This is a genomic window from Winogradskyella luteola (genome assembly GCF_019203985.1).
Taxonomy (GTDB): Bacteria; Bacteroidota; Bacteroidia; order Flavobacteriales; family Flavobacteriaceae; genus Winogradskyella; species Winogradskyella luteola.
The window spans coordinates 54,553-169,895 of record NZ_JAGSPD010000003.1; the positions used below are offsets into that span (position 1 = coordinate 54,553).

Here is a 115,343-nt window from a genome sequence, read left to right on the forward strand (position 1 = left end):
TCGGGATTTATAAAACTCAATGATCCTCTGGGGTTTTCTTATAAGCTTCAAGAGTATTTTGGTGAAGATGTTTTAAATCTAGAGTTTTTAATTCCTTACGCATTATTGATTTCTGTCTTTGTTGTCGTTTTTGAAGTTGTTTTGGGTGTTTTTTTGTTAATCGGTTATAAGCCTAAATTTACGGTATATAGCTTGCTGGCAATGATTGTGTTTTTTACGTTCTTAACCTTTTATTCGGCATATTTCGATAAAGTGAAAGATTGTGGTTGTTTTGGAGATGCCTTAAAATTGACACCTTGGGAAAGCTTTACTAAAGATATTATTCTACTGGTTTTAATTTTAATATTGGTTTACGGTTTAAAATACATCAAGCCTATTTTCACAAAATTACCAACCACTGTATTGGCTTTATTAAGTTTTATTGTATCGCTTTGGTTTGGGTATCATGTATTGATGCATTTACCGGCAATTGATTTTAGAGCTTATGCTATTGGAAAAAATCTACAAAAACAAATGGAGATTCCTGAAGATGCAGCTAAGCCTGTTTTAGAGTATACATGGACATTTAAGGTTAATGGAGAGGAAGAGAAATTTGTTACCAGTGGTAGTTACCCAGAGGTTGATGGAGAATATATTGGGGTTGATACAGAGACTATAGACGAAGGTTATATTCCACCAATTCAAGATTTTTCTATTGAATCTAATGATGAAGATTTGACATCCTACTTTTTAGAAAAGGAGAATCTTATTATGGTAGCAATGTATAATATTTCTAAAGCTGAAGCAGACGGAGTGGTAAAGCTAAAATACTTTTCAGATGAAGCTATAAAAAAAGGATATACGGTTATTGGTTTAACATCATCAGGTGAAGAAGCTAAGCAAAATTTAAAGCAAGAGTATAATCTTAATTTCGATTTTTACCTCTGTGATGAAAAAGTGGTTAAAACCATTGTACGTTCTAACCCAGGAGTTGTACTTTTAGAAAAAGGAACAGTTACAAACAAAGCACACTGGAACGATATGGAAGATATTGAACTGTAGTAATAAGTTACAGTATTCCTTTTTTTGATAAATTGAATATTACAATTTAGTTCTTGCGATTTGCAATGTGTTTGAATTAAGAAAATTTGATTCGTTATTTAATAAACAAACTATTTTATGCCTTTATCACCTTACTAGGTGTCGTCACTGTTATCTTCTTTTTGTTTACAATCCTTCCCGGTGATCCTGCAAAGATGATGCTTGGTCAAAACCAAACGGCAGAGCAGGTAGAAGCAGTCAAAAAAAAATATGGATTCGATAAGCCATTAGGAACTCAGTTTTTATATTACTTAAATGATTTATCGCCCATTTCATTTCATTCTAATAATTCAGAAGATTACACCTATTTAAGTACAAACAAATATAATCCTTCCCGTTTGTTTACAATAGGAAATGTCACTACGGTTATAAAAACACCCTATCTTAGAGAATCCTTTACCAAACAAGGCAAAAAGGTAACTGAGGTTATTGGAGATACCATTCCGAATACATTTGTATTAGCGGTTTCTGCAATTTTTATAGCTATTAGCCTTGGAATTATTTTTGGAATTATCTCTGCGCTTTATAAAGATACTTGGATCGATAAAACCATTCAGATTCTTAGTACGTTCGGTATGAGTGTGCCTTCTTTTTTTAGTGCTATTTTATTCGCATGGCTTTTCGGATTTGTACTTCATAAATACACCAATTTAGAGATGACAGGTAGCCTTTATGAGTTAGATGATTTTGGCGAAAAGATGACTATTCAATGGAAAAATTTAATTCTGCCAGCGATAGTTTTAGGGATTCGTCCATTGGCTGTGGTTATACAATTGATGCGTAATTCATTACTAGAAGTTATGAACCAAGATTATATTAGAACAGCGAGGGCCAAGGGATTGAGTGAGTTTCAGGTTATAAAAAATCATGCTGTAAAGAATGCATTAAACCCTGTGGTTACCGCCATATCTGGATGGTTTGCTTCAATGCTTGCTGGTGCAGTTTTTGTAGAATATATTTTTGGTTGGAACGGTTTGGGAAAAGAAATCGTCAATGCTCTAAATACACTAGATTTACCAGTAATTATGGGAGCTGTTCTGGTCATTGCAATAGTTTTTATTACAATTAATATCCTAGTTGATATAATATATGCATGGTTAGATCCAAGAGTAGAGTTGTCTTAACAATTACCTGACAATTATCAACCGTCTTTCTTCTTTAATACCTTATTTTTGTAATCTTAAAGTAAAGTAGAATTCAATTCACTATAAAATGAGAAAACATATAGTAGCCGGAAACTGGAAAATGAATAATGGTCTAATTCAGACGGAGTCATTGATTGTAGAATTAAAAAAGCAAACCAAAGCTTCAGATGCAGAGGTGATGATAGCACCGACATTTACCAACTTATGGCATGCTTTTCAGTCTACAAGACAACACGATATCGAAGTTATTGCTCAAAACATGCATTTTGCAGAAGACGGAGCATATACCGGAGAAGTAAGTGCGGGTATGCTAAAGAGTATAGGTATTAAAACCGTGATATTGGGTCATAGTGAAAGAAGAGCTTATTTCAATGAAACAGACGAATCTCTAGCTAAAAAAGTTGATGCTGCTTTAGCTAATGATATAAGGGTAATATTCTGTTTTGGTGAAGAATTGTCGGATCGTAAGGCAGAAAATGAAGAAGTTGTTGTAGAAAGCCAGATTAGGAATGCGTTATTTCATTTAGGTGCGGATGCATTTAAAAATATTGTTTTAGCTTACGAACCTGTTTGGGCAATTGGCACAGGTGAAACAGCTTCACCAGAACAAGCTCAAGATATGCATGCCTTTATTAGAAAGACATTAGCTGAAAAATATGGTAGTGCCACTGCAGATTCAGTTTCAATCCTTTATGGTGGAAGTGTAAAACCCAACAATGCCAAAGAAATCTTTGGAAAGCCAGATGTAGATGGAGGCCTTATTGGAGGAGCGTCCCTAAAAGCGGAAGATTTTTATGCAATCGTGAACGCATTTTAGTAATGTCTGATACAATATATATAGGCTATGATTTTAAGGTGAATCCGCTTCAACCAGCCACAGAAATACTAATAGCGGAACTGGGTTATACTGGTTTTGAGAGCTTTGTTGAGAATGACGAAGGTCTTACGGCTTACATACAAAAAGACGATTGGAATGCGTTTATTTTAGATGGTATTCAAATTTTAAAATCAGATGAATTTAAAATTACCTATGAGTTTAACGAAATAGAGCAAACCAATTGGAACGAAGAATGGGAAAAGAACTTTAAGCCTATAGTTGTTGATGATTTGGTAACAGTCCGTGCACCTTTTCACGACACACCCAATACCCAATACGATGTAATTATTGAGCCCAAAATGAGTTTTGGTACTGGTCATCATGAGACCACTCATATGATGATACAGCACATTCTGAAAAATGATTTTAATAAAAAATCAGTCTTAGATATGGGTTGTGGTACGGGTGTTTTGGCAATTCTTGCAGAAAAAGTTGGTGCCACTAACTTAGATGCGATTGATATTGATAACTGGTGCTACCTTAATAGCATAGAAAATGTGGAACGCAATAATTGTAACCATATTTCGGTTTATAAAGGAGACGTAAGTTTACTTAATGGAAAAAGTTATGACAGTATAATTGCTAATATTAATAGAAATATTCTTTTAGCAGATATTTCAGAATATGCTAAAAGCTTGAATGATAATGGTATGCTGTTCTTAAGCGGGTTTTATGAAGACGACATTCCATTAATCGAGGCCAAATGTAACGAGCACATGTTAAAATTGGATGAAATTATACAAAGAGAGCAGTGGGTATCGTTAAAATTTATAAATTAGTATAACGAGAAATCCTCAAATCCGTTAAAGCTATGACAAAAGAAAAACAATCCGAAGAATTGCTTCTTGAAGAAGAGGTTATAAAACAGAATGAAATTGTTTTGTTTAACGATGATGTCAATACCTTTGACCATGTTATAGATACACTTATTTATGCTTGTGACCATGTTCCGGAGCAAGCCGAGCAATGCGCTATCATTGTACATTATAAAGGAAAGTGTACTGTAAAAACTGGCTCTTACGACGATTTAAAGCCACGCTGTTCTAAGCTTCTACAGGCTGGACTTAGTGCTGAAATCGTTTAATCTGAACTTTTGTTTTCAGATTCTTCAATTACATGTAATAATTTGTATTCTAAAACGAACTCAGAGTCTATTTACTCATCCTACCAACTGCACAACTCACAAAAGATTTAGCTTTTTTGGGTAGAGAATTGGTTTCACCTTCCATAGGATAACCTAAATCCGATAGTTTCTTTTTAGCAGTTTCAAATATAGTTTCCGAATTATGACTGAAACTAACTTCATCAGTTTCATTGTCAACACTTACGTTTTCTACGCCATCTAATTTTGAAAGTTGCGTAACAATTGTATTGGCACAACCATGACATTTTAAATTTTGAATTTTTACTGTTGAGATCATAATATTCTACGATTTAGTAAAACTGAGTGCAGTCAAAGTCTTTGAAAGATAATATTCTATAAGGTTTAGTCTGCGCTCAACTTAACGTAATAATTAATTATAAGGTCGACAGGCATACGAAATCTGTAGTCGGTAAATCCGTTTTTTTTATGGCGGCAAAACCACCAGCAATATCAATAAGATTATCGTAACCTCTAGCTTTTAGTATGGAAGCTGCAATTACAGAGCGATAACCACCAGCACAATGTACGTAATAGGTTTTGTCTTTGTCAACTTCGTTCATTTTCTCATTAATGTAATCTAAAGATAAATGTTGCGCATTTTCTAAATGCATAGATGTATACTCACCATCTTTTCTAACATCGAGAATGTTAATATCTGATGATTTGGCTCTATTGGCAAACTCTTCAGCAGAAATAGATTCTAGTGTATCAATATCTTTGCCAGACGCTTTCCAGGCTTCAATCCCTCCTTCTAAATAACCTAACGTATTGTCATAACCTACACGAGATAATCGTGTTACGGCTTCCGTGGATTTTCCTTCAGGAACAACTAAAACAATAGGTTGCTTAATATCTGTAATTAGCGCTCCAACCCAGGGAGCAAACTGACCGTTTAATCCAATGAATATGGAGTTGGGAATATGACCTTTTATATAATCTGACTGTGATCTTACATCTAATACCAAAGCGGATTCATGATTAGCCAACGCTTCAAACTCCTCAGGGTTTAAGGGATTGTCTCCAGTTTTTAAAACAGCGTCAAAAGCATCGTACCCCATTTTATTCATCATTGCATTTTTAGCAAAATACTGTGGAGGAGGGGCAATGCCATCGAGTACTTCTTTTACAAATTCAGCTTTTGTCATATCTGCACGTAATGCATAATTGGTTTTCTTCTGCTCACCCAAAACTCCTACAGTTTCTTTACTTAGATTTTTTCCGCATGCTGAACCAGCACCATGAGCAGGATATACAATAACATCATTTGCTAAAGGCATTATTTTGGTGCGTAAAGAATCGAAGAGCATCCCGGCTAAATCTTCTTTGGTTAAATCAGATTTTATGGCTAAATCTGGTCGGCCTACATCACCTAAGAATAAAGTATCTCCAGAAAATATGGCATGGTCTTTTCCTGTTTCATCTTTTAATAAATAGGTCACAGATTCTAATGTGTGTCCAGGTGTATGAAGTACTTTGATAGTCAATTTCCCTAGCTTTAATTCCTCGCCATCTATTGCAGAATGAATATCATAATCTGTGGTAGCTCCTGGTCCAAAAACTATGGTAGCACCAGTCTTTTCAGCTAAGTCCACATGGCCAGAAACAAAATCAGCATGAAAATGTGTTTCTAAAATATATTTGATCTTTGCGTTATTGGTCTTTGCCTTATCGACATATTGCTGTGTTTCCCTAAGTGGATCAATGATAGCAACTTCTCCTTCAGATTCAATGTAGTATGCACCTTGTGCTAAACATCCTGTATATAATTGTTCAATTTTCATTTTTATAGTTTTGAATAGTACAAATTTACAAAACTTCAATTTTTGTAATGTGACATTTATCACAAAGTATTATAAGAGCTCTTTGTAAATGATATAAATCGCCATGATAAGTGTAAAATAACCAAAGCCTTTCTTTAGCTTTTTTCCACTGATAAATTTTGAAAGGTAACCCCCTAAAATAATACCTATTATTGATATTAAGGTAAAGGTTGATAAGAATGTCCAATCTATTTCAATATTTGGTATGTCTCCCAAAAAACCGATTAATGATTTTACGGCAATGATTAATAGTGATGTTCCAACAGCTTTTTTCATGGGTAGCTTAGCCAATAATACTAATGCGGGAATAATTAAAAACCCTCCGCCAGCACCAACGATGCCAGTGAGAATTCCAACCACAAAACCTTCTACAGCAATTAAAGGATAATTAAAACTTTGAGTTTCTGTTTCAATATTTTTTAGCTTGTTAGGTTTATTTTTTATCATGGAATAGCTTGCGAGAAGCATAATGACAGCAAATAGCACCATGATAAATATGTTGTTGGTGACTTCAAAATCTCCAACTGAAAAGACAACTTCTGGTATCATCTGTACCAAGAAGCGTCTTGTGAGATAGACAGCAATAAAAGCAGGAATGGCAAAAATGATAGCGGTTTTTATATCTACCATACCTTTTCTAAAATTCTGGAAGGCACCAATAACTGAGGTGACGCCAACAACAAATAAAGAATATGCTGTTGCTGTAATGGGGTTAAGGCCAATAAGGTATACTAAAACTGGAACGGTTAGTATGGATCCTCCTCCGCCAATAAGACCCAAGACCAAACCGACAATCAATGCTCCTAAAAATCCTAAAATTTCAGTAATTTCCATCTAATGCGGTAGTTTGTTTCTTAGCAAACCATAAACATAGGTGCCTAAAAGTGCAGCGGCAATTACGATGATTATCGAAAAAACACCAGTGCCTACAAGTATATACATTGGGCCAGGACATGCGCCACATAATGCCCAACCTAGCCCAAATATAATTCCTCCTAAGATATAGCGAGTCAATCCTCTTTCCTTTAGCGGTACTTTTAAGTTGCTGCCATTTATGGTTTTTATCTTTAATTGATTTGATACTAAGAGTAATATTATACCTGTAGCTACCGCAGTACCTATAATGCCATACATATGAAAAGATTGAAACTTAAACATTTCAAAAATTCGGTACCACGATACGGCTTCGGATTTTACTAAGACAATTCCGAAAAACAGGCCTACTACAAAGAACTTTATATATTTTCCCATCTTAAAATAGTATTGGATAAATAAAATGAATCATGATTAAACCTCCTATAAAAAAACCAATTACAGCGATTAGCGAAGGTCTTTGTAAACTGCTCAAACCTGTAATGGCATGGCCAGAAGTGCATCCGCCAGCATAACGTGTACCGAAGCCCACAAGAAATCCTCCAAAAATGAGGATGGATATACCTTTAATGCTTAAAACAGCATCCCAACTAAATAGTTCAGGCGGTAGAAGGCTTTGCCCTGCGTTTTCGAAACCAAGTGCTTTTAAGTCTTCAACCGTATTTTGGCTCAAATCTATATTTATAGGATTAGATAAGTAGTGGTGCGCTATAAAACCGCCTGCGATAGCTCCCAATACGACCACTAAATTCCAGCGCTGACTTTTCCAATCGAACTTAAAAAACTCAACACGTTTTCCAGCTCCGCCAATAGCACATAATGTCCTAAGGTTTGATGACATACCAAATGTTCTACCAAAATAGAGTAGTAGAAACATGACAATCGCAATACACGGCCCAGAAACGTACCAAGGCCAAGGTTGTAAAATATATTCCATAAATTTAATTTGATACAAAAATAATGTTATGTATTTAAGCCAATGTTACAATAGTTACTAAAACTCTAAGACTTTAATTTTGTTTCTTCCGAGCTTGATTTTACGTTCTTTTTCAAGTTGCTTTAAAAGCCTAGATATAACCACTCTAGAAGTGTGTAAATCTTCAGCGATTTCTTGATGAGTTATTTCCAAATCAGTAGAGGCAGATAGCTTAACCTTATCAGTAAGGTGTTTAAACAAACGTTCATCCATTTTCATAAATGCTAAAGTATCTATGGTTTCTAGCATTTCGTCAAACCGAATTTGATAACTCTGTAAAATAAAATTTCGCCAACTCTCATTAGAGTTAAACCAAAGTTTCATGTTTTCAAGTGGTATCATTACTACTGTCACATCTTCATCTGCAATGGCTCTTATTTTACTTACCGATTTAGACATACAGCAAGTTAATGACATGGCGCAGGTATCACCCGACTCTAGTACATATAGCAAGAGCTCATCTCCGATATTATCCTCCCTTAAAACCTTAATATTTCCTTTAATAAGTAGTGGGATAAAGTTTAATTCCTCTCCTATGTCTATAATAATATCAGTTTTATTGTATGTTCTTAAAAAAGAAACTTTAGTAATGTTTTCAATTATTTCTGAATCGAAAAGATAATTAAAAGGCTTAAGAAGTTCGGTGGAAATCATACTTCAAAAATACAATTAGAATTTTGAAATAAATAGTTTGGATTATTTTTAATAAAAGTTCTATATTTGCACCCCTTTTACAATTGAAGTCTTGGGCTAAAATGTAAAAGGTAAAAGGCCACGTGGCGCAACTGAATAGCGCACTTGATTACGGCTCAAGAGGTTGCAGGTTTGAATCCTGCCGTGGTCACTTAGAGTTAAAAATCCATTTTTTCAAGAAATGGATTTTTTAGTTTTTATGAAATGACGAAGTATTGCAAATGATTTAGAGCTATTTTTAATTTATCTAAGTTGTTAAGACCTCATTCTACCTGTCATTTCTTCAATACTAATAAGAAATACAATGGGAATGTCTTGATTGTAAATCTTACTTGAGAATTCACTTATGTAATCTAGATCTTTAAGCTCCTTTTTTAGGACAATACTTTTAATACCTAAAGAGAACTCATGCAAATACAGTTTAGCCGTTCCGCCATCAACTTCATCATAACTGCCATGGACTAAAACAGATTTCCATTCCCTAGGCGAACTTATAGTATTGACTGCTAAAGAAATTTCAGGTTTTTTTCGCATAGCATTAATTTTATGCCCTGGACCAGAATAGCAGATCATATAGTTGTCCTTTTCATTATAAAAATAGGTAATAGGAATCGTATAGGGTCTGTTGCTACTTATGTAAGATAAGTTGCCAATATAATTGTTTTTTAATACGCCACTGCATTGTTTCTGGTCTAGATCTTTAATCATAATTACGGAATTTTCAATGAATATAATCACTTACAAATATATTTTTAATGATAAATGTCATCAGTTGACTGATTTTATTTTAGTAAATTATCGGAAAGCAGAATTACAATGAAAAAAATACTTCTACTTACTGATTTCTCCGAGAATTCCATTAACGCAATGCGGTATGCATTACAATTGTATTACAATGATTTTTGTGATTTTATTGTAATGAACATTCATGATTCCATGACTTATACAACAGATGATTTAATGGTTAGTAAACCAAACGAAAGTATTTATGAGGCTTTAATTAAGGAAAATAATGAAAAATTGAAACGTATTGTAAATGATTTAAAGCGTCGTTCCAATAATAGATTGCATACATTTTATCCTGTGGTAGATTACGATGTCTTTGTAGATGCAATTAAGCAAGCCATATTAAAGCACAACATAGAATATGTGGTCATGGGTACTAACGGTGCTTCTAATTTACGGGAAGCTTTACTTGGCAGTAACGCTTTAAAAGTTTTAAGAACTATAAATTGTAATACATTAGTTGTACCAGAGGGTCACAGTTATAGAAAATTAGAAAAAATATTGTTGGCATTGGATATAGATGATTATGCAGATCATAAAACAGTTGTGGATATTATAAATCTTGTTAAACAACTAGATATTGATATAAAAGTGGTAAGGTTTTTGTCTTCTGAAGACAATCTGCAAGCAAAAATAAACCTTGATAAAGAGTTGTTGTTAGAGTTATTGAATGAGAAAAAGTTCACTTACGATACGGTTTATGGTTTGTCGTTGTCGACAATTTTAATCGATGATAATTTATCTAAGGGAGCCGACATGATAACTCTAGTTGGCCAATTTAAAGGTTTTTTTGAACGATTATTTACCGATCCTAGCAAAACAAAAATTAGTAAAAACCTATTATTGCCATTAATGGTGTTTCATCATTAAAAAAAAATTTAAAAAATATCAACTGTTAGCCACCTAACATTTTAATCGTTGTCGCTAATCTAAATTTGCCTTAAATAATTTAAATAACAAGCAATGATTAAAAAAACATTTTTGGGATTATTGGCAATTGGTTTAATTGCTATGTCCTGCAGTAGCGACGACGATAATAATACGTCAACAACATCAGATTTAATATTAAACCTTGAAGGTTTAGAGGCTTTGGGAGCTGATTACGTGTATGAAGGGTGGATAATTGTAGAAGATGAACCTGTAAGCACGGGTACATTTACCAGTGTTGCATTTCCACAGGTGTTTTCAGTAGATGCTTCACAATTAGCTAGCGCAACACGTTTTGTATTATCTATTGAACCGGCAATTGATCCAAATCCTGCGCCAGCGGACACAAAGATTTTAGTAGGTGATTTTAACGGTGCCTCAGTATCAGCAAATACCAGTATTGTAGGAGATTTTTCTAATGCAGCCGGTTCGTTCTTTTTGAGAACTCCAACAGATGAATCTGGTATGAACAATGGTAACGATGAATACGGTGTATGGTTTGGTACCCCAGGAATGCCTCCAACACCAAACTTTGTTTTACCTACATTGCCAGCAGGTTGGGCTTATGAAGGTTGGGTGGTAGGTGACTCAGGACCATTAAGTACAGGAACATTTACCGAATTTAACACAGCTGATAGTGCTGCGCCATTTAGCGGAGCTGCTGCTGGGCCACCAGTGCCAGGCGAGGACTTTTTTGAAAATGTACCAGCTGGTGAAACATTTCCTTTAGATGTGAGAGGGCGCACTGTTGTGATTTCGGTTGAGCCGGTTCCAGATGATTCTCCTGCACCTTTCGTATTAAAACCTTTGGTAGGAACTGCAGGAAACGATACTGCACCAGCAACACATGCATTCGATCAGAATTTAGGATCGTTGCCTATGGGATCGGTAACACGAAATTAAGATGTACTTTATTGAAAAAGAAAATTTACCGCTAATGCGATAGATTAAATTGAGTTTTTAAAAGGCTACCAATCGGTAGTCTTTTTTTTGTCTAATGCATTTTTCGTTACATAGACTCGCCAGCCTATTATGGCAAGTTGTAGTTTAGATGCCTTGCTTAGGTCTAACTGCTTTTTTGTGTAAGATGGTAGTATGGCTTTGTTTAATTTAGCTAAAGCCTTAAAGATCGTTTTCTTCATTGTACAAATAATAAAGACTTTTTGGTCTAAAATTACTTTGTAACAAAAATAGTAAAACTTATTCTAGAACTAAGTTCTACTTTTTTGAGGGTTGGTTTTTGGTTGATTTTAATTTAGAATATTGAAAAAATAATATCAATAATCAATTTTGCTAATGTCATCATAATTTTTTGGTTTAGAGGTTAATAAATCAGTTATGTTTCTTGATTGAGTTTTCAATATATATCCACAACAAATAATCTTCCAAACGTTTTTGTGAAAATCGATGAATTTGCATTTACATTTATAAGTAAAAAGATGATAATGTTTACTAAAATTTGTGACTTGTCTATAAATAAGTTATAATTTATAATAATAAATTGATTTTTTTATTACGAATTTATATGTTTCAAGGGTATATTTTGAATGTTTTTTTAAAACGTAGGGGCATTTCATCTTCAAACTATCAGTTTTAGGGCATTTCATCTTTTATGGGTTTTACTTTACTGATATTTATCATAGTATTTTTTGCATATTTTTTGTAATAAATTTTAGTATTTTGGGTTTTAACAATTAGACAACATATAACACCTATATTTGTTAAAATTTTCATTATGAAATGCGTATTAATTTTATTTGTGCTATTCTCTTGTACTTTGGTTTGGCCTCAAGATTTAATTATAAACGAGCTTGATCCAGATTCTCCAAGTACGGATACTGCAGAGTTTATAGAATTGAAGTCACAAACACCAAACTTTTCTACTGATGGCTATATTCTTGTTTTTTTTAATGGCTCTAGTAGTGGTGCAGATTCTAGTTATATGGTTATTGATTTAAATGGTTACACTACTGACAATAATGGTTTGTTGGTTATAGGTGGTGAGGGTGTGTCACCTTTCCCCCAGGTTTTAACCTCTGAGAGTGTAATTCAGAACGGTGCTGATGCAGTAGGGATTTATCAAGCTTCTGTAAATGATTTTCCACAAGGAACTTTAGCGACGCAGAATAATCTCGTTGACGCTATGGTATATGGAACCAATGATCCGGATGATACAGTTCTATTGGGATTAATGGGTGAAACAACACAGTACAATGATGATGGGACAAATGCAAACCCAAGATCGATTCAACGCTTTGTGGATGGTATGGGAGTCGAGTCTTTTTCAACGGCTACACCAACACCACGACGCGAAAATGATGGTTCAGGTATTGCTATTAATCCTGTAGAGATTTCAGTAATGGAGACACAATATGATGAAGGTGCAAGTTTCGATATTACATTTACTTCAGAAACTAATGTTACTTCAGACTTAAACTTTACCATTGGTTTAAACAATTTTGGTTTTGATGCTTCGGACTTTACAGGAAACTTAAGTTTAACTATTTTGAATGGTCAAAACTCTACGAGCACTACTATTAATTTGGTTGATGACAATTTAGACGAAGGTGATGAGGTGCTTCAAATCCGTTTTGTAGATTTAGAAGAACCTGTAGTGCCGTCCAATAATTTAGTAGAGGTTAGGGTTGTGGATAACGATTTTACAATGGCAGCTTGGGGAACTCCACTTAATCCAACTACAGGAATTGTACAAAGTACTCAGCCTGTGGGCTATTACGATAGTTTAGATGGTCTGGCAGATACAGCTTTAAGGCAAGCTTTACAAGATATTATTGCGGATCCAACTGTGGTAAGAGCACAAACTTATGCAGATGTAATTGATATTCTATTAGAAGCAGATCAAAACCCAGAGAATAGTAACCAAGTTTGGCTGTTATATACAGAGCAAGGTCGTGCTAAATTAGATTTGCAAACTGGAAGTAGTAATGCAGGCAAATGGAACAGAGAGCACACTTATCCTAGATCTAGAGGTGGTTTTTTTGATATTGAAGAGGATGAAGTTGCAGATGGTATAGATGTATTCTGGACAACTAAAGCGGATTCCCTTCGTCATGGTAACTCTGATGCGCATGCTTTGCGAGCTGCAGATGCTTCTGAAAATAGCTCGAGAGGTAATCAGCATTATGGAGAATATGTTGGGCCAAATGGTACTTTAGGAAGTTTTAGGGGAGATGTGGCACGTAGTGTTTTGTATATGGAAATAAGGTATAACGATTTAGAAGTGGTCAATGGTTTTCCAACTAATGTAGGTCAATTGGGTGATTTAGCAACACTTTTGGATTGGCACAGAAACGATCCGCCAGATGATTTTGAAATGAATAGAAACAATATTGTTTATGAATGGCAAAAAAACAGAAACCCATTTATAGATCAGCCGCTTTTAGTAGAATATATTTGGGGAACAAATATTGGTGATGCTTGGGATCAGTCATTAAGTGTTGATGGAAATGAATTTTCGGAAGTATTGGTATATCCTAATCCAACAAAAGGGAGGCTATATGTTTATGGCTTTAATAATAAACCAAATGCTGAAGTGTTTTCTATAGATGGTAAACTTTTGAAACATTTTAAATCTATGGATAATTATATAGATTTAAATTTGCCCCCAGGCTTATATCTTGTGAAGTTCTCTAGCAATAACCGTTCTATGATTAAGAAGGTTATTATAAAATAGTGTCAAATATAATCTGGTGCAAGATTGTTAGATTAAAAAAAGTCAAACTAAATAAATAGTTTGACTTTTTCGTTTTAATTGATTGATGAAATTTAACTAGTTCTTTTTTGTTTTTATAATAACAACACCATCTTTAGCTTTATCTCCATATTTTTCTATAGCACTTTTGTCTTTTAATACTGTCATAGATTCTATGTTGTCAGATGATATTTCAAGCAGGTTTTCTTCTGTAGATTCCTTACCGTCAATAATAATCAATGGTGCTTTACCGTCATCGCTATAAAAATAGATTTTGTTGCCAGAGTTGTTTAAAATAATTATGTCTTTATTGCTATCCGTAAGGTTGTTTAATTTATGTAAAGCTTTTACTTTGGCACTGCCTTTAACAACAATATTGTCGTCTTCCTCTTCAAGAATAATTTTCTTTCCGTTAACTATTATGGTTTCTTGCGCATCATTATTTTTACCTTCAACTATAACTTCGACTATATCATCATCCCCAGAAATCAGTTCAATATTTTTAGATGTTTTAATGGTCTTTACTTTTCCTTTTTTGCCATTGCTTCGTACTATATATTTTGTGTCTTGTCCATTGTCATCTTCATATTCTGTTTCTGTAATTACAAAGACATTGTTTCCGCTGCCAGATTTATTAATTTTGTGTGTATTTCCTGTATGAGTTTCATATACGTAAGTAGTTTTGCCATGTTGTGTATGTCCGTTTCCAATTGAAATACTGTTACTGTCTTCATCAAAAACTATCATTATAGGATCTATTGCTTCGTCTGAGTTTACATTATAACTGGCATTGGATTTTTTTGATTTGGCATCAATTTTAATACCCGTGATTTCTCCTTTGCTATTACGCTTTATACCTTTAAATTTAACGGTTAACCCTTCTCTTTTTAGATCCTCTTTGATTATGTCTAACTCAGCATCTGATGTGTTTTTGTTAATTACTACAACAGAAGTATTGTCTAATGCGTTAGAGTCATTTTTACGTGTTTTAGATGAGGCTTTAGCAATTAACGTATTCTCTTTTTTCTGATTGTTTTTAGTTGCTGTGGCATTCCCTTTTGGCTTAGCATTTGTTTTATCATCAAATTCTATAGTATCATAGAAATTGTTTAGATGAGCAGAAGCCTCAATTGGTGCTACTTCGGTTAAATCTCTTGGGTCATCAATTTCAATAAAAATTTCTTTTGTATTAAAACTCATTAAAAAGAGTACCAATGCTGGTAGAATTAGCAAATATTTCAAAGCATTTAACTTTTTTGATTTCGATTTGTGTAACATGATTATTCGTTTTTTGATTTGTGAATTGTAAAAATTATTTGTGATTAAAAACTTGTGATTAGGAATACTGGACTTTAATAATATACGTTGGTAGCTTTTTTCACATTTAGAAAAATCCTGTGCTTTTTTGTCGGCTATAAACTCTAAATTTTGTTGTACTTCCTTTTTATAAAGCCAAATAAGAGGATTAAACCAAAAGATTACACAAGCCAATTGTGTTAAGATAATATCGATAGAATGTAATTCTTTGGCATGTACTTTTTCGTGATTCAAGATGTGACTTAGCTCTTCTTTTGAATATTTTTTAGGGTTGTAAACAATCCAATTAAAAAATGAAAAAGGAGGAACATCGTTATCGGTTTCAACTAAAACGTGCGGTCCGCTTTTGTAATATTGGTGCTTGTTCAGCAAGAATTTAAGTGACGCAAGTTCTATAAGTAATTTGCCCAAAAAGAAAGCGAGGCCAACACCATAAATGGTATACAACAGTTGCCAAATATTATAAGTAGGCTCTGAAACGTTTTGATTAGCTTCCATATTTGTAACAATTGTGAAGTTATTGTCTGCTACCATAGGCACATATTCTATATAAATTGGTATAACAACCAAAGGAATTGATAATGAGGTCAATAACCCCAACAATAGATATAGGCGGTTGGTCTGAAAAAATGTTTCACGCTGTAACAGCATTTTGTAAAAAATATAGAAAATAAATACTACAGCAGATGCTTTTAAAAGATACTCCATGATTAGTCTTTATTTTCGATTAGTGCAATAATTTCCTTAAGCTCATCAACGCTTATCTTTTCTTCCTTGGCAAAAAAGGACACCACATTTTTATAAGAGCTATTAAAATAGTTTTCAATAGCAGTGGTCATAAACCGTTTTTTGTAATCCTCTTTAGAAACAATAGGGAAGTACTGGTGTGTTTTTCCATAAGCATTATAACTCACATAGCCTTTCTCTTCCAAATTTCTAATAATTGTGGATAGGGTATTGTAATGCGGCTTGTCGGTTTTAATCTCTGCTAGCACATCTTTTACAAACCCTTTTTCGAGCTTCCATAAAATGTGCATGATTTCCTCTTCTTTATTTGTTAGTTTTTGCATTGAAATGATAAATTAAATTATCTTGATTCCAAATATAACTATTTTTATAGTTATGAAACTAAAATAATAGTTATTTAACGAAATTTTTAGTTTTTCGTTGCTTTAAAAATGAAATGCTATCTTCGCGATTTAATGAAGAGAGCAGATTAAATATCTATAAATTAAATGAGTGTATTCCTTGTTATAGCTGGCTTAGCGTTGCTGGTGGTAGGTGGTGATTTTTTGGTAAGAGCATCAGTTGGCTTGTCTTTTAAGCTAAAAATTTCTAAACTGGTTATTGGTATGACCGTGGTGTCTTTTGCAACTTCTGCACCAGAGTTGTTGGTAAGTTTGCAAGCAGCTTTTGATGGCATATCGGATATAGCACTGGGTAATGTTATTGGGTCTAACATTGCAAATATTGGTTTGGTTTTGGGCATTACCGCAATTATTTCCCCATTGGCAGTAGATAGGGATTTCTATAGGCTCAACTGGCCAATGATGATGTTGGCTTCCTTTGTGCTCTATTACTTTTTGAAGAATGATGAAGTATTAACAGATGTCGAAGGTCTTATATTATTTGTTGCGCTTATCGTTTTTCTTTTCATATTAATCCGTAGCTCAAGAAAATCGACTAAGGCTAATCTTGAAGAGGTTGACGATGCGTTAGCTGTGGTCTCTAATTTTAAAATTGTAATGTGGTTGTTAATTGGTGCTGCAGGTCTATATTTTGGTTCTGAGTGGTTGGTTGAAGGGGCGAAACAATTGGCAAAAGCCATAGGTATAAGCGATTATGCCATTTCGGTAACTGTAATTGCCATAGGAACAAGCGTACCAGAACTAGCGGCTTCAGTTATTGCTGCGCTTAAAAAGGAAAAGGCAATTTCTTTAGGGAATTTAATAGGTTCCAATATATTCAATATTGCTTCAGTTTTAGGTTTAACGGCTATTATAAAGCCTATTGTGGTTAATCCTGAAACTCCAGAAATATTGTCCACAAACATTTTTTGGATGATTGCTTTTGCGGCTATTTTAGTACCGTTAATGTTAATTCCCAAGCGGTTTGTTATTGGTCGCTACAAGGGTATGCTTTTGTTTGGGGCGTATATTGTTTTTATATATTTAACTTTGAAATAAAAAAGCCTTAAGATTACTCTCAAGGCCTTTAACAAATAGTTTTATATAAGGATTATGCTGTTATATCAGCACTTTTTACAGTTTTTATAATTCTACCTGCAATTTTATAAGGATCACCATTAGAAGCTGGTCGTCGGTCCTCTAACCAACCTTTCCAGCCTTTTTCTACAGTAATAATTGGGATTCTAATAGACGCACCTCTGTCTGATATACCATAACTAAAGTCATCAATAGACGCTGTTTCATGGTCACCAGTTAAACGTTGATCGTTAAACTCCCCATATACGGCAATGTGTTCTTTTACAACAGGTCTAAATGCTTCACATATTTTTTCATAAACTTCTTGGCTACCACAGGTTCTCAAGGTTGTATTGGAGAAGTTGGCATGCATACCAGAACCATTCCAATCCATATCTTTTCCAAGAGGTTTTGGGTGATATTCAATATAGTATCCATATTTTTCGGTAAGACGATCCAATAAGTAACGTGCTATCCAAATTTCATCTCCGGCTTTTTTAGCACCTTTAGCAAATAGTTGAAACTCCCACTGACCAGATGCTACTTCTTGGTTAATGCCTTCAAAATTTAAACCTGCGGCAATACATAAGTCTGCATGTTCTTCAACTAAGTCTCTTCCGTGTGTATTTCGACCCCCAACAGAGCAATAATACAAACCTTGAGGTGCAGGATAACCACCAACAGGAAATCCTAAAGGCAGTTGTGTTTTTCTATCCATAATAAAGTATTCTTGTTCAAAACCAAACCAGAAGTCATTATCTTCATCTTCAATTGTTGCTCTACCATTGGACTCGTGAGGTGTTCCGTCTGCATTTAAAACCTCTGTCATTACTAAGTAACCATCCTTTCTTGCAGGATCTGGGTAAATTGCTACAGGTTTTAATAAACAATCCGAAGAACCTCCTTCAGCTTGTCGGGTAGAACTACCATCGAAAGACCAAATAGGACAATCTTCTAATTTACCACTAAAGTCATCTTCAACTTTGGTTTTACTTCTCATGTTTTGAGTTGGCTTGTAGCCATCCAACCAAATGTATTCTAATTTTGATTTGCTCATTATAATAGGATTATGAATTTTTGATAGGCAAATTTCATTAAAATTTAATTATACCCCAAAAAAAATAGGGTTAAATGCTAAAAAATCTTATTAACAGTTGTTAATACCCTTAAATTTTTAAGGGTATTTAATATTTATTTAGATTTGTGGTCTAAAACAGATTATAATTATGTCAACATTAAGATTTAATGCAATAAAAGAATCTTTAAAAAGAAAGCCATTAAAGGTTGAAGAGTTTAAACGTCGTTCCGAAGTTTTTGGATTTAATGTATTTAATGCAACGGCAATGCGACAATATTTAACTAAAGATGCTTTGGATAGTATTTTTGAGGCTATTGAAAAGGGTAACAAAATAGATCGTATAATTGCGGACCATATTTCTACGGGAATGAAAGAATGGGCCATTTCCAAAGGTGCGACACATTATACACATTGGTTTCAGCCTTTAACAGGTGCAACAGCAGAAAAACATGATGCTTTTTTTGAAACTATTGGTGATGGTTTAGCTATTGAAAAATTTGGGGGAGATCAATTGGTGCAACAAGAACCTGATGCTTCCAGTTTTCCGCATGGAGGTATTAGAAATACTTTTGAAGCTAGAGGTTATACTGCTTGGGATCCGACATCTCCAGCTTTTATATATGGTACAACCTTATGCATTCCAACAGTGTTTGTAGCTTATACAGGCGAGGCATTAGATTACAAGACGCCTCTATTGCGAGCGCTTCAAGCGGTAGATAACGCAGCAGTTGATGTTTGTAAATATTTCGATAAAAATGTAAAGAAAGTAAATGCTTCTTTAGGTTGGGAACAAGAATACTTTTTAATAGACAACGACCTTGCTACATCAAGGCCAGATATTGTATTGACAGGTCGAACGCTTTTAGGACATTCGCCAGCAAAGGGTCAGCAGCTCGATGATCATTATTTTGGAACTATACCAAATAGAGCAATGGCGTATATGCGAGACTTGGAGAATGAGTGCATGCTATTGGGTATTCCGGTAAAAACGAGACATAATGAGGTGGCTCCAAACCAGTTTGAATTGGCTCCTATATATGAAGAAGCCAATTTAGCTGTTGACCATAACTCATTATTAATGGATGTAATGCAAAAAGTTGCGGAGCGTCATAGCTTTATGGTGCTTATGCACGAAAAACCATTTGCGGGTGTCAACGGATCTGGAAAGCACAATAATTGGAGCTTAAGTACGGATACAGGTGTTAATCTTTTATCACCAGGTAAAACACCGATGAGTAACTTACAGTTTCTGACCTTTTTCATTAATACGATTAAAGCGGTTCAAACCCATGAAGAGTTATTGAGAGCAGCAATAGCATCAGCAAGTAACGACCATAGGTTGGGGGCAAATGAAGCTCCACCTGCGATCATCTCTGTATTTATAGGTGCACAACTGACCAATGTGCTAGAGGAGTTAAAAACTGTTACCAAAGGAAAGTTGTCTCCGCAAGAAAAAACAGATTTAAAGCTTAATGTTGTTGGAAAAATTCCTGAGATACTTCTAGATAATACGGACAGAAATAGAACCTCACCATTTGCTTTTACTGGTAATAAGTTTGAGTTTAGGGCTGTAGGTTCTACAGCTAATTGTGCTAACCCTATGACAGTTTTAAATACTATAGTGGCAAAACAATTGATAGATTTTAAAACAGAAGTTGATGCATTGATAGACAAAAAAACCATGAAAAAGGATGATGCTATATTTAATGTATTGAGAGAATATATTAAAACTTCAAAAAACATTCTTTTTGAGGGTAATGGCTATAGCGAAGCGTGGGAAAAAGAAGCTAAGAAGCGAGGTTTGAGTAATAATAAAACAACACCAGAGGCTTTAAAAGTAAAAGTATCAAAGTCATCTTTAGAGCTTTTTGAAAGTTTAGGAGTCATGAATAAGGTCGAAGCACAAGCGCGTTTCGAGATTGAGATGGAAGAGTACATTCTTCATACGCAAATTGAGAGCAGGGTTCTAGGGGATATAGCCCGCAATCATATTGTGCCTACAGCTGTAAGATATCAGAACATATTGATTGAAAATGTTACAGGTCTAAAGACAATTTATGGCAGTGAGTTTAAAGATTTTGCTAAAGAACAACTTGCATTAATAGAACAGATATCTAGCCACATTGAAGCCATAAACTCATTAGTTACAAAAATGACTAACGAACGTAGAAATTTAAATAAAATAGATAATATTGAGAAAAAAGCAGACGGTTACTGTAATAAAGTAAAACCTTTGTTTGAAGATATAAGATATCATTGCGATAAACTTGAGCTTATGATTGATGATGAGCTTTGGCCATTGACGAAGTATAGGGAACTTTTATTTACCAAATAAGGCTTTATTCAAAATAGAGGACCTTTAATGATAAAAGGTATATTAACGTAAAGTTACCTATCTTAATGTATAAGTAATGATACGTAGAAGAAATCGTTTTAAATTCTGTATCTGTGTAGTTCGTCGATTACAACTATCGTATTGTCGAAAAACGTGTTAATTCTAGGCAAAAAACAGGCCATAGTCATTTAAGCAAAGAGTTAATTTAGTATGTTTGTAGTGCTATTAATCAATATTTGTAAAAATGAAGAAGTTACTATTAAGCGTAGCTATTCTTGTGGGTGCGACTTTAATTCTTTCTCAAGACAATTCAGAAGACATAAAGGATGTTATCAAGGATGATGTTGTTAATGTTCAACCTGAGTTACAGACGGAATCTTAAAACTTTAAGATTATATTACAGGGCTCATGGCCTTTAAAAAGAAAAAAAGGATAAAATCAATAATACTGGTTTTATCCTTTTTTAATGCTGTAAACCTCTCATTTTAGTACATTTTGTAGAATAATTGTCTATATTGCATAGCTCCGTAACCTTAAATGACACCAACTTATTTTCTAATTAAGGTGATATGATTATCAAATATAAGTACATTTTGCTAACAACATTATTAACTGTTTTTCTTTTAAACAGTACTTATGCGCAAGATGAAAATGGAGAAACAAATAAAAAGCTCTATAAAAAGATTGAGTTCTATGATTTACGTGGCACTAATGCTGCTGATATGGCCATTGGCACGGCACTGATTACTGGTGATTTTCCGCAGCCAGAATTAGGAATTTATTTTAGGTTGGGTTACAAGCGCCATGTTACTGAGCATTTCGGTATCAGTTTAACTTTTAATAGATACAATCTGGCATTTGATGAAACGTTCCACGAAGGATTTATGTCCTTTGATTTAAACCTAGAATATTTAATAAACCCATATCATAATATTAGTCCATTTATTTACGGTGGATATGGATACAATGCAGATACTTCTTTTGAAACCACTGCAGCTAAGGCTCAAGGAGGTTTGGGAATAGAGTTCATTGTGCTAGAAAAATTTGGTGTAAAATTATTTGGCGAATATAATTACGTTTTCTCTGATGAGTCCAATCCTATTATCCAAGCAGAAAGTAATATTGGCTTCATTAGAATGGGATTGGGCTTAAACTTTTATTTTGGCGGTAATAAGAGAAAGCAAAAACTGTTAGATAGCATTGAAACTATAATTAATTCCAATTTAATTAAATAATAAATATCAATTCTTACTTTTGCAGAACCAATTATAAAATTCTTCAATGGGTAATTCGGTTAGTAAAAGGTATGCACAACGTGGCGTTTCTGCATCTAAAGAAGATGTGCATAATGCCATAAAAAATATTGATAAGGGGCTGTTTCCTAAGGCTTTTTGTAAAATAGTTCCAGATTATTTAACCAATGATGATGACTACTGCCTAATAATGCATGCAGATGGTGCAGGTACAAAATCGTCTTTAGCGTACATGTACTGGAAAGAAACAGGTGACCTCTCTGTCTGGAAAGGTATAGCTCAAGATGCATTAATTATGAATATTGACGACCTACTCTGCGTAGGAGCTACAGACAACATAATGCTGTCGTCTACCATAGGACGAAATAAAAACCGTATTCCGGGCGAAGTGATTTCTGCGATTATCAACGGAACAGAAGAATTAATCGAAGATTTAAAATCCTTTGGTGTAACAATTCACTCCACAGGAGGTGAAACGGCAGATGTTGGTGATTTAGTTAGAACCATCATCGTAGACTCTACAGTTACCGCTAGGATGAAACGTTCTGATGTTATAGATAATGCCAACATTAGTGAAGGAGATGCTATAGTAGGTTTAGAGTCTTTTGGTCAAGCCACTTACGAAACTGAATACAATGGAGGTATGGGAAGTAATGGTTTAACTTCTGCCAGACACGATGTATTTTCAAAATACTTGGCTGAAAAATATCCTGAAAGTTTTGATGCCGCTGTACCAGAAGATCTAGTGTATTCTGGACAAACAAAACTTACCGATTCAGTAGAGAATTCACCTATAGATGCAGGTAAGCTAGTGTTATCCCCTACGAGAACCTATGCGCCAATAATAAAAACCATTTTAAATACATACAATAGTGATTCTATTCATGGAATGGTGCATTGCAGTGGTGGAGCACAGACTAAAATTCTTCATTTTATAGATAAGCTCCATATTGTAAAAGACAATATGTTCAAAATTCCACCTTTGTTCAAATTGATACAAGAACAATCTAAAACGGATTGGAAGGAAATGTACCAAGTATTTAATTGTGGGCATCGTATGGAGTTGTACATAAAACCAGAAATTGCTGAAGATGTTATAGCCATTTCAAAATCATTTAATGTAAATGCTAAGATTATAGGTAGAGTAGAGGCTTTTCATTCTGATGCAAATCAGAACCAATCAAAAAAGCTTACTATAAAAAGTGAGTATGGGACTTTTGAGTATTAGTCTAAACTCCCTTCGCTTAAATACCTATAGTCTTCAAGTTTGGTTAGTTTTTCAATCTTTTTAGTTGTGCCATTCTGTAATAAATATATGGTGTCAGAACTGTCTATTATATGACGATACATATGGTCAGAAATGAGTATTGCCTTATGTTTCTTTTCTTCACATATTAGTTGTTTTATACTTTCAATGTAGATAGGTGCTAAATGAGAAAAGGGCTCGTCGAGAAATACAATCTCACTTTTGGCTTTAAGGATGATATAAGTTTCTATAACGCGCCTTTCGCCGCCAGAAAGTTTTCTAAATTTTGAATTTTTATATTTAGAGAATGCTTCAAATGTTGTTAATTCTAATTAATTTGTACTTAGGTTTTAAGTTGCCAAAGGCAATATTTAATAAACTACTCTTTCCACAACCATTTTTTCCAAGTATAGCTGTAACAGTGCCAGTTTCTGCTTTTAGATAAATACCGTTTAAAATACGTTTGCTTCTAAAATATAATTCTACATTATCAAGTTCAAATATCAAATTTTAATGTTTTTACAGCAATGTGTTAAATAAAAAAAGAACGAGAGCTGTTATAACACTATCGGTAAAAAACACAAATAAAAATAGAATTAATGGAGACATACCAAGGTTTTTATAAAAGGTGAGTTTTTGTTTGTTAGAGGTCTCCATCATAAAATACCAAGCAAACCCAGTAAGAAATAGTTTAGTGACGATTGCAGCAACATAATTAGGATTAATTACTCCAATCGTAATAGTCACAATTAAAGATGCGTAGATATATAATTTGTAGAAATTTAGTAAAACAATAAGTCTATTCATCTTGGAAAAATACAATATTTAAATAAACCCTTTTATAAGCACCAAAAAAGTACAGGTAATTAAGCCATCCAGTATAAAGATTATACTAAAAAATTTTAGGTGAGATACACCCCTAATCTTATAGAATTTTAAACGTTGCCTTAGTTTTCTATCGCTTATCATTATCCAAAGTAAAAACACCAAAAATAATTTTGTACATAGTGCCAATATCAATTCAGGATTGATAACCGTAATCGCAATAGTCACTAAAAATGACCAAAGCGCAAGTGGTTTATAGTAGTTTAGTATAGAGGTGAACTGCCTTACCATATAACTAACAACGCAAAAACAATTAAAATTATTTTCTTAATTGTTATAAAAATACGCTCTCATAAAAATCCATAAAAAATTGTACTTTTGAAATTCAATTTTTTGAAGAGAGATGTTAGAGAAAATACAGATGGTGAAGCAACGTTTTGATGAGGTCAATGACCTTATCATTCAACCCGATATTATTTCGGATCAAAAACGTTACATAAAACTTAATAAAGAATACAAAGACCTTAAGCAGATTGTTGACAAAGGTGAAATTTATAAAGAGCTTTTAGACAACATTTCTGAAGCTGAAGAAATCATTGCTGACGGCACCGATGCCGAAATGGTTGAGATGGCAAAAATGCAGCTCGACGAAGCTAAAGAGCAAATTCCTAAGCTAGAGGAAGACATTCGTTTTATGTTAATTCCTAAAGACCCAGACGATGCTAAAAATGTCGTTGTAGAGGTAAGGGCTGGTACTGGCGGCGATGAAGCAAGTATTTTCGCTGGGGATTTGTTTAGAATGTACTCTAAATATTGCAGTGATAAAGGCTGGAGAGTAGATGTGGTAAGCCAGAGTGATGGTACATCTGGAGGATTTAAGGAAATTATTTTTGAAGTCTCTGGAGAAGATGTTTACGGTACCATGAAGTTTGAAGCTGGCGTACACCGAGTACAACGTGTACCACAGACCGAAACACAAGGACGTGTCCATACAAGTGCGGCAACGGTAATGGTATTGCCAGAAGCTGAGGAGTTTGATGTTGAGTTAGACATGGCAGAAGTACGCATAGAGCGTACCACATCAACAGGTCCCGGAGGTCAGTCGGTAAATACAACCTATTCGGCAATTAAGCTGCACCACGAACCTACAGGAATGATCGTAAGCTGCCAAGACCAGAAATCGTCCCATAAAAACTTAGAAAAAGCCCTAAAGGTATTACGCTCTAGATTATATGAATTAGAACTGGCAAAAAAACAGGCTGCCGATTCAGAAAAGCGTAAAAGTATGGTAAGCTCTGGTGATAGAAGTGCTAAGATTAGAACTTATAATTACCCACAAGGCCGTGTAACCGATCATAGAATTGGTTTAACACTTTACGATCTACAGAATATCATTAATGGTGATATTCAAAAAATAATAGACGAATTAATGTTAGCTGAAAATACGGAGTTGTTAAAAGCTAATGATGACGTTATCTAAATTCCTGCTCAGATAGGAATCTTGTAACAACCACGAATACACTAATTAATTATTCGTGAATTAGTGACAAATAAATGACAACAAACCAACTCATAAAACAAATCCATAAAAAGCAATCCTTTCTCTGTATTGGACTTGATGTGGATTTAAATAAGATCCCAAAATATCTATTAAACGAAGATGATCCCATCTTTACTTTCAATAAAGCTATAATTGATGCAACACATCATTTTTGTGTGGCTTACAAACCCAATACGGCATTTTATGAAGCTTATGGCATTAAAGGTTGGCAAGCTTTAGAAAAGACGATTAGTTATCTTAATGAAAATCATCCAGATATATACACAATAGCGGATGCAAAACGTGGAGATATAGGCAATACAAGTACGATGTATGCCAAGGCTTTTTTTGAAGATTTAGGCTTCGATAGTGTTACAGTTGCACCATATATGGGAAAAGACTCTGTAGAACCTTTTTTAGCCTTTAAGGACAAACATACTATTCTTCTGGGACTGACATCTAATCAAGGAGCATTTGATTTTCAAACTAAGTGCGTTGATGGAGTGGAGTTATATAAAGAAGTTTTGGAAACTTCAAAATTCTGGAATAACTCAGAAAACTTAATGTACGTGGTTGGTGCTACAAAAGCAGAGTTTTTAGCAGATATTCGTAGAATTATTCCGGATAGTTTTTTACTTGTACCTGGCGTTGGTGCTCAAGGTGGAAATTTACAAGACGTTTGTAAATATGGAATGAATAATTCTGTAGGTTTATTGATAAATTCTTCAAGAGGAATCATTTATGCATCTCAAGATGAAGATTTCGCTGAAGCAGCTGCAAAAAATGCCGAAGTGCTACAGTTGCAAATGAAGGCTATTTTAAGTAGGCAATCTCAGTAACGGTCACAGTTATTCCATCTGGGTAAAACTGAATACTGCGACTGAGAACTAATAGAGTGACTGAAAACATGAAAGACCAGCTCAATCGTAAACTTAAAATAAGTAAAACACCAAAGCGAATCGTATCTTTGGTACCATCCCAAACAGAATTATTGGTTGATTTGGGTTTGGAGGCTTCAATAGTTGGCGTTACAAAATTTTGCATTCATCCAAAACATTTGAGAAAAGAAAAAACTATTGTTGGTGGCACCAAACAAATTCATATTGAAAAAATAAAAGCACTACAGCCAGATATCATTCTGTGTAATAAAGAAGAGAATACGAAGTCAATAATAGAAGGATTGCAAAGTATAGCGCCGATACATATTAGTGATATTTACACTATGGATGATTGCTATGAGATTATCACTATGTATGGTAAATTGTTTCGGGTTGAGGATAGAGCTTCAAGACTTGTGTCTAACATTAAAAAAGAGCGAGAACGTTTTCAAAATTCAATCAAAAAATCACAACAACAAAAAATAGCTTATTTCATTTGGAAAGCACCATGGATGGTTGCTGCTTCTAATACCTTTATTGATTATATGATAAATGAAGCGGGTTTTATTAATGTTTTTGATAATGAGGAGCGTTACCCTGAAATTGGTTTGGATCATTCAAAATTAAGAGATGCAGATGTTATTTTTCTGTCCAGCGAACCTTATCCGTTTAAGGAAAAGCATGTGTTAGAATTAAAATCCCACTTTCCTGATAAGCAAGTTAAAATTGTGGACGGTGAGTTATTTTCTTGGTACGGAAGTCGGCTGCAGCTATCTTTTAAATATTTTGAATCTCTTTATAACGGATAATAAAAAAGTCGGTACCTAACTAAAATACCGACTTAATCTAACTAACTTCCCAATCTCTTTAAAGAGTGTTTTCTTTTGCTATACAAAGATGCCTCCTTCTCATGGTTTTAATGTTATGCTAACATTAGCATATAATTAAATGTAGTTTAATAACCTCAATTGAAGCCATATAGATCATAAAACAATATCTCAATTATCATTGACCCTAGTTTTTGTTTTAGTAGTGCTAGGCCAAAATAGGCCTTATAGTGATTGCTCTTAAAAGGAAATAAAAGTAAAAATTAGATGATTTTAAGTACTAATAATGAAATCAATGCTGAAAGAAGAACGTTTTTCATCGTGTTACATGGACTGATAATTAAGATGGAACGGTTAGGCATTATCTGAAAACCATTACCGAAGGTAAAGAAGTTACGTAAGCCTTTGATGAACTGTATAAAAGCAAAGATTAATTGATTCGCAAATTTGTGTCTCCTCCGATAACAAATCTAAGCTTATTTAGCTCGTAAAGCACTTTAGTTGCTTGGTATTCGGAAAAATCACTTAGCGCATGATCTGTTTGCCTTAGGTTATAAGCATCTTCAATAAGTTGCAAGTACTTTTGTTTTAGTCTCGTTTTCTTTTGGAGCAACTTTTCTGAATTAGGCACAATTAAAGCATGTTGGTTTTACTACGTCAAGTTAATAAATATTCAGATACAATTTTAAAAATTGTTTGAAAAAGCAACAAAAAAAATGAACAATTTATATCAATCCTGTAAAGCAAACACTTTTTTCAACAAATCCGTAGTACGTGAAGACACTTTGTTTCTAATTTCTTTTTCTTCTAGAGCTATCATTTTGTAAACACCATTTAGTGCTTCACTGGTTACGTAATCTGTTAAATCTGGGTTAACATTGTTTGTAAGTGGAAGGTTGTTGTATTTAGTGATGAGATTGGTCCAAATTTGGTCTGCACCAACTTTACTAAACGAATTATTTATTACAGGTTTAAACTTGTTATACAATTCGGTTTGGGTTTTGGTAGTTAGATAATTTGTTGCGGCATCATCTTCTCCTAAAAGAATATTCTTTGCATCGTTAAATGTAATATCCTTAACAGCGTTAATAAAAATAGGAGTGGCTTCCTTTACGGCATCTTCCGCAGCTCTGTTTAGAGCTTTTATGCCGCTGTCTGCTAAACTGCTCAAACCAATTTTTCTGAGTGCGTCATCAACTTTTTGTAATTCTTCAGGTAGTAAAATCTTAACCAGTTCATTTTTATAGAATCCATCTTTTTTTGTAAGCTTGGTAACCTGTTTATCTATGCCTAAATCTAGTGCTTGTCTTAAACCAGTTGCCATATCTGCATTACTAAGTCCGCCACCTTGGGGAAGGGATTCTACAACTTGCTGTAGTTCAGCACATGATGTTAAGATTGAAATAGATAGGAAAAATACAAATAGTCGTTTCATGATATTTTTTTTCAAAGATATAATAATACTTATTGAAGTAGGTTATAATTATTAACCGATAATTGTTTATACTATTATTTGTAAACGTATTTTTAAATTTTCAAATTGTTATTTTTAGCACAGTATTTGTTTATCTATTAGAAAATTACATAATTTATGATGAATTGTTTTTTCAAAAAATATCTCTCAGCAGTAATTATTTGTGTAGTATCTGTAGCTTATTCTTACGGGCAGGTGAATATTTCTGAGTTTATTCAAGAATCCAAAATTGCTTCACCAGATAACAATAAATTGTTTTTTGTAGACTTTTGGGCGACTTGGTGTGGGCCTTGTATCACTGCAAAAGAACACTTGGGTGTTTTACAAAAGCAATTCCCCAATGACTTTTATGTGGTTTCATTGTCTAGTGAAAATCCTTTAAATGTTGAAAAGTTCTTAAAGAGAAAACCCAACGATTTAGCGGTAGCCATAGATTATAATAAGGAAACATTTAAAGCGCATAATGTTAGGGTGCTTCCAGATGGCGTATTGTTTAATGCCAAAGGAAAAGTACTTTGGCAAGGTGGTGCACCTGATTTAAAAGCGGGAACAATAGCTAAATTTTTAAGACAGGAAAAGTCTAAAACATCACTAAGATCGTTTTTCCAAGTTATAGATATAGCTGAAGAATTAAGTACTGAATATATTCCAACAAACGCTTTAGAAATTAAGCCCATAAGCGATAATAATAATGAGTTGTTTGTTGTTGATAATAGTAAGTATTTAAAATTATCGGGATCGTTAAAATCTATTGTTGGTTATTTAGCAAAAATCTATAAGAATCAAATTATTTTAGAGCAAGGCTTAGATACTAATTTTGAAGTTTATTTTAAAAAGCCTTTTAATGCCAATGAAAATTTAGCTTACAAGCTAATTACTGAAATGAATTTAGGTATAGAGCGAAAGTCTAATAAAGGTGAAGGAATAAGCTTTACAATAGATGCGCCCAAATTTTGGGATACAAATCAAATAGATTGGGGAAAGGGAAATGCCAAATATTTAATTGGTGATTCACAAATTAAAGCAGATAATGTGTCTTTAAAGGATGTTTCTTACCAATTGGCTTACGTTTTAGATATGCCAGTCATTATTCCAGATGATACTGAATTAAACCTCACGCTCCATGATTGGGACTTTCATTATAAATTTTTTCAGCTTATGCAGTCCGATCTTGAAGATAATTACGGTATTATAGCCGAAAAGAAAGTCGTTACATATGCTGTATACCACATACAAAAAAAAGCTCCTTAAAGGAGCTTTTTTCATCTAAAAACAATCTAAGTTTTAGTTATTAATAACTCTAAACTCAGTGCGTCTGTTTCTTTGGTGCTGTGCTTCAGAACAATCAACTCCGTTAGAACATCTGTTAGTTAATCTTGTTTCACCAAAACCTCTTGCTGTTAATCTGCTTCTAGAGATTCCTTTTGATACTAAGTAGTTTACAACAGAATTGGCTCTTTGTTGAGACAATGATTGGTTAAAGGCATCGTTACCTCTAGAATCTGTATGAGACATAATTTCAATGCTTACGTTGCTGCCAGATAAGATTGGCAATAAAGTATCGTCAATGGTCTTCTTAGAAGCAGGAGTTAATCTTGCACTACCTAATTCGTAAAATACAGGTAATACGTTTGGATCTAATAACTCACAATCCACTTCTTCCCAAGTTGTAATACCACCTTTTTTGTCCAGTACAGTTCTTGTTACTGTTTGGTATTGTGCTGGGATTGTATTCTTTGTTGTAGAAGCAGGTGTGTCAACAACTCTTCTCGTAATAGTTGTGTATTCTGCAGGAATTTCAATTTCATCCACTCTAGCAGGAGTCTTAATAACACGTTTTTTGTACGTTGTTGATTGTTCTGGTACAGGTATAGAATTTGTACTTGCATCAGCAGCTAACGTTGTAAATTGCACATCTCTAAATTGTGCAGGATACTCAACAAAGCAAGCCGCAACACAGTCTTCTTTATTAACGGAAGGGCAATCTTCCAACACTTTGTATTCCCAACCCGATGTTTTAGGATATACCTCAAAAGTTCTTGAGTCACTACCAAAAGTTGCAGGAACAACTTTAAGATCTGTACGACCCTCTTTCTTAACGTAAGGTACTTCTACAGTTTCGTATGTAGCAGGTACATAAACGAATTTTTTAGTCGCTTCTTTTACTAAAACACGCTCTTCAACAGTTTTGTAAGTTGCAGGAACCACTTTTAAGGTAGAGTAAGCTGGGTATGTCTGTATAGTCTCTTCTACGTCCTTAAATGTATCTTTAGTGATACACTTTACATAACATTTACCTGGTTCAGGATTTGTTGGTAAACCTTGTGCTTGAGAAAATCCAATTCCAGCAACAAAGCATACAAATAATAATAGTTTTTGTTTCATAAGAAATTAATAATTAGTTAATGGTTATAGTTTACTTTTAGCGTAGGTTTTTTATCCCACGTACATAGGTTAGACACATATATCCAGCAATGGTCACTATTAATTTTGAAGTTGGGATGTAAGTTAATGGTTGGTTTTAGCTGGTTTGATGTGTTTTGTTGCGTAAAACCTATTTTATATATTGAAAATGTAAGAAGTTTATAAAATACTGGTATTTATTTTGAATAATTTTAATCTTTATTTATCCTAATTATCATGAAAATATTACAGTTTTATTATTGAATACCATTACTTTTCGGTTGGCATGAAGTTTTATGGCATTGGATAGAACAATCTTTTCCAAATCACGTCCTTTAGCAATTAAATCTTTAATAGAATACGAATGCGATACATGTGCAACATCTTGTTCTATAATAGGGCCAGCATCCAACTCTTCTGTTATATAATGACTTGTCGCTCCTATAATTTTTACACCTCTCTTGTAAGCTGAATGGTAAGGTTTCGCACCAACAAAAGCAGGTAAAAAAGAATGATGAATGTTAATAATTTTATTAGGATACTTGTCAATGAGAAGCCCAGAAACTATTTGCATATATCTTGCTAAGACAATAAAATCTATACTGTAAGATTCTAATAGCTCTAACTGTTTTAACTCAGCTTCGCGTTTAGTTGTTTTTGAAACAGGAACATGGTAAAAAGGAATGTTAAAACTATCAGCAATAGGTTTTAAATCATTGTGGTTGCTCAATATAAAAGGGATTTCTAGAAACAATTCACCAGAATTATACCGCCCTAAAATATCGTACAAACAGTGGTCGTATTTAGAAACAAATAAAGCCATTCTAGGTTTCTTCTCTGCAGCATACATGCGCCACTTTAGTTGAAATTTGTCAGCCAAAGCAATGTTGAATGAACCCTTAAAATTTTCAATCGAAAAAGAATTAGAGTCAAACTCACATTCCAAACGCATAAAAAAGATATTTTGCTCCCGATCTACATGTTGATCGATGTAAACAATATTGCCATCGTTATTGGCCATAAAATTGGTGACCGAAGCAATTATGTTTGGTTGGTCCTCACAATGAATCAATAATGTGATTTTATTCATAAAAATGAATTTAAATGAATTACCAAAATAGATTAAAATATAATGCTATTTTAACTCTCCTTAAATTTTAGATAATTGATGATTATAGTTATATTTTTTTGAATATTCCGTAAATTTGCCTCTCAATTAAGTAAGATTTTTACGAATGGAACAAGTTGCGCCATATAAGCCAAAACATAAAGTACGAATTGTAACTGCAGCATCACTGTTTGATGGACACGATGCAGCCATCAATATAATGCGTCGTATAATTCAATCCACAGGAGTGGAAGTCATTCATTTGGGCCATGACAGAAGTGTAGAAGAAGTTGTTAATACAGCTATACAAGAAGATGCCAATGCTATTGCAATGACATCTTATCAAGGTGGTCACAACGAATACTTTAAGTACATGTATGATTTGCTTAAAGAAAAGGGAGCTGGGCATATAAAAATCTTTGGAGGTGGAGGTGGAGTAATTCTACCAGAAGAAATCAAGGATTTAATGGATTATGGGATTACCAGAATCTATTCCCCAGACGATGGTAGAGAAATGGGGCTTCAAGGAATGATTAATGACTTAGTAATGCAGTCGGATTACGCCATAGGAGATCAGCTTAACGGTGAAGTGAAAGTCCTTCATAAAAAGGATCCAAAATCTATAGCTAGGGTAATTTCGGCAGCTGAAAACTTTCCAGATGTTGCAAAAGACACGCTTGAAATTATTCATGCAAAAAACAAAAACTCAAAAACACCTGTACTGGGAATCACGGGAACTGGGGGAGCTGGAAAATCCTCATTGGTTGATGAATTGGTAAGACGTTTTCTGATAGATTTTCCAGAAAAAACAGTTGGTTTAATTTCTGTTGACCCTTCTAAACGTAAAACAGGAGGTGCATTATTGGGAGATAGAATCCGAATGAATGCCATTAATTCACCTAGAGTTTATATGCGAAGTTTAGCAACACGTCAGTCTAACTTAGCCTTATCTAAATATGTTAATGAGGCGGTTGAAGTTTTAAAGGCAGCTGAATATGATTTAATTATACTCGAAACATCTGGTATTGGGCAGTCCGATACTGAAATTCTTGAGCATAGCGATGTGTCACTTTATGTAATGACACCAGAATTTGGTGCGGCGACACAATTGGAAAAAATCGATATGCTCGATTTTGCAGACTTGGTCGCAATTAACAAATTTGATAAACGAGGAGCTTTAGATGCGCTTCGTGATGTGAAAAAACAATATATGCGTAACCACAATATGTGGCATGCAGACCCAGATACAATGCCAGTGTTTGGTACAATAGCATCTCAGTTTAATGATCCAGGAATGAATACGCTTTACAAAGCGATAATGGATAAATTGGTTGAGAAAGCCAAAGCAGATTTAGAATCAACATTCGAGATTTCTAAGGAAATGAGCGAAAAGATTTTTGTAATTCCACCAGCCCGTACACGCTATTTGTCTGAAATTGCTGAAAATAATCGTGCTTATGACAAAACAACGGATGCTCAGGTAGAAGTGGCTCAAAAGCTTTATGGCGTTTATAAAACCATTTGTTCCGTTGCTGTCATTTCGAACGAAAGTGAGAAATCTAACCTCACAAAAAACGGAATAGATCAAGAAGAGATTCTTCGCTCTGCTCAGAATGACAACGAAGACTTTTTAAAACTACTTATTGCTGAATTTGATCGTGTTAAATTAAACTTAGATCCCTATAACTGGGAAATAATTACAGGATGGGACGAAAAAGTAAATCGCTACAAAGCGCCAATCTATTCCTTTAAGGTTAGAGATAAGGAAATAAAGATTGAAACGCATACTAAATCTTTATCACATTCAGATATTCCAAAAGTCGCATTACCAAAGTATGAAGCTTGGGGAGATATTCTAAGATGGTGTTTACAAGAAAATGTCCCAGGTGAATTTCCTTATGCCTCAGGGCTGTATCCGTTTAAAAGAACTGGGGAAGATCCAACACGTATGTTTGCAGGTGAAGGTGGGCCAGAGCGTACCAACAGACGTTTTCACTACGTGAGTTTGGGTATGCCGGCAAAACGTTTGTCAACTGCTTTTGATAGTGTGACGCTTTATGGAAATGATCCAGATTATAGACCGGATATTTATGGAAAAATTGGTAATGCCGGTGTAAGTATCTGCTGTTTAGACGATGCAAAAAAGTTATATTCTGGTTTTAATTTAGCAGATCCGATGACTTCTGTAAGTATGACAATTAACGGTCCGGCACCAATGGTGTTAGGTTTTTTTATGAATGCAGCTATCGATCAGCAATGCGAAATCTACATTAAGAAAAATGGTCTAGAAGGTGACGTAGAGAAAAAGATTGAAAAAATCTATAAAGGAAAAACAAGACCGAGTTACAACGGAGATATTCCTGAAGGTAATGATGGCCTTGGATTGATGCTTTTAGGTGTTACTGGAGATCAGGTACTGCCAAAAGCCATATATGAAGATATAAAAGCCAAAACGATTGCTCAAGTTAGAGGAACTGTTCAAGCAGATATTTTAAAGGAAGACCAAGCACAAAATACGTGCATCTTTTCTACGGAATTTGCTTTACGCCTTATGGGAGACGTTCAAGAATACTTTATTGAAAATGGAGTTAGAAATTTCTATTCGGTTTCTATTTCTGGATACCATATTGCAGAAGCTGGAGCCAATCCGATTTCGCAATTGGCATTCACATTGGCCAATGGTTTTACTTATGTAGAGTATTACTTAAGTAGAGGTATGGATATCAATAAGTTTGGACCAAACTTATCCTTTTTCTTTTCAAACGGTATCGATCCAGAGTATGCGGTTATTGGCAGAGTAGCCAGAAAGATTTGGGCAAAAGCTTTAAAGCACAAATATGGTGCAAATCCGAGAGCACAGATGTTAAAATATCATATACAAACCTCTGGTCGCAGTTTACACGCTCAGGAAATTGATTTTAATGATATACGAACAACGCTTCAGGCACTTTATGCGATTTATGATAACTGTAATTCGTTGCATACTAACGCTTATGATGAAGCTATTACCACACCAACTGAAGAGTCGGTCCGTCGTGCTATGGCTATTCAGTTGATTATCAATAAGGAATTAGGGTTGGCTAAGAATGAAAACCCAATTCAAGGCTCATTTATAATCGAAGAATTAACCGATTTAGTTGAAGAAGCAGTTCTGATTGAATTTGACAGAATAACAGAGCGCGGTGGAGTACTTGGTGCTATGGAAACGATGTACCAGCGTTCAAAAATTCAGGAAGAGAGTTTATATTATGAAACCTTAAAGCATAACGGTGAATTTCCAATTATTGGCGTTAATACGTTTTTGAGCAGTAAAGGATCACCAACAGTACAACCAGCTGAGGTGATAAGGGCTACTGAGGAAGAAAAAGAATTTCAGATAAAAACATTAGAGCATTTACATAATGCTCATGATACTTCGGAATTATTAAAAGATCTACAGATGAAAGCTGTCAACAACAAAAATATTTTTGAAGCCTTGATGGAAGTTTGTAAGGTCTGTTCCTTAGGACAGATTACTTCGGCATTGTTTGAAGTTGGTGGGCAGTACCGTAGAAATATGTAAACAGAATTCTAATTTTGAAAAGCCTAGCGCATTCAAGATTTTGGATATTCTTTTATACCAGGAGAAGTTCAAGGATCTCAGATAGCTAAATGCTGTGTTTTAAGAATTAGTATGTACAGTTTTACTAAGCTAGCACTAAACTTAGTGCAGTCGAAGAGTATTTTAATTTTTTTAAAAAAATGCAACATTTTTGCATCTTTTCATTCCATTTGCTGTCTATTGAGAAAGACAAATACCAATGGACAAATTAAAGCAAGAATTTTATCATCAATTAGATTTAGCAAAAGCGGAGTTGAAGCTTAAAAACTATTCAAAATCTTTTTATCATTTAGAAAGTGCTCATATTCTTGGACAAAACCACATCGCTAGGCATACAGTTAGTCATTTGTGGATGCTATATTATGGAATAAAAACGAAGAATGTAAAAGAGATTACAGGTCAAATACTTAGAATTTTGGCGTCACTATTGTTTACTTTAATTTGGGTTCCTTTCGGAAACACAGGTGGATCTAATGTTTCTGCAATTAAGCCCATGCCAATAAGAAAAGAATTACAGAAATTTTTTAATTAAAAATGCATCTTTTTAATAGTCTTATCGTCTACTGGATGAACATTAAAACTTTAAAATTATGAAAACTATAAATGAATGTACTTGCAATTGCGAACCATGTAATAATGGAAGATGCAAAGATTGTACTTGTGATAATTGTGCGTGTATAAATTGTAATTGTTAAATTTATTGTCATTTAGAGCGTAGTCTAGAAATCTATAATATTCAGTATAACATTTTCACTACGCTCAATGTGACACTTAAGTTATGTTTTAATTATGACCACAAAAACAGTTTGGGATAAATATTCAGCAGATATAAAGCGCTTCATTTTAAGCAAGGTTAAGGATGAAACAATATCTGATGACATACTACAGGATACTTTTATTAAAGTGCATACCAAACTTTATACATTAAAGGAAGGTGCTAAGTTAAAGCCATGGCTGTTTTCAGTAGCACGATATACTATTCTCGATTATTTTAAAACCTCAAAAAAGATGGTTGAATTAAATGAGTTTAAGGACGAAATTGATGCGCAACCGACAGAGCATACAGAAAAAGATTGTTTAAGAGGTATACTAATAAATCTACCAAAAAAATACAGAGCCCCTATATTTTTATCTGATATTATGGGTTTTAAGCAAAAAGAAGTGGCGGAACGACTTAGATTACCATTACCAACTGTAAAATCTCAAATTCAACGTGGACGAAAACAAATTGCCCAAGGATTTATGGATTGTTGCGGCTATAAAATGAATAAAAAAGGGCATTTGGTTGGTGAACTTCAGGAAAAAGAAGATTGCAGGATTTGTAACTAAAGTGTCATCATCCAATTACGCTGTAATGTTTTAAACTTTTTCAGTTCATCTTTTAGGATTGGTAAAAAGTCTTTTCCATTGCTTTTTGAACGCTCTAACCGTCTGCAATTACTGTATAGTTTTGAGGTTAAACGTTCCAAACTTTCCAAGTGTTGGTGTTTTTTTTCAGAATAACGCTCACGCTCAGCATTAATAATTTCTGGTGCTAAATTAGTGGATTGCTGAACAATATCTCCAGAGAAATAAATATCATTATCCTCCGAACCATCACTGTTTAAATACGAAAGGTCATGGTTTAAATAGGTAGAAATGCTTCGAGACAGCGTGATGATATCCATAGCCTTTCTGTATACAGGCAAATCCGATAAATGTGATGGTAGGTTATAATTCATTTTTTAATAGCAATTACAACGAAATTACGGACTAGATGCGATATTTTACTTTAAATATTAAAGTAAAATTGTATATTTACTTTAATATTTATGTAATTAACATGTAATTTCTTTAAATGAGTATAGATGGTTTAAATTGGAAGATTTTAAAGTGCCTGCAAGAACATGCACGAATGTCCAATGCTGAAATTGGTAGACGTGTTGGGATAAGTTCACCGGCTGTAAGTGAACGTATTAAGAAGATGGAAGATGCAGAGATTATTGAAGGTTATACCACTTTTGTTTCTCCCTTCAAAGCTGGCTATCAGTTAAAGGCTATTGTAACGCTTCGTGCTTTTATGGGGATGCTTAAACCCTTCTTGGAAAAAGTAAAAACCTATGACGAAGTGGTTAATTGTTACAGAATAACCGGTAATGAAAATATAGTGATGGAAGTGGTTTTAAAAAATCAGAAGCACTTGGAGTCTTTTATAGACCAACTGATTACCTATGGGGAGACTAAAACCCAAATTGTATTATCTCATGTGGTAAAGCACAGTGAGGTAAAACCTTTGAAATAAAATGTATTTGTAATTTAAGTTCATTATAAATTTTGTTTTATTCTATGATGTAACCAATACGATAATATTACAGCTAAAACTCCGTAACCACCAGTTACTAACCAGTTAACTTGATAACCATAAAGATCTACTATGTCCAACCCAAATTTTGGACTAAAAATATGTGCTAAAGAAAATGACATAGCGTACATGGCCATGTAACTCCCTTCTAAACCTTCCTTGGCACGCTGTAGAGCAAACTTATTGGTATAGGGGAAACCTAGCATTTCACTGAGTGTCATAAGTATTATACTTATAATTAATGTCCCGATCCAAAAGTTTTCATACAAAATAAAAAAGCTTGCTGTTAACAGTAAACAAGACATAATTATATGTTTTGTAATAGGAATTAGGCGTTTTTCTAAATAGTTTAGGAGTGGCATTTCAAAAACGACAATAATAGCTACGTTCATAAATAAGATGATGCCTATTTTAAATTCATTGAGGTGGAATATCTCATCATAATATAACGGCAATGTTGTAAATAATTGAAAAAATGCCATCCCAAAAAGAAAACATATAACAGAATGGATCCAAAACGTAAGATCTTTATATACAATATTCTTATATAAATTGTTATATCTCTCCCTTGTTTGAGACGGTGTTGTCGTTGGTGATTTTACTAAGTAATAGAATAAAGATATGGCCACAATACAAGTTAACCCATCGATCCAGAATAAGAGATTGTAACCTTTGAGCACAATGAACAAGCCAGCCAGGGTAGGACCAATTCCCATGCCGGCATTGATTGCCAATCTTAACAATCCTACCGATCTTGTTTGGTTTTCTTGTGTACTGTAAGCTTTTATAGCCACAAAAATAGCTGGCCGAAAAGTATCTGCAATAGACATGGTTATTAAAATACCAATACATAGCCCTAAAAATGAAGATATGTATTGTAATGCTATAAAGTTTAATCCAGTTATAAACAAGCTAATAACCATTACCTTATAAAAACCAATGGCATCAGTCAGTTTGCCTCCCAGCCAAGATCCAATAACAGAACCAATTCCGAAAAAGACAAAAACCCAACTGATTTCATTTATGGTAAACCCAAGATCGTTTTTTAAATAAAGAGAAAGAAAAGGTATTACCATAGTACCAGCTCTATTAACCAAACTTATTAGGGCGAGATACCAAATTTCTTTAGTTAATCCTTTGAAGGATTCAATGTAATTAAAGTAAAGCTTTTTCATGTTGGTTGTATTATAAAAATAAAAAGTCCGACGGTATCGTCGGACTTTTAAATATTGTTTAATGGTATATAATTATAGCTACAATAGATAATGCATCCGAATGTTCTGCGGAGAAATCACACAGGTCTGCTTTGTATATCTATTGGTTCTCAACATTATTTTTGCTTGTTTAACGATTCAAATCTACAATAAAATATGATAAGTTGTATTTTTGAACTTTAAAATAATTTATACATGAAGAATTTATTTTTACTTTTCTCAATCGTTTTTTCAGTAGGTTGTTCACAGGACAAACAAATGCTAAATGAAGAAACTGAGTGGCAAAAAGAACTAAATGCAGAGTATAAAGATGCTTCAAAATCACCTCTTAAGAAAAAAGATATAAAGAAGTTTAAGGGACTGGACTTCTTCAAGTTTGATTCAACCTATGTCGTTAGGGCAAATCTTAAACGAACACCAGATTCTAAATGGTTTAACATGAAAACCACGACGGATCGTGTAACCAAAGAACGCATTTTTGGGATCATTACTTTTGAATTGAAAGATGTTAAGTATCAACTCAATGTATACCAAGGAAAAGAATTGATGCAAACTGAAGAATATCGAGATTATTTGTTTTTACCATTTTTAGACGATACCAATGGAAATGAAAGCTATGGAGGTGGTCGTTATATCGATTTGCGAATTCCAGAAAATGATAGTTTAACAATTGATTTTAATACAGCGTATAACCCATATTGCGCTTATAATGAAAAGTACTCATGCCCAATTGTGCCAAGGGAAAACTATATTGCTACAGAAGTAAAGGCAGGTGTTAAAGTGTTCAAGAAGAAATCTTAAGTCCCAGTTTTTAGTCGCCGCAATACTTTGTTTAGGTATTTGGACTAAGGATTATATTATTCGGCATATTTTAAAAGCAATTTTTAAAAGTCTGCCCTTTGGAAAGATTTAGACGGGCTTTTATCTTGCCAAATACATGCCAAGGAAAACCGCCAAAAAACCTATAATAAAACTTGCAATAGTATAAATAGCAAAACTGGTAAAATCGCCAGATTTTAATAACACATGATTTTCGTATGCAAAGGTTGAAAATGTGGTAAATCCTCCGCAAAAACCTGTGGCCAGTAAAAGGGTTTGATTTTCAGAAAGACTGTTATTTTTTGCTGCCAATCCTAAAATAATACCTATTAAAAAACTGCCAACAATGTTGGCGGCAAAAGTGCCGTAAGGTATGCCATCGCCAGAGTTGTTAAGCCATTTTCCGACCAAAAAACGAAGTACACTTCCAAAGCCACCGCCAATAAAGACTATTAAGAGTTGTTTCATATATACTCAACGAAAATCTCAATTACTTTACAGCCACATAAATTTCGGTAACCCAATCTGCTGGGTTTGGTGTACTCATTGGGTCTGTTAAATAAGTTTCTAACATTGGCCCGACTTCAATCATTTCTAAATTGTTATCGGTAATATATTTCATAGTGGTTTCCCAAGCCTCTTTAAGGTTATTGTAATCTCCTTTTAAAACCGTCTTTACTGCTCTAAATGATTCTAATTGACCCGTTAATATACCTTCCTCAACTGAAATTACTTTAGAATTTGTGGGTACACAGCACGAGAAAATTACAGCATCATTTTCTTCATCCCATTTATAGTATAAGATAAATGGTGGTCCGGCCATGGTAACATTGTTCGTCATGGCATAAGCACCAACTTTTGGGAGCATTTCTTTCATTTTGGTTTCAAACTCACTGAACTTGCAAGATGTGGTATTGTATAAATAATAACCACCACTGTGTTGCGTTACTCCTTTAACATCAACGTTATAAACTTTCATTTCTTTCTGCACAACACTATCTAACATTTCCAAACCTCTTTCGTAATGCGGTCCAATTTGTTTTTCCATACCACCCATTACTGCAGAAAATGCCTTAAACATAAAAGGTAAATCTTTACCAGAAATAGACCAAGTGACATCAGTTGTACCACTGGCATTTTGTTCTAAATTCCAAGTGACTTCATTAGTCGGAAAATCAGCAAACTGCATTTCTTGTGTTATGGAACTGTTTGGCTTGGCATCAATAGTTTTCATGGTGCCAACACCGTCTTCATCTTCCCAAGAATAAGCTCCACCAATACCTTTGGTTTGTTCTGATAGGGTGATTTTTGTTTCAGGCTTGGCTTCAACCCATGAATTCCAAGATTCCCAATTTTTAAAATCGATGATGTTATTGTAAACAACTGCCTGTGGGGCATTTATAGTTCTTGTCCTAGTTACTTCAAAAGAATTGGGTTGTACCGCAATGTAAATTGAAAAGCCTATGATTAAAACCAACAGCAACAGCAAGATGTACTTAAGTATTTTCATTTCATTTGATTTAGTAGTTACCCAAAGATAGTAATTTTATGATATGTAATATATATGTTACATTTGCTTACATTAAAAAAACTAACATATTTATGAAACTAAAATCAATATTAACTATCTTCCTTATTACTTTGTTTTCCTTGTCTTGTAAAGATGATGCAAAAGAACCTGTAAAAGATGATGCAACGGAAAAAAAAGAAGCAAAATTTGACTATAATGTAGAGCAATTTGCTGACATTAAAATTCTTCGTTACCAAATTCCAGGATGGGAAAATCTTAGTTTAAAAGAACAAAAACTTGTATATTATCTAGTTGAAGCTGGTCTTGCTGGTCGTGATATGATGTGGGATCAAAACTACAGACATAACCTAAAAATCAGAAAGGCTTTAGAAGCTGTTTATACAAATTACGACGGAGACAAAACATCTGATAATTGGAAAGCTTTTGAAACTTATCTAAAGCGTGTATGGTTTAGTAATGGTATTCATCATCATTATTCAAACGATAAATTGAAGCCTGAGTTTTCTAAGGATTATCTAAATCAACTGCTTTTAGCAACGAATACAAAGTTAGATGGAGAAGCTTTTGATGTTATTTTTAATGATAAGGATTCTAAAAAAGTAAATCAGGCTAAAGGTGTTGACAATGTTGCATTGTCTGCAGTAAATTTTTATGGACCAAATGTCACCAACGTAGATGTTGAAAAATTCTATGCAGCCAAAACATCTCCCGACCCAAAGCGTCCATTATCTCATGGTTTAAATTCTCAATTAGTTAAAGAGAATGGTGTTTTAAAAGAGCGTGTATATAAATCAGGAGGCTTATATGGTTCTGCTATAGATGAAGTTGTAAAGTGGTTGGAGAAAGCGCAGGGAGTTGCCGAGAACAAAGCCCAAGGTGATGCTATTGGTCTATTAATTCAGTATTACAAAACAGGAGATTTACAAACTTGGGATGATTATAATGTGGCTTGGACGGCTGCTACAGCTGGTAATGTAGATTATATTAATAGTTTTATAGAAGTTTACAACGATCCATTAGGCTATAGAGGCTCTTATGAAACTATCGTACAAATCAATGATTTTGATATGTCAAAAAAGATGAAGGTACTATCCGATAATGCCCAATGGTTTGAAGATAATTCTCCATTGATGGATGAACATAAAAAGAAGAATGTTGTTGGTGTAACTTATAAGGTTGTTAACGTTGCTGGTGAAGCTGGCGATGCGTCTCCAAGCACACCGATAGGTGTAAATTTACCAAATGCCAACTGGATTAGGGCAGAAGTAGGAAGTAAATCCGTGTCTCTTGGAAACATTATCAACGCTTACAATAATGCAGGTGGAAGTGGACGTTTAAAAGAATTTGTACACGATGATGAAGAGTACAAACTCGAAGAAGACTATGGAAAGTTAGCTGATAAATTACATACGGCACTTCACGAAGTAATAGGCCATGCTTCGGGTCAGTTAAATCCTGGAGTAGGTGAGACCAAAGAAACTTTAAAGAATTATGCATCAACCTTAGAAGAAGGTAGAGCGGATTTAGTTGGTCTATACTATTTATACGACTCAAAATTACAAGAGTTAGGTTTGGTAGAAGATTGGAAAAAAGTTGGTATGGCAGCTTACGATGGTTATATAAGAAATGGTTTAATAACGCAATTGATCCGTTTAAATCTTGGTGATGATGTTGAGGAAGCTCACATGAGAAATCGGCAATGGGTTAGTGCTTGGGCTTATGAAAAAGGAAAAGCAGATAATGTGATTGAAAAAGTAACCAGAGATGGAAAAACGTATTTCAACATTAATGATTATGAGAAATTACACGACTTATTTGGTCAGTTATTAAGAGAAACCCAACGTATCAAGTCTGAAGGAGATTATGAAGCCGTAGAGGCTTTGGTAGAAGGTTATGGTGTAAAAGTAGACCAAGCGATTCACGCTGAGGTTTTAGAACGTAATAAGCAATTTACATCTGCCCCTTACAGTGGCTTTGTAAATCCTGTTTTAGTACCAGAAATGGATGATGCTGGTGAGATTAAAGCCATTAAAGTTACGCAGCCTGTTGGTTTTGCAGAACAAATGTTAGCATACAGTAAAAAGTACAGTCATTTGCCTGAGGTGAATTAAGATTCTCTTTATAGACTTAAACATTAAAAGCAGCCATATAGCTGCTTTTTTTATTAAAAATCGTATTAGTTTTTTTAGTTGGTGACGCTTATTTTAATACATTCAATAGACCTATTAGGAGATTTAGTTCCGCTCGAAGATATTGTTTGGCCATTAGCGAGAAATATAGTCGCATTCCAATCAATAGATTCTGAATTTTGAAATTGGTATTGAACTGTCCCTGTTGAGCTACAGTTTCCAGGTCCATTGGGCCATATAAAACCATTGGCGATATTTCCTATATACTCACCATCTATTGATATGTCTATATTGGTAATAGGAATATTTTGGAAAAAATTATAGCGTGCGTATAATGTTAAATCAGAATAAATACAACTATCATCATCAGTATCTGCCATTGAATCAAAGGTTAGCGATTTTTCATCCGTACAGCCATAGATAGGGTCAGATTCAGAGTTATCATCATCACTAGAGCAAGAAGTGATTAGAATACTTAGTATTAAAATTAATGATTTCTTCATAACGAATAATAGTTTGATTAATTTATCAAATCTAATTATCCATTAGTGGCGAAACTATACCTAATGAAAGGTAAATTTCAAAACGTATATTTTTTTTCTATGGCATAGCGCATTAATTCTCCTTTACCTTTAAGACCTAGAATACGAGCCATGTTTTTACGATGGGTGTCCACAGTATGAACACCAATGAAAAGTTCATCGGCAATTTCTCGTGAGGTTTTACCTTTGGCTATTAAGCCTAATATTTCGGTTTGGCGTTTGGTTAAAATACCCTTGCCCCTTTTATTGCTATCATTTTCTGCCTCTACTTTTATGTTGGAATCAAAATAGGTATTTCCTTTATAAACGGAACGTACAGCCTTTAAGACTTCCTCTAAAGGTGAATTTTTTAACAAATAACCACTAGCACCAGCATCTAACATTTGTTGTATAGCCTCAGCTTGATCGAACATAGTAAAACCTAATATCTTGGTATGTGGCAACTCTTTTTTTATTTGCCTTGTGGCGCTTATACCGTCCATTTTAGGCATTCTAATATCGGTAATGACAACGTTTGGTTGTTTTAAGATAACCAAATCTAAAAGTGCTTTGCCATCATTGGCTGTACCAACAATTTCTATATCGTCTTCATATTCTAATAGCAGTTTAATGCCGTCAATAAGCGACTGATGGTCTTCGGCTATAGCTAATCGTATCATAATGGTATATCTATTATAACAGTTGTTCCTTTGTTTTTTTCTGATTCAATAGTGAGTTTACCATCTAAGTGCTCCACACGCTTATCGATACTGCTTATCCCCATACCTTTTTTGGTTTTTGTCACTTGACTTGGATTAAATCCTTTTCCGTTATCTTCAACCATAATATTTATACTATCCTCATGATTGGTTAGGTGAATGGTTGCTTCACTAGCCTCAGCATGTTTTATAACATTGGTTATGAGTTCTTGTATAATTCTAAACGAAGTGAGTTCTAAACTATTTTCTAAACGGTTGTCTAGACCATGATCCAAAACATCTATTTGTATTTCATTTGAAGCAGATATTTTTTCAGCCATATGCCGCACCGCTTTTAATAAGCCTTGTTTGGCAATGACTCCAGAGTTCTTGGCATGTGCAACGCTACGTACTTTTTGATAAGCTTCTTCAATTAAATTATTGGTCTTCTCGTAAAGCTCAGGTGAGTCTTTATCTTTTAAAGCATTAAAATGTAATTTCACAGTCGCCATAAGTCCACCGAGGTCATCATGGAGGTCATTGGCGATACGTTGCCGTTCCTTTTCTTGTCCCTCTATCATCGCATCAATAGCTTTGAGCTCCTGTTCTTTTAAAACTGTGGCTAATTTTTGGGATTCTAGTATTTTTTCTTGTTCAGCTAGTTTTTGCTTACGTTTGGTGTTTTTAAAGATTAAAAAAGCGATAATACTTCCTAGGGCTAGGCTACCTCCCAAACCAATAGCTAAATTTTGGTTTTCTTTTCTTTTGGCTTCACTTTCGCTACGTTTTGCCTCAATCTCTAAATTTTCGTTACTAAGGCGTAGTATTTCCTTTTCTTTTTCAGCAGTTTGATACTTGGTTTTGTAATCTTGAATTTTTAAATCTTGCTCTTTATCATTTATACTATCACTTAGAGCTTTATACTTATTTTGGTATTGATATGCCAATTTAAATTCATTTTCTTTTGCATAGAGATCAGCCATGTTTTCATAAAAAATAATTTTCGATTTTGTTTTATTGGACTTTATGTTCATGGCATGAGCTTTCTGAAAATAAAGTTTTGATAGATCATAATTTTTAAGATATTTATATGCCTCAGCTTGATTGTTGTAGTTATATGCAATATTTGTGGTGTCTTTTATTTTTAACAAATAGGGTAAGCCAGCTTTAGTATAATTAAGTGAAGTTTCATATTTCCCTAAGTCTTTATATACAGATCCTAGGTTCATGTTATCAAATGCCATTTGCAAAGAATCTTTTATTGATTTTGATAGTTGATAGCTCTTTTCAAAAGTTTTTCTTGCTTCAATTGGAAATCCAGTTTTTAACAAAGTAGAGCCTATATCCAAATAAATTGTAAATAGAATATCTGGATCGGGATCATTTTTATATTTTATATAATCCTCTAATTCTTTAATAATTGGTGCAGTATCAATTTTTAGGTTGTTTTGATGTCTGACTATCTTCAGTAATTGCAGATTGCAATCTTTAACATCATCAATCTTGTTAATTTTATTAAATAAAGTTTTTGAATGAATCATAGTTAAGTATGCTTTATCTTGTTCATCAATGAAGTTGTATGAATAACCAAGGTAAAAAGACCATAATGCTTTATCATAGGTACTATGGCCAGAAGTATCTATATTTTTGAGATTGATAGCAGCTTCTAAATACTTTTCATTTGAGATTAATTCGAGACCTTTTTGAATATCAATATTTTGCGCATGGCAAAAACTAGTAGAAATGACCACGACTACTAGTTTGATAAAGTTTAATGATATTTTGTTTTTACTTTTTATTTTTTTCCTACTAATATATTTCCCTTATGCGTTTCGGGTTGATGTTCTCCCTCATATGCAAGAGTTTTATCGTCACATTTGTTCTGATCATAGGGATATTTTAAACATTCTTCTGTCAATTTTTTACAAATAGTATAAAAGTTATCTTCGGTACTTCTGTTATAAATAACTAATCTTATTTCGTTAATTACCTCAGGGCTAGACTCGGTTAAGTCAAACCCATCATTGACTGCAGACTTATATTCAAACTTATTTTGCTGTTGATTATAACTGACTTTTTCTACATGAATCTCAAGAATACGCTTTTTCGGACAAAAATTCACTTTTGATATGTGATAATATTTTCCTGAAGTAATTTTTTCTAAGGTAATGGTTATTAGCTCAGAATAATCTTTATTGGATATAGATTTCCAGTCACAAAATGTTCCGTGAACTTCAAAGTCTAGTATTAGGCTATTTATCACCAATTCGTGTTTTTTTAAACAATCTCCGTATTTAATTTCAACTTTACTCATAATTAATATTCTTTTGGATTAATGAACTTTTTAATTTTAATTTTTACATTATTGGGGTTTAACTCAACTCCATAATTAAAAATGGAGTTTAGATTATTAAAAACAGAATACTTGGAACAATCTCCACCTATTAGCATTCCTACGCCGTTATTTTGCTCATTGATTAGAATACTACCTGAGTCGCCAGAACAACTCATTTTTGTTGTCAATATTTGTTTGTGGAAATAGTTATACCCATTTCTATATTTAAGTTTTACATAGGCATTATCTGAGCGTATCGTTCCATGTTTTTTATAAGAAGTAGCACCGTGTAATTTTACTTTTTCACCGATTATTGGAGGTTTAGGTTCTAAAATAGGATTATCGTCCCAAATTGTTCCACCTTTTACTTTATCCTTATCTAACACAATGGCTAAAGCTATATCTGCTCCTTCATCAAATTTGCCAAACATTAATCTACCTATTACTTTAGAGTAATCTGTGGTTCTTTTTCTACTAATTTCAGTTGGTTGAAAAATTAGCTTTCCAGGTTCAAACCTTAAAGGGGACATTACATGATAATTGGATAAAATATACCAATCGTCACTACCATCATTGAGAGACACGATAGCGCCCAGTGTGCCTATGGAGTTACTTTCTTCGTATCTAATCGCACATCCTCCCGAAGCTGGCCTTATTGTGTTATGCGTTATTCGTTCTGCTTGCAGTTGAAAAGGCTCAACATTTTTAGTCTTAATATTAAGCTCAATATCTTCATTTATTATTTTATTATAGGTAACATTGTCTACTATGGATTCTATTGTAGATAATACTTTTCTGTAATTAGATTTTTTTAAGTACTCATTTATATTTAAAATCTTTATTTCAGTTTTCTTTTTGGATTTATTCCATATACCCATTTCAAAGTAAAAATTATTTAGATCGGGTCGTTTAATATTGACAGGTACTGATGCGATATAAACAGCGTTTGGGTAATCATTAAAGAATTCAAAATAATGATTATCAATTACTTGGTCTATTTTATCTTTATGGGTTATGGTAGCCATATCTACACCAAAGGGTTAAACAAATACACCAGAACAAAAACCGCAATAGCACCAGAAGCACTAATAGTCGGCTCTTTTTCTAAGAGCGACATTGTGTTGGGCTCTTCACTGCCATCTGCATTTGTGCGCATTAATTGATTACCATCGGGTTTATGGTTTAAGGAAATCATACCAGGAATAGAAATACTAATGGACGCTGCTGCTAGAGCAGTTAAAACACGATAAAACCAAAACAATGAATGGCTATGCATTAATTCTATTTTCTGATCTACGGTCATTTTTGGATCTACTTCAAGTGTCTGAATTAGTTGCAACTTGTTTGATATTATCATTATAACTGCAAAGACAAGAACACCAAATAGAAACATGGTAACAGGAGAGACTAATTTTTTCATGAGGGGTTGGTTTAATTAGTTAACATTACAAATGTGTGCTATAAAAGCATAGCAAAACATACCTACTATTGGGTATATTTAATTGTTACTAATTAAGGGTAGTGACCTAAAGATAGTTGTAAGGAGGTTGATTTCAAAATTATTTTTCAAATATTCTGAATGATTGTGAAAGAATACATTATGGACAAAGAAATCAAAAAATGAATGCGATTTATCCATTTTAGATTTTATTCGTGAAAATCGTCAGGTTTGTTTGAGCTCAATATCAAGAGAAGACCGTTAATAATAATCAAGCCCAAAACAACATAAAGTAGAATCATAGTATCTTTTGCAATAGAACAGCCTACGATTATAAACTCCTAAAATTCATATGTTAAAATTAAAGGTAATATGCTAATTACATAAAAATAAACTTCACAGTAGCAATCGTGGCAATAAAGCCTACAAAAGCTATCAACACCCAAATTGTGCCTTTATAATGCGCCTTATGAATCTTAATATCTTTTCGGTATTGGTAAGTGATTGCTATAACAAAAGCAATGAAGAATAAAATTCCGAAAATCAATTGACCAGTTGTGAACATTAGTTTATTTTTATGCAAATTTAAATATAAATACTAAGATTTCCGTTTTTGCGGAAATGAAAATTTCTTTCCAATGCAAGATAAAATTAATGCTGTTAAGGCATTTCATACCGCTTTTAAAATAGGTCATAGAGAAACTCCAAAAGCCCATTTAGGACTAGAGAAAAATATGCTGCGCTACAAACTTATGCGCGAGGAAAACGAAGAATATTTAGAAGCTGCGAACAACAATGATTTGGTTGAGGTAGCTGATGCACTAGGCGATATGCTTTATATTCTATGTGGCACTATTATAGAGCACGGTATGCAACACAAAATAGAAAAAGTTTTTGAAGAAATTCAACGAAGTAACATGAGTAAACTCGGTGAAGATGGCGAACCTATCTATAGAGAAGACGGTAAAGTACTAAAAGGCCCAAACTATTTTAAACCCAATATAAAAGAGGTTTTAGATTCTTAAAATTCTAAATAGTTGAATTCAGAATTTAGCGTTTTTATTTATTACTTCACCTAACACCTAACACCTAACACCTAACACCTAACACCTAACACCTAACACCTAACACCTAACACCTAACACCTAACACCTAACACCTAACTAACGTATCTCGTATCTCCAACCATGCTTATCGTCAGAGAGATTGTGCTGTATGTCTAGTAATGTGCTTTTAAAAAGTGAAGCATAGGAATCCTTAATTTGATCAATTTCAAAAACATCATCAGCATGTTCGAACGCTGAAACCGGACTTATAACCGCAGCAGTACCAGTACCAAAAATTTCTTTTAGGCTACCGTCTTTAGCTGCAGCTTTAATCTCCTTTACACTAACGCGTCTCACTTCACATTCAATACCCAAATCTTTAGCTAATTGAATCACACTCTTACGTGTTACACCATCCAATATTCTGTCATTATTTGGTGCGGTGATTAACTTATCATGTATTCTAAAGAAGATGTTCATTGTGCCAGCTTCTTCTAAGTATTTGTGTGAAGAAGCATCTGTCCATATAATTTGGTCAAATCCTTTCTTTTGTGCTAAGCTCGTAGGATAAAATTGTGCAGCGTAGTTACCGGCTGCTTTTGCAAAACCAACACCACCATCAGCAGAGCGACTATACTTTTCCGCAAATAATACGCGTACTGGCTCATTATAATAGGCCTTAGCTGGTGAGCAAATAATTATAAAACGATAAGAAGCTGCAGGTGAGGCAGAAATTGCAGGTTCTGTGGCGATGACAAACGGACGTATGTAAAGTGAGTTTCCAACACCAGGCTTAATCCATTCACTATCTAATCTTAAAAGTGTTTCTAAACCTTTAAAAAAATAATCTTCAGGAAACTTTGGCATTGCCAAACGTGCAGCAGACTTATTAATTCTGTTGCAATTCTCGTTTGGTCTAAACAAAAATATCTTACCATTTTCATCTTTGTAGGCTTTCATACCTTCAAAAACAGCTTGCCCATAATGAAACACTCTGGCAGAAGGCTCAATCGTCATCGCTTGGTAAGGCATAATCTGTGGAGTTTGCCATTTACCGTCTTCAAAATCGCAAACAAACATATGGTCTGTAAAAACACGACCAAATATTAGATTACTAAAATCAACGGTATTGATTTTAGAGTTTTCCGATTTTACGATAACGATTTCGTTAGGGTTTGTTTCTGTCATGAAAAGGCTGGGTTATTTTTCTGCAAAACTACGAAATCATTAGCGTTAAAAAAAGGTAATATTATCTTAAAATGCTTAAATTTGGTGCTCAAATAAAACCATTAGAAAATATCAGATATGAAAAAAATAGTTTTTTTACTAGCATTTGGAGTTGTATTATTTTCATGTAAAAATGAAACAAAAACTACTGAAGAAAATGTTGAAGAAGTGAAGAAAGAACTTGCCTACGCATCTTTTGGAATGAAAATCAACGATGCTGATGCCTTATCATCAGAGCGCATGATGGAACATTACAAAGGACTGAAAGCTGGCGATACGGTACCTGCAAAAATGAAAGCTAAAATCGTTGACGTATGTTCCAAGAAAGGCTGTTGGATGACTTTAGATATGGATGGAGAAAATGAGGTGATGGTAAAGTTTAAAGATTACGGGTTTTTTATGCCGCTTAATGCTGAAGGCAATGTGGTGGTAAATGGAAAGGCATTTGTTACGGAAACTTCTGTTGATGAATTAAGACACTATGCTGAAGATGCCGGTAAATCTGAAGAAGAAATAGCTGCTATTACCGAGCCAAAATTTGAATATCGTTTTGAAGCAGATGGCGTACTACTGGAGCAATAGAAAGTATTTACTCATAGTAACCCTAGGCTTACTTTTTAGTTTTAGTTGTAATAATAAAAAGGAAACAACCGAGAAATCTGAAAGCAAAAAGCCAGAACTGATAATGCACAAGCCTTCAGAAATGGCTATGTTAATGAATGCGTTATACGCTTTTAATCTACAGACCAAAAATCAGATTATTGCTGGTGAAAGCCCTGCTCAAATTCCTTTAGATCTACTAAAGTTACATTCAGCTGAGATGACAAAAGGAAAGGAGAGAACTAAAGTTTGGAACAGCTTTGTCAATGTTTTTATAGAATCTCAACAGGCTGTGGCAGACACACTTTCTAGTGCCAGTTTAAAATCACGTTATAACACAGCTATAAATAATTGTTTAGCGTGTCATAAGACTGAATGTGTCGGGCCAATACCAAAAATCAAAAAACTACTGATTAAATAGTTGAAACGAAAAATCATCACCACATCAGATGGTTCAAAAACCATTCAGATAGAAGATTGGAATGAGCAATATCATTCCATCCATGGTGCCATACAAGAAGCAAATCATGTGTTTTTAAAACATGGTTTGCTTTTTTATTCTGAATTTATTTCAGAATCTCATAAAGATTGTCGTTCAGAGCATCAAATAAAGCATAATCGAAATTCAAATGAAGACTCTAATGCTATAAATATCCTCGAAATTGGTTTCGGCACAGGATTAAATGCGTTTTTAACTCTGATTGAAACTGAAAAGCTAAAGCAACGCATCAGTTATGTTGGAGTAGAAGCGTATCCTGTTAAAGAAGATGAAATTACTCAACTCAATTATGTAGCATTGATTTCTGAGGCGCATAAAACTGAATTTAAAAGCATGCACCAAGTCTCTTGGGAAAAGCAACACCAAATTACTCCATACTTCCAATTAGAAAAAAAGAAAAAATTTTTCAAAGCCATTGATGCAGAAGATGAATTCGACATCATCTATTTTGATGCATTTGGAGCTAGAGTACAGCCCAAATTATGGACAGAAGATATCTTCGCCATTATGTTTAAAGCACTAAAAGTAAATGGTGTATTGGTCACTTATTCTGCAAAAGGAAGTGTAAGACGTGCTATGCAAACTGTTGGTTTTACGGTAGAACGCCTTCCCGGTCCACCAGGGAAAAGGGAAATGTTACGAGCGTGCAAAATGTGTTTGTAACATTCGGTGAGCAAAGCGAGCCAAATGCTAAAGGCAAGGAAAATATAATTTGATGTCACTTTGAGTGATTTCAACGTGTTGAAATTGCATCGAGAAGTCATTTGAGTATGTTGGTTCGTGGTTTACCCTTTGTGTCACTTCGAGTGATTCCGAAGAATGGGGAATTGCATCGAGAAGCCTTTCAAATCCTGAAGATATTTCTCTTTGGTTACCCTTTATGTCACTTCGAGTGATTTCGAAGGATGAGGAATTGCATCGAGAAGCCTTTCAAATCTTGAAGATATTTCTCTTTGGTTACCCTTTATGTCACTTCGAGTGATTTCGAAGGATGAGGAATTGTATCGAGAAGTCTTATGAAAGATGGTTCTCGATACAAATTTTATCCTCTATGGAGTCTAAAATTCACTCGAACTGACATAGTCGTATATTTGTTTACCATATAATTACATGAAAATCTATTACGTCTACATATTGAAATGTTCTGATAATACTTATTATACTGGAATAACTTCTAATATAGAAAAAAGAATTACAGAGCATCAATCTGGAAAACATAAGGACAGTTATACATACTTAAGAAGACCTGTAGAATTGGTTTTTCGTGCTGAATTCACTAATGTAGAGTTGGCAATAGATACTGAAAAACAAATTAAGAAATGGTCAAAAGTTAAGAAACAAGCTTTGATCAACAATGAATTTGATAAACTACCTAATTTGTCAAAAAAGAAGTTTAAATAAATCAACATTGTTACTTCGAGTGATTCCGAAGGATGAAGAATTGCATCGAGAAGTCTTTCGTCAATAAAATATTCCTCTTTAGTTGTCCTTTATGTCACTTCGAGTGATTCCGAAGAATGAAGAATTGTATCGAGAAGTCTTTCAAATCTTGAAGATATTTCTCTTTGGTTACCCTTTATGTCACTTCGAGTGATTTCGAAGGATGAGGAATTGTATCGAGAAGTCATTTGAGTATGTTGGTTCGTGGTTTACCCTTTATGTCACTTCGAGTGATTCCGAAGGATGAGGAATTGTATCGAGAAGCCTTATAAAAGATGGTTCTCGATACAAATTTTATCCTCTATGGAGTCTAAAATTCACTCGAACTGACAGCGCCATTTTATCGAAGTTACATGAGGTGTCGATACATTAATTATAAACTCAAAACAACTTGAACTAGCATTTCAGTTTTGCAAACGTTAAATCCAAACTAAAGTCCATAGCAACACTTTTAGCCTTTCGTATCTTTGTAGAAAGAAAAGGCAATGACCGTTTTAATAACAGGAGCAACAGGATTAATAGGGCAGGAGATTGTAAAACAATGTCATGCCGAAGGTATAGATGTCCACTATTTAACCACATCTATATCAAAATTAAGCGCAGAGGACAACTACAAAGGCTTTTACTGGAATCCCAAAAATAACGAGATTGACCATACCTGTTTTAAAGGTGTTTCTGGGATTATCAATATGGTTGGGGCATCAATTTCTAAACGTTGGACAGATAGCTACAAAAAAGAAATCCTCGAAAGTCGAACTCAAACGGCACAATTATTACAAGATACCATAAAAGCACATAGCTATAAGATAGATTATGTGGTTTCTGCCAGTGCGATTGGGATTTATCCAACAAGTCTCACCAATTATTACGAAGAAACTTATACCGAAGTCTCAGATACCTTTTTAGGCGAAGTAGTAGAGCAATGGGAAGCTGCAGTAGATGGCTTTAAAATTCTCGGTTGTAAAGTTGTAAAGATTAGAATCGGACTGGTCTTGGCTAAGGATGGTGGGGCGTTACCAAAAATCGTAAAACCCATTAAGTTTGGTGCAGGAGCTGCTTTTGGTTCTGGAAAGCAATGGCAAAGTTGGATACACGTTGAAGATTTGGCCAGTATTTTTGTTTATGCCTTGCAATACCAATTAGAAGGTATTTACAACGGAGTAGCACCAAATGCGGTATCTAACCAAGAACTTACCAAACTGGCAGCCAATGTCTTGGAACGTCCATTACTCTTACCCAATATCCCAAAATTCGTCATGAAATTGGCCTTAGGCGAAATGCATATTCTCTTATTTGAAAGCCAACGTGTGAGCTCACAAAAAATAGAGAATAAAGGGTTTCATTTTAAGTATGCGAATTTGAGACCAGCTTTGGAGGATTTGTTGGGGTAAAAAAGTTATAATTTTGGAATTGTCCAGTTTTAATTAATCTTTCCATTACCGATTTTAATAATTTCAAAGCTAAACTCTTTGTCATTTATGTTTCCGTTTTTATGTTCTATAATAAGTTTGTTGTTTTGAACTGAAAAATTAAAAGCTGGCCAGCTAGGTGAAATCCATGTATCAGGATTAGGTTCAACATCTACATAGCCTAATTCGCTAATAACTGCTACCTCTTGTAGGTTTGAAAGGCTTTTGGAAATTAACAGCAAATATGTTGAAGAGGTACCAGGATTATTGATGTCAGTTAATTTTTTTTTATCTCCAAACCAACAATGTACCTTTAGAAAAAATGAAAATTTGTCTTCATTAACACCTTTTAGATTTAAAAGTTCAGTAGAGTTGGAATCAGGAAAGGTTATCGTTTTATTTACGATATTTCCTGATGGGTATTTAGAAAAATTATTTCTTCTTTCTATTTGATTTTGAATATCAAAATTTCCTATTTCAGTGAAAATTTTACTGTCGTTTTCACCTCTTTCTTCTTTTAGCGAATGGTTCGTGCCATTTAAATAGGTAAACTTACCATCATAGGTGATACCATAATGATCAATTTCTGATAAAAGAGTATAAGTTCCATTTGAATGGTGTATTGTATCATAAGCTTTAGTGTAGATTACGTTTGAGTTTACAAATATTGATTGTAATAAGTTCTTGTTTTGTGAATCGTCGATAATCTCTATGCCATTAGTGGTTGCTTGTCTAATGACATTGCCAACAATAGTAGATTGAGCAGGTATTGCACGTACCCTTAACTTTATTCGAGGAGAAAGTTTTATTAGATTATTTGTTGTCACTATGTTGTTGTTACTGATTTGAAAGGATTTAACCTTATCAATAAGAATTCCTTCTTCTTGTGGTTCGAAAATTTGATTATTATGTATTTTAATTTGATCAGATAGATTATCTCCAATATGTATAGATTTGGTTTTGTTACCTGAATTACCAAAGAAAGTATTGTTAGCTATAATCACTCCATCTGATGACTTCATGTAAATATCTTTAATATTACTATAAAAAACATTATCATTTATTATTATATCATTAATTGACGCAAACTTTGTAGTGGGTAAGTTGTCATCGTTTTCGTCAAAAAAAACAGAATAATTATTATTTTTCAGTACAGAGTTAGTGATTTGGATAGTTCCTAAAGAATGAAATTTATCGTTAGCATTTGCATAAATAGCTTTATCACAATTTTCAATATAAACATCATTAATAAGCATATCCCTTATTCTAGAATTAGTACCTATTCTCTTAAGTTGCAACCCAAAAGTATCAGTTGATAAAGAATCGAAAACAATAGATAAATTATTTATAGTATTATTTAAAAAGCTTTCGTCTTTTGATTCTATTATTAACGAAGTATTTTTAAGTTTTAACTTATAAATATTAAAACATGAACTCTTTATAATAATATTTGTACTAGAGTAGTAAATACCATCCCAATTTATTTGACTAGAGAAATTAAGAGCGTTGGTTATTGCATTTTCATCATTGGCTATTCCATTACCAACAGCGCCAAACCATTCTGGATAACCAATGTTTGTGCATGAATTTCCTGTGACGCTTCCAATTCCTTGAATATCAAATATTTGATATTGTCTAGCATTAATATTACCATCTATGGTCAGTACAACTCCATTAGCAATTATAAGCATATTACTTTTGAAAAATTTTAGCTCAATTCCCTCAGGGATTGTAAAATTATCATTAATGAAAATATTTCCTTTTATCGAAATAGTTCCTTCGTTATTTAATAGACTAATTGCGTCAGATAGTACATTATTATTTGTAGTGTCATTATCTTGGATACCTCCAGATAGTACGACTTCAGTTTGTCCTAAAATGAACAAGGTAAAAAGTAGACAAAAAATGGTTGCACTTAATTTCATGGCTGATATATTTTTTGGTTTATTAATTAACTAAACTCAATCATGTTTAGCTTCATGATGTTTATACCAATAAATTTACATCAAAAAAGACCCAATACTATACGTAACCCTACGTATTTTTTAAACTAATTAAGATAGACGTTGGTTACCAACTTTTCAACGGTAGGATGGTCATTACCACCAGCAGGTTCTATGGTAATATTAAGGGATTCGGCATGGTCGATATAGGCCATGGTCATTAGGGTCTTGTCTTTAGCAATGACACCCATATTTATCATTTCGCCTTCAACGTCTGCCCACATTTGGTAGTCGTGCTCGTCATCTAATTTGGGTAAGCGTTCGGTGTTTATCACTACAGACTTGTTCTTATGGTTCACATAACTCACTACTTTAGCTTCAGGCAATAAGTCATTACCTTCTAAAATGTATTGCTCCGTATCTGGGTTAACAATGGCTGTGTAAAACGTGTTGGTTTGTTCTAGCTCTTTATTTAAGACTTCGATTGTGGTATTAAGTTCTGTGTTATTGGTTTCAACCGTTTCTAATTGTTGTTTTACAGTATTGAGTTGGCTGTACATCCAAAAACTTCCTATCATCAATAGTGCAGCTACACTTGCAGCAATACCCAAATAGAATTTTATATTATTGTTTTGGTTGAGTTCTACAACTTTAGTCGCTTTTGTTGAGGAAGAAGCAATATGTTCTAAAAGTTGTGATTTTACCGATGGAGGAGGAGTAATGGCATTTTCTAAACCAAGGGTTTCAAAGTCTTGTTCCAATTGGTCAAAATGAGCTTTAAGCTCAGTGTCAGATGCCAAGAGTTGCTCAACCTGTTCACACTCCTTGGCGTTGAGTTCTCCGAGCAAATATTGCTCCAATAGTCCGTTTTCTAATAGCGTCTTCTTATCCATCATCACAGCGCATTTAGTATTAGTAGAATTAAACTTAGTGTTTTGGCATAAGTAATTTTAAGTTGTTTTAGAGCCTGACGTACATAAGATTTAAACGTCCCTAGAGGCACATTCATTTCTTGGTGTGCTTCTCTATGGGTTAAGCCTTTAAAGTATACCAACTCTATAGCTTCCTTGTGGTGAGCCTCTAGTGTGGTGACAGCCCCATTGAGCTCTAAATACTCAGGTTCAATACTAATAGCATCTTCTTTATTATTATGTACACTAAAATCATCGGTTTGGATGAGCGGGTCACTTTTTCTAAGCATATTTAACGTTTTGTTCTTGGCAATACGATATACCCAAGTATAAAAACGGCCTTTCTCAGCATCGTAGTTTTCGGCTTTATCCCAAACCGTCATAAAAGTGTCTTGCAATAAGTTTTGGGCTTTGCCTTCATCACGTATCATTTTTAAAATCACACTGTAGATGGAGCCAGAATATTTATCGTACAGTAATGATAGCGCACGCTCATCCTTGTTTTTCAACTGTTGAATAAGAGTGCTGTCGTTTTGCATTAATGTTAAAGATTTCCCAAAAATAAGATGTTGCTCATCCATCATAAATAAGCCTGTGTAAATATAAATGAAAGCACTTCAAAAACGAAATAAGTGCACCATTTAGTTTAACCAAAATTTAAAACAATTATGAAAAAATTAGTATTTGTATTGACAACTTTAGTGGCCTTAGTATTTTCACAAACCGTTACGGCACAAAAAACCATTGTAGACGCAGCAGTAGGTAATGATGATTTTTCAACCTTGGTTACTGCATTAAAGGCAGCAGATTTGGTCGAGGCTTTGCAAGGTGATGGACCATTTACGGTTTTTGCACCTACAAATGATGCCTTTGCCAAAATCGACGAAGCTACTTTAGGAAGTTTGTTAAAGCCAGAGAACAAGGAGACCTTGGCTAAAATCTTAACCTACCATGTTGTGCCAGGGAAACTAATGGCAAGTGATGTTGTAGCGGCTTTAAAGAAAGGGAAAGGTATGGTTGAAGTTAAGACTTTGGCTGGTGAAATTCTAACAGTAAAGCAAAAAGATGGAAAAATTTGGTTGAAAGACCAAGCAGGTAATTACAGTGAAATCACTGCGACAGATGTAGAAGGAAGCAATGGTGTGATTCATGTAATTGACACCGTAGTAATGCCTAAGTAATGTTTTAGTGTTAATAGTTTATTAGCGCATTACTGCAAACAAACGCTATACATCAATATTTAGGTTGATGGTGATTGATGTAAAGCAAGGCAATTTTAGAAATAAAGTTGCTATGAAAGAAAAAGCACTTACAGTGATGTAAGTGCTTTTTGATTTTATTAGTCTTGTCACTTCAAGTGTCCTCACGTTTACTGTAAAGATGTATGGAGAAGTATTATTAATTAAAAAGTTCTCAATACTTTTCTTTCAGAAAAACTCGAACTGACAAGTTTTAACTAAGCCTTTGTAGCTACCAAATTCACCTTTAATTCAATATCATCGTTGATAAATTTATCGCCCAAATTATCAAAGAACGATTTAGAACCATACTCCACATTCCATTTAGAACGGTCAATAGTAAATGTTTCACTGGTTAAAGTCATGGTGTCACCATCCATTGAAGTGGTTACAGGAATGCTAATGTTGTTGGTTTTCTCTTTCATGGTTAAGTTACCAGATAGCATCGTTTTTCCATCAGTAGTTTCTAAACCAGTAACTTCAAATTTAGCGTTCGGATATTTTTCAACATCAAAGAAATCAGCACTTGTTAAATGCCCTTTTAACTTGGCATTACCTTCGTCATCAGCTGGTATGTCCAAAACGTCAATACTGCTCATATCAATGACAAACGTACCACTTTCTATAGCGCCGTCATTAACTTTTACTTGTCCTTCGCTAATTGCTATGGTGCCATTATGAGAACCTGTAGGTTTAAAACCTTTCCAAGCAATAGTGGATTTATCCGCAACTGCGTTATAAGTTACTGCTGTTGCCTCTGCCACTGCAGCTTCTTCGGCTTTTGTAGTTTCTGCTTCATTGGCTTTGTCCTTACAGCTAGAAAAAGTAACTAAAGCTACTACAGTGAAAATTTTTAAAAATGATGTTTTCATGTTAGTGTTTTTTAAATTTTGTTTAAGCCACAAAGTTACGAATTAGAAATCCCAACTCAGTATTAAAAAAATGTTAATGACATTTTGACATTTTAATAATAATGGCAGTACTTTTGCACACCTAAATCGAAGATTTAAAATTAAGTTTTAAAACACAACTCAAAATGAGTAAAAAAAATAAAAATAAAGAGGTTGAAGAATCTCAAGTAGAAAACGCTGCAACAGCGACAGCAGAAGTCGAAGAACAGAAGGAACAAAAATCCGCAGAGGAGCAATTGCAAGATCAGTTAGCTGCTGAGAAAGATAAATTTATGCGCTTGTTTGCCGAGTTTGAAAATTATAAAAAACGAACAAACAAAGAACGTATAGAGTTATTCAAAACAGCTAGTGAGGGAGTAATGTTAGCGATGTTGCCTGTTTTAGATGATTTTGAACGTGCACTAACGCACATAGAAGAAGATAAGGAAGCTGAGGAATTACGTAAAGGTGTTTTATTGATCTATAATAAACTCTTAACAACTTTAGAACAAAAGGGCTTGTCTAAGATTGAAGTCAATAAAGGTGATGCCTTTAATGCAGACGATCACGAAGCGGTAACACAAATCCCAGCACCAAGTGATGATTTAAAAGGAAAAATCATTGATGTTGTTGAGCGTGGTTATAAATTAGGAGATAAGGTGATTCGTTTTCCTAAAGTAGTTATTGGGCAATAGAGAAACAATCTTAATTGCCGCCCTGAGCGCAGTTGATGGGCTGAAAACGAAAAGTAAATTACAATAAAAGACATCACGTTAAAGCGTGAAACGAAAGATGAAAGAAGATTATTACGACATATTAGGAGTAAGCAAAGATGCTTCCGACTCTGAGATTAAAAAAGCCTATCGTAAAATGGCTTTAAAGTATCATCCAGATAAAAATCCTGACGATAAAGAAGCAGAAGAAAAATTCAAGAAAGCAGCAGAAGCTTACGAAGTATTGAGTAATGCAGATAAAAAAGCGCGTTACGACCAGTTTGGTCACCAAGCCTTTGAAGGTGGAGGTGGCTTCGGTGGAGGCGGTATGAATATGGATGACATTTTCAGCCAATTTGGTGATATTTTTGGTGGAGCTTTTGGTGGAGGCGGATTTAGCGGTTTCGGTGGAGGTGGCAGACAGCGTATGGTTAAAGGGAGTAACCTAAGAATTAGAGTAAAGTTATCTTTAGAAGAAGTTGCCAATGGAGTTGAGAAGAAAATAAAAGTAAAGCGCAAAAAACAAGCAGAAGGTACAACCTATAAAACTTGTGGAACCTGTAACGGTTCTGGTCAAGTAACCAGAGTTACCAATACTATTTTGGGAAGAATGCAAACAGCTTCTCCTTGCCAAACTTGTGGTGGAGCTGGACAAATTATTGATAAAAAACCATCTGATGCAGATCCTCAAGGTCTAAAAATAGTTGAAGAAACGGTATCGGTTAAGATTCCCGCAGGTGTTGTTGATGGCATGCAACTAAAAGTCACAGGAAAAGGGAATGATGCGCCAGGAAATGGTATTGCAGGTGATTTATTGGTGGTGATATCTGAGGAAGACCACCCAACTCTAAAGCGCGAAGGAGATAACCTACACTACGATATGTACGTAAGCTTACCTGATGCAGTCTTAGGAACGTCCAAAGAAATAGACACAGTTACTGGAAAAGTTAGGATAAAAGTGGAAGCTGGTGTGCAATCTGGAAAAATATTGAGACTACGCGGAAAAGGTATTCCGAGCATTAACGGTTATGGTAAAGGAGACTTATTGGTTCATGTAAATGTATGGACGCCAAAGACTTTAAACAAAAAGCAAAAAGAGTTTTTTGAAAGTATGCGAGAAGACGAGCATTTTGAGCCTAAACCAGAGAGCTCAGATAAATCTTTTTTTGAAAAGGTTAAAGATATGTTTTCATAAAAAGCCTCTGTTTAAGAAAAAATATTATCTTTGAATTATCGCTAATGCTAATTAGCGGTAATTTTTCTTTTTCATAGCAATTTTTTCCCATCCTTATCTAACCATAAGGGTGGGTTTTGTTTTTCTGGTCATTAACTCGTTTCTGCGTCTCATCAACTTAGGCAAGATTATAGATTATTACTCGAACGAGTGGCTGTTTAAAAAGTTAATAAAAATTAGAACCTTCACATTGCGCATAGTCGAAATATGTTTAAAATCTAGCGATTAAGTTTTTCAACTGCGCTTAAAATGACAGAAGTAAAGACCTTTTTGTCAGCTTTCTCATTTTAAGATAAAATTGAAGCGAATTTTCTAAGTTTAACATTCACATCAAAAATTTATAGCTTTTAAGTCAATAAAATAAGGAATTTGTAAACGTAGCATACCGTAAAACTCTTCAACATTTAATATATTTACGGACTAACCCTATATAAAAATTAAGTTCTTTATGAATGACTTATTAGTTGCTGATTCCGTGTCTAAAAACTTTGGGAATTTTAAAGCACTAAATCAGGTGTCCATTGCTGTGCCAAAAGGTAGCATCTTTGGATTGCTTGGGCCTAATGGAGCTGGAAAAACGACATTGATTCGTATTATCAATCAAATCACCATGCCAGACGAAGGTAACGTTCTGCTAGATGGGCAACCTTTAAAGCCAGAGCATATTAAAGATATTGGATATTTGCCCGAAGAGCGTGGTTTGTACAAATCTATGAAGGTTGGTGAGCAATGTCTGTACTTGGCGCAACTAAAAGGATTGGGTAAAGCGGAAGCAAAAAGTAGGCTCAAATATTGGTTTGAAAAATTAGAAATAGGAGATTGGTGGAATAAGAAAATTCAAGAGCTAAGTAAAGGACAAGCTCAAAAGATTCAATTCATAGTTACTGTTTTACATCAACCTAAGCTTCTTATTTTTGATGAACCTTTCTCAGGTTTCGATCCCATAAATGCGAACCTCATTAAGGATGAAATTTTGCAATTAAGGGACGAAGGAGCTACAGTTATTTTTTCGACCCATCGTATGGAATCGGTTGAGGAGTTATGCGATCATATTGCATTGATTCATAAATCTAATAAGGTGTTAGACGGAAAACTTAATGATATTAAGCGTCAATATAAAACCAACACGTTCGAAGTCGGTTTGCAATCTAACAATAGTGATGCGGTACTTACGGAAATAAAAAATAAGTTTGAAGTACTTCCTGCCACTTTCAGAAATTTGAATGATGATATAAAATTGAATATTAAAATAAATGAAAACACATCATCTAATGACTTGCTTACGTTTTTAACCTCAAAAGCCGAAGTGCATCACTTTGTTGAGGTGATTCCATCGGCCAATGATATTTTTATTCAAACTGTAAAAAATAACTAAGAATGAACCATTTACCACTCATTATAAAACGCGAGTATCTAACTAAGGTCAAAAACAAATCATTTATAGTGATGACGTTTTTAAGCCCATTGATAATGATTGCCCTTATTGCGGTAGTTGTTTATTTGTCGCAATTAAATAACGATAAGCAACGTACTATTTCTGTATTGGACGAAACAGGACATTTAGAGGGTGTATTTCAAAATACGGAGAATACAACTTATACCAACTTAAATGATTTAGATTTAGAAGCAGCCAAGGCTTTAGTCAAAGAAAGAGAAGATTATGGACTATTGCATATAGCAAAAGTTGATTCATTAGAAGATATTTCCGACAATATTAAGTTTTATTCTGAAGAGTCTCCTTCATTATCAATTATGTCTAGCTTAGAGAGAAAAATTGAAGAGCAATTAAAGGAATTAAAGCTTAGAAAAGATGGTGTGAGCATAGCAATGATTGAGTCTTCCGAAACAGATATTGATATTGTACAGGAGAATTTTGATGGTGAAAAAAGTTCGAAAGAGGGCAATATAATTAAGTTAATTTTTGGTGGTATTGCTGGTTATCTATTGTTTATGTTTATAATTATTTACGGAAATATGATTATGAGAAGCGTTATTGAAGAAAAAACCAGTAGGATTATTGAGGTTATAATATCTTCGGTAAAACCGGTTCAATTAATGTTAGGTAAAATCATAGGAACATCTTTGGCGGGTATAACTCAATTTGTAATTTGGGTTATATTGGGAGGGGTTTTAATGATTGTAGTCTCTCTCATTTTGGGAATTAATTTGAGCGAATTGCAAACACCGCAGCAAGAGATGATTAATCAAGCCATGCAATCCGAAGGAGGGCAGGCTTTTGCACAGAAAGTGTTTATTGGCTTAGGAAATTTACCAATTGTCAATCTTATAATTGCCTTTTTATTCTTTTTTATCGGTGGCTATTTATTGTATAGTTCGCTCTACGCTGCCATTGGTGCGGCAGTAGATAATGAAACTGATACACAACAGTTTATGTTGCCAATTTTAATGCCACTGATTTTAGCGGTTTATGTAGGTGTATTTACAGTAATTGAAGATCCGCACGGAACGGTTTCCACAGTGTTTTCGTTTATTCCGTTGACATCACCAGTGGTGATGCTAATGAGAATTCCGTTTGGTGTACCTTTATGGCAGCAAGGTCTGTCACTACTTTTATTGATTGGTACATTTATGTTTGCAGTTTGGTTTGCAGCTAAAATTTACAGGGTCGGTATTTTAATGTATGGCAAAAAACCGACTTACAAAGAACTCTTTAAATGGTTAAAATATTAACTTACATGATACAAGATTTAAGTAAAATAGAAGAAAAGATAACTGAAAGCTCGGCTTGGGAAAAGACAAAAGATTTTCTGAGAATGCACCTAGATATTGGTGAGGATATTTCTATTTCAATTCTAGATTTACTGATTATTATTACGGCAATTGCCATTACCACACTATTGTTAAAGTTGGTTTTTAAAATACTGACTAGAAATTTAACGGCATCCAACAGAGATAAATTCGATGTAGTCTTTAATTACTTTAGATGGTTAGTATATTTGATAATACTACTCATCACATTACATTCCGTTGGTGTTAATGTTACAGCTGTTTTTGCAGCGTCGGCAGCTTTGCTCATTGGCATTGGTTTGGCGTTGCAGACTTTGTTTCAAGACATTATTTCTGGAGTCTTTATTCTTATTGACCAATCCGTGCAAGTTGGAGATATTATAGAAATTGAAGGGAAAGTTGGTAGGGTAGATGAGATTAAATTAAGAACGACTAGAGCTGTAACCATAGATAATAAAGTGTTGGTAATTCCCAATCACTTATATTTAACCAATTCACTATACAACTGGACACAAAACGGAACAATAACAAGAGAGAGTGTCAGTGTACAAGTGGCTTATGGTAGTGATGTAGAATTGGTTAGAAAGCTTCTATTGCAATCTGCCAGTACGCACCCCAATGTAATTCCTGAACCTGAACCAATGGTCATATTCACAGATTTTGGTGAAAGTGCCTTAAAGTTTAGACTTGTGTTTACATTGAATGATAGTTTTAAGGCCACATTTCCTAAAAGCGATATACGTTTTGAAATTGATAAACTCTTTAGGGAAAATAACATAAAGATCCCTTTCCCTCAACGCGATATTCATATCATTGAAACGAACAAAGAATGATTCAACAACTAGTCAGAAATTTCACGATACTAAGTTTAATTACTATAGCCAGTATTCAAACGTTGCATGCACAGCTTACAGATTTGGCACGCTTGGAGTATTCCTTTATTCCGAAAAGTGATTCAGAAGATCAATATACAAGATTAAGGCTGGCACTTAACTATCCCATACAAACCAAGGAAGATTGTTATTTCATTATCGGTGCGGAGTACAACCGTATTATTCTTAATTTAGAAGACAACTATCCTTTCGATACCTCACTTTTACGAACCATAAGTGTTATTGACCTTAATTTAGGATATACTTTTAAAACGAGTGAAAAATGGAGGTTGGGCTTTAGGTTTAATCCTAGAATCGCTTCCACTTTAACAAAAAGTATTACAGGAGACGATTTTTTTTTAAATGGAGGAGCATTTGCCATTAACGACAGAACCAAAGACGAAAGCTCTAAACGCCCTTATCGCTTAATTTTAGGTCTCACGTATAATGCCACAACGGGTTTGCCCTTTCCTCTGCCTTTTATAAGTTATTACAGGAAACCAAATGAAAAGTATTCATTTTCCCTTGGTGTGCCAAAATCTAATATCAAACGGTTTTTAAGCCCTAAGAACACACTACAGGCTTTTGTGAGTTTAGATGGGTATTTTGCACATCTCCAGGAACCATCTGTAGTAAATGGCAAACAAGTTGATAATATATCACTATCTATTATCGTTGGTGGTGCAGGCTATGAGTACTTGTTTACTAAACATTTGGTAGCCTATGCTTACGCAGGTTATACCTTTAGGCTTAACAATGTATTGCGTGATGGCAACAGAGGTGAAGTGTTTAAACTAGATGATCTAAATGCATTTTATTTAAGAACAGGATTAAAATTTAAAATATAGATATGCCAAAAATATTAATAATTGAAGATGAAGCTGCCATTCGAAGAGTGTTGGTAAAAATACTTTCCGAAGAGAACGATACATATCAGGTCGAAGAAGCCGAAGACGGTTTAGCGGGTGTTGAAAAGATAAAAAAAGACGATTACGATTTAGTACTGTGCGATATTAAAATGCCAAAAATGGATGGTGTTGAAGTGTTGGAGGCTGTTAGAAAGATGAAACCAGAAACACCAATGGTAATGATTTCTGGTCATGGTGACTTAGATACAGCGGTTAACACAATGCGCTTGGGTGCTTTCGATTATATATCAAAACCGCCAGATTTAAATAGATTATTAAATACAGTACGCATTGCCCTAGACCGTAAAGAACTCGTGGTAGAGAACAAGATGCTTAAGAAAAAAGTGGGCAAAAACTATGAGATGATTGGTGAGAGTAATGCCATTGCCCGTATTAAAGATATGATTGATAAGGTAGCGCCGACAGATGCTCGTGTTTTAATAACTGGCCCAAACGGTACAGGTAAAGAATTGGTGGCACATTGGTTGCATCAAAAAAGTGAACGCTCAAAAGGGCCTATGATAGAGGTTAATTGCGCAGCAATACCAAGTGAGTTGATTGAGAGCGAACTTTTTGGTCATGTAAAAGGTGCGTTTACATCAGCCAATAAAGACAGGGCTGGTAAGTTTGAAGCCGCAAACGGAGGCACAATTTTCTTAGATGAAATTGGGGACATGAGCCTTTCTGCCCAAGCAAAAGTACTTCGCGCTTTACAGGAAAGTAGAATTCAGCGTGTAGGTAGCGATAAAGACATAAAAGTGAATGTAAGAGTTGTCGCTGCAACCAATAAAAATCTTAAAAAGGAAATTGAAGAAGGAAAGTTTCGTGAGGACTTATACCATAGATTGGCTGTAATTTTAATAGAAGTGCCAGCTTTAAACGATAGACGGGAAGATATTCCGCTATTGGTAAACTATTTTGCTGAAAAAATATCCAAAGAACAGGGTAATGCCAAGAAAGGTTTTTCTGCTAAAGCTATTAAACTACTTCAAAATTATGATTGGACAGGAAACATCCGAGAACTGCGAAACGTAGTTGAACGTTTGATTATTTTAGGAGGAAAAGAAGTTAGTGAGGCGGATGTAAAAGCATTTGCTTCAAAATAATTATAGATTATTATGAAAGACATTAACATTGAAGATTTTAGAATCAAATCTCAAATCAACATTAAGGATTTACCAACACATGTCGATTTAGAAGCCGATAAAAAGGAACTGAAAGAAGCCTTGAGAGACGTCAGTGAAGATTTGGCAGATATTCAAAATGCGATGTACGCGCATGGAAAATATTCGGTTTTATTCTGTATTCAAGGTATGGATACTGCCGGCAAGGATAGCTTAATTCGTGAGGTATTCAAAGAATTCAATGTTAGAGGTATTGTAGCACACAGTTTTAAAAAGCCTACAGAACTAGAGCTCAAGCACGATTATCTTTGGAGACATTATATTGCCTTGCCAGCAAGGGGTAAGTTTGGGATTTTCAACAGAACACATTATGAAAATGTTTTGGTAACTCGTGTTCATCCCAATTATTTGATGTACGAAAACATGCCGGGCATTGATAGTTTAGATGATGTTGACGAAGCTTTTTGGGATAGACGATTTAATGAAATCAATAATTTTGAAAAACATATCGCTGATAACGGCACCATTATATTTAAGTTTTTCTTAAATCTGTCAAAAGACGAGCAAAAGCATAGATTGTTAAGACGATTGAATAGACCGGATAAGCAATGGAAGTTTTCTGCTGATGATTTAGAAGAGCGTAAGTTGTGGGATACGTATCAAAATTGCTACGAGGATGTTTTAAATAGAAGCTCTAAACCAAATGCGCCATGGTTTAATATTCCCGCTGATGATAAGCCTACAGCACGTTATATTGTGGCAAAAATTCTTTATGATACATTAAAAATGTATAAAGATATTAAAGAGCCAGAATTGCCTACCAAGGAAAAAGCTAATATAGATTCATATAAACAGGAATTGGAAAATGAAGATTAAACTATTTACAATACTTCTATTAGGCTTTTTTGCTTTTAATTATAGTCAAACGGATGAGGCTGTCTTAAAAACAGTATATAAAACATCACTCACCAATGGTAAAAGCTATGAGTGGTTAGATTATTTATCTAACACTATCGGCGGAAGACTTTCGGGTTCAACTAACGCAGAGCTTGCCGTTCAATACACCAAAAAAGAACTTGAAAAGTTGGGGTTGGACAAAGTGTGGCTACAACCTGTAATGGTGCCTAAATGGGTAAGAGGTGAAAAGGAAATGGCTTATTTTGAAAGCTCTGGTTCAATAAATAAAGTCAATATTTGTGCATTGGGAGGTTCAGTAGCGACACCAGAAAAAGGTGTTAAAGCTCAAGTTATTGAAGTTGCAACTTACAAAGATTTAGAAAAGTTGGGTAAGGAAAAGGTGCAAGGCAAGATTGTATTTATAAATAAAGCATTGCAACCCGAACTTATCAATACGTTTGAAGCTTATGGAGGTTGTTCGTCAGAGCGTTACAGAGGCGCAGCTGAAGCAGCTAAATTTGGTGCTGTCGGAACCGTGGTACGCTCTTTAAGCTCTCGTCAAGATGATTATCCACATACAGGTAGTATGAGTTACGGGGATTTGCCCGTAGCGCAACGTATTCCATCAGCAGCGATAAGTACCAACGATGCTGTAAAGCTGAGCGAAGCTTTAAAAAAGGATAAAAATCTAGAGTTTTTCTTCGAGATGAGTTGTCAGAAATTTGATGACGTACAATCCTATAATGTGATTGGAGAAATTACAGGAAGCGAGTTTCCTAACGAATACATCATTGTGGGAGGACATTTAGATTCTTGGGATTTAGGTGACGGAGCGCATGATGATGGTGCAGGAGTGGTACAGTCTATGGACGTATTGCGCTTATTAAAAGAAAGTGGTATAAAGCCCAAACGTAGTATTCGTGTGGTTTTATTTATGAATGAAGAAAACGGATTGCGTGGTGGACGAAAATATGCCGAAGTGGCCAACGAAAAAGACGAGAAGCATATTTTTGCTCTAGAAAGCGATTCAGGAGGTTTTACGCCTAGAGGGTTCAGCTTTGATTGTAGTGAGTTGATGTTGTCTAAAATTCAGGCATGGAAACCTTTATTTAAGCCTTACTTAATCCACTATTTTGAAAAAGGCTACAGTGGTGCAGATATTGGACCACTAAAGAACAATGATATAGTTTTAGCGGGTTTACGACCTGACTCACAGCGTTATTTTGACCATCATCACGCTGCCAATGACACCTTTGAACATGTTAACAAACGCGAGTTGGAATTAGGTGCTGCTACTATGACCGCTTTGGTGTTTTTAGTCGATAAGTATGGTGTAGAGACCATAACCAATGAGCAAGAAATTAAAGACTGATAAACAGAACACATTACAAAAGCCGATAACAAGCATTTGGTAAACAAAGGTCAATGTAACCAGTATAAATAACAAAAACAGGTTGTTAAAAATTTACACAAATGAAGTACTTACTGTTTATTATTACTGTAATTATATCAACTGCAAGTGTCGCACAAGAAACTTTACAAAACGAACTACCTTATTACGAAGTTCCAGACTATCCTGAAAAATTTACAGCAGGCACAATGGCAGCTCGTATGGTTGATGCTCTTGGTTTTCGGTTTTATTGGTCAACGGATAGTTTAACAGAAAAAGATTTGGTATACAAAGCCAATGAAGATGGTCGTTCTACTGAGGAGACCATCAAACATATTCATGACTTGTCCAAAATTATTGTCAATTCAACACTTAAAAAACAAAATACCAGAATAGAAGAAGCATTATCTTATGAAGAAATGAGAGCAAAAACGCTTAATAATCTTAAAACTGCTGCAGATATTCTAAGAGAAAGCGATGATATTTCACAATACAAAATCATTTTTGGAGAGCGAGAAATTCCGTTTTGGAACCAAGTAAATGGGCCAATAGCTGATGCCATTTGGCATTGTGGGCAAATTGTAATTTATAGACGTACAACAGGAAACCCTATTAACCCGAAAGTGAATCATTTTTCAGGAAAGGTAGGTGAATAATTATTGTAGTCTTTTATAATATTTTCCCTGTTTCAATTTTTTACGTTTTTGCCCTTTAAAGTAAAAAAGTAAAAAGGTATCGATATGCCTCCAGATTTGTACATTACCAAGTGCAGATGTGGTTTAGTGGTAAAACCTGTCATACCAGAAATTGCAATAGCTTGTCCGACTTCAACTTTGTCACCAAAGTCCACTAGCGCACCATTAAAATCTAAATGCACATAATGTGCCATGGTACCATCATTGTGCAGAATTAAAACTTTATTGCCTTTATCAATACATTTTCTGCTTTTGCAATATTCATTAGAATCTTCTTTTACAAAAAATACAATGCCACCTCTAGCTGCTGTAATTGTATCTCCAATTTTTGTTCCGAAATCTATGGCGTACTTTGAGTGCGGTTTATTATGCGAAAATTTTCCACCAAAAGACTGAATGATTTTATACTTCTTGCCCTTTGGGTAAGGTAAGGTATAGCGGTAGTTCTTATCAATATTACTGTTGGGATCTCCAAAATTTGCTTTAAATTTTATATAGGATTTAACGTTTATCTTAGTTGTATCTTCAATCTTATTGATAGGGATGACCAAAGCATTTTTTAGTGTGTCATTATATTTTAGAAGACCATAAGTATTTACTTTTATGATAGATTTTGTTGAATCTAAAGGATGTAAATTCATTTCCATAGATGCATAGAAAGGATTGATAAAATCCAAATGGATGGAATCCTTAATTACCCGTTTAGAGATCTTTATGTTTTGTGCTGTCACATTGTGACTAAAATAAATTAATAAAAACAAAAGCAGTAGTTTTTTCATGCATTAAAGAGTAGCGTTAGGTTAAATTATTATATATATATGATATTTTAAACCATTATTATTTCGAGGTTTCTAAACGTTTGTTAATTCTTTCGATTAATGTAATTGCATTCCTCTTATATTGCTGTGCAACACCAAGGTGGTTGCCAACTGCTAGCATGGCATGGAAAGCCACGCGCTTTTTGTAATCTTCACTTGATGTGTAGTAGGTAATGATTTCGTCCGTTATATTGTTTTGAGCCAAGTCAATAAACCATGGGAATTTTTCGAATTCATTGAAGTTTTTCATTACTACAGATTCCATACGATCGTTGTTTTTTTCTATTGCTGGTGCGAATACCGAATAGAATTGCGTAATATCTGCAATTAAACTATCTTTTTCAGATTGACTCAGGTCTGTTAAGTTTTTTAGCTGCACAATACCTTTATTCTGAATAGAGAATGGTTGATAAAACGTCACCAAATTTAAACAAGCTAAGCAATCTTTATAATTAGTTTTGGTGATTTTATTCTCTAGAATTTTTTTGCTATTTTCCATATTGGTTTTATAATATTCAATGACAACATTGGCAGATGTAGTGTCTGTTTCTAAGTCATAAGCTATTGCCTTTAATGTAGTGTTTATTTTAGATTTTAGTTTTCGGTCTTCATTCCAATTATTAACATATAAGGCTAACAAAATACCAATCATTACCAGAATAATTTCTCCAATGGCATAAAGCAGATAGCTGCTTACTTTATTCGAAAAGAATTTTCTTCTAATTTTTTTAAAAATACTAATCATAGTTTCTTCTTATTTTTCCTTTTCATTTTCTTGTTTCATTTTAATATACCTAGATACCAAACGCACACCTAATCTTGCAAAAAGAATTATAGCTATTATCATAACTATATCAAATCCAGTCATCTGTCGTCATATTAAGAAGGTAAGTTGGGTTGGCAAGAACTAAGTTAGCAAAAGAAAATGAACCGAGGGGAAATCTGTAGAATTTTATTATTGTACAAAACGCAGGTCATTATTAATATATAGAAGTTGTTTAATTTGTCCGCTTGTATTTTTTATCCTGTTTTAGGATTTTTCTTTTATAACCTTTAAAGTACACAGGAATAGCAATATCATCTTCTTTCCTAACAACAAAGTGCAAATGAGGTCCGCCAGAATAACCTGTATTACCAGAAATACCAATAGCTTCTCCCGCTTTTACAATATCACCTTCGTTAACCATTACTCCGTTAAAATCTAAATGTACATAATTACTATAAGTACCATCACTGTGCATCAAAACTATTTTATTGGCTTTACGTATATAGTCTTTTCCTCCACTTTTTTTAAAATGACTAATGGTTTTGACCACAATTCCTCCTCTTGCAGCACATACTGTATCTCCAATTTTTAAATTAAAATCAATTGCATATTTGGATTTTATAGAATTATGGGATTTTTTACCATTAAACGATTGTGTAACTTTATACTTTTTGCCTTTGGAAAAAGGAAGTGTGTATAGATAATCTAAATCTGGTTTTATCGTTTTTGGATCACCATACACAGAATAAAACTTTATATATGATCCAAATTTAAAATCACTCGAATCAGGAATTTTTAATTTAGGAATTGCAATAACATTAATTAAAGAGTCCTTGGGAGGCAATATGCTGTATGGTTCAACTCTAATAAACTTTTTGAGACTATCTCTTGCTTCTAGCGTTATTTTAATTGGAGTATAGGTGTTGTTTATTAAATTGATGTGTAATGAGTCCTTAGAATCTTTTTTAGTATAGCTTACATCTTGCGCTAAAGCTTGGTATGTGAAAAACAGAAAAAGTATTAAAAGCGTTGAATTATTTTTTGCCATCGGTAAAAGTATGATTCATATATAAGATTGCATTTTATACCGATTGTTACAAAAAAAGCATTACAATTTGTAATGCTTTCAACTTTTATAGACTCATCTCTATTTGATTATTCAATATATCATTAAAAGTTTCCCGCTTTCTGATAAGATGCGGCTTTCCCTTATAAATTAATACTTCAGCCGGTCTGTAGCGTGAATTGTAATTGCTGGCCATGGTAAAGCAATAAGCACCGGCATTTTTAAAGCAAAGTATATCTCCTTCGTTAATTTCATTTATCCTTCTATTGTTGGCAAACGTGTCGGTCTCACAGATGTAACCCACTATAGAATAAAAACGTTCTCTTCCTTTCGGATTCGAAATATTAATAATTTCATGCTGAGAACCATAAAGCATTGGGCGTATTAAATGGTTAAAACCAGAATCTATCTGAGCAAAAACTGTTGACGTGGTCTGTTTTACCACATTAACTTTAGCTAAAAACACTCCAGCTTCACTAACTAAGAATTTACCGGGCTCAAAAGCTAGGGTTAATTCCTTTCCGTAGTCTTTGCAGAATTCGTTGAAACGTTTCGATAGTTTTTCTCCCAACTCTTCCACATTGGTTTCAATATCACCAGTTTTATAAGGTACTTTAAATCCTGAGCCAAAATCTATAAAATCTAAATTTTTAAAATGCTTAGCAGTTTCAAACAGGATTTCACTGGCATATAAAAAGACATCGATATCTAAAATATCACTCCCAGTATGCATATGTATGCCATTAATATTCATGTTTGTATTTTCAACAATACGTAGTAATAAGGGCATCTGGTGTATTGAAATTCCAAATTTGCTGTCAATATGCCCAACGGAAATGTTAGTATTTCCACCAGCCATAACATGGGGATTTATTCTAATACATACAGGAATATTGGGATGCTTTGTACCAAACTGTTCTAGGATAGAAAGATTATCAATATTTATCTGTACACCAAGCTTAGAAACGGTTTCAATCTCTTCTAAGGAAACACCATTGGGTGTGTAAATTATGCTTTCTGGTTTAAAGCCAGCTTTTAAGCCTAATTGTACTTCCTGTATAGAAACGGTATCCAACCCAGATCCAAGAGAATTAAATAGCTTTAATACAGAAACATTAGAAAGTGCTTTTACCGCATAGTTGAGCTTTAAGTGTTTTACTTTTCCAAAAGCATTGGTCAAACGCTTGTACTGAGCAATTATAGTTTCGGCATCATAAACGTAAATAGGGCTACCGTGCTCTTTAGCAATCTGTAGGAGGGTTCTATTCTTCATGTTTTATTTCAATTTTTTCGAGTTCAAAACTATAATTTCTTAGGATTTAAAAAATGAAATCATTAAGATTTTACTAATTTTGCACAAATTGTTAAATAATAAACAATAATGAAAACCATTTCATCATGTGTAGAAGACATAATTGCCTCAAAACCATTTATTGAAGAGGCGCTTAATGAGCAAATCATTAACTTCTCCGCACTTGCTAGTAATTTGCAAATGCCTGTATCTAAAATGCTTCGAAAGGACGTAAAGACCGGCGCAATAATGATGGCCTTGCGACGTTATAACCAACCCATTAATGCAAGCACTTCAATAAGATTGAAGCATGTGTTTAATAATTTGGGAGACATTACGGTACGATCAGGCTTAAGTGATTTTACTTTTAAAAACTCTAAAACCTTAATTAATTGTAATACCAAGGTTTTGGATAGCGTAAACTTAAAGGATCATATCTTCTATGCTTTTACCCGTGGTATTTATGAAAGTAATATTGTAATATCCAGTTCAGAAAAAATCACGGTTCTAAATGAATTTAAGGATGAAGAGCAAATCGGTTTGCAAGAAAACTTATCTGCTATAACGATATCTCTTCCAAAGGAAAATTCAAAAGTTGTCGGTCTGTATTATCATATTTTCAAGAGGTTAGCTTGGGAAGGTGTTACGCTTTATGAAGTCATTTCTACAACTAATGAATTTACGGTTTTAGTAGAAGATAATCTTGTTGATAAGGCATTTTCTGTGATAAAATGCTTAAAACAATAATATATCCAATAATAGTTTTTAAAATATTGGTAATACGATTATGGTTGATTATTTTTGTGCCACGAAATAAATTTTAGAGATTTCCTTGGTTAAGGAAACTATAAATAGACTATTTATTATGAATTTACACGAATATCAAGGAAAAGAATTATTAAGCAGTTTTGGAGTACGTATACAACGTGGCATTGTTGCTCAAACCGCTGATGAAGCTGTAGCTGCTGCTAAAAAATTAACAGAGGAAACTGGTACAGGTTGGCACGTTATTAAAGCACAAGTGCATGCAGGTGGACGTGGAAAAGGTGGTGGTGTTAAGCTAGCTAAGAACTTAGATGAGGTTAAAGATATAGCAGGACAAATCATTGGTATGAATTTGGTTACACCCCAAACCTCAGCTGAAGGTAAAAAAGTACACCAAGTGTTAATTGCAGAAGATGTTTATTATCCTGGGGATAATGAGCCTGAAGAGTATTATATGTCCGTGCTTTTAAATAGAGCTAATGGTAAAAATATGATTATGTATTCTACAGAAGGTGGAATGGATATCGAAACCGTTGCTGAAGAAACCCCACATTTAATTTTTACCGAAGAAATTGATCCCGCATTAGGACTTCTTGGCTTCCAAGCACGTCGTGTGGCATTTAACTTAGGGCTTTCTGGGACTGCATTTAAGGAAATGACAAAATTTGTTTCGGCATTGTATACGGCATACGTAAAGTCTGATGCATCTTTATTTGAAATTAATCCGGTTTTAAAAACCAGTGACGATAAAATAATGGCGGTAGATTCTAAAGTAACTTTAGATGCCAATGCCTTATTTAGACACAAAGATTTAGCTGCATTACGAGATAAGCGTGAAGAAAACCCTATTGAAGTTGAAGCTGGTGAATTGGGACTTAACTATGTAGATCTAGATGGTAACGTTGGTTGTATGGTAAATGGTGCTGGTTTGGCAATGGCAACGATGGATTTGATTAAGCAAGCAGGTGGTGAGCCGGCCAACTTTTTAGATGTTGGTGGTACAGCTGATGCGGCTAGAGTAGAAGCGGCTTTTAAGATTATTTTAAAAGATCCTGCCGTAAAAGCTATTCTTATTAATATTTTTGGTGGAATTGTACGTTGCGATCGTGTAGCGCAAGGTGTTATTGATGCCTATAAAAACATGGGTAATATTAATGTGCCAATTATTGTACGTTTGCAAGGTACCAATGCAGATATTGCTAAAGAGTTGATAGATAATTCTGGCTTAGATGTATTGAGTGCTACAGAGTTTCAAGAGGCTGCTGATAAAGTACAAACTGTACTTTCTTAGTCATAAGGTTTCATACATATATTTAAAAAATGCGTCTTATATTAAGGCGCATTTTTTATAAATGCAATCCACACTCTGTCTTAGGGTTATTGTTCCAGCGTCCACTACGATCTTCCCCGGGCACCGTGCAGTGTGTACACCCAATAGAATGATAACCTTTAGCTACAAGTGGGTGAAATGGTAAGTTATGCGCTTCAATATATTGATCGCGTTGTGCCTTTGTAACGTCTAGTAGCGGATAAAATTTAATGATGTCCCCGCGACGCTCAAATATATCTAAAGTAGATCGGTGGTCACTCTGCCATTCCATAAGTCCAGACATCCAAATCTTATAATTTTGCTTTATAAGATCCAAAGGTTTTACTTTATTAATGGAACAGCAAAAATCAGGGTTTTTTCTCCATGTTTTATCTTTTGATGTAAACTCATGTTCTTCCTTTATAGCAGAAATAGAGGTCACATTGAGCTTGTATTTCTTCTCCAGCTCGGACTTGTAAGTAAGTGTATCATCAAAGTGATAGCCAGTATCGATAAAAAATACCTCTTGCTGAGTGTTGATGTCTGAAACCAATTTTAATAAAAACGCTGAAGTCGCAGCAAAAGAACTGGTAAGCATTATATCAGTAATTTCAAAGTCAGCATACAATTGTTTAATACGCTGCCTAGCTGTTAAGGGTTTGTATTTTGTATTTAGATTCTCAATGTCCTTTGCGGAAATACCTAACAATGGCGAAAGATTTGAGGTTGTTTCAAACATCTATTTAATAATAATTAGAGACTGCAAGTTATATGCTTAAGCTATAACAAAAAAATTGCGACTTTATTTTTGTGAAGTTGATAATTTAAGATGTCTTTTTTTGCTTTTTTGGCATTGGTCCTCGTAAATGAATGATAAGTCCATTAAGGAAGTTCCTTAGAATCTGATCCCCACATTCCATATACTTTGGGTGGTCTTCTCTTCTAAAAAATGCATTGAGTTCACTTTTAGAAATTCTGAAGTCAACAAGCTCTAATATCTTCACGATATCCTCGTCTCTTAATTTATGCGCTACTCTTAATTTCTTAAATATGTCGTTGTTTGTCATGTATTTATATTAGTCGTTAGTGATTAATTGTGTGTTGTTGTATGTTAGCCATTGGTATGCATTTGGGAAATGAGACTTCCACAAAGCTTCATTATGTTTGCCTCCTTCTATGATATGGTTTTCAATATGTTCTGCGTTTACACCTTTGGATTTTAATAATTCTACCATACGTTGATGATCGGGTACCATAGATTCTCCTTCGTCACTTCCGACCAAAAAATAAAATCGCGAAGATTTTGGTATTTCAGTAGTTTTAACCAGATCGTAGATGTTTTCACTAAACCAAAACGATGCTGAAAACACTCCTGCTTTTCCAAAAGTATCAGGATATTTTATCGTTGCATAAAATGAGATTAAACCACCCAATGAAGCACCAAAGATAGTTGTATGCTCAGCCTTAGGCTTTGTTCTGTAAGTAACATCCACATGAGGCTTTAACGTATTTTTTATAAAGGTGAGATAGGCATCTCCTTTTCCACCTCCATATTTTTCATTGGTATAAGGTGATAATTCATCGAGACGTTTTTTATTGCCGTGCTCAATGCCAATGATGATACTTTTATGCTCAGTAAGTTGGTCCATGTATTCATCAATTCCCCATTCTCCTATATAAGAAGTTTCATCATCAAATAAGTTTTGAGCATCATTCATATACACAACAGGATACGATTTTTGGGAATTTTGATAATCTTTGGGCAAATACACCCAAATCGTCTTTAGTGTATCTAACTGCGGAGCTGCGATAGTGAATTTTGTAATCTGTTTAGACGCAGTGCTTTGCGCTTGAATTGTGTTAAAGAAAAACACAAAAAATAAGATGTAAAAAATCTTCAATCTCATATTATTAGTAGCGTTTAATATTGATAAAAGTTGAATAATGTCGATTAAATACGTTTAAGTTTTCGACAAGATACATTATATCAACGACAATAAAATAATGTACCTCGTTAACTTTACACTATAAAATAATTCCCTCAAAATATGATTAACCGAGCTGAAAAATTGAGCTTGCTATCAGAGATGATTGCTTTTGCCCAAACAGATGAAAATATAAAATCCATTGAATATAACTTCCTATTTAGTATCGCTAAGCAACTAGATATATCTAAAGAAGATTTTGAATACCTTTTTAATCATCCCGTTACCTATGTGCATTTAAAATCGCATAGCGAACGTATTGTACAATTTCACAGATTGGTACTTCTAATGAACTTAGACCATAAGGTATCGCATAAGCAATTGGTAAAAATTCACAACTTTGGATTGCGAATGGGCTTAAGCCATGAGTCTATTAATCGTGTTCTCGATTTAATGGATAGCTTCCCTAATAAAATTGTTCCTCCCGATTTTTTAATTGATATATTTAAGGTTCAGTATAATTAGTATTCAGTTGCAGTTTTAAGTAAATAAAAAAAGCACTGTCATAGCTAGGGCGCAGGATGCGGCAATCCCATCATGATTTTACTTTTAACTTTTCAAGTTTTTCTTGATAAGCTGTAATTTCATCTCTAAAACGTGCCGCTTCCATAAAGTCTAAAGCTTTAGCTGCCTGTTCCATTTGTTTACGTTTTTCTCGTATTTTCTTTTCGAGCTGCGATTTTGTTAAATATTTACTCTCGGGTTCGGCAGCGAGTTTGGCTTCCAATTCTGTTCTATAGGTACTCACAGAGTTTTTTGCCAATGCACTGTCTAAGCTTTTATTTAAGGCCTTAGGTGTGATGTTATGCTTGGTGTTATAGGCAATTTGCTTTTCGCGTCGGTACTCGGTTTCATCAATAGTTTTTTGCATGCTTTTGGTAATTTTATCCGCATACATAATCGCCTTTCCATTAAGATTTCTTGCTGCTCTACCAACAGTTTGCGTTAAAGAGCGATTAGAACGTAGAAAGCCTTCCTTATCTGCATCTAGAATAGCGACTAAAGACACTTCTGGTAGATCCAATCCTTCACGAAGCAGGTTAACACCTACCAAAACATCAAAAATACCTTTACGCAAATCTTGCATTATTTCTACACGCTCAAGTGTATCAACATCACTGTGAATATAACGACAACGAATTGAAATTCGAGTTAAATATTTTACTAATTCCTCAGCCATTCTTTTGGTTAAAGTCGTCACCAAAGTACGTTCGTCTTTTTCCACACGTTCTTGAATTTCTTCAATCAAATCATCAATCTGGTTCAAACTTGGGCGTACTTCTATAATCGGATCTAATAATCCTGTTGGACGAATAACTTGCTCGACATAAACACCTCCTGTTTTTTGCATTTCGTAATCCGCAGGTGTAGCACTGACATAAATTACTTGATTTTGTAAGGCTTCAAATTCTTCAAATTTTAAAGGCCTATTGTCCATAGCTGCTGGTAAACGGAAACCATATTCTACTAAATTCTCTTTACGGCTTCGATCTCCACCATACATAGCATGAACTTGAGAAATAGTGACGTGGCTTTCGTCAACTACCATTAAATAATCATCTGGAAAATAATCTAGTAAACAGAATGGTCGTGTACCTGGAGCTCTGCCATCTAAGTAACGCGAATAGTTTTCGATACCAGAGCAATAGCCCAATTCCCTAATCATTTCTAAATCAAATTCCGTACGTTCTTTAAGGCGTTTCGCTTCGAGGTGTTTACCAATATCCTTAAAATAATCGTGCTGCTTTACCAAATCATCTTGAATGTCTTTTATGGCACCATTAAGCACATCTGGAGACGTAACGAACATATTTGCGGGATAAATATTTAAACGGTCATAGCGTTCTATAATTTCATTGGTATGCGCATCAAAGGCTTCTATTTCTTCAATTTCATCTCCAAAGAAGTGGATTCTAAAGGCATTATCGGAATAGCCTGGAAACACATCAACTGTATCTCCTTTAATTCTAAAGTTTCCATTTTTAAATTCTGCTTCAGTTCTTGAATACAAACCTTGTACGAGCTGATGTAATAATTTAGTGCGTGATATGACTTGGTCGCGTTCGATTGTAATTACATTTTTTTGAAACTCAACTGGATTTCCTATACCGTATAAACAAGACACAGAAGCCACTACCAACACATCGCGACGGCCAGAAAGCAGGGAAGATGTAGTACTTAAACGCATCTTCTCAATTTCTTCATTTATGGATAAGTCTTTTTCGATATAGACACCAGAAACAGGAATATAGGCTTCGGGTTGGTAATAATCGTAATAGGACACAAAATACTCTACAGCATTATCGGGAAAAAACTGTTTAAACTCAGAATATAACTGTGCGGCTAAGGTTTTGTTATGTGCTAAAACCAATGTTGGTCGTTGCACTTCTTCTATTACATTGGCAACCGTAAAGGTCTTACCTGAGCCTGTTACACCAAGTAGGGTTTGATATCTTTCTTTACTCTCAATGCCCTCGGCTAATTGTTTTATAGCTTCTGGTTGATCGCCTGTAGGTTGAAATTCTGATTCAATTTTAAAACGCATATTGCAAAGTTACGATAAAGATTATCAGAAATCAATCAGCGTCTAAGCGCAAAATGACCAGTGTAAGTTTTGCCATCTAAAAATTTAACGATATACCAATAATCATCACTAGGAAGGCTCTGACCATTGTAGGTGCCATCCCATCCCGAATTTAAAACAGTCTGCTGTGCAATCAACTTCCCATAGCGATTAAAAATCTGAACCTTTTCTATTTGACTAAATTGGTCATTGGTACCAATAATTTCCCAAACATCGTTGTCGTCGTCGCCATTTGGAGTAAAGAACTTCGGGATACCAATAACAGAAATGGTTTCTTCTACTATTCCACAACCATTTCTGTCCCTTACATAAATACTATGTTCACCTTCAGATACGTCAGTAAATACATTGCTTTCTTGATAAAAGCCATCTATATCATCTATAGCATACTCGTAAAAACCTCCTCCTGAAACATTTACAGTAATGGTATTATTTGGGGCAATACCTTCTATGATTATATTCTCTATTATTGCAGTTTCAGATGCGCTTACCGTAATAGTTCTACTAGATGAGCAACCATTGGGATCTGTAACAATAACGGTGTAAGTTCCGGTTTCGTTTACTTCGTTAAAAGACGTGTCGACATCAGTTAGTGTACCATTAAAGTACCATTCGTAGTAATAGTTATTTGGTAGATCATCTATCACACCTCCCATAAGTGTAATGGTTTCAGGAAACGTGTTTAAGCAATAAAGAACTGATTCATCTGCTTCTAATAAAGGAGTGTAAAGTACTTCCAAGTTTACCGTAGAAATGCTAAAGCATTGATTGTTACTTTTAATTTTTACGAATATAATTTGAGCATCCGCTGTTGTATTGGTGTAATTATTCGGAAGCGGATTTGTTTCACTAAAAGCATCTGCTTCGGTTTCATAATAATTGACTTGCGCACCGATTGGAATTTGATTTAGAATTGAAGTCTCAATACCGTTTAAAGAAAATTCGGCAAAACCATCTATATTGTCTCCATCACAAGCTTCTAAATTTGGAATGGTGATAACATTATTTGAAGTTTGTAATTCTAATGCAACAACATCGAAACAATTGGCTTGATTGACAATACGTGCATATACCGTTTGAAAAGGCACTGTGTTTTGAAAACTAGCTGGGTTGGTAATCGGATTGTTATTATCTCTAGCTTCATTTTCAGTGAGAAAGAAATTTGATATACCTAAACTATTATCGTTATTGGTTAAATCACTTTCAGCATCAAAAAGATTATATGTGCTCAATCCGTCAGTATCGACGTCGCATTCAATTAAGATAGCATCTTGGGCTACTGGTACAGGTGCATATTCAATAACTACTTCACCGTAAGAAATACAGTTAGTATTGAGTCCTACTTCTACAGTATAAGTTCCTGGTTGTGTTACTTCATAAACACCACAATCTGTACAATTACTTGGTGAAGACTGTACTAATATACCGTCTCTAAACCAATTGTAAGAAGGTGTGCCAACTTGGTTGCTCGCATTAAGCTGTAAAGTTTCTCCTTCGCATAAGGCATTGCCTGTTGCAATGAGTCGATCTTGACCTAAGTCTGTAGATAACTCAAAACTTCCTGCTTCTAAAAATACAGCCGAATCAAAACGAAAATTTTGCTCGTCCGCAATAACCAATTTTACATGATAAGATTGGTTAGGTATTACATTAGCTGTAGCAGTGAGTACTGCAGTTTGTCCATTAAAGTTTATTGGTGAATTAACACCATTATAACTACCAAAATAAGTTTCATTTTGTGGTGGACAAGATCCCGGTACTCCTGGAGTAACTGTTGTTGCCTTTACCGGAATATTAGTGCCAGGTACTAATGCAATATTTTGATATGGATTTTGGCTAGAAGTTGGGCGAATTAAAAACCCAAATAAATCTGAAAATTGACAACTATTTGGGTTGTTCTCTTGATATTCTTCGGAAGCAAAAAGGTATCTAAAACTTACTTGTGATGCCACAGATGTAAAATCGAATTCCAAAATAGTAGCATTGAAGGTATTGGCTTCATTAAGTGCTATCTCTAATTCTGTATCACCTTGCCAATTTGGGGCATTATCATCACTCAAGTTATCATTTGGGCCTGGTACATTTGCCAACCGACCTGTACTCATTACAATGCCACTTTGAAAAGGAAAATTGGTTCCTGCTGCATTAAAAAAACCATAGCTTTGATCCGCACCTCCAAAATTACCTCCAGAGACATTTGTAACAACTACATTAGTGATACAATCACTATCAATAAGTATATCTTCTATAAGCTGTTGCGGACTATAGGTTTGACTATCTACTGTTATATTCTGAGAATAATTCAGTAGAGATAAAAGCATAATGAAAAATGAGATTTTATATTTCATCTTGTCTTATAAAGGAGTGCAAAGATAAGCATACTATATAGACTAAATTTTGAATAAGAGGTTAAAGAAATTTAAGATATGCACATTATCTTCTTAAGGCAAAATGACCTTTAACTTCAAACGATTCATTACCTCGTCTTACTTCTGCAACAAACCAATAGTCACTAGCAGGTAGCTTACTCCCGTTTAAAGTACCATCCCATCCAGGAGTATTATGCCTTAATGTTGTTAGGTGTTTGCCGTAACGGTTAAAGATATGAATAATCGTCCCTGGTAAAGTTTCTATACCAACGATATGCCATCTATCAAACTGGCCGTCATTATTTGGGGTCATATGTTTTGGTATGTCAATAACTAAAACATCTCTTGTGACTTGCGAACAGCCATTTAAATCTATAATAGTAATGGTATGGTAACCCATGGCCACATTTTCGAACACATTAGATTCTTGTGGTTCACCATCATCTAACTGATAAAGGTAATTGCCTATACCACTAATAGTTATGGTGATGTTATTTGGGTCTGAGAAATCAACAACCTCTGTGGACTCAATTGTTGCAGCTTCAGATTCCGATACCGTAAAAACACGAGTGTTTTCACAACCAAACTCTGTGGTAACACTCACCCAATAAGTACCAATCTCCGTAATCTCTATTTCTGAAGTCGTTTCACCAGTTGACCATAAATATTGATCTGTCGTAATATTGGTATTGGCAGAAACCACCAACGGTAGGTTGTCTAAACAAATAACCTGATCTTCTATATCAATTACAGGTAATGGGTTTATTATGACCGAGAATTCTGTAGTAGCAAAACACCCTGTAGAATTGTTCTCAATTCTAGCAAATATAATTTCGCTATCAAAAGCAATATAATTTGTGTCTAATGCTGAATCGTTTTCGTTAGCTTGTGATTCGGTATTATGATAAGTAATGGTGAAATTTGAAGAATTTTGATCTCCTAAAATACTTGTGTTTTGCTGTATAAGATCAAACTCTAAAAGTCCATCAAAATCGTCATCACAAGCTGTCAGATCATTAGGTTGGTTTGCTATTGGTGCAGGATTTACATTTAGGTTAAATTCATGAACGGTGTAGCAATGTGTTGTACTAATTTCTACCCTAGCAAATAATGTGTCATTATTGCTTACATAAGTATAATTTAAATCCAGAGGGTTTGTATTTGCTAAAGCATCTGCTTCATTGGTATAATAGCTAAAGAGTATGTTAAAGTTTTCATCCATTATCACACTATTGATTTCACTTAAATCAAAGCTGTTATTCTCATTTTCACAAATATCATAAGATTGAAAATCGTTAATTACAGGAGGCATGTACACTAATAAGTCTATTGGCAACAGCGCAAAACAGTCTGAAATGGTATTGTTTATTTTAATGTAAACAGTTTGAGGGTTACTTGTATTAGTATAAGTTTCGGGGTTAGAAATAGCATTTACATCTACTTCAGCATCCTCAACACTCTCAAAATAAGTAATCTCTATATTATTTTGTCTTACGTCTAGAATGTCAAACTCTGTTTGGGTTAAATCAAATTCGGTTAAGCCATCATAATCATCATCACAGGCAGTAACTTGAGGAGATTCATTGACTTGTGGTATTTGTATGACGTTTAATTCAAAAGTAGTGATGGAATTACATATACTGCCATTATCTATCTGTACAAATATGGTCTGTGGGTTTGTGGTATTGGTATACTGAAGAGGCAAGGCGTCAACACTGTTTTCAGCATTAGAGAGCGATAGGTAAAATGTAACTGCTAAATTATCTGTAATGTCTTCTGAAATTTCATCGATTTTAGTAGATAAATCAAAAGCTTCAGAACCATCATTTTCTATATCATCACAAACAAACCAATCTGCTGGTTGATTAAAAACTGGGTTAGTGCCTACTTCTATTGTAAAGTTTGATGTACCATAACAATTTTGATCCGATAAATTTTCAACTCTAACAAAAATAGTTTGTGGATTGCTTGTATTTTGAAAGGCAACATCCTTATCAATGGCATTTGCACGGTTATCTGCATCCTCTTGATTTAGATAATATAAGACCTGTTTACCTGTTTGTCCATTCAAAATTTCTGCATCTTTAGTGTTGAATATAAAATCACTAAAACCATCACTATTATCCTCACAATTTTTATAGTTATCTATTGCAGAAAAAACAGGAGTTGTATTTACTGTGACATTCAATATTTCTATAGAAAGACAACCTGTTACTGTATTTTCAACTCTAATAAATAAGGTTTGGGTTTCTGCATTAAAGCCATTTTCATCTATAACAGCATTTGTACCGTTGTCTGCATCTTCTTGACTCGTATGAAAACTAATAGCTCTTTCATTGGTGCTACTTACGATTTCTGGAATAACGTCCGATAAATTTATGACTGAAAAACCATCTTGATTATCGTCGCATATAATAATATCTGATGGAGTAGAGGTGATGGGAGCTTCTAAAACTGTAATTTCAAAAGACGTAACATCAGAACACCCTGTTACATTCGATAAAATTCTTGGATAAACTCTGAATGGATTTGTGGTATTGGTATAAAAGTTTGGTAATTCGTTCGTATTGTTTAAAGCCTCATCTTCAGTAAGAAAATAGGTAACGCTAAAGTCGTCTTGAGCATCAGTAACTAAAATATCAAACTGCGATAAATCTGTTGTGGTAATTCCGTCTTGATCCTCATCACAAACGGATTGATTGATGATATTTTCAAATTCGGTAACTGGCGTAAGTGATAGTTCAATGTCTTCGATATCACTACAAGTTGGACTAAAAAGATTTATATAAATAATTTGTGGATTGCTTGTGGGCATAAAGGGAACCGTTTCATCTATTGGGTTCGTCTGATTATCCCTATCATTTTCGTTTAAGTAAAAGTCAATAGAAATATCTGGGATATCATTGATAATAGTTTCTGCTATTGACAAAAAGTTGAACGTTTCAAATCCATCATTATCAATATCACATTGAGAAAAATCTCTAATATTTGTGGCGGTAAGCAACAAATTGGTATGGATTTCAACTGGTGTTACCGACCCACAACCAGTAGTGTTGTCTTCAACTCTGATGTAGACAACCTGCTCTTCTATAATTATGTTAGTGTAATTGGTATCATCTAATATAGGGTTAGTGCCAGCTAGTGCATCTTCATTAGTTTCGTGAAACGTTACTGTAACATCAGTTAGACCTTGTAGTACATTTGGGATAATACTGGTTAAATCAAAATTTGCAAATCCATCATGATCTTGGTCGCAAGCGTCAATATAATGATCTTCAGTATTAATAATTGGGTTGCCTAAAACCGTAACATTTAAAGTTGTAGTACTAATACATCCTGTTTGCGGGTTTTGTACACTTACAAATACTTGTTCATTTGCATTAATGTTAACATAAGGCATGGATAACGGGTTAGAACCAGTTTCAGCATCTAAAGCCGTACTGTGATATGTCACAGCCAAATTGTTTTGCCCATTGGTAATTTCATCGTTTTTTATGTTTAAATCAATCGTAGTAAAACCATCAGCAGTTTGGTCATCACATACATTTAGTGGTGTAGGATCTGTGATGGTTGGCAATGGGTTAACTCTTAGATTGAAAGTTGAAAATGCCAAACATCCATTATCAGTATCTTCAATTCTTACATGTATTAATTGTGGATTCGATGTGTTTTGAATTAGGCTTGAAATTGAATTACTGCCGGATTGAGCCTCAGCGTTGGTATAATGATAGGATATGGTATAATTTGAAGAAGGCACCGAAGCCAGGACTTCAGCATCTTTGGTTGATAAATCGAAAGTCTCAATGCCATCATTACTAATGTCATCACAGAGTTCATAATCCAAAATTGGATCAGAAGATTGTGTAGAGCTAAGCGTAATATTAATATCGTCTTCAATTATGCAAGCACTTTCTAATAGCGGAATTGAAATTTCAACACGGTAATTTCCGGTTTCTGTAACATCAAAAGTTGTTTGTGTCTCTGACGGAATAAGAACATTGTTGAAAAACCAAGCATAAGTAGCTTGAGGATTTCCAATATCTCCATTTAGTGTCACTTCGGTTGCACAGGTTGAAAAATCTTCTCCTAAATTCACAGAAGCATTAAAACTGTTGCCTTCAATAAAAACGGCAGAATCATAATTTTCATCAGTTTGATCGGCTATAATAAGTTTTATTTGATATTGCACATTTGGTTGAATTGAAGCTGTAGCAGAAAGTACAGTAGTTCTACCATTATAGTTGGTGTCTCCTATACTATAGCCTTCAAAAAATTCTGCATTTGAAGCGTTGCAAAAACCTACAATTTCTTCGTGAACCGTATTGGTATTCACAGGCGTGGTTGTTCCAGGCACCAATGCAATATTGGTATACGGATTACCAGAACCCGCTTCTCTAATCAAAAAGGCAAAACCGTCTGAGTACTCACATGGAAAATTACCAAAATACTCTTCTGATGCTAATATGTAATTGAATTGGATTTGGTTAGAAATAGATGTAAAATTAAACTCAATGGATGTGGCGTTAAGAGTTTCTGTAATGCCCAAGGCGGTTTCTAAATCTGTATCAGTGGTCCAACTATTATTACCATCATTTAAAATGGTATCATTTTGTCCATTACCAGCAGCGCTAGCATCACCAGTTGTTAAGACGATTCCGTTCTCAAAAGGAAAGTTAGACGCTCCACGTTCAAAATAGCCAAAACTTCCTAAACCTATAGAGCTGCCGTTAGATGGAGAATTAATATTGGAGACTTCCACACAGCCTTGAATCAGTCTATTTTCAATTAAATCTTGGGCTGAAACTGTATTATCGACAGTTATCTGTTGTCCATAAGATAACCTGCAAATAATGCATAGGACTATGAAGAGGGAAGGTTTGATGCACTTCATATGTTAGGGTTAAGTTTTTAAGATACAAATAGAATTAGATTTGGGGCTAAAACCATTTTGTAGCTTGTAAAGTAAGTATAATAAAGATTAAACGCAAATAAAATACGATGAAATGCGCAAAACGTTAACATTTGATAACTTTTACTCTTATAAAACATTAAAAAAGACCTCAAAAAGAGGTCTTTTTCCCAAATTGAAATTTCGAAGCATTAGTGCCTCAATACATAATGCAATTTACCCGAAAACTCAATATCATAATATTTTATAATAAAAGTGTTTTATATCCTTAACTCTTAAAAAAATATAGCGTTTTTGAGGGGAGTATGTAAAAATTAGACGCAACTCTTAAAATTAAACTAAGCAATTGATATGTGCAAAAGAATAAGATGAATGCACAAAAAGATTAACATTTTCAATAATTTACGTACACCCAACCTACCATTGGTCGATAGTTGGGATCATTGAGGTTTAAAATATAATAATAAGTGCCAACAGGAACAGTATTACCATGGTTATTTAAACCTCTATTTATCTTGCCATACCAAGGTTTGTCGTTGTTGCCCTCGAAAATAATATCTCCATAACGGTTATAAACTTGAAGCTCATGCTCTGTAAAAATATTGTACAGCCCTTGAATATTGAACCAATCGTTATGTGTATCGTCATTTGGAGAAAAACCATCTGGTATATATGGCGGACAATTTTCTATAGTTAAGTCGAACTGAAAGATCTCGTAACAAGGAGGACTTTCTAACCTCACATAAATGGTTTCTGGATTGGTTATGTTGTTATAGTTACTTGGAATTAAAATGGCATTGGATACCGTTTCCAAGTCCTCTAAAGAAAGGAAGAAAGAAATATTATCTTCAGTATAGCTTATATCAGTTAAAGCTTCAAATAGATTATATGTTGAGGTTTCAAAACCTTCATTACAGTCAATTAGAAATTGAAGTGTAACGATATCTGGTATAACAAGCAATTCAATGTCTGCAAGATTTACATTGTTAACTTCATTCGTTTCTGTAATAGTTCCTCCTGTAATACCATCATCATCTACAATAGCTATAATGATTAAACTAGAATCGGAACCTTCGGGTATGGTAACGCTTATGGAACTACTTTCACTTTCGCCTATGGGAATTACATTTATGGTTTGGCTTTGTCCTAGTAAAAGTCCATCTAAATAAAAGGCAATGGGAGTATTGGCTGGCAGTGGAGCGGTACTGTTAAAGTTGTTGACGGTATAAAACAATTCAACATTACTATCTCCACAATTAACAATATAATCGTCGATATTTATAGTAGCATCAGGTAATTGGCTATTAAGGACAGTAATGATATTATTTATAATAATAAGATCGGCACTAAAAGTACCATTTTCATTTATTCCTCCAGTCGTTAGTTTAATAGATACAGAAGAGTCACCTACATTAATATTGTTCTCAATATCATAGACATCTAGGTCAGCATTATAAAATGTATTAGAATTGGTAAAAGTGTTTGTGCCATTAAAAGCATTGTCTGGTAGATTTAATGGTGGATTAGAAATTATATTTCCGTTAATGGATAACGATTCTCCATAGTTGAGATTATTATCTCCTTCCCAAGCAAGAAAACCAATTTTTGCATTTTCATTATCTATAACATTGACATTATCCAACGTTATCTCCAACTCTTGCACATTGGCATTTATGATTTCTAGACCTTGATACAGGTTAATTTGATTCAATGGTAGGCTGCTATCTTCGTATATAATATAAATGCACCAACCTCCAAAATTTGTCTTTCTTTCACAAAACCCTGGATAAGTCAATAGATCTGATGATATATCCATATTGGAAAATTCATAGACACCATTGTCTTGATCTATTATAAGTTGAGTAATATCGGCATAATTAGAAAAATATTCTAGTTGACCATACAAAAAATCGTTATAAAATACACTATAAGTGGCTTGGCTAACAATAGGTGTGCCATTTAAGGAAACTTCAGGATCACCAGAACCAGAACCTGCCCAATACAAATAAGCCTTTATGATTTGATAATTAGAATCTAGACTCAATGTGGCTTCTGAAGATTCTAATATGTTACAAAATTCAGGTTCAGCTATATTGTTTTCATCAGGATTTAATGTATTACCAATAGCTGTATAGTCATATCTACCATTGAACTGTTGAAACAAAGATATGTCTTGTGCCTGTGCTGGAATAGTAATACCAAAAATTAGAATGCATAATATGTGTTTTGCGCTTTTCAAAGTTTTAGTTTGGTAGACTAAGTTAAGATATTTAATTCATCGTTTTAAAGTAAAATGGCTTGTAAATGTCCTACCATCCTGCAGGACCACCCTGAACCAGTAGTCGCTAGCGGGCATCCTTGCGCCATTGTACGTCCCGTCCCATCCCGGGCCAAGCGGGTTCAGCTTGGTCAGGAGCTTTCCGTAGCGGTCAAAGATATATATGCTTGAATTGGCCTGAAATTGGTTGGCAATGCCGTCGACCTGCCAAAAATCGTTGTCATCGTCGTTGTTCGGCGTGAAGAACTTGGGGAAACCGATCACGGATACCAGCTGCTCGGCAATGCCGCAGTTGTTCCTGTCGCGCACATAGACGGTGTACAGTCCCGGCCTTAGATTGTCAAAAACGTTCGAATCCTGGTACGGGCCGTTGATATCGTCCAGGGCATACTCATAGTCTCCCTCGCCGGTGGCAAAGACCGTTATGGAATTGTTGTCCGAGGCATCTATGATCTCAACGTTGGTTATGGTGGCGATATTGGAGGGCAGCACCGATATGGTCCTGTCCTTAGAGCATCCATTGGTATTGGTCACCCTTACGGTGTAGGTTCCCGGGGAGCTGACCTCGATGGTTGCGGTATCCTCACCCGTGGACCACTCGAAGAGGTAGTTGCTGGGCGAATCGTTGGTGATCCCCGCATCTAGCACAATGATCTGTGGGGAAAGGTTGAGGCAGTAGAGCGTCTCGAACTCTGTCTCTATGTCCGGCAGTTCAAAAACGGTAAGCTCAATCTCACTGATGCCATAGCAGGCGTTGGAATTTTCGACGCGCCCGTAGATGGTCTGGCCGTAGGGTGTTGTGTTGGTATAGTTGCTGCCGAGTGGATTGGTCTCCAACAGGGCATCGGTGTAGGTTTCGTAGTACTGGAGGTCCAGGCCAGCCGGTGCTCCCGCCAGTACGATGGGATTGGTATTGCTGAGGTCGAATGTAGCGATGCCATCCTCAGTGCCGTCGTCATCGCAGACCGAAATGCTGGCGTTGTTGGATGCGGTTGTGCTGACTTCCAGTGATACCTCACTGAAACTGACACAGCCCGTATTGGTGTTGGTGACCCTTGCATAAACAATCTGTGGGTTGAAGAAGTTTTCAAAGGCGTTACCATCAATACCATTCTCATCATTTTCGGCATCAACCTGAGATAGGTAATAGCTAACCGAGGCATTAGGGTCACTATCAGTAACGGCATCAGCAGCTTCGGTAATATTGAATGTTGTAAAACCTTCTGGAATACCATCCTCGTCACATTGTATTAATGAAACGTCATTGGCATTAGGTTTAGCGGCGACTACTATATCAAAAGTAGTGAAGCCAACACATCCACTATCAAGATCTTCAATACGAACAAAGATTTCTGTTGGTGTTGGAGCTGTGTTGGTGTAAATTGTTGGTAATGGAGCAGTATCCATTTCTGCATTAGCTAAATTTAAATGATAGCTGATATTATAATTGGCTCCTGGGATTCCATTTATAATTTCCTGTGTTTTAAAGTCAAAATCGAAAGTAGTAATGCCATTTTGGTCATCTCCATCTGTATCATCGTCACATAATTCGTAAGTCGTAGGTGTGTTAAAATTTGATAGTGTAGTGACATTAATAGTAACGTCATTAATAATAAAACAACCAGTTGTAGTGTTCTCAATCCTAATAAAAACAGCTTGACTAATACCTGATGTATTAAACACACTACCTATTGGATTTGCGTTGATATTAGCATCACTTTCCGAACTATGATAGGTTACAGCAATATCACTTTCTCCATTGACAATATCTTGGGTTAAACTTGTAAGGTTAACTTCGGTTATATTATCATTAAAGGGATCTAATCCATCACAAATATCGATACTTGGTAGAGTTGTAATACTGGGACTTGGTAAAATAGGGTTCGTTGGATTATCTGGAAATGTTGCTGTACCAGTCCAATCCAAAGAAAATGGGCTGTTACCTATTGGTCTGTCTACAACTAAAAAATAAGTTTCACCAGCAAGTACATCTAGATCACTTACAAAACTATCGCCATCTGCTCCTGGGCCTTCACTAGGACTTGGATCAGTAGAGTTCATCCCTGTTAAATTGTTTCCCTGATTTGCAGCAGCTGGATTTGTAGTAGAGCAACGAATAGCCTGACCTATATTTCCACAGGTTACATTTGGCCCAAAAAGAAAAAAATCATAATCTTCATTGATACTATTACTTCCTGGTGTTAGCGTGAAGGCTAAAGTACCAGATGTCGCTATGGTCACTTCGAGCCAAATACTATTGTTTTCTTGACTCGAACATGCATTTGAACCTGTTAATTCCTGCGAGCCTATTCCACTTACATCTAAGCTAAAACTAGAATTTCCACAAACGGTTACAGCATTTACGCAATCATTAGGCTCTTGACTATAGCTTACCTGCACGCAAAGGCACAAAAAACAAAGTAATACTAAAGATCTTGAAGAAATGTATGGTTTCAAATTCATCGTTTTAAAGTAAAATGGCTTGTAAATGTCCTACCATCCTGCAGGACCACCCTGAACCAGTAGTCGCTAGCGGGCATCCTTGCGCCATTGTACGTCCCGTCCCATCCCGGGCCAAGCGGGTTCAGCTTGGTCAGGAGCTTTCCGTAGCGGTCAAAGATATATATGCTTGAATTGGCCTGAAATTGGTTGGCAATGCCGTCGACCTGCCAAAAATCGTTGTCATCGTCGTTGTTCGGCGTGAAGAACTTGGGAAAACCGATCACGGATACCAGCTGCTCGGCAATGCCGCAGTTGTTCCTGTCGCGCACATAGACGGTGTACAGTCCCGGCCTTAGATTGTCAAAAACGTTCGAATCCTGGTACGGGCCGTTGATATCGTCCAGGGCATACTCATAGTCTCCCTCGCCGGTGGCAAAGACCGTTATGGAATTGTTGTCCGAGGCATCTATGATCTCAACGTTGGTTATGGTGGCGATATTGGAGGGCAGCACCGATATGGTCCTGTCCTTAGAGCATCCATTTGTATTGGTCACCCTTACGGTGTAGGTTCCCGGGGAGCTGACCTCGATGGTTGCGGTATCCTCACCCGTGGACCACTCGAAGAGGTAGTTGCTGGGCGAATCGTTGGTGATCCCCGCATCTAGCACAATGGTCTGTGGGGAAAGGTTGAGGCAGTATAGCGTCTCGAACTCTGTCTCTATGTCCGGCAGTTCAAAAACGGTAAGCTCAATCTCACTGATGCCATAGCAGGCGTTGGAATTTTCGACGCGCCCGTAGATGGTCTGGCCGTAGGGCGTTGTGTTGGTATAGTTGCTGCCGAGTGGATTGGTCTCCAACAGGGCATCGGTGTAGGTTTCGTAGTACTGGAGGTCCAGGCCAGCCGGTGCTCCCGCCAATACGATGGGATTGGTATTGCTGAGGTCGAATGTAGCGATGCCATCCTCAGTGCCGTCGTCATCGCAGACCGAAATGCTGGCGTTGTTGGATGCGGTTGTGCTGACTTCCAGTGATACCTCACTGAAACTGACACAGCCCGTATTGGTGTTGGTGACCCTTGCATAAACAATCTGTGGGTTGAAGAAGTTTTCAAAAGCATCAGCATTGATTTCGTTTTCTTCATTCTCTGCATCTGATTGAGATAGATAAAACGCTATACTTCTGTCTGCGGCATTAGCTGTAATTTCTTCAATAAATGGATGTATGTTGAATACTGTAAAACCTTCTGGAATACCATCTTCGTCGCATTGTATGATTGAAATATCATTGGCAATGGGTACATCATTTATAGTTATTTGGAAACTACCAGTGCTGTAGCACGTTGTGTTGGGGGTATTTTCGATTCTAACAAAAATAGTTTCATTAAATGCTGTGGTATTAGTGTAGGTGAGTGGTAATTGAGAGGTATTGTCATCTGCATCTGTTTGGGTAGGATGAAATGTAACAGCAGTTTCAGATTCCTCTTGAGTACCACGAATGGTTGGGATTAAATCCCCAAGTTCAATAGTTGCAAAACCATCCATTGGATCTGCTTCATTATCACAAAACTCAATATTGTTTAATTGTGCAATCTGTGGTGTATTAAAGACTTCAACTTGAAATGTGTTGATGTCAAAGCAGTTAGGATTTTCGTTGTTTTCAACACGTGCATAAATTATTTGCGGATTGCTAGTATTGGTATAAGGAAATGTGATTTCGTTTTCTAGGTTATTGGCATCGGCAGGTGTTTCAAAATAACGAACATTATATTGCGAAGGAGCTTGAGCTAATAGTGCTTCGCTATTCTTATCCGTGAAATCAAATCCTTCAAAAATACCATCATTGCCACTATTATCACAAACACCAACATTAGTTATCGGATTAGCTATGGGAATATCAAATACGCCTACCACAGCACTACCTTCAATTGGACAGTCTCCATTATTAGGTTCAATATAAACTTCATAAAAACCAGGTGAATCGATTAATAACTGAAATGTTGTCTCAGCTAGTGGAGCTCCGTTAAAAGACCAAATGTAGTCTGCACCTGTAATATCATCAGCTTGTAAAGTGTAATCGTCACCTACACATAATGCCAATTCCGTAGTACTAATGCCATTTCTTATAATATCGGTTTGTGAGTTGAATAGCGATTGAATAAATGGAGGTAATCCAATTCTACCTGTATTCTGATTAAATCCATTTACATCCAAAAGGACTCCTTGTTCGTCATAGTTGGCTGCAGCGCCATCTGCTTCAGGATTATTGATGACGCCTATATATCTTGAAATTGTAGTATTACCGTTAAAGCTAAATTGAGCTCTGTAGATACGTCGGTCCACGCCTAATTGTAATGCTCCAGCACTTATGCTATTTGAAGAATGCACAATTTGAAGCGAGTTTGGTATATCTGCACTTTCCAAATCCCATTGTAATACTTGGCTAGCACCATTACCTGATGCTCCTGTACCAACTGTAGCATAGGCTTTACGATTTTCGGCAGAAAACTCAACTCCATAAGGGCTATCATTATTTTGAGCACTGTAAAGTTCAACATTATTCGATACAATTCCTGTATCATTATCAAAATCATATAAGTAAACACCACCACCAGCATCTCCAGCTGTTACGTTAGATTCACCAAAATGAGCAACTAACAACCTGGAAGCATCAGGTGATGCTTTAATGTAACCAAGAGAGTTTCTTCTGTAACCTTCAATAGGAATATAGGGCCCAACAGTGGAAATTACAGGATTAATATCTACACCGGTAACATCAATTTTAAAACTATAAAATGAATCTCCAAAGTGTGTAATTACCCAAAAGGCAGAACAATCTTCTGCTCTCACTGCTGTTATTTTTTCTGAACATTTATAACTCGCTTCTAAAGTGTTGGTGGTATCGTAGGTTATGAGAGGTACATTTTTTTCGGTATCCACAACATCACCCAAACCACCATTTAGGGTCATGTCTACTAGCGAATAATTAAAGCCATTATTAAAACCATCATCGGATCCTGGTACAGCTCCACCGCTATCATATCCTCCAGTAAATTGATTAGGAAATACACTTGCATTATTATGATGCGGTTCATCTACGGTGAAGATATAATATTGTGTGGGGTCTTCTGGTTTAGGAACAATAAGGCCTGACGATGTACTTGATGGGTCACCCAACAGTCCTGTATTGCCAAAATAATTTCCATTGGCCATGATCTGGTGGTTACGGTTCCATACCGTTCTACCATCAGTGTAGAATTGAAGTGTCCCGTTTTCATCCGAAATAGATGTGCAACCTTCTAAAGTATTGATTTGCCCATTGGTAATAGCAGTAACCGTTCCTGTAGTTGTGTTAAAACGTAAGCCAGCATTTTGTCCGAAGTACCAATAAGATGCTTCGTTTTGTGCAAAGGCTAGCACACTGAGAAGCAATAATAATATAAAAAGGCAACTCTTTTTCATAATAACTTAGGTGAACTGACTACACGTTTCAATACAATATAACAACTAGAACTTAAAAACTCCTAGATTAGTATCGAAAACCACATAGCAATTACTACAAAGCTATTACAAATCTCTCATTTTTAATAATCGATAGGATAAAAAGATAAAAAGTGCAGCCCAACACAATACAATTGCTATTTCGTACCAATGTACAGCATAATCGTAAGACAAATCTTCTCCAACCTGATTGGCAACGGCTTTTACGGCAGACAATCTCGAAAAAGGCTGGTCGATAAGATTCCACAAAGATTTAAATGGTAAAAACTGGTAAATATTATCAGCTAAATCTGTACCTCGATTATATGCTGATACCACACTGTAACTAATAAACTCTACAAGAAATAAAACAATCATTGTAGCTACTGCAAAAGCAGAACGCTTTATAAGTACACCTAGAAACAAACCGAAAGCAAAAAAGCCTACCAACTTTACAAAAAAGGCAATTAGGTATTCTAAATCGGTAAAGATTATGGACGATTCTATAAAACTAGAATAAAATAAACCTAAGACCAAGGATACCAAAAATACAAATATGGTAGATATAAAAGCAAAAGCTAAGACGGTATAAAATTTCGATAGAATAAACTCTTTTTTACTTAAGCCATCAATAAGATTTTGCTTTAAGGTCTTGTTGCTATATTCGTTGGAAACCATGGAAACGATGACCAACAACAAGAAAAATTTTAATAAACCAGCAATAAAGGTGTTAAAATGCCATATATATGGAAAATTGAAAATCCCCATTTCTGCTAAATGGAATTTTACAGGTCCGATATCAAATTTTATTACTGCAAAAAGAGCAATTAAAACGAGTAGAATAAAATAGGTTAATATTAGTATCCTACTAGCTTTATTATATTTTAATTTATCAAATTCTATTTTTAATAATCTTAACATACTGCGGATAGGTTGTGCTTAATTCTTATGAAATTATGCTGTTTTTCTCGGTCCTTCAATAACGTTTAGGACAGGTTGATTTATATTTAATTTAATTTGTCAGTTAATTGTAAGAATTGCTCTTCTAAGCTTTCTTTTCGTTTAACTAAATGTGAAAGCAGAATCCCTTTGCTGAACATCAACTTATTAAATTCTGATGCTGACATGGGTGCATTTAAAAAGGCCGTAATAAGCTCATCTTCAACTTTTATTTTTCCAAAACTATTGTCAGCTTCTAATAGGCTTAATAAATCTTGATGCTGCTCTGCTTTCAGCTCAAAGAAACCATGGCTATTAATCATCTCGTCAACACGACCTGAGTATAGTTTTTCTCCTTTACGTAAAACAACTACATGTGTGCAAACTTTCTCAACTTCATCAAGTAAATGTGAAGCCAATAAAATTGTTGTTCCGTTTGCTGCAATCTCTTTTATGATCTTACGTATTTGGTGTATTCCCTGTGGGTCGAGTCCATTGGTGGGTTCGTCTAAAATCAATATTTCTGGGTCATTCAAAAGTGCTGAGGCGATTGCCAGACGCTGTTTCATTCCTAAAGAGTAGGTTTTAAACTTATGATCTTTTCTTTCTAAAAGTCCAACAACTTCTAATTTTTCGGCAATTTTGCTATGATCCACACCTTTGATTCTACATACTAATTTTAAGTTTTGTTCTGCAGTCATGTACGGATAAAAGTTTGGACGCTCAATTATAGCACCTACCTGCTTTAAGGCATTGTGGGTTGAGGTGTTGCCATCAAACCAATGGAAATCTCCAGCAGTTTTATTAACGACATTAAGCACTATTCCCAGTGTTGTGGATTTACCACTTCCGTTAGGTCCCAAAATGCCATAGACATTACCTTTGTTTATTGTGAAACTTAGGTCTTTTACGGCTGTTAAATATCCGAACTTTTTAGTAAGATTGTTAATTGTAAGGATTGGCTCCAAAATATGATTGGTTTTAGTTGCTGAAATACTAAAAAATAAGTTCAGCATAAATTGGTTATGTAAGTAAGACGATTCTGTTCATTATTTGTTACATGAAAATAAAAAAAGCATCTCTTTGATGCTTTTATTTAATGGTTATTTGGTCTTAATTCCAGTTTTCGTCAAAATCTAAATCGCTGTAATCGTCTACATCGATGCCATCTTCAAACTCTTCATAATCATCTTCGCCATCGTCATCTGCTTCGAATGTTTTCTCTGGTGCTTCATCTGGGATCTGCCCATGTACAAACATTAAGTTTGGATAATCTGTACCTTGTGCTTCATCTACAATTTCTGCTAATTCTACATAGAACGTCCACATGTTCATAAAATCGTAGACATAAATAAGCTTTGGGGACGCTTCGTGTGCCACATCTTTTATTATGGTTGTGCTCATCATCTTAACCTTATTGTCTGCTTCGCTCATATCAAACATGGCAATTTCCTCACCTTGGTTCCATTCCTCATCGCTAATGTAAAATGATGCCATCTCCATGCCATCAAATCCAAATGATTGTGTAATGATATTATGCAAGTCTTCCATAGTGTCTGTTTCACGAATTTCTAAATCGCGAAAGACATCATCTTCAGTGTCGTTATCTAGTATAACTCTAAATCTATAAATCATGCGGCAAAGATAATATAATGCGTTTGAATGTTGAAAGTTTTTGAGGTTTGATAAGTTATTTATTAAGTGGAATAAATTACTTACTAAACCTGTGCAGTGTGAATGTCATACTGCTTAGCAAAATAAAAGCACCAATCTGATGCAATACACCTAACCAAACCGGGACGGCAAGTAGGAGTGTTAAAACACCTAGAAAAAACTGAACTACAACCATAACCAATAGGCTGTTGATACCTTTTTTCTGCCAAGAAGTTAAGTCATGTCGTGTTGCTTTGTACCATATCGCCAGAATAAAAATAACGACAATATACGCTAAGGTTCTGTGTACAAATTGCACACCACTTTTTCCTTCGATAAAATTGAGATAGGTTGGATTTTGTTCTGTATAAACAGTTTCGTGAATCAATTTATCTTCATTCATAAATGGCCAATGGTTATGTATCCAACCGGCATCTAAGCCAGCAACAAATGCACCATAAATAATTTGAATAACGAGCACAGCTAACCCAATGCGAATAAAGTTTCTTAACTTTTTGTCAATCTGTTTTTTATTTGGAAACATTAGATCTAAAGCTACCCAAAATGTATAAGCAAAGGTTAGGAAGGCGGTAGTTAAGTGTGCTGCCAATCTATAATGGCTAACGTCTGGTCTATCTACTAATCCACTTTTTACCATATACCAACCTAAAAACCCTTGGAAGCTTCCCATTATCAATAGAATAATTGCTTTTTTAATTGTGGGTCTTGAAAGTTGTTTACGTACTAAAAAAAATATAAATGGTATAATAAACACAAGTCCAATAAAACGACCAATAACACGATGAATCCACTCCCAGAAATAAATGTCCTTAAATTCCTCTAAAGACATACCATAGTTTAATTTTTGGTATTCTGGGTATTGCTTGTAAAGGTCAAAAGCTTCGTTCCATTCAATCTCGTTCATTGGAGGAATAGTGCCAGAAATGAGTTTGTAATTAGAAATGGATAATCCAGAATGTGTTAGTCTTGTAATACCACCTACGATGACCATTATAAAAATTAAAATACAGCCTGTAAGAAGCCAATAAATGACAGCGTTATTATCTTTTTTCATTATTTAATAATTTTTTTTCGAAACAAAGACTATTTTCCATCGCTTTGTATTGCCCGTACTTAGGAATTGAAACATAATTACATTTCTTATAAAAGCTTACAGCTTCAACTTGTCGTTTTCCGGTTTCAAGTATAGTATGAGTATAACCTAATTCAAAAGCCCAGGTTTCTAGTTCCTTCAATATGAGTTTAGCAATTCCTTTCTGGCGTTCTTCAGTTAGAGTGTACATGCGTTTAATTTCAGCTTTAGAATCGTTGAAAGGTTTAAAGGCACCGCAACCAATAGATTTTTTATCTGAATAAGCTACAACAACATATTTAAGATTCTCAATGGCATTAAACTGATTATAAAAATCGTGCTCATCTCCATCTGTAATTTTTAGATAAGCATCCAGTTGCTTCACTAATGCTACAAAATCTGAGTTATTTGAATTTGTTCTGACTAATTTTATCATACATCGATTGTCAATCCCAATGCTTTTCCTTTTTCAATCATCAATTTAAAGGCGGCTTCATGCTCATTAGGAATATCGCCTTCTAATATAGCTTCCTTAATAGCTTCCTTTATAATACCTATTTCTTTTGAAGGTTTTAGATTAAAAGTCTTCATAATCTCTTCCCCAGAAACTGGTGGCTGAAAATCACGAATACGATCACGTTCTTCAACTTCAACAATCTTTTCTCGTACTTTTTTAAAATTGTTGTGATACCTGTTAAACTTCCTAGGGTTCTTAGTAGTTATATCTGCTTCACAAAGTGTCATTAAGTCGTCAACGTATTCACCAGCATCAAAAACTAGACGTCTAACAGCAGAATCAGTGACATCGGTAGCCAATACAATTGGTCGTGAGCTCATCAATACCATTTTTTGAACAAATTTCATTTTATCATTCAATGGCATTTTAAGACGCTTAAATAGTTTATACACCATTTTAGAGCCCACAAATTCATGAGCATGAAAAGTCCATCCGATTTTTTTATGGAATTTTTTTGTTGGGGCTTTGCCAATATCATGCAGTAAAGCAGCCCAACGTAACCATAGATTATCTGTAGTTTTGGCAATATTATCAACGACTTCTAAAGTGTGATAAAAATTATCTTTATGGCGCTGCCCTTCAATTTCATCAATACCTTTTAACGCTGTTAATTCTGGTAAGATGTCATCTAAAAGCCCTGTTTTTTCTAAAAGTATAAAACCGATTGAAGGTTCATTACTTTCAAGAATCTTATTCAGTTCTGTAACGATACGCTCTTTAGTGATGATTTTTATCCTATCCTTGTTTGTAGCAATTGCTTTAAGTGAGGTGTCCTCAATTTTAAAATTCAATTGTGTTGCAAAACGGATGGCGCGCATCATACGCAAAGGATCATCACTATAAGTAATATTGGGATTTAAAGGTGTTCTAATAATACCTTTATCTAAATCTGAAATACCACTAAATGGATCTAGTAACTCACCAAAATTGGCTTTATTCAAGCTAAGAGCCAGAGCATTAATGGTAAAATCGCGACGATTTTGGTCGTCTTCTAAAGTTCCGTTTTCAACAATTGGATTTCTGCTATTCTCATTATAACTTTCTTTACGTGCACCTACAAATTCAATTTCAATATCGCCATAACGCAACATTGCGGTTCCGTATGTCTTAAATACCTGAACTTTTGGCTGATGCGGTAAGTTATTGGCAACCTGTTGCGCCAATTCAATACCGCTTCCGACGGCGACTATATCAATATCTTTTGCATTACCACGCTCCAAAAAATAATCGCGTACAAAACCACCAATGACAAAACAATCTAGCTCTAATGCCTCTGCAGATTGTGAAATAATTTGGAAAACAGGATGTTGTAAAGCTCGTTTATGGTTCATTTTTCCCCATTTGTAAATGGTTTTGCAAAGATACGATACAAGAGTAATCTTTTAAAATCAATTCGTATTAAAAGAAAAAAACTAATTGTAGTTTTGCACCATGCGACATGAGATCAATTCAGACTATATCGAATACAAGGATTTCTTGGATGATTGTATAATCAATTTTGATACTAAAGGTGAAGTTTTTGGAAATCAAAAGCGCAATTCACTAAAGCTGTTTTCTAAGGATAGCTTGACCATAAATATTAAGTCCTTTAAAATCCCAAATATTTTTAATCAAATTGTATATAGATTTTTTAGAAAAAGTAAGGCACAACGTTCGTTTGAGTATGCTTTAAAGTTGAAAAAACTGGAAATAGGCACGCCAGATCCTATTGCATATTACGAATTCTCATCGTTATTTTTATTCAAAAAAAGTTATTATATCAGCGAACAGTTAGAGTGTGATTTAACCTATAGAGAGTTGATCAATGATTTTGAATACGAAGATTATGAAAATATTTTGCGTCAGTTTACAAGATTCACTTTTAAGTTACATGAAAAAGGCATTGAGTTTTTAGATCATTCGCCTGGTAACACATTGATTACAAAAACAGATAACGGTTACAGTTTTGCATTGGTGGATTTAAATCGTATGAAGTTTGGCCCAATGGATTTTGATAAACGTATGAAGAATTTTGCCAGATTATCAAAGTATAAACATATGGTTGAGATAATGAGTGATGAATATGCCAAATGTATTGGTAAATCTTATGATGAAGTTTTTGATGTAATGTGGAAAGAAGTAAAAGCCTTTAGAGCTATAGTTGATAGAAAGAAGAAACTGAAAAAGCGCCTAAAGAAATAGGCTAGGATTTACGGTGCTTTCTGTATAGTTCCCTAAGCTTAGCGTACTTTAAAAAGGTAAGGTGACCTGTCTGATAGCAAATCATAAATCCATTAAAACCGTCTAAAAACCCTAATCTTAACACATAAGCTTTAAAGAATGCCCAAGTCGGATTCCAGATAAGTTTCCATGTAGGCACACTTTTGCCCAATTTATAATAGGCTTCAGCTGAGATTGAAGAAAAGTGCTCCATTTTTAGATTAAACTCAGAATAAGTTTGGTAGGTGAGATGCAAAATATCTCCTTTTAATTGTCCAATTTTTTTATTGGAATCCACTACAATATGGTCATGCGGATTAATACCTTTCCATGTTGCTTTACGTCTGTCAAAAACACGTAGCTTTCTATTGGGATACCAGTCTGAATGTTTTATCCACTGACCGCAAAAATTATTGAAACGATTGCAATAATAACCGTCTTGTTTCCAGTTATTTTTTAATGCTACAATGGATTGCTGAAGTTTTCCTGAAAGTGATTCATCACCATCCAAGGAAATAATATAATCGTTAGAGGCTTTACTTAATGCAAAGTTTTTCTGTTCGATATAACCTAAAAATTCCTGCTCAATAAAAACTACATCATATTTTTCACAAATGGTTTTGGTGTTATCTGTAGAATAAGAATCGACCACAATGATTTCATCAACAACATTGACAAGAGATTTTAAACACTCTTCAATGTAGCGTTCTTCGTTATAGGTGATTATGACTCCAGAAAACTTTATCATTTTGCTATAAGCAATGTTAGTACTTTTTATTTAAAAGTTTGTAATGTGTTTTCAATTTTCTAAAGGTAGATATTTTTCGTTTTTCTGGAACTTGATGTGTTATTAAATAATTTTCAACAGCCTCAACCATGCGTTGTGCAGATTTCCCATCGTTGTATGGGTGATAATCTTTTATGATACTTTTTCGTAACCCAGCATTACTATCGTTGTTAAGCGTATCTAAGACTTCCTTGCTTAAATTTTTATATAATTTTAAATCCTTCCATACAATGTTGCTCGAAATGCTATTAAACGTAATGGCGGGTTTGTCTAATAATAAAAACTCATAAACCACAGAAGAAGTATCACTTATAAGCAAGTCTGCTATAATCAAAAACTTTGTAATATCCTTTTCGTTCTTATATATAATATTGTCAGTATCATTGGCAAGTTGTTTATACTTATCAACCCATTCTTTGGCCATCAAGGGATGAAATTTCAATAATATTATGTAGTCTTTATTATAGGCAAGTGAATTTACTTCCCCTAACAAATGAGGAGCAGATGTTAGTTTAGGTGAAAATGTTGGTGCATAGAGTATAATTTTTTTGGCATTGTACTTGGCTAGCAAATCCTGCTTCTCAGTATTAAGTTCATTATGGTTTTTGTAGTAAACATCGAGTTTGGGCCAACCCGTTTCAATAACATCAAAATCTTTGTGCTCTTTTTTTAGTTCATTAAATCGGTTGGTGAAATAAGGCCCTTGGGTTAGGTAAAGATCAAAGTATTCTCGTATTCTGAAGTGTCCTTTTTTTTCACCTGCCAGACCGTGAAATACTTGAGTCTTTAAGCCTCTCAGAAAATAAGGTACTTCATTTCCCGGAGCAAAAATAACATCACTCTTAAAAGATTTTATTGCTTTTATAGAAGACGTATTGGGGTCGGTATGGTAAGGAAAACTATTGGTAATCTTAGGCGCAACATACCAAATAAAATCATGATTTCTTTCTGCCAAAACCTCTTTAATTGGGTTTAGGATAGCAAAGGCATAATTATTTAGACAGAAGAGCACAAACCGCATTACAATGTCTTGTTTACCTCATTTAGGTCTTCAACAAAATCTATTTCCATACAATTGTATTTAGAAATATCTACTGCTTGTACTTTAAGATTATCCTTTTCTATTGCTATTTCAAGGCCACGCTCAAAATAGTCGTTATCATCACACTCTTCTAAACGTGAAATAAAAGTTTTAATATCGCTTGATGAGATAAAATTGATACCTACAGCTTCACCCAAACCATTTTTAACTGTTTTAGATAATTCATTAATATAACCATCTTTTAGGGTGTATTTTACTTCTTCATCTGCAACTTTACTGGTGTTTACCGCTACAAAAGATGCATTGTTTTTAATGTAGGGATCCAAAATATCAAGTAAGTTTTCATCAAAAACAACATCACCATTAAACCAAAGTACAGATTTATCTTTATGCTTTTTTAAGGCTTGCAATAGGCTTTTGGAAGTGTTGGTTCTGTCAAAAAATGGATTGTAGACATAGGTCAATTCTGGGAAACGCTCCATGATTAAATCTTTTTTAAAGCCTACGACAACATTGATGTCGTCTATATCGTAACGCGATGCGATGTTATCGGTTTGCATTTTCATAATACTCTTACCGTTTTTTAGTGGAGTTAATGGTTTTGGAAAAGGGTTTCCTAGTCGAGAACCTATACCTGCAGCAAGAATTATTATTTTCATATATACATCATTTTTTAGCGCGTTCAAAGATAAAGCTAATAATTAAGTAACAAAATGGTAACATTAAATTAAAATTGTCATTTTTTTGTTGACAGAATTATTACTTCTAATTTTGTTTTATGATAGAGCTGCAAAACAAGTATTATATTGGTGAAGGAGAGATAAGATTTTGCTATGAGCATCCAAAAAATAGACAGCTGTGTATAAAAATTCCACGCCCAGAAACCACGCGAGAGTATACCGAAAAAGAGCTCTTGTATTTTAAAAAACTTTCTAAACGCAACAAATCTGTATATAGATATCCATTTTATTCTGATTTTAATGGTGAGGTAGAAACTAATTTGGGTCTTGGGCAAATCTTTGATTTGGTACGAGACGAAACCAACGGTGAAATCTCAAAAACCTTAGAATATTATCTCATAGAAAATAATACTATTGAAGATAAAAAATTAGAAGATGCTTTGGGTATTTTGAAACAGCAAATGACCAAGCATAAAGTTTTTACAAGAGATTTACGAGCCAGAAACATCTGTTGTAAGATCAATAAAGATGATTCTGTTGAACTTATTATCATTGACGGCATTGGTCATAGAGACTTTTTTCCTTTTGCGGATTGGTTTCATTATTTTTCTAAAAAGAAGGTTGATCGCACATTTACCAAATGGCATTTTGATAGTTTGGATGCGCAGAGGAAATTTTTAATAAAAGATGCAAAGAAGTAGCTTTTAAGAATTTTTATATGAAGTCTTTGTACTTTACTTACTCAATTTCAATATTCTAAACGCACCTTGAATCACAAATACAAAAACAATAGTGCCGATAATTAAATCGGGTTTGCTCGAATTTAACCAGTGGACCAAAACACCAGCTGTTATGACTCCCAAATTAATAATCACATCGTTCGAGGTGAAAATCATACTTGCTTTCATATGAGCTTCTTCTTTACTTTTTGATTTCTGCAAAATGTAAAGACAAATACCGTTGGCGATTAGTGCGAAAACCGAAACGATAATCATTGTTGAAAAGTCAGGTAGTTTCTCTGATACTAAAAAGCGCCTTAAAACTTCTACGAATCCAATAATCGCTAGTGTAATTTGAAAATAACCTGCAAGTTTAGCAATTCGCTTTTTTCTGGTTAGTGTCCCACCAACCGCAAACAAACTAATGCCATAAACAAAACTGTCTGCCAGCATATCTAAACTATCGGCAACAAGTCCTATAGATTTAGAAATGATTCCCGTAGTCATTTCAATAATAAAAAAAGCAAAGTTTATAGCTAGTACAGACCAAAGTAATTTCCTTTGGCTTGTATTTTTTTGAAAATCTGTTTGATCAGTTTGTTCGGTTGAAATTTTTTTGCCACCTAGATTTAGTTCGAGAATGGATTTTTCAATTTGCTCAATATCTCCATTATGAAAAACCGTTAATTTTCGATTGGCAATGTCAAAATCTAAATTTACAATACTTGAAATACCGTCTAATTTCATTCGGATGAGGTTTTCCTCCGAAGGGCAGTCCATTTTAGTAATTTCAAATATAGTTTTATTCATGTATAGTGTTGATTTCTACATTCAATATAATTTAAACTTATTTATGTCGTACGCTTTTTAAGCCAATCTAGGATATAATCTAAGATGGGTTGAGGTGCACGATCTAAACTTTGTAACCCAAGGAATAGTTTATTTTTCCCTTTTACGTTCAATTTGTACTTGTACCAATACAAAGATTTTTTATACGATCTAAAATATAAAAGCTGCAAGTCCTTTTGTAAAATGCAGGTCTTGTTTTTAATTTCAAGATGATACGCAAAGCCTTGAGGGGTAAATTGCTTTGGGCTTCTAAAACGATACTTTATATTTTCTAAAAAAACCTCTGGATGCGCTTTAAAATAATTTTTAAAAGTGGATTTACGCAGTGGGTGAGGCGTATGTCTAAAATTATAATACTTTTTAAAGCCTAAGAGTTTTGCACCTAATTGCTGTGCATGTTTGTGTCCAACCCTTGGTTTTTTAAATTTATTTTTAAACTTGTCTTCGGGGAATTTCAACCATCTACCTCGTAGAATGGGTAATCCATTTTTAAAGAAATCTTCTGGCTTAGTATCGTTTATCAAAAAAAAATCGTCATTGAAATAGATAAAGTGTTCAGCCAAACTTGGTATGCGATGCATACAGGTTTCTATCGGTCTACAATTAAAGGTGGGTAAGTTTTCTTCATAGCCTTTAAAAATGTCTATGTGATCAACAATTTTTACCTTATTATATTTTTCGTTCCCTTTTAAAAAAGAAGGCTCTTGATTATCAGTGATGATAAAGATATTTCTAACGAAAGATGCAAACTTTAAAATAGAATCAATAGTATATTTTATCTCATTAACTTGGTCGTAGCGTGTTCTAAAGCGTTCATTGTTTATCTTGGCTTTATCTTCAATATATGGTAACATCTTGGCACGATGCTCTTCATCGTTACCATCTACCCAAAGGATGACTGCGTCTATAGGATGTGTTATGACTTTATCAACTGACATACTTTAGCTTTGTTTAAATTCGGTAATAGTTTTATTTCCTTTTTTGAGTGGTGGTAACTTAAAATAATCTCCTATAATTTTATTGTACTCTTCAGGATAAAAATCTTTTCTTGCATCTGAAGGATAGAATGTCATTTCACCAAAAATAGTTTTTCCATTGACCGAATAAAAATCAACTCTAACAAAAGGGAATCCATCAGCCAAAGCCTCAGCACAGCTAACCATTTCGTCTAAGTTGCTAGGTTTTTCGATACCACTTGAAATACTTTTATAATTTTTACTTTTTCCAAAAGGTAAAAGTTTATAACCTAAATCAAAACAACCTTGTTTATGATCTTCATCTCTATCGATATGGACATCAATAAACTTCGCTTTGCCATCAAAACAATAAAACTTATAATCTACAAGTGACTGTTTTCCTTCTTCTTTTAAAAATTTTTCAGTAATTAAGCGAGGCTGCACATCTTTGTATGCCCATTCTTGTCCAATACGATAATACTGGTTTTTGCTCAACCATTTTTTAAATTTTTTAAGTGCTTTATCTTTGTTGAGCTTACTTTTATTTGAAACAATTAAGTTGTGACTGCTTGTATGTGTTGCCTTTACTACAAATTGATTTGGTAATTTATCTAAAGGAACATCTTCAGCTTTTTCATAAACTCCGTATACTTCATTGAGATATTGTGCTCCGATTTTTTCTTTTACATAAGATCTAACTTCATATTTATCAACTAATTTATTTAAAATCTTTGGACGGTAAAACACCTTGTACCATTCTATTTTTGCATTAAAATCTTCTGGATTGTCTAGGTCTAATTTTTTGCCCGAAAAATATTCGTAATGAATTTTAACATACATTTTTGGCGGTAAAAAACGCATTTTGCGAAGATGTCTTAGAAAAAAACGCCTGATTTTTTTTAGCATTTTATTAATCTTTGTGGGGGTGATAGTTTTCTTTCCAAAGTTTTTCCCAGCCTAAACCTTTAAAACATGGACCCGTAGTTGCTTCACTGAATTTTATACCATTATTGTTTCCGTTCCACTCAATAAGTTGAGCTTCACCGAATTTATCAACGGCCATATCCCAGCCAATACAACCCATAAAAGGAATTGAACCATGCATCTCTAAAACTTTTGATTTACATTTACCAAAATTAGGAATAACTTTATCTTTAAACGATATTTTGCTATCAGGATGCATTTTTAATTCTTTCCATTTCATATAGCCCACAGCATTTAATTCTCCTGTATTTATATCCATAGGAACGCTTATTGCCGAATTAGACAGGATGTGTCTATCTTTTTCTCTTCCAAACCTAACATATGCTGCTCTGGTACTCACCAAACCTTTTTTGTCAGAAGCTGTAGTTATTCTTATTGTTGCTACCGAATTAGCTGTAAATTGAGAAAAGAAGTCATGTTGTTTAATGAATTTTTGAAAAACACCGTTACCACTAGCCTTAGATAGAAAGTTAGTGGTGTTAAAACTATTCTTCTCTAGGACAAAAACACCTTTACCTTGCTTGGAATTCTCAAGTTTATAAACCAATTTATCATATTCTTCAAACAAATAAGACTTAACTTTATCGAATGGTAGTATTTTATTCTCAGATGTACAAAACATTCCGTTTAGAAAGTAGCCTACATTTAGAGTATCTACGGTTTTAAATAGTAATGGTGCAACAAAATTGCGATCTGCTAAGCTACCATAATCGCCTTTTTGTCTAGGTACGACTTCCTTTTTATAATAATCATCAGGAATCCAACCTTCTTTAAAACGATTTTGCATGGCACAATATACATATATCCAAGGTGCATACCGTTTATCACCTAGAGCTTCTTTTGCATATTCATTAGACTGTTTAATTAATTTGAGGTTTGTTTTACCCCTGTAGCTTTCAATAGTCTTTAAAATTTTTAGTGCACGCTTTTTTGAACGCTTATGCTTAAAGTGCCATTTAATTTTATATTCTATATTCGTCATGTTTCTCAGTTATACGGCCACATCATATTCACGTAAAGCATCATTGAGAGATGTTTTTTTATCTGTGCTCTCTTTTCGCTTTCCTATGATTAGTGCACAAGGTACTTGAAACTCCCCAGCTTTAAATTTTTTAGTGTAGCTACCGGGAATAACGACAGATCGTGCAGGTACAACACCTTTCATCTCTTTAGGTTCATCACCGGTCACATCAATGATTTTTGTACTCATAGTTAAAACCACATTTGCGCCAAGAACAGCTTCTTTTTCTACTCTAACGCCTTCAACAACAATACAACGGCTACCGATAAAAGCACCATCTTCTATAATTACAGGAGCGGCTTGTAAAGGTTCCAAAACTCCACCAATGCCAACACCACCAGAAAGATGTACATTCTTTCCAATCTGTGCACAACTACCAACTGTTGCCCAAGTATCTACCATTGTACCTTCGTCGACGTAAGCTCCGATATTAACATAACTAGGCATCATAATAACACCTTTAGAAATATAAGCTCCATGTCTTGCCACAGCATGCGGAACGACTCTAATACCTTTTTCTTTATAATTTCGTTTTAATGGAATTTTATCGTGGTACTCAAAAATACCAACTTCAAAAGTTTCCATTTTTTGAATAGGAAAATATAAAACCACAGCTTTTTTAACCCATTCATTGACTTGCCAACCTTTATCAGTAGGTTCTGCAACACGTAATGTGCCTTCGTCAATTAGATTAACGACTTTTCTAATGGCATCTATGGTAACACTATTGGTTAATTGAGTGCGATCTTCCCAAGCGCTCTCTATGATGGTTTGTAATTGTTGCATAAAAAAAAGTATAATTAATTTTTCAAAGATACCTCTATAATGACACAGGCTAAAATTCTTTTAAAAAAAAAGTGACTTATTAAAAAAGGTGGTGTCTTAATAGTATTAAATACGATGATAATTTATTCTTAATATGCTTATCGGAGGATTTAATTAATAGCTAATTATGAAAACTCCTCGCCCCTTAAGATTGAGGGGTTTTCTTTTTATAAGAAAAATGTGACCTAATCAAATTTGTTGGGTCTTAAGAGTAGTTAACTTGATTTATTTTTAGAGGGAATAAATTCATAATTTGATTAATAGCTAATTTTAAACGCTTCTTTTTGTTAAGAAGCGTTTTTTTATTGGTAAAATTTGATTTTTGAGTAACCCGTAAGAATACATGAATATAACTTTATTCGCATTGCGCTTTTGTCAAAAGAATGCGAAATCAATATACTGCTAAATGCTTCAATTTAACCATCATTAATACTTACCTTTGCAAAACATGGGACGAATTTTAGCCATAGACTACGGAACAAAACGAACCGGCTTAGCAGTTACTGACGAGATGCAAATCATAGCTTCTGGTCTAACAACTGTTGAAACTAAAGATTTACTCGTGTTTTTAAAAGATTATACAGTATCGGAAAATGTCGTGAAGTTTGTAGTTGGTGAGCCTAAGCAAATGGACAATACAGCTTCAGAAAGTGAGGTGTTTATTCAAAAGTTTTTAAAACAATTAGCCAAAGTTATTCCAGAGATTCCTGTTGAACGTGTAGACGAGCGTTTTACTTCTAAAATGGCGTTTCAGACTATGATAGATGGTGGCTTAAAGAAAAAGCAAAGACAAAATAAAGCTCTTATTGACGAAATTAGTGCCACGTTGATATTACAAAGTTACCTTTCTTCAAAATCTTAAATAAGTATTGTACTTTTGCATCCGAAAATAAACAAATTATGACATTACCAATAGTAGCTTATGGCGATGCAGTACTTAGAAAAAAAGCTAAGGAAATTGATAAGGACTACCCTAAATTAGATGAGCTGATTGAGAATATGTACGAAACCATGTATGGTGCTTATGGTGTAGGTTTAGCGGCACCTCAAATAGGTTTACCTATTCGTTTGTTTTTGGTAGATACAGAACCTTTTTCCGAAGATGAAGACCTATCTGAAAAAGATAGAGTACAGATGAAAAACTTTAAGAAGACATTTATCAATGCTAAAATCTTAGAAGAAGAAGGTGACGAATGGGCTTTTAATGAGGGCTGTTTGAGTATTCCTAATGTTAGGGAAGATGTTTTTAGACAACCAAAAATTAAAATTCAATACCAAGATGAGAATTTTGATACATATGTTGAGGAATATGATGGATTAATTGCTCGAGTAATTCAACACGAGTACGACCATATCGAAGGAATTTTATTTACGGACAAATTATCGTCATTCAAAAAGCGTCTGATAAAAGGTAAGTTGGCCAATATTTCAAAAGGAAAAATTAAAATAGATTATAAAATGCGTTTTCCTGCAATGAGCAGAAAACGTTAATGCAATATATATGAGCTTAGATAAAATTTTAGCTATTTCTGGGAAGCCAGGATTATATGAAATTGTTACGCAAACCAGAACAGGTGCTGTGGTTCAATCTCTAATAGACAAAAAACGTATTACGGTTGGTGCGCATAGCAACATTAGTATTTTGAGCGAAATCGCTATTTACACATTAACTGAAGAGGTGCCTTTAAAAGATGTTCTTAAAAAAATTAAGAATAAAGAAAATGGTGCGCCTACATCCATAAGCCATAAGGATGGAAAAGATACTTTAGAAGAATACTTTTTTGAAGTTTTGCCAGATTATGACGAAGACCGTGTTTACCCTTCAGATATTAAAAAGGTAGTGCAATGGTATAACTTGCTTCAAAAAAATGATCTTTTGGATGCATTGGAAACATCTGATGAAGACAAAGACACTTCAGAAGAAGAATAATGTCTAATAAAGCAGCCCAATTAAAAGCTTTTGAACGTTTGCTAATTATCATGGACGAGTTGCGTGAACAATGTCCTTGGGATAAAAAGCAAACCATGGAATCTTTACGTCATTTAACCATTGAAGAAGTTTACGAATTGGGTGATGCCATTTTAGATAAAGATTTAGACGAAGTAAAAAAAGAACTTGGTGATGTCTTGCTGCATATTGTGTTTTATTCTAAAATAGGTAGCGAAACTAATACTTTCGACATTGCAGATGTTTGTCACAGTATTTGTGATAAGTTAGTGGAACGCCATCCACATATTTACGGAGATGTGAAGGTTGAAAATGAAGACGATGTAAAGCGTAATTGGGAGCAATTAAAACTTAAAGAAGGTAAAAAAAGTGTTCTCGAAGGAGTGCCCAAAAGTTTACCAGCTATGGTAAAAGCCAACCGCATACAAGATAAAGTTGCAGGTGTAGGTTTTGATTGGGAACAGCCAGAACAAGTTTTTGAAAAAGTAGAGGAAGAGCTAGCTGAACTTAAATCTGAAATTGCAAAAGGTAATAAAGATGCTATTGAAAGCGAATTTGGTGATGTATTATTTTCCATGATTAATTACGCACGCTTTCTAAAGATAAACCCCGATAATGCTCTAGAGCGTACTAATAAGAAATTTATAAAACGTTTTCAATATCTTGAAAATAAGGCCAAAGAACTAAATAAATCACTAAAAGATATGACATTATCTGAAATGGACATCTTTTGGGAAGAAGCGAAATCTTTGTAAAATTTTGTGTAGGTATATTCTTTTTTTATATCACAAATTTTTAGCGTCAACCAATCGCGTAAGTCAATAACAAAACATCAATTCTGTTAAAATTCTAAAAAATTAAGGAATGAAACATCCAAGATTAATTTCTATGCGTAACTACAATATAGAAGCAAAAAATGTTTTTATAATCTTAGTAGGAGATCTTAATTATTATTAAGCGGTTATAATTAAGGTTAATTTAGTTTAGTTAGGGCAAAACCCATCTGTAGAACACAGATGGGTTTTGATTTTTACGAGTACATACCACGGATCTTAGCCAATTTTGCTTTCCAAGTGTCCAATTCTTTTTTGTGATTAGCTATATTTTTGTGTACATCTTTTACAAGAGGATTATCAGAATCTATATTAGAGAAAAACTGAAGGTTGTTTTCTAGCTGAGTGATTTCAGATTGGACTTCACTAATTTTTTTGCGGATAAAATTTTGCTCATTGTCAAGTAATCTAGTGTCGTTGTCATTACTGGCAAAATTTTCGAGTTTACTTTCAAACTTTACCATGTCTAATTTAGCCTTGTCCATTTTTAATTTATCAAAGGCATCATCAATGGCTTTATAAAATTTGCCATCAATATAGCGTTTGTTTTGTGGTACATGGCCAATAGCTTTCCAATCAGAAATTTTTGTTTTTAAAGTCTCAACATCAGCTTTATTGTCGCCACTGAGCTCCATGGTTTTAATTTCGTCTAATAATTTCACTTTTTTATCAAAAGCATCATAGAGATGTTGGTTTTCAGCTTTGCGTTCAGCATGCATTCTATCGAAGTAGTGGTTGCAGGCCGCTTTAAACTGTTTCCAAATTTTATCACTATCGCGTCGTGGTACGTGACCAATTTTTTTCCAATCACTTTGTATTTTTTTCATCAAAGGAGTAACTGCTTTAAAATCATCACTATCCTTATTGTCTTCAGCGATTTTAATGAGCTCTTTCTTTTTTTGAAGATTTTCGTATTGGTCTTTCTTTAACTCTTTATAAAATTTATTTTTTCCACGATTGAATGCTCTAACGGCTTCTTTAAATTTAGCCCACGTGGCTTCATTAACCTTTTGTGGTACTTTGCCAGCATTAAAAAAGGCTTCTCTTAAAGTTTCGACCTCTTTTATTTTTTTCTGCCAAGCACCATGCGAACTGGAATTATCTTCTGCTATGGTTTGAATTTTAGCAATAAGCTCTTCCTTTTTTTCAAGATTTTTTTCGTAGGCCTTATCCAAATCTGAATAATACTCTTGGCGTTTTTCATGAATAGCTTTTGTAGCATTACTAAAACGCTCCCAGATTTCCTCTCGATGTGCTTTTGCAACAGGCCCCAGCTCTTCTTTCCATAGTTTGTGAAGCACTTGTAAC

General features: G+C 34.5%; 109 protein-coding genes and 1 tRNA gene (2 of these 110 only partly in view). 50 read left to right on the forward strand and 60 right to left on the reverse strand.

The features are described from left to right. From KCG49_RS04330 to KCG49_RS04350, 5 genes are all read left to right on the forward strand, one after another. Positions 1-1,041: the 3' portion of a BT_3928 family protein gene (locus tag KCG49_RS04330; RefSeq protein ID WP_218544976.1), read on the forward strand. The gene continues 54 nt to the left of window position 1, outside the view; the window shows 1,041 of its 1,095 coding nt (coding positions 55-1,095); its start codon lies off the left edge, out of view; its stop codon occupies positions 1,039-1,041. An 86-nt stretch (positions 1,042-1,127) separates the two neighbouring features. Then, positions 1,128-2,204, forward strand: a complete 1,077-nt coding sequence (locus KCG49_RS04335; protein WP_218544977.1) for an ABC transporter permease — start codon at positions 1,128-1,130, stop codon at positions 2,202-2,204. 88 nt (positions 2,205-2,292) lie between these two features. Further along, a complete protein-coding gene (tpiA, locus tag KCG49_RS04340; protein WP_218544978.1) occupies positions 2,293-3,042 on the forward strand; it encodes a triose-phosphate isomerase in 750 nt (249 codons plus the stop codon). 2 nt (positions 3,043-3,044) lie between these two features. Next, on the forward strand, positions 3,045-3,881 hold the full coding sequence (prmA, locus tag KCG49_RS04345; protein ID WP_218544979.1) for a 50S ribosomal protein L11 methyltransferase: 837 nt from the start codon (positions 3,045-3,047) through the stop codon (positions 3,879-3,881). 32 nt (positions 3,882-3,913) lie between these two features. Next, on the forward strand, positions 3,914-4,186 hold the full coding sequence (locus KCG49_RS04350; RefSeq protein WP_218544980.1) for an ATP-dependent Clp protease adaptor ClpS: 273 nt from the start codon (positions 3,914-3,916) through the stop codon (positions 4,184-4,186). Between the two features lie 67 nt (positions 4,187-4,253). Here KCG49_RS04350 and KCG49_RS04355 read toward each other — a convergent pair whose 3' ends face one another. The 6 genes from KCG49_RS04355 to KCG49_RS04380 form a co-directional block, all read right to left on the reverse strand. Beyond that, positions 4,254-4,523, reverse strand: coding sequence for a heavy-metal-associated domain-containing protein (locus KCG49_RS04355; protein ID WP_218544981.1), 270 nt, complete (start codon positions 4,521-4,523; stop codon positions 4,254-4,256). A gap of 97 nt (positions 4,524-4,620) precedes the next feature. Continuing rightward, complete coding sequence (locus tag KCG49_RS04360) at positions 4,621-6,027, reverse strand: MBL fold metallo-hydrolase (protein ID WP_218544982.1); 1,407 nt, start codon at positions 6,025-6,027, stop codon at positions 4,621-4,623. A gap of 69 nt (positions 6,028-6,096) precedes the next feature. Continuing rightward, positions 6,097-6,900: a sulfite exporter TauE/SafE family protein gene (locus KCG49_RS04365; protein WP_218544983.1), complete on the reverse strand. Its 804-nt coding sequence runs from the start codon at positions 6,898-6,900 to the stop codon at positions 6,097-6,099. Continuing rightward, entirely contained in the window at positions 6,901-7,317 is a 417-nt protein-coding gene (locus KCG49_RS04370) for a DUF6691 family protein (RefSeq protein WP_218544984.1), read from the reverse strand. A gap of 1 nt (position 7,318) precedes the next feature. Beyond that, complete coding sequence (locus KCG49_RS04375) at positions 7,319-7,876, reverse strand: YeeE/YedE family protein (protein ID WP_218544985.1); 558 nt, start codon at positions 7,874-7,876, stop codon at positions 7,319-7,321. Between the two features lie 57 nt (positions 7,877-7,933). Further along, positions 7,934-8,569: a Crp/Fnr family transcriptional regulator gene (locus KCG49_RS04380; RefSeq protein WP_218544986.1), complete on the reverse strand. Its 636-nt coding sequence runs from the start codon at positions 8,567-8,569 to the stop codon at positions 7,934-7,936. 116 nt (positions 8,570-8,685) lie between these two features. Here KCG49_RS04380 and KCG49_RS04385 point away from each other — a divergent pair. Then, a tRNA-Arg gene (locus KCG49_RS04385) sits at positions 8,686-8,759 on the forward strand. A 104-nt stretch (positions 8,760-8,863) separates the two neighbouring features. On the opposite strand, the gene KCG49_RS04390 is transcribed toward KCG49_RS04385, so the two are convergent. Beyond that, positions 8,864-9,316, reverse strand: a complete 453-nt coding sequence (locus KCG49_RS04390; RefSeq protein WP_218544987.1) for a pyridoxamine 5'-phosphate oxidase family protein — start codon at positions 9,314-9,316, stop codon at positions 8,864-8,866. A gap of 108 nt (positions 9,317-9,424) precedes the next feature. Here KCG49_RS04390 and KCG49_RS04395 point away from each other — a divergent pair, with 108 nt between their 5' ends. Then, positions 9,425-10,264 (forward strand): universal stress protein, encoded by an 840-nt coding sequence (locus tag KCG49_RS04395; RefSeq protein ID WP_218544988.1) that lies wholly within the window; start codon positions 9,425-9,427, stop codon positions 10,262-10,264. Between the two features lie 93 nt (positions 10,265-10,357). Then, positions 10,358-11,224, forward strand: coding sequence for an anti-sigma factor (locus tag KCG49_RS04400; RefSeq protein ID WP_218544989.1), 867 nt, complete (start codon positions 10,358-10,360; stop codon positions 11,222-11,224). Between the two features lie 65 nt (positions 11,225-11,289). On the opposite strand, the gene KCG49_RS04405 is transcribed toward KCG49_RS04400, so the two are convergent. Further along, on the reverse strand, positions 11,290-11,463 hold the full coding sequence (locus KCG49_RS04405) for an SsrA-binding protein (protein ID WP_218544990.1): 174 nt from the start codon (positions 11,461-11,463) through the stop codon (positions 11,290-11,292). Positions 11,464-12,056: 593 nt separating this feature from the next. Between KCG49_RS04405 and KCG49_RS04410 the strand changes: the two genes are divergently transcribed. Further along, positions 12,057-14,015, forward strand: a complete 1,959-nt coding sequence (locus tag KCG49_RS04410) for an endonuclease (protein WP_218544991.1) — start codon at positions 12,057-12,059, stop codon at positions 14,013-14,015. Between the two features lie 96 nt (positions 14,016-14,111). Here KCG49_RS04410 and KCG49_RS04415 read toward each other — a convergent pair whose 3' ends face one another. Next, positions 14,112-16,058, reverse strand: coding sequence for a M56 family metallopeptidase (locus tag KCG49_RS04415; protein ID WP_218544992.1), 1,947 nt, complete (start codon positions 16,056-16,058; stop codon positions 14,112-14,114). Positions 16,059-16,060: 2 nt separating this feature from the next. Beyond that, the gene (locus KCG49_RS04420; protein WP_218544993.1) at positions 16,061-16,420 is read right to left on the reverse strand and encodes a BlaI/MecI/CopY family transcriptional regulator; all 360 of its coding nucleotides are present in this window, start codon (positions 16,418-16,420) and stop codon (positions 16,061-16,063) included. Positions 16,421-16,585: 165 nt separating this feature from the next. On the opposite strand from KCG49_RS04420, the gene KCG49_RS04425 reads away from it, so the two are divergent. Beyond that, on the forward strand, positions 16,586-17,536 hold the full coding sequence (locus KCG49_RS04425; protein WP_218544994.1) for a calcium/sodium antiporter: 951 nt from the start codon (positions 16,586-16,588) through the stop codon (positions 17,534-17,536). A 52-nt stretch (positions 17,537-17,588) separates the two neighbouring features. On the opposite strand, the gene KCG49_RS04430 is transcribed toward KCG49_RS04425, so the two are convergent. Beyond that, complete coding sequence (locus KCG49_RS04430; RefSeq protein ID WP_218544995.1) at positions 17,589-18,611, reverse strand: glutamine synthetase beta-grasp domain-containing protein; 1,023 nt, start codon at positions 18,609-18,611, stop codon at positions 17,589-17,591. Between the two features lie 169 nt (positions 18,612-18,780). Between KCG49_RS04430 and KCG49_RS04435 the strand changes: the two genes are divergently transcribed. The 4 genes from KCG49_RS04435 to KCG49_RS04450 all read left to right on the forward strand — a co-directional run bounded on the left by KCG49_RS04435 (position 18,781) and on the right by KCG49_RS04450 (position 23,448). Continuing rightward, positions 18,781-20,967, forward strand: a complete 2,187-nt coding sequence (locus KCG49_RS04435; RefSeq protein ID WP_218544996.1) for a glutamine synthetase III family protein — start codon at positions 18,781-18,783, stop codon at positions 20,965-20,967. A gap of 244 nt (positions 20,968-21,211) precedes the next feature. Further along, positions 21,212-21,349 (forward strand): hypothetical protein, encoded by a 138-nt coding sequence (locus KCG49_RS04440; protein WP_218544997.1) that lies wholly within the window; start codon positions 21,212-21,214, stop codon positions 21,347-21,349. 211 nt (positions 21,350-21,560) lie between these two features. After that, positions 21,561-22,202, forward strand: a complete 642-nt coding sequence (locus KCG49_RS04445) for an outer membrane beta-barrel protein (protein ID WP_256259856.1) — start codon at positions 21,561-21,563, stop codon at positions 22,200-22,202. A gap of 46 nt (positions 22,203-22,248) precedes the next feature. Continuing rightward, positions 22,249-23,448 carry an AIR synthase related protein gene (locus KCG49_RS04450; protein WP_218544999.1) on the forward strand — a complete coding sequence of 400 codons (1,200 nt, stop codon included), beginning with the start codon at positions 22,249-22,251 and terminating at the stop codon, positions 23,446-23,448. Positions 23,449-23,778: 330 nt separating this feature from the next. On the opposite strand, the gene KCG49_RS16415 is transcribed toward KCG49_RS04450, so the two are convergent. Continuing rightward, positions 23,779-23,973, reverse strand: coding sequence for an ATP-binding cassette domain-containing protein (locus KCG49_RS16415; protein WP_256259858.1), 195 nt, complete (start codon positions 23,971-23,973; stop codon positions 23,779-23,781). A 721-nt stretch (positions 23,974-24,694) separates the two neighbouring features. On the opposite strand from KCG49_RS16415, the gene prfA reads away from it, so the two are divergent. The 3 genes from prfA to KCG49_RS04470 all read left to right on the forward strand — a co-directional run bounded on the left by prfA (position 24,695) and on the right by KCG49_RS04470 (position 27,518). Beyond that, positions 24,695-25,771: a peptide chain release factor 1 gene (prfA, locus tag KCG49_RS04460; RefSeq protein WP_218545000.1), complete on the forward strand. Its 1,077-nt coding sequence runs from the start codon at positions 24,695-24,697 to the stop codon at positions 25,769-25,771. 74 nt (positions 25,772-25,845) lie between these two features. Beyond that, positions 25,846-26,670 carry an orotidine-5'-phosphate decarboxylase gene (gene pyrF, locus KCG49_RS04465; RefSeq protein ID WP_218545001.1) on the forward strand — a complete coding sequence of 275 codons (825 nt, stop codon included), beginning with the start codon at positions 25,846-25,848 and terminating at the stop codon, positions 26,668-26,670. A 68-nt stretch (positions 26,671-26,738) separates the two neighbouring features. Further along, entirely contained in the window at positions 26,739-27,518 is a 780-nt protein-coding gene (locus KCG49_RS04470) for an ABC transporter substrate-binding protein (protein WP_218545002.1), read from the forward strand. A gap of 448 nt (positions 27,519-27,966) precedes the next feature. Here KCG49_RS04470 and KCG49_RS04475 read toward each other — a convergent pair whose 3' ends face one another. Beyond that, a complete protein-coding gene (locus tag KCG49_RS04475; protein WP_218545003.1) occupies positions 27,967-28,167 on the reverse strand; it encodes a Lacal_2735 family protein in 201 nt (66 codons plus the stop codon). Positions 28,168-28,266: 99 nt separating this feature from the next. Next, a complete protein-coding gene (locus KCG49_RS04480; protein WP_218545004.1) occupies positions 28,267-28,971 on the reverse strand; it encodes a DUF4197 domain-containing protein in 705 nt (234 codons plus the stop codon). Between the two features lie 156 nt (positions 28,972-29,127). On the opposite strand from KCG49_RS04480, the gene KCG49_RS04485 reads away from it, so the two are divergent. Further along, positions 29,128-30,261 carry a TlpA family protein disulfide reductase gene (locus tag KCG49_RS04485; protein ID WP_218545005.1) on the forward strand — a complete coding sequence of 378 codons (1,134 nt, stop codon included), beginning with the start codon at positions 29,128-29,130 and terminating at the stop codon, positions 30,259-30,261. Positions 30,262-30,294: 33 nt separating this feature from the next. On the opposite strand, the gene KCG49_RS04490 is transcribed toward KCG49_RS04485, so the two are convergent. Next, a complete protein-coding gene (locus KCG49_RS04490) occupies positions 30,295-31,395 on the reverse strand; it encodes an OmpA family protein (RefSeq protein WP_218545006.1) in 1,101 nt (366 codons plus the stop codon). Positions 31,396-31,648: 253 nt separating this feature from the next. Beyond that, entirely contained in the window at positions 31,649-32,503 is an 855-nt protein-coding gene (gene purU / locus KCG49_RS04495) for a formyltetrahydrofolate deformylase (protein ID WP_218545007.1), read from the reverse strand. 145 nt (positions 32,504-32,648) lie between these two features. Here purU and KCG49_RS04500 point away from each other — a divergent pair, with 145 nt between their 5' ends. From KCG49_RS04500 to KCG49_RS04510, 3 genes are all read left to right on the forward strand, one after another. After that, positions 32,649-36,083: a methylmalonyl-CoA mutase family protein gene (locus KCG49_RS04500; protein ID WP_218545008.1), complete on the forward strand. Its 3,435-nt coding sequence runs from the start codon at positions 32,649-32,651 to the stop codon at positions 36,081-36,083. 238 nt (positions 36,084-36,321) lie between these two features. Next, positions 36,322-36,654 (forward strand): DUF3703 domain-containing protein, encoded by a 333-nt coding sequence (locus KCG49_RS04505; RefSeq protein WP_256259859.1) that lies wholly within the window; start codon positions 36,322-36,324, stop codon positions 36,652-36,654. 257 nt (positions 36,655-36,911) lie between these two features. After that, on the forward strand, positions 36,912-37,451 hold the full coding sequence (locus KCG49_RS04510; protein WP_218545009.1) for a sigma-70 family RNA polymerase sigma factor: 540 nt from the start codon (positions 36,912-36,914) through the stop codon (positions 37,449-37,451). Here KCG49_RS04510 and KCG49_RS04515 read toward each other — a convergent pair. Then, complete coding sequence (locus KCG49_RS04515) at positions 37,448-37,843, reverse strand: hypothetical protein (RefSeq protein WP_218545010.1); 396 nt, start codon at positions 37,841-37,843, stop codon at positions 37,448-37,450. The two genes, KCG49_RS04510 and KCG49_RS04515, sit on opposite strands and share 4 nt — an antisense overlap. Before the next feature lie 116 nt (positions 37,844-37,959). On the opposite strand from KCG49_RS04515, the gene KCG49_RS04520 reads away from it, so the two are divergent. Then, the gene (locus KCG49_RS04520) at positions 37,960-38,403 is read left to right on the forward strand and encodes an Lrp/AsnC family transcriptional regulator (RefSeq protein WP_218545011.1); all 444 of its coding nucleotides are present in this window, start codon (positions 37,960-37,962) and stop codon (positions 38,401-38,403) included. A gap of 23 nt (positions 38,404-38,426) precedes the next feature. On the opposite strand, the gene KCG49_RS04525 is transcribed toward KCG49_RS04520, so the two are convergent. After that, the gene (locus KCG49_RS04525) at positions 38,427-39,638 is read right to left on the reverse strand and encodes an MFS transporter (protein ID WP_218545012.1); all 1,212 of its coding nucleotides are present in this window, start codon (positions 39,636-39,638) and stop codon (positions 38,427-38,429) included. Positions 39,639-39,872: 234 nt separating this feature from the next. Between KCG49_RS04525 and KCG49_RS04530 the strand changes: the two genes are divergently transcribed. Then, positions 39,873-40,478, forward strand: coding sequence for a DUF1684 domain-containing protein (locus tag KCG49_RS04530; protein ID WP_218545013.1), 606 nt, complete (start codon positions 39,873-39,875; stop codon positions 40,476-40,478). A 120-nt stretch (positions 40,479-40,598) separates the two neighbouring features. On the opposite strand, the gene crcB is transcribed toward KCG49_RS04530, so the two are convergent. Beyond that, entirely contained in the window at positions 40,599-40,964 is a 366-nt protein-coding gene (gene crcB, locus KCG49_RS04535; RefSeq protein WP_218545014.1) for a fluoride efflux transporter CrcB, read from the reverse strand. A gap of 22 nt (positions 40,965-40,986) precedes the next feature. Further along, positions 40,987-42,006 carry an SRPBCC family protein gene (locus tag KCG49_RS04540; protein WP_218545015.1) on the reverse strand — a complete coding sequence of 340 codons (1,020 nt, stop codon included), beginning with the start codon at positions 42,004-42,006 and terminating at the stop codon, positions 40,987-40,989. Between the two features lie 92 nt (positions 42,007-42,098). Here KCG49_RS04540 and KCG49_RS04545 point away from each other — a divergent pair, with 92 nt between their 5' ends. Continuing rightward, positions 42,099-44,138 (forward strand): dipeptidyl-peptidase 3 family protein, encoded by a 2,040-nt coding sequence (locus KCG49_RS04545; RefSeq protein ID WP_218545016.1) that lies wholly within the window; start codon positions 42,099-42,101, stop codon positions 44,136-44,138. A gap of 74 nt (positions 44,139-44,212) precedes the next feature. Here KCG49_RS04545 and KCG49_RS04550 read toward each other — a convergent pair whose 3' ends face one another. From KCG49_RS04550 to KCG49_RS04580, 7 genes are all read right to left on the reverse strand, one after another. After that, a complete protein-coding gene (locus KCG49_RS04550; protein WP_218545017.1) occupies positions 44,213-44,659 on the reverse strand; it encodes a hypothetical protein in 447 nt (148 codons plus the stop codon). 77 nt (positions 44,660-44,736) lie between these two features. Then, entirely contained in the window at positions 44,737-45,357 is a 621-nt protein-coding gene (locus tag KCG49_RS04555; RefSeq protein WP_218545018.1) for a response regulator transcription factor, read from the reverse strand. Next, positions 45,354-47,126: a tetratricopeptide repeat-containing sensor histidine kinase gene (locus tag KCG49_RS16535; protein ID WP_218545019.1), complete on the reverse strand. Its 1,773-nt coding sequence runs from the start codon at positions 47,124-47,126 to the stop codon at positions 45,354-45,356. Before KCG49_RS16535 ends, KCG49_RS04555 begins: the two co-directional genes overlap by 4 nt. Before the next feature lie 44 nt (positions 47,127-47,170). Beyond that, a complete protein-coding gene (locus KCG49_RS04565) occupies positions 47,171-47,689 on the reverse strand; it encodes a hypothetical protein (RefSeq protein WP_218545020.1) in 519 nt (172 codons plus the stop codon). A gap of 2 nt (positions 47,690-47,691) precedes the next feature. Further along, positions 47,692-48,735: a S1 family serine peptidase gene (locus KCG49_RS04570; RefSeq protein WP_218545021.1), complete on the reverse strand. Its 1,044-nt coding sequence runs from the start codon at positions 48,733-48,735 to the stop codon at positions 47,692-47,694. Between the two features lie 2 nt (positions 48,736-48,737). Then, positions 48,738-49,130 (reverse strand): hypothetical protein, encoded by a 393-nt coding sequence (locus tag KCG49_RS04575; protein WP_218545022.1) that lies wholly within the window; start codon positions 49,128-49,130, stop codon positions 48,738-48,740. 397 nt (positions 49,131-49,527) lie between these two features. After that, positions 49,528-49,713 (reverse strand): hypothetical protein, encoded by a 186-nt coding sequence (locus KCG49_RS04580; RefSeq protein WP_218545023.1) that lies wholly within the window; start codon positions 49,711-49,713, stop codon positions 49,528-49,530. A 73-nt stretch (positions 49,714-49,786) separates the two neighbouring features. Here KCG49_RS04580 and KCG49_RS04585 point away from each other — a divergent pair, with 73 nt between their 5' ends. After that, on the forward strand, positions 49,787-50,173 hold the full coding sequence (locus KCG49_RS04585; RefSeq protein ID WP_218545024.1) for a pyrophosphohydrolase domain-containing protein: 387 nt from the start codon (positions 49,787-49,789) through the stop codon (positions 50,171-50,173). 138 nt (positions 50,174-50,311) lie between these two features. Here the strand turns inward: KCG49_RS04585 and KCG49_RS04590 are convergent, their stop codons facing one another. Then, the gene (locus KCG49_RS04590; protein WP_218545025.1) at positions 50,312-51,382 is read right to left on the reverse strand and encodes a branched-chain amino acid aminotransferase; all 1,071 of its coding nucleotides are present in this window, start codon (positions 51,380-51,382) and stop codon (positions 50,312-50,314) included. Between the two features lie 117 nt (positions 51,383-51,499). On the opposite strand from KCG49_RS04590, the gene KCG49_RS04595 reads away from it, so the two are divergent. From KCG49_RS04595 to KCG49_RS04615, 5 genes are all read left to right on the forward strand, one after another. Beyond that, on the forward strand, positions 51,500-52,003 hold the full coding sequence (locus tag KCG49_RS04595; RefSeq protein ID WP_218545026.1) for a DUF4920 domain-containing protein: 504 nt from the start codon (positions 51,500-51,502) through the stop codon (positions 52,001-52,003). Beyond that, a complete protein-coding gene (locus KCG49_RS04600; RefSeq protein WP_218545027.1) occupies positions 51,981-52,442 on the forward strand; it encodes a hypothetical protein in 462 nt (153 codons plus the stop codon). Before KCG49_RS04595 ends, KCG49_RS04600 begins: the two co-directional genes overlap by 23 nt. Then, entirely contained in the window at positions 52,443-53,183 is a 741-nt protein-coding gene (mnmC2, locus tag KCG49_RS04605; protein ID WP_218545028.1) for a tRNA (5-methylaminomethyl-2-thiouridine)(34)-methyltransferase MnmC2, read from the forward strand. Positions 53,184-53,630: 447 nt separating this feature from the next. Next, positions 53,631-53,921 (forward strand): GIY-YIG nuclease family protein, encoded by a 291-nt coding sequence (locus KCG49_RS04610; protein ID WP_218545029.1) that lies wholly within the window; start codon positions 53,631-53,633, stop codon positions 53,919-53,921. Positions 53,922-54,445: 524 nt separating this feature from the next. Beyond that, a complete protein-coding gene (locus KCG49_RS04615) occupies positions 54,446-55,351 on the forward strand; it encodes a TIGR01777 family oxidoreductase (RefSeq protein ID WP_218545030.1) in 906 nt (301 codons plus the stop codon). A 29-nt stretch (positions 55,352-55,380) separates the two neighbouring features. On the opposite strand, the gene KCG49_RS04620 is transcribed toward KCG49_RS04615, so the two are convergent. The 3 genes from KCG49_RS04620 to KCG49_RS04630 all read right to left on the reverse strand — a co-directional run bounded on the left by KCG49_RS04620 (position 55,381) and on the right by KCG49_RS04630 (position 58,762). Beyond that, a complete protein-coding gene (locus KCG49_RS04620) occupies positions 55,381-57,294 on the reverse strand; it encodes a right-handed parallel beta-helix repeat-containing protein (protein ID WP_218545031.1) in 1,914 nt (637 codons plus the stop codon). 125 nt (positions 57,295-57,419) lie between these two features. After that, entirely contained in the window at positions 57,420-58,208 is a 789-nt protein-coding gene (locus KCG49_RS04625; RefSeq protein WP_218545032.1) for an anti-sigma factor, read from the reverse strand. Continuing rightward, entirely contained in the window at positions 58,208-58,762 is a 555-nt protein-coding gene (locus KCG49_RS04630) for an RNA polymerase sigma factor (protein ID WP_218545033.1), read from the reverse strand. The genes KCG49_RS04625 and KCG49_RS04630 overlap by 1 nt, the downstream gene beginning before the upstream one ends. Positions 58,763-58,891: 129 nt before the next feature. Between KCG49_RS04630 and KCG49_RS04635 the strand changes: the two genes are divergently transcribed. After that, positions 58,892-59,404: a fasciclin domain-containing protein gene (locus KCG49_RS04635; RefSeq protein ID WP_218545034.1), complete on the forward strand. Its 513-nt coding sequence runs from the start codon at positions 58,892-58,894 to the stop codon at positions 59,402-59,404. Between the two features lie 275 nt (positions 59,405-59,679). On the opposite strand, the gene KCG49_RS04640 is transcribed toward KCG49_RS04635, so the two are convergent. Beyond that, positions 59,680-60,333 (reverse strand): YceI family protein, encoded by a 654-nt coding sequence (locus tag KCG49_RS04640; RefSeq protein ID WP_218545035.1) that lies wholly within the window; start codon positions 60,331-60,333, stop codon positions 59,680-59,682. 164 nt (positions 60,334-60,497) lie between these two features. Here KCG49_RS04640 and KCG49_RS04645 point away from each other — a divergent pair, with 164 nt between their 5' ends. The 10 genes from KCG49_RS04645 to KCG49_RS04690 all read left to right on the forward strand — a co-directional run bounded on the left by KCG49_RS04645 (position 60,498) and on the right by KCG49_RS04690 (position 70,893). Beyond that, complete coding sequence (locus tag KCG49_RS04645; protein ID WP_218545036.1) at positions 60,498-61,046, forward strand: nucleotide exchange factor GrpE; 549 nt, start codon at positions 60,498-60,500, stop codon at positions 61,044-61,046. Between the two features lie 97 nt (positions 61,047-61,143). Continuing rightward, positions 61,144-62,259, forward strand: a complete 1,116-nt coding sequence (gene dnaJ, locus KCG49_RS04650; protein WP_218545037.1) for a molecular chaperone DnaJ — start codon at positions 61,144-61,146, stop codon at positions 62,257-62,259. 487 nt (positions 62,260-62,746) lie between these two features. Next, positions 62,747-63,673: an ABC transporter ATP-binding protein gene (locus tag KCG49_RS04655; RefSeq protein ID WP_218545038.1), complete on the forward strand. Its 927-nt coding sequence runs from the start codon at positions 62,747-62,749 to the stop codon at positions 63,671-63,673. Between the two features lie 2 nt (positions 63,674-63,675). After that, entirely contained in the window at positions 63,676-64,989 is a 1,314-nt protein-coding gene (locus KCG49_RS04660) for an ABC transporter permease (protein WP_218545039.1), read from the forward strand. 5 nt (positions 64,990-64,994) lie between these two features. After that, positions 64,995-65,879 carry a mechanosensitive ion channel family protein gene (locus KCG49_RS04665; RefSeq protein WP_218545040.1) on the forward strand — a complete coding sequence of 295 codons (885 nt, stop codon included), beginning with the start codon at positions 64,995-64,997 and terminating at the stop codon, positions 65,877-65,879. Continuing rightward, a complete protein-coding gene (locus KCG49_RS04670) occupies positions 65,876-66,766 on the forward strand; it encodes a DUF6268 family outer membrane beta-barrel protein (RefSeq protein ID WP_256259861.1) in 891 nt (296 codons plus the stop codon). The genes KCG49_RS04665 and KCG49_RS04670 overlap by 4 nt, the downstream gene beginning before the upstream one ends. Positions 66,767-66,768: 2 nt before the next feature. Then, positions 66,769-67,932 (forward strand): sigma-54-dependent transcriptional regulator, encoded by a 1,164-nt coding sequence (locus KCG49_RS04675; protein WP_218545041.1) that lies wholly within the window; start codon positions 66,769-66,771, stop codon positions 67,930-67,932. A gap of 12 nt (positions 67,933-67,944) precedes the next feature. Next, positions 67,945-68,826: a PPK2 family polyphosphate kinase gene (locus KCG49_RS04680; protein ID WP_218545042.1), complete on the forward strand. Its 882-nt coding sequence runs from the start codon at positions 67,945-67,947 to the stop codon at positions 68,824-68,826. After that, on the forward strand, positions 68,816-70,219 hold the full coding sequence (locus KCG49_RS04685; protein ID WP_218545043.1) for a M20/M25/M40 family metallo-hydrolase: 1,404 nt from the start codon (positions 68,816-68,818) through the stop codon (positions 70,217-70,219). The genes KCG49_RS04680 and KCG49_RS04685 overlap by 11 nt, the downstream gene beginning before the upstream one ends. 101 nt (positions 70,220-70,320) lie before the next feature. Then, entirely contained in the window at positions 70,321-70,893 is a 573-nt protein-coding gene (locus KCG49_RS04690) for a DinB family protein (RefSeq protein WP_218545044.1), read from the forward strand. 32 nt (positions 70,894-70,925) lie between these two features. Here KCG49_RS04690 and KCG49_RS04695 read toward each other — a convergent pair whose 3' ends face one another. The 4 genes from KCG49_RS04695 to lysA all read right to left on the reverse strand — a co-directional run bounded on the left by KCG49_RS04695 (position 70,926) and on the right by lysA (position 74,855). Beyond that, entirely contained in the window at positions 70,926-71,711 is a 786-nt protein-coding gene (locus tag KCG49_RS04695) for a M23 family metallopeptidase (RefSeq protein ID WP_218545045.1), read from the reverse strand. Between the two features lie 58 nt (positions 71,712-71,769). Further along, positions 71,770-72,495: a hypothetical protein gene (locus KCG49_RS04700; protein WP_218545046.1), complete on the reverse strand. Its 726-nt coding sequence runs from the start codon at positions 72,493-72,495 to the stop codon at positions 71,770-71,772. Between the two features lie 253 nt (positions 72,496-72,748). Next, positions 72,749-73,564 (reverse strand): M23 family metallopeptidase, encoded by an 816-nt coding sequence (locus tag KCG49_RS04705; protein ID WP_218545047.1) that lies wholly within the window; start codon positions 73,562-73,564, stop codon positions 72,749-72,751. An 85-nt stretch (positions 73,565-73,649) separates the two neighbouring features. Then, positions 73,650-74,855 (reverse strand): diaminopimelate decarboxylase, encoded by a 1,206-nt coding sequence (gene lysA, locus KCG49_RS04710; protein WP_218545048.1) that lies wholly within the window; start codon positions 74,853-74,855, stop codon positions 73,650-73,652. A gap of 108 nt (positions 74,856-74,963) precedes the next feature. Between lysA and KCG49_RS04715 the strand changes: the two genes are divergently transcribed. Next, on the forward strand, positions 74,964-75,620 hold the full coding sequence (locus KCG49_RS04715) for a hypothetical protein (RefSeq protein WP_218545049.1): 657 nt from the start codon (positions 74,964-74,966) through the stop codon (positions 75,618-75,620). A gap of 118 nt (positions 75,621-75,738) precedes the next feature. Further along, positions 75,739-76,929 carry an ADP-forming succinate--CoA ligase subunit beta gene (gene sucC / locus KCG49_RS04720; protein ID WP_218545050.1) on the forward strand — a complete coding sequence of 397 codons (1,191 nt, stop codon included), beginning with the start codon at positions 75,739-75,741 and terminating at the stop codon, positions 76,927-76,929. 55 nt (positions 76,930-76,984) lie between these two features. On the opposite strand, the gene KCG49_RS04725 is transcribed toward sucC, so the two are convergent. The 3 genes from KCG49_RS04725 to KCG49_RS04735 form a co-directional block, all read right to left on the reverse strand. Continuing rightward, positions 76,985-77,686: a phosphoadenylyl-sulfate reductase gene (locus KCG49_RS04725; protein WP_218545051.1), complete on the reverse strand. Its 702-nt coding sequence runs from the start codon at positions 77,684-77,686 to the stop codon at positions 76,985-76,987. 85 nt (positions 77,687-77,771) lie between these two features. Further along, positions 77,772-78,014 carry a DUF1456 family protein gene (locus tag KCG49_RS04730; protein WP_218545052.1) on the reverse strand — a complete coding sequence of 81 codons (243 nt, stop codon included), beginning with the start codon at positions 78,012-78,014 and terminating at the stop codon, positions 77,772-77,774. Between the two features lie 9 nt (positions 78,015-78,023). Further along, positions 78,024-78,854 carry an alpha/beta hydrolase gene (locus KCG49_RS04735; protein WP_218545053.1) on the reverse strand — a complete coding sequence of 277 codons (831 nt, stop codon included), beginning with the start codon at positions 78,852-78,854 and terminating at the stop codon, positions 78,024-78,026. Positions 78,855-78,995: 141 nt separating this feature from the next. Here KCG49_RS04735 and KCG49_RS04740 point away from each other — a divergent pair, with 141 nt between their 5' ends. Next, positions 78,996-79,397, forward strand: a complete 402-nt coding sequence (locus KCG49_RS04740; RefSeq protein WP_218545054.1) for a TerB family tellurite resistance protein — start codon at positions 78,996-78,998, stop codon at positions 79,395-79,397. A gap of 70 nt (positions 79,398-79,467) precedes the next feature. Here the strand turns inward: KCG49_RS04740 and uvrB are convergent, their stop codons facing one another. The 12 genes from uvrB to KCG49_RS04800 form a co-directional block, all read right to left on the reverse strand. Continuing rightward, a complete protein-coding gene (gene uvrB, locus KCG49_RS04745; protein ID WP_218545055.1) occupies positions 79,468-81,477 on the reverse strand; it encodes an excinuclease ABC subunit UvrB in 2,010 nt (669 codons plus the stop codon). Positions 81,478-81,512: 35 nt separating this feature from the next. After that, positions 81,513-83,864 carry a T9SS type B sorting domain-containing protein gene (locus tag KCG49_RS04750; RefSeq protein ID WP_218545056.1) on the reverse strand — a complete coding sequence of 784 codons (2,352 nt, stop codon included), beginning with the start codon at positions 83,862-83,864 and terminating at the stop codon, positions 81,513-81,515. An 85-nt stretch (positions 83,865-83,949) separates the two neighbouring features. After that, entirely contained in the window at positions 83,950-88,776 is a 4,827-nt protein-coding gene (locus tag KCG49_RS04755; RefSeq protein ID WP_218545057.1) for a T9SS type B sorting domain-containing protein, read from the reverse strand. Between the two features lie 412 nt (positions 88,777-89,188). Next, positions 89,189-91,033: a T9SS type B sorting domain-containing protein gene (locus KCG49_RS04760; protein WP_256259862.1), complete on the reverse strand. Its 1,845-nt coding sequence runs from the start codon at positions 91,031-91,033 to the stop codon at positions 89,189-89,191. A gap of 36 nt (positions 91,034-91,069) precedes the next feature. Then, the gene (locus KCG49_RS04765; RefSeq protein WP_256259863.1) at positions 91,070-93,529 is read right to left on the reverse strand and encodes a T9SS type B sorting domain-containing protein; all 2,460 of its coding nucleotides are present in this window, start codon (positions 93,527-93,529) and stop codon (positions 91,070-91,072) included. A gap of 2 nt (positions 93,530-93,531) precedes the next feature. Beyond that, positions 93,532-96,972 carry a T9SS type B sorting domain-containing protein gene (locus KCG49_RS04770; RefSeq protein WP_218545059.1) on the reverse strand — a complete coding sequence of 1,147 codons (3,441 nt, stop codon included), beginning with the start codon at positions 96,970-96,972 and terminating at the stop codon, positions 93,532-93,534. 105 nt (positions 96,973-97,077) lie between these two features. Continuing rightward, on the reverse strand, positions 97,078-97,911 hold the full coding sequence (locus tag KCG49_RS04775) for an ABC transporter permease (RefSeq protein WP_218545060.1): 834 nt from the start codon (positions 97,909-97,911) through the stop codon (positions 97,078-97,080). 86 nt (positions 97,912-97,997) lie between these two features. Next, positions 97,998-98,897, reverse strand: coding sequence for an ABC transporter ATP-binding protein (locus KCG49_RS04780; RefSeq protein WP_218545229.1), 900 nt, complete (start codon positions 98,895-98,897; stop codon positions 97,998-98,000). A gap of 145 nt (positions 98,898-99,042) precedes the next feature. Beyond that, positions 99,043-99,564: an IS1096 element passenger TnpR family protein gene (locus tag KCG49_RS04785; RefSeq protein WP_218545061.1), complete on the reverse strand. Its 522-nt coding sequence runs from the start codon at positions 99,562-99,564 to the stop codon at positions 99,043-99,045. Positions 99,565-99,640: 76 nt separating this feature from the next. After that, positions 99,641-100,657 (reverse strand): COX15/CtaA family protein, encoded by a 1,017-nt coding sequence (locus KCG49_RS04790; protein WP_218545062.1) that lies wholly within the window; start codon positions 100,655-100,657, stop codon positions 99,641-99,643. Continuing rightward, positions 100,644-101,111 carry a GNAT family N-acetyltransferase gene (locus tag KCG49_RS04795; RefSeq protein WP_218545063.1) on the reverse strand — a complete coding sequence of 156 codons (468 nt, stop codon included), beginning with the start codon at positions 101,109-101,111 and terminating at the stop codon, positions 100,644-100,646. Before KCG49_RS04795 ends, KCG49_RS04790 begins: the two co-directional genes overlap by 14 nt. After that, on the reverse strand, positions 101,108-102,523 hold the full coding sequence (locus KCG49_RS04800; RefSeq protein WP_218545064.1) for a CCA tRNA nucleotidyltransferase: 1,416 nt from the start codon (positions 102,521-102,523) through the stop codon (positions 101,108-101,110). The genes KCG49_RS04795 and KCG49_RS04800 overlap by 4 nt, the downstream gene beginning before the upstream one ends. Positions 102,524-102,623: 100 nt before the next feature. Between KCG49_RS04800 and KCG49_RS04805 the strand changes: the two genes are divergently transcribed. Next, complete coding sequence (locus KCG49_RS04805; RefSeq protein ID WP_218545065.1) at positions 102,624-103,373, forward strand: lipopolysaccharide kinase InaA family protein; 750 nt, start codon at positions 102,624-102,626, stop codon at positions 103,371-103,373. A gap of 1 nt (position 103,374) precedes the next feature. Here the strand turns inward: KCG49_RS04805 and KCG49_RS04810 are convergent, their stop codons facing one another. From KCG49_RS04810 to KCG49_RS04820, 3 genes are read right to left on the reverse strand one after another with little or no spacing between them, the layout of a single operon-like run. Beyond that, positions 103,375-104,139: a glycosyltransferase family 2 protein gene (locus tag KCG49_RS04810; RefSeq protein WP_218545066.1), complete on the reverse strand. Its 765-nt coding sequence runs from the start codon at positions 104,137-104,139 to the stop codon at positions 103,375-103,377. Positions 104,140-104,155: 16 nt separating this feature from the next. Then, entirely contained in the window at positions 104,156-105,199 is a 1,044-nt protein-coding gene (locus tag KCG49_RS04815) for a CDP-glycerol glycerophosphotransferase family protein (protein ID WP_218545067.1), read from the reverse strand. Continuing rightward, positions 105,199-105,879 carry a phosphocholine cytidylyltransferase family protein gene (locus tag KCG49_RS04820; RefSeq protein ID WP_218545068.1) on the reverse strand — a complete coding sequence of 227 codons (681 nt, stop codon included), beginning with the start codon at positions 105,877-105,879 and terminating at the stop codon, positions 105,199-105,201. Before KCG49_RS04820 ends, KCG49_RS04815 begins: the two co-directional genes overlap by 1 nt. A 119-nt stretch (positions 105,880-105,998) precedes the next feature. Between KCG49_RS04820 and KCG49_RS04825 the strand changes: the two genes are divergently transcribed. Beyond that, complete coding sequence (locus KCG49_RS04825) at positions 105,999-106,601, forward strand: YrbL family protein (RefSeq protein WP_218545069.1); 603 nt, start codon at positions 105,999-106,001, stop codon at positions 106,599-106,601. A gap of 33 nt (positions 106,602-106,634) precedes the next feature. Here the strand turns inward: KCG49_RS04825 and KCG49_RS04830 are convergent, their stop codons facing one another. From KCG49_RS04830 to KCG49_RS04850, 5 genes are all read right to left on the reverse strand, one after another. Next, positions 106,635-107,429 carry a cation efflux transmembrane domain-containing protein gene (locus KCG49_RS04830; RefSeq protein ID WP_218545070.1) on the reverse strand — a complete coding sequence of 265 codons (795 nt, stop codon included), beginning with the start codon at positions 107,427-107,429 and terminating at the stop codon, positions 106,635-106,637. A 41-nt stretch (positions 107,430-107,470) separates the two neighbouring features. Then, positions 107,471-108,406, reverse strand: coding sequence for a stealth family protein (locus KCG49_RS04835; protein WP_218545071.1), 936 nt, complete (start codon positions 108,404-108,406; stop codon positions 107,471-107,473). Positions 108,407-108,409: 3 nt separating this feature from the next. After that, on the reverse strand, positions 108,410-109,264 hold the full coding sequence (locus tag KCG49_RS04840) for an ATP-grasp fold amidoligase family protein (RefSeq protein ID WP_256259865.1): 855 nt from the start codon (positions 109,262-109,264) through the stop codon (positions 108,410-108,412). A 70-nt stretch (positions 109,265-109,334) separates the two neighbouring features. Next, positions 109,335-110,390, reverse strand: a complete 1,056-nt coding sequence (locus tag KCG49_RS04845; RefSeq protein WP_218545072.1) for a sugar-transfer associated ATP-grasp domain-containing protein — start codon at positions 110,388-110,390, stop codon at positions 109,335-109,337. 9 nt (positions 110,391-110,399) lie between these two features. Then, the gene (locus KCG49_RS04850) at positions 110,400-111,215 is read right to left on the reverse strand and encodes a 2,3,4,5-tetrahydropyridine-2,6-dicarboxylate N-succinyltransferase (protein ID WP_218545073.1); all 816 of its coding nucleotides are present in this window, start codon (positions 111,213-111,215) and stop codon (positions 110,400-110,402) included. Positions 111,216-111,702: 487 nt separating this feature from the next. On the opposite strand from KCG49_RS04850, the gene ruvX reads away from it, so the two are divergent. The 4 genes from ruvX to mazG are packed head-to-tail and all read left to right on the forward strand — an operon-like array spanning position 111,703 to position 113,957. Continuing rightward, positions 111,703-112,116 (forward strand): Holliday junction resolvase RuvX, encoded by a 414-nt coding sequence (gene ruvX / locus KCG49_RS04855; protein ID WP_218545074.1) that lies wholly within the window; start codon positions 111,703-111,705, stop codon positions 112,114-112,116. Positions 112,117-112,154: 38 nt separating this feature from the next. Further along, complete coding sequence (def, locus tag KCG49_RS04860; RefSeq protein WP_218545075.1) at positions 112,155-112,745, forward strand: peptide deformylase; 591 nt, start codon at positions 112,155-112,157, stop codon at positions 112,743-112,745. Positions 112,746-112,755: 10 nt separating this feature from the next. Then, positions 112,756-113,184 (forward strand): DUF5606 family protein, encoded by a 429-nt coding sequence (locus tag KCG49_RS04865; RefSeq protein ID WP_218545076.1) that lies wholly within the window; start codon positions 112,756-112,758, stop codon positions 113,182-113,184. Next, entirely contained in the window at positions 113,184-113,957 is a 774-nt protein-coding gene (gene mazG, locus KCG49_RS04870) for a nucleoside triphosphate pyrophosphohydrolase (protein ID WP_218545077.1), read from the forward strand. The genes KCG49_RS04865 and mazG overlap by 1 nt, the downstream gene beginning before the upstream one ends. Before the next feature lie 275 nt (positions 113,958-114,232). Here the strand turns inward: mazG and KCG49_RS04875 are convergent, their stop codons facing one another. Next, positions 114,233-115,343: the 3' portion of a DUF349 domain-containing protein gene (locus KCG49_RS04875; RefSeq protein ID WP_218545078.1), read on the reverse strand. It continues 881 nt past the right edge of the window; 1,111 of the gene's 1,992 nt are visible here — the last part of the coding sequence; its start codon lies beyond the right edge, outside the window; its stop codon occupies positions 114,233-114,235.

What these genes read in the sequence shown, in the direction of transcription:
- tpiA (WP_218544978.1), top strand. Translation starts at nt 2,293, where the DNA reads ATGAGAAAACATATAGTAGCCGGAAACTGGAAAATGAATAATGGTCTA.
- prmA (WP_218544979.1), top strand. Translation starts at nt 3,045, where the DNA reads ATGTCTGATACAATATATATAGGCTATGATTTTAAGGTGAATCCGCTT.
- KCG49_RS04350 (WP_218544980.1), top strand. Translation starts at nt 3,914, where the DNA reads ATGACAAAAGAAAAACAATCCGAAGAATTGCTTCTTGAAGAAGAGGTT.
- KCG49_RS04355 (WP_218544981.1), bottom strand. Translation starts at nt 4,523, where the DNA reads ATGATCTCAACAGTAAAAATTCAAAATTTAAAATGTCATGGTTGTGCC.
- KCG49_RS04360 (WP_218544982.1), bottom strand. Translation starts at nt 6,027, where the DNA reads ATGAAAATTGAACAATTATATACAGGATGTTTAGCACAAGGTGCATAC.
- KCG49_RS04365 (WP_218544983.1), bottom strand. Translation starts at nt 6,900, where the DNA reads ATGGAAATTACTGAAATTTTAGGATTTTTAGGAGCATTGATTGTCGGT.
- KCG49_RS04370 (WP_218544984.1), bottom strand. Translation starts at nt 7,317, where the DNA reads ATGGGAAAATATATAAAGTTCTTTGTAGTAGGCCTGTTTTTCGGAATT.
- KCG49_RS04375 (WP_218544985.1), bottom strand. Translation starts at nt 7,876, where the DNA reads ATGGAATATATTTTACAACCTTGGCCTTGGTACGTTTCTGGGCCGTGT.
- KCG49_RS04380 (WP_218544986.1), bottom strand. Translation starts at nt 8,569, where the DNA reads ATGATTTCCACCGAACTTCTTAAGCCTTTTAATTATCTTTTCGATTCA.
- KCG49_RS04390 (WP_218544987.1), bottom strand. Translation starts at nt 9,316, where the DNA reads ATGATTAAAGATCTAGACCAGAAACAATGCAGTGGCGTATTAAAAAAC.
- KCG49_RS04395 (WP_218544988.1), top strand. Translation starts at nt 9,425, where the DNA reads ATGAAAAAAATACTTCTACTTACTGATTTCTCCGAGAATTCCATTAAC.
- KCG49_RS04400 (WP_218544989.1), top strand. Translation starts at nt 10,358, where the DNA reads ATGATTAAAAAAACATTTTTGGGATTATTGGCAATTGGTTTAATTGCT.
- KCG49_RS04405 (WP_218544990.1), bottom strand. Translation starts at nt 11,463, where the DNA reads ATGAAGAAAACGATCTTTAAGGCTTTAGCTAAATTAAACAAAGCCATA.
- KCG49_RS04410 (WP_218544991.1), top strand. Translation starts at nt 12,057, where the DNA reads ATGAAATGCGTATTAATTTTATTTGTGCTATTCTCTTGTACTTTGGTT.
- KCG49_RS04415 (WP_218544992.1), bottom strand. Translation starts at nt 16,058, where the DNA reads ATGGAGTATCTTTTAAAAGCATCTGCTGTAGTATTTATTTTCTATATT.
- KCG49_RS04420 (WP_218544993.1), bottom strand. Translation starts at nt 16,420, where the DNA reads ATGCAAAAACTAACAAATAAAGAAGAGGAAATCATGCACATTTTATGG.
- KCG49_RS04425 (WP_218544994.1), top strand. Translation starts at nt 16,586, where the DNA reads ATGAGTGTATTCCTTGTTATAGCTGGCTTAGCGTTGCTGGTGGTAGGT.
- KCG49_RS04430 (WP_218544995.1), bottom strand. Translation starts at nt 18,611, where the DNA reads ATGAGCAAATCAAAATTAGAATACATTTGGTTGGATGGCTACAAGCCA.
- KCG49_RS04435 (WP_218544996.1), top strand. Translation starts at nt 18,781, where the DNA reads ATGTCAACATTAAGATTTAATGCAATAAAAGAATCTTTAAAAAGAAAG.
- KCG49_RS04440 (WP_218544997.1), top strand. Translation starts at nt 21,212, where the DNA reads ATGAAGAAGTTACTATTAAGCGTAGCTATTCTTGTGGGTGCGACTTTA.
- KCG49_RS04450 (WP_218544999.1), top strand. Translation starts at nt 22,249, where the DNA reads ATGGGTAATTCGGTTAGTAAAAGGTATGCACAACGTGGCGTTTCTGCA.
- prfA (WP_218545000.1), top strand. Translation starts at nt 24,695, where the DNA reads ATGTTAGAGAAAATACAGATGGTGAAGCAACGTTTTGATGAGGTCAAT.
- pyrF (WP_218545001.1), top strand. Translation starts at nt 25,846, where the DNA reads ATGACAACAAACCAACTCATAAAACAAATCCATAAAAAGCAATCCTTT.
- KCG49_RS04470 (WP_218545002.1), top strand. Translation starts at nt 26,739, where the DNA reads ATGAAAGACCAGCTCAATCGTAAACTTAAAATAAGTAAAACACCAAAG.
- KCG49_RS04480 (WP_218545004.1), bottom strand. Translation starts at nt 28,971, where the DNA reads ATGAAACGACTATTTGTATTTTTCCTATCTATTTCAATCTTAACATCA.
- KCG49_RS04485 (WP_218545005.1), top strand. Translation starts at nt 29,128, where the DNA reads ATGATGAATTGTTTTTTCAAAAAATATCTCTCAGCAGTAATTATTTGT.
- KCG49_RS04490 (WP_218545006.1), bottom strand. Translation starts at nt 31,395, where the DNA reads ATGAAACAAAAACTATTATTATTTGTATGCTTTGTTGCTGGAATTGGA.
- purU (WP_218545007.1), bottom strand. Translation starts at nt 32,503, where the DNA reads ATGAATAAAATCACATTATTGATTCATTGTGAGGACCAACCAAACATA.
- KCG49_RS04500 (WP_218545008.1), top strand. Translation starts at nt 32,649, where the DNA reads ATGGAACAAGTTGCGCCATATAAGCCAAAACATAAAGTACGAATTGTA.
- KCG49_RS04505 (WP_256259859.1), top strand. Translation starts at nt 36,322, where the DNA reads ATGGACAAATTAAAGCAAGAATTTTATCATCAATTAGATTTAGCAAAA.
- KCG49_RS04510 (WP_218545009.1), top strand. Translation starts at nt 36,912, where the DNA reads ATGACCACAAAAACAGTTTGGGATAAATATTCAGCAGATATAAAGCGC.
- KCG49_RS04515 (WP_218545010.1), bottom strand. Translation starts at nt 37,843, where the DNA reads ATGAATTATAACCTACCATCACATTTATCGGATTTGCCTGTATACAGA.
- KCG49_RS04520 (WP_218545011.1), top strand. Translation starts at nt 37,960, where the DNA reads ATGAGTATAGATGGTTTAAATTGGAAGATTTTAAAGTGCCTGCAAGAA.
- KCG49_RS04525 (WP_218545012.1), bottom strand. Translation starts at nt 39,638, where the DNA reads ATGAAAAAGCTTTACTTTAATTACATTGAATCCTTCAAAGGATTAACT.
- KCG49_RS04530 (WP_218545013.1), top strand. Translation starts at nt 39,873, where the DNA reads ATGAAGAATTTATTTTTACTTTTCTCAATCGTTTTTTCAGTAGGTTGT.
- crcB (WP_218545014.1), bottom strand. Translation starts at nt 40,964, where the DNA reads ATGAAACAACTCTTAATAGTCTTTATTGGCGGTGGCTTTGGAAGTGTA.
- KCG49_RS04540 (WP_218545015.1), bottom strand. Translation starts at nt 42,006, where the DNA reads ATGAAAATACTTAAGTACATCTTGCTGTTGCTGTTGGTTTTAATCATA.
- KCG49_RS04545 (WP_218545016.1), top strand. Translation starts at nt 42,099, where the DNA reads ATGAAACTAAAATCAATATTAACTATCTTCCTTATTACTTTGTTTTCC.
- KCG49_RS04550 (WP_218545017.1), bottom strand. Translation starts at nt 44,659, where the DNA reads ATGAAGAAATCATTAATTTTAATACTAAGTATTCTAATCACTTCTTGC.
- KCG49_RS04555 (WP_218545018.1), bottom strand. Translation starts at nt 45,357, where the DNA reads ATGATACGATTAGCTATAGCCGAAGACCATCAGTCGCTTATTGACGGC.
- KCG49_RS04565 (WP_218545020.1), bottom strand. Translation starts at nt 47,689, where the DNA reads ATGAGTAAAGTTGAAATTAAATACGGAGATTGTTTAAAAAAACACGAA.
- KCG49_RS04570 (WP_218545021.1), bottom strand. Translation starts at nt 48,735, where the DNA reads ATGGCTACCATAACCCATAAAGATAAAATAGACCAAGTAATTGATAAT.
- KCG49_RS04575 (WP_218545022.1), bottom strand. Translation starts at nt 49,130, where the DNA reads ATGAAAAAATTAGTCTCTCCTGTTACCATGTTTCTATTTGGTGTTCTT.
- KCG49_RS04580 (WP_218545023.1), bottom strand. Translation starts at nt 49,713, where the DNA reads ATGTTCACAACTGGTCAATTGATTTTCGGAATTTTATTCTTCATTGCT.
- KCG49_RS04585 (WP_218545024.1), top strand. Translation starts at nt 49,787, where the DNA reads ATGCAAGATAAAATTAATGCTGTTAAGGCATTTCATACCGCTTTTAAA.
- KCG49_RS04590 (WP_218545025.1), bottom strand. Translation starts at nt 51,382, where the DNA reads ATGACAGAAACAAACCCTAACGAAATCGTTATCGTAAAATCGGAAAAC.
- KCG49_RS04595 (WP_218545026.1), top strand. Translation starts at nt 51,500, where the DNA reads ATGAAAAAAATAGTTTTTTTACTAGCATTTGGAGTTGTATTATTTTCA.
- KCG49_RS04600 (WP_218545027.1), top strand. Translation starts at nt 51,981, where the DNA reads ATGGCGTACTACTGGAGCAATAGAAAGTATTTACTCATAGTAACCCTA.
- KCG49_RS04610 (WP_218545029.1), top strand. Translation starts at nt 53,631, where the DNA reads ATGAAAATCTATTACGTCTACATATTGAAATGTTCTGATAATACTTAT.
- KCG49_RS04615 (WP_218545030.1), top strand. Translation starts at nt 54,446, where the DNA reads ATGACCGTTTTAATAACAGGAGCAACAGGATTAATAGGGCAGGAGATT.
- KCG49_RS04620 (WP_218545031.1), bottom strand. Translation starts at nt 57,294, where the DNA reads ATGAAATTAAGTGCAACCATTTTTTGTCTACTTTTTACCTTGTTCATT.
- KCG49_RS04625 (WP_218545032.1), bottom strand. Translation starts at nt 58,208, where the DNA reads ATGATGGATAAGAAGACGCTATTAGAAAACGGACTATTGGAGCAATAT.
- KCG49_RS04630 (WP_218545033.1), bottom strand. Translation starts at nt 58,762, where the DNA reads ATGCAAAACGACAGCACTCTTATTCAACAGTTGAAAAACAAGGATGAG.
- KCG49_RS04635 (WP_218545034.1), top strand. Translation starts at nt 58,892, where the DNA reads ATGAAAAAATTAGTATTTGTATTGACAACTTTAGTGGCCTTAGTATTT.
- KCG49_RS04640 (WP_218545035.1), bottom strand. Translation starts at nt 60,333, where the DNA reads ATGAAAACATCATTTTTAAAAATTTTCACTGTAGTAGCTTTAGTTACT.
- KCG49_RS04645 (WP_218545036.1), top strand. Translation starts at nt 60,498, where the DNA reads ATGAGTAAAAAAAATAAAAATAAAGAGGTTGAAGAATCTCAAGTAGAA.
- dnaJ (WP_218545037.1), top strand. Translation starts at nt 61,144, where the DNA reads ATGAAAGAAGATTATTACGACATATTAGGAGTAAGCAAAGATGCTTCC.
- KCG49_RS04655 (WP_218545038.1), top strand. Translation starts at nt 62,747, where the DNA reads ATGAATGACTTATTAGTTGCTGATTCCGTGTCTAAAAACTTTGGGAAT.
- KCG49_RS04660 (WP_218545039.1), top strand. Translation starts at nt 63,676, where the DNA reads ATGAACCATTTACCACTCATTATAAAACGCGAGTATCTAACTAAGGTC.
- KCG49_RS04665 (WP_218545040.1), top strand. Translation starts at nt 64,995, where the DNA reads ATGATACAAGATTTAAGTAAAATAGAAGAAAAGATAACTGAAAGCTCG.
- KCG49_RS04670 (WP_256259861.1), top strand. Translation starts at nt 65,876, where the DNA reads ATGATTCAACAACTAGTCAGAAATTTCACGATACTAAGTTTAATTACT.
- KCG49_RS04675 (WP_218545041.1), top strand. Translation starts at nt 66,769, where the DNA reads ATGCCAAAAATATTAATAATTGAAGATGAAGCTGCCATTCGAAGAGTG.
- KCG49_RS04680 (WP_218545042.1), top strand. Translation starts at nt 67,945, where the DNA reads ATGAAAGACATTAACATTGAAGATTTTAGAATCAAATCTCAAATCAAC.
- KCG49_RS04685 (WP_218545043.1), top strand. Translation starts at nt 68,816, where the DNA reads ATGAAGATTAAACTATTTACAATACTTCTATTAGGCTTTTTTGCTTTT.
- KCG49_RS04690 (WP_218545044.1), top strand. Translation starts at nt 70,321, where the DNA reads ATGAAGTACTTACTGTTTATTATTACTGTAATTATATCAACTGCAAGT.
- KCG49_RS04695 (WP_218545045.1), bottom strand. Translation starts at nt 71,711, where the DNA reads ATGAAAAAACTACTGCTTTTGTTTTTATTAATTTATTTTAGTCACAAT.
- KCG49_RS04700 (WP_218545046.1), bottom strand. Translation starts at nt 72,495, where the DNA reads ATGATTAGTATTTTTAAAAAAATTAGAAGAAAATTCTTTTCGAATAAA.
- KCG49_RS04705 (WP_218545047.1), bottom strand. Translation starts at nt 73,564, where the DNA reads ATGGCAAAAAATAATTCAACGCTTTTAATACTTTTTCTGTTTTTCACA.
- lysA (WP_218545048.1), bottom strand. Translation starts at nt 74,855, where the DNA reads ATGAAGAATAGAACCCTCCTACAGATTGCTAAAGAGCACGGTAGCCCT.
- KCG49_RS04715 (WP_218545049.1), top strand. Translation starts at nt 74,964, where the DNA reads ATGAAAACCATTTCATCATGTGTAGAAGACATAATTGCCTCAAAACCA.
- sucC (WP_218545050.1), top strand. Translation starts at nt 75,739, where the DNA reads ATGAATTTACACGAATATCAAGGAAAAGAATTATTAAGCAGTTTTGGA.
- KCG49_RS04725 (WP_218545051.1), bottom strand. Translation starts at nt 77,686, where the DNA reads ATGTTTGAAACAACCTCAAATCTTTCGCCATTGTTAGGTATTTCCGCA.
- KCG49_RS04730 (WP_218545052.1), bottom strand. Translation starts at nt 78,014, where the DNA reads ATGACAAACAACGACATATTTAAGAAATTAAGAGTAGCGCATAAATTA.
- KCG49_RS04735 (WP_218545053.1), bottom strand. Translation starts at nt 78,854, where the DNA reads ATGAGATTGAAGATTTTTTACATCTTATTTTTTGTGTTTTTCTTTAAC.
- KCG49_RS04740 (WP_218545054.1), top strand. Translation starts at nt 78,996, where the DNA reads ATGATTAACCGAGCTGAAAAATTGAGCTTGCTATCAGAGATGATTGCT.
- uvrB (WP_218545055.1), bottom strand. Translation starts at nt 81,477, where the DNA reads ATGCGTTTTAAAATTGAATCAGAATTTCAACCTACAGGCGATCAACCA.
- KCG49_RS04750 (WP_218545056.1), bottom strand. Translation starts at nt 83,864, where the DNA reads ATGAAATATAAAATCTCATTTTTCATTATGCTTTTATCTCTACTGAAT.
- KCG49_RS04755 (WP_218545057.1), bottom strand. Translation starts at nt 88,776, where the DNA reads ATGAAGTGCATCAAACCTTCCCTCTTCATAGTCCTATGCATTATTTGC.
- KCG49_RS04770 (WP_218545059.1), bottom strand. Translation starts at nt 96,972, where the DNA reads ATGAAAAAGAGTTGCCTTTTTATATTATTATTGCTTCTCAGTGTGCTA.
- KCG49_RS04775 (WP_218545060.1), bottom strand. Translation starts at nt 97,911, where the DNA reads ATGTTAAGATTATTAAAAATAGAATTTGATAAATTAAAATATAATAAA.
- KCG49_RS04785 (WP_218545061.1), bottom strand. Translation starts at nt 99,564, where the DNA reads ATGATTTATAGATTTAGAGTTATACTAGATAACGACACTGAAGATGAT.
- KCG49_RS04790 (WP_218545062.1), bottom strand. Translation starts at nt 100,657, where the DNA reads ATGAAAAAAGATAATAACGCTGTCATTTATTGGCTTCTTACAGGCTGT.
- KCG49_RS04795 (WP_218545063.1), bottom strand. Translation starts at nt 101,111, where the DNA reads ATGATAAAATTAGTCAGAACAAATTCAAATAACTCAGATTTTGTAGCA.
- KCG49_RS04800 (WP_218545064.1), bottom strand. Translation starts at nt 102,523, where the DNA reads ATGAACCATAAACGAGCTTTACAACATCCTGTTTTCCAAATTATTTCA.
- KCG49_RS04805 (WP_218545065.1), top strand. Translation starts at nt 102,624, where the DNA reads ATGCGACATGAGATCAATTCAGACTATATCGAATACAAGGATTTCTTG.
- KCG49_RS04810 (WP_218545066.1), bottom strand. Translation starts at nt 104,139, where the DNA reads ATGATAAAGTTTTCTGGAGTCATAATCACCTATAACGAAGAACGCTAC.
- KCG49_RS04815 (WP_218545067.1), bottom strand. Translation starts at nt 105,199, where the DNA reads ATGCGGTTTGTGCTCTTCTGTCTAAATAATTATGCCTTTGCTATCCTA.
- KCG49_RS04820 (WP_218545068.1), bottom strand. Translation starts at nt 105,879, where the DNA reads ATGAAAATAATAATTCTTGCTGCAGGTATAGGTTCTCGACTAGGAAAC.
- KCG49_RS04825 (WP_218545069.1), top strand. Translation starts at nt 105,999, where the DNA reads ATGATAGAGCTGCAAAACAAGTATTATATTGGTGAAGGAGAGATAAGA.
- KCG49_RS04830 (WP_218545070.1), bottom strand. Translation starts at nt 107,429, where the DNA reads ATGAATAAAACTATATTTGAAATTACTAAAATGGACTGCCCTTCGGAG.
- KCG49_RS04835 (WP_218545071.1), bottom strand. Translation starts at nt 108,406, where the DNA reads ATGTCAGTTGATAAAGTCATAACACATCCTATAGACGCAGTCATCCTT.
- KCG49_RS04840 (WP_256259865.1), bottom strand. Translation starts at nt 109,264, where the DNA reads ATGTATGTTAAAATTCATTACGAATATTTTTCGGGCAAAAAATTAGAC.
- KCG49_RS04845 (WP_218545072.1), bottom strand. Translation starts at nt 110,390, where the DNA reads ATGACGAATATAGAATATAAAATTAAATGGCACTTTAAGCATAAGCGT.
- KCG49_RS04850 (WP_218545073.1), bottom strand. Translation starts at nt 111,215, where the DNA reads ATGCAACAATTACAAACCATCATAGAGAGCGCTTGGGAAGATCGCACT.
- ruvX (WP_218545074.1), top strand. Translation starts at nt 111,703, where the DNA reads ATGGGACGAATTTTAGCCATAGACTACGGAACAAAACGAACCGGCTTA.
- def (WP_218545075.1), top strand. Translation starts at nt 112,155, where the DNA reads ATGACATTACCAATAGTAGCTTATGGCGATGCAGTACTTAGAAAAAAA.
- KCG49_RS04865 (WP_218545076.1), top strand. Translation starts at nt 112,756, where the DNA reads ATGAGCTTAGATAAAATTTTAGCTATTTCTGGGAAGCCAGGATTATAT.
- mazG (WP_218545077.1), top strand. Translation starts at nt 113,184, where the DNA reads ATGTCTAATAAAGCAGCCCAATTAAAAGCTTTTGAACGTTTGCTAATT.